Source organism: Kocuria sp. CPCC 205258 (assembly GCF_040981005.1).
GTDB classification, from domain to species: Bacteria; Actinomycetota; Actinomycetes; order Actinomycetales; family Micrococcaceae; genus Kocuria; species Kocuria rosea.
The window spans coordinates 451016-562063 of record NZ_JAVKPS010000002.1 but is presented as its reverse complement, the minus strand read 5'-3'; the positions used below and the strand labels follow the sequence as shown (position 1 = coordinate 562063).

Below are 111048 nucleotides of genomic sequence, written 5' to 3'. Positions count from 1 at the left end.
GAAGAGCCCGGCCACGGGGTAGGAGGCCTGCCAGGCCAGGTGCTGGCGGTAGGCGCTCTCGTCGAAGAGCAGGTCCTGGTCGAACGCGGTGACGGGGAAGGACAGCAAGCCGTCCTTGAGACGTCCGGCAAGTTCCTGGGGCGTGTACTGGCTCACGTGATGACTTCCTCTGCTCTGGCTCTTCGGGCGGTGGACGGCTTGCGAGGTGGGGGCGCTCAAGCCCGAGGGCCCACCCTGACCTTGACGGCGTGCACGGGGCATCCGGCCTCGAGCAGCACCCGCTGGGACAAAGATCCCAGGAGGAGCTTGCCGACGGGAGATCTGCGGCGGAGACCGATGACCACCATCTGGGCGCCCGGCTGGTACGACGCGTCGATGAGCGCATCGCCCAGGTCGTCGTCCTGGCCCAGCGTGCGCAGCTCCAGGGCGATCCCGGATGCTCCGGCCTCGGCACGCAGGTCCGCCAGCACGTCCGCGTGCGGGACGGTGCCGTTCTCGGCCGGGACGAAGAGGGAGACGCCGGTGCGCCGGAGGACGGCTTCGGAGATGGCGGCACGGACCGCCGCCGATCCTTCAGGGGTGTTCGAGAAACCAACGGCGATGGTCATGGTCGACTTCCTTTCCCGGCCGGGGAGGGCCGGAGCGCGGGACTCAGGAGATGGGCGTGAGGAGCGTGCCGCCGTCGAGAAAGCTGCGCAGATTGGCCAGCGTCAGCTCGGCCATGTCGCCCCTGGTCTCGACGGTTCCGCTGGCGAGGTGCGGCAGCAGGACCACGTTGTCCAGGTACCGCAGGGCGGACGGCACGCGGGGCTCGTCGGCGAAGACGTCGAGCCCCGCGCCGCCGAGCCGTTCCCCCAGGAGTGCTGCGACCAGGGCCTCCTCGTCCACGACCGAGCCGCGGGCGATGTTGATCAGGTAGCCCTCGGGTCCGAGGTTCGCCAGGACGGACGCGCCGACCAGCCCCACGGAGGCGGGGCCCCCGGCCGCGGCCACGATCAGGACGTCGACCGCCCCGGCCAGTTCCTCCGCGGACTCCTGGTAGGTGTAGGCGGTTCCCTCGAGCGGGCGGCGGTTGTGGTAGTGGATCTCGCACCCGAAGCCCTCGAGCCGGCGGGCGATGGCGCCGCCGATGCGCCCGAGCCCCAGGATGCCCACTCTTCTTCCGGAGGCCCGCACGGCCAGCGGGAAGTTGCCCTTGGTCTCCCAGTCCCCGCGCCGGACGTAGCGGTCGGCCGCGGAGATCCGCCGCAGCACGTCCAGGTAGAGGGCCAGCGCGGTGTCGGCGACGCAGTCCGTGAGCACGTCGGGGGTGTTGCTGATCGGGATCCCGCGCGTCGCGGCCTGGTCGACGTCGGTCGCGTCGTAGCCAACGCCGAAGTTGACGATCGCGTCGAGGTTGCCGAGCCGGCGCATCAGATCGGTGTCGACTCCGACCTTGCCGGAGCAGACCGCGATCCGGACCTCGTCCGCGTGCTCCGCCAGGAACACCTCGCGCTCCCCCGGGGCGTCGGGCAGGCGCGCCGCCCCGAACTCGGAGGCCAGCACGGCCTGGACCGTGGGATTGACGGGGCCCACCTGGAGGATCCCGGCGCCGGCGCTCTGGACGGTGGACTCGGCCGCAGCCGGAGCGAAGTTGGTCATGAGTGCAACGTAAGGAGCGCATCGAATGCCGTCCAACACATAGATTGCATGGATCAATGCTGTTGAGGCATTGATTTGCCGTACGCCGCGGAATGTAGCGGAAGTCACATCCGGCGACCGCATCGAACTGCTCCTCCGCGGCCGTCCGGGGCGCCGTCACGGCCGTCCGGCTCCTTGACCGCCGTGTGGGCCGGTCCCACGCTGTCCATACGCCCGGCCGCCGGACAGCCCCCACGGAGTCCGTCGAGGCCGGCAACCGCTCGATTCCCGTTCTCGGAGGACACCATGACGTTCGATCTGCCGCGCCCTGCCGCCACCACCATCGCGCCGAAGTCCGGCCGCCCCCGCCGACTGGTGTCCCTGTCGGCCGCCGCCCTCGGCACGGGGGTGCTGCTGAGCGGGTGCTCCGTCGCCAACTCCGAGAACGCCGCGGGATCCGGCGAAGCCTCGGACACCCTGCGCGTGGTCCTCCAGCAGGAGCCTCCGACGCTCGAGCCGTGCGAGGCGAACCTCACGAGCACGGGCGTGGTCGACCGTTCGACCATCACCGAGCCGCTCGTCGAGCGGAACCCGACCACGGGCGAGCTCGAGCCGAAGCTGGCCACCGAGTGGAGCTCCGAGGACGACCAGGCCTGGACCTTCACCCTCCAGGAAGGAGTCACCTTCCACGACGGGAGCGACTTCACCGCGGAGGACGCCGCGGCCACCATCGAGCGGGCCGTCAACTCCGACCTCGGCTGCAACGTCGAGGGCTACGTGTTCGGTGACGACGACCTCGACGTGGAGGTCGTGGACGACACCACCCTGACGGTCACCGCGCCGCAGGCCGATCCGATCCTGCCCCTTCGGCTGTCCTTCCTCGAGGTGGTGCCCAGCGAGACCTCCATGACCGAGAAGGTGCGCGAGCCGATCGGCACCGGCCCCTATCAGCTGGACTCGTGGCAGCCGGGCCAGAACATCACCGTCTCGGCCTACGACGGCTACTGGGGCGAGCAGCCCGCCTATCAGAACGCCCGGTACGAGTGGCGGTCCGAGAGCAGCGTGCGCGCCGCGATGATCACCTCCGGCGAGGCCGACATCGCCACCGGGCTGAGCCCCGAGGACAGCATCGGGGACCTCGGTGTCAGCTACCCCAACAACGAGACCATCGCCATCCGCATGCACGCCGACGAGGAGCCCTTCAGCGACCAGCGGATCCGCGAGGCCGTCAACTACGCCATCGACAAGGAGGGCATCGTCGCCAGCCTCTACGGCGGACGCGACCAGGTGGCCGCGCAGCTCGTGCCGAAGGGCGTCGTCGGCCACAACGAGAGCCTCGAGGCGTGGCCCTACGACCCGGAGGAGGCCAAGAGCCTCGTCGCGGAAGCCAAGGCCGACGGCGTGAACACCGACGCCCCGATCAGCCTGGTGGTGCGTTCGGCACAGTTCCCGAAGATCGAGGAGCTGGGACAGGTCCTCCAGGAGCAGCTCAGCCAGGCCGGGCTCAACGTCAACCTCAAGATGCTCGAGACCAGCCAGCACCTCACCTACCAGGTCCGCCCGTTCGCCGAGGACGAGGGCAACATCGGCCTCCTGACGCAGCACGGCAACCAGGCCGGCGACGCCGCGTTCACCGTGGACCAGTACATGCTCTCCGACGGCGCCCAGAGCTCCTTCGGCACCCCGGAGCTGGACTCCATGATCGAGGAGGCGGGTGCCGCCACGGGCGAGGACCGGCAGGCCGCCTACGAGGAGATCTTCGAGTACCAGAACGAGAACGTCACGCAGTTCGCCCACATCGCGCACCAGACCGGCATGCTCGGCAAGTCCGCGGGCGTCGAGTACGAGCCCAACTCCTCGTCCGGCGACGAGCTGCGCCTCGCCGAGATGCGGCCCGCGCAGTAGCCGGCCGGAGCGCGAGGACAGACGCCCGAGGACAGACACACGAGAACACAGGGGAAGTCATGCTGACCTATCTGCGCAAGAGGATCGTCTCCAGCGCCATCCCGCTGGCGGTCGTCATCGTCGGTGTCTTCGCGCTGGCCCGGCTCACCGGCAATCCGGCGAGCCTGTACCTGCCGCTGAACGCCACGCAGCAGATGCGTGACGACTTCGCGGCCCGCAACGGGCTGGACCAGCCGTTGCTGGTCCAGATGGCCGACTATTTCGGAGGGGTGCTGCAGCTCGACTTCGGCACCTCGCTCAGGACGGGGGAGTCCGCGGCGGCGATGGCGCTGCGGGCCTTCCCGGCCACCCTCCAGCTCGCCGCGATCACCATGGTCCTCGCCATCGTGCTCGCCGTGCTGGTGGGCAGCTGGGCCGCCCTGAAGCCCAACGGCGTCGCGGACCGGATCTCCAGCTTCATCTCCATGGCCGCAGCCTCCATCCCGGACTTCTGGCTCGCGATCGTCGGCATCTGGATCTTCGCCATCACCCTGGGGTGGGTTCCCACCTCCGGCGTGGGTGGAGCCGCCGCCTGGGTGCTGCCCATCGCCACGCTGGTCATGCGGCCGTTCGGGGCACTGGTCCAGGTGGTGCGCGGCGCCATGGTCTCCGCGCTCTCCGAGCCCTACATCAAGCTCGCCCGGAGCAAGGGCGCCTCCCAGTCCCGGGTGGTCACCCGCCACGCACTGCGCAACGCCGCGGCGCCGGCACTGACCGTGGCTGGAGACCTCACCGTGGGCCTGATCAACGGTGCGGTGGTCGTCGAGACGATCTTCGGCTGGCCCGGCATCGGCAAGCTCATGATCGACTCGATCCTGCAGCGGGACTTCGCCGTCCTGCAGGCCTGTGTGCTGCTGACCGCCATCGCGATCTTCGTCCTGAACATCGTCATCGACCTGGCCTACGCGCTGCTGGACCCCCGCGTCCGGCCGGCCTCCCCGGGGCCGAAGACCTCCAGGAAGCCCTCCGCCCCCACCGAGCCGCCGGCTCCCGCCGCCGTGGTCCCGGGCGCCCTGACCACCGCCAAGGCATAGGAGAAACCCATGAGTCAGCTCACCCAGGACGGACGGGCGGCGGACGGACCGCTGGATCCCGCGGAGATCGCGCCCCCGGAGTCCGCGCCCGCGGCGCCCCAGGACAAGGGCTCGGGGCACCCCAGCATGCTGCGCATGCTCCTGCGGGACAAGTTCGCCTGCACCGGTGCCGTCATCCTGGTCCTCGTCTTTTTGACGGCGATCTTCGGCCCGATGCTCATGGGCCCGCTGGACACCCGGCAGGACCTCATGTTCGCCAACAAGCCGCCGTTCGACCCCGCCAACGGCTGGGAGTACATCCTCGGCTCCGACTCGCTGGGGCGCTCCCTCCTGGCCCGACTCGTCGTCGCCACCCGCACGACCCTGCTCGTGTCCGTGCCGGCGGTGCTGATCGCCATGCTCATCGGCTCCCTGTGGGGCGTGTGGGCCGGCTATCACCGGGGATGGCGGGAGAACGCCTCGATGCGGGTTGCCGACGTCATCATGAGCTTCCCCTCGCTGTTGCTCGCCGTCGTCGTGCTCTACGTCTTCAGCCCGTCGATCGCGAACATCGTGCTCATCCTGGCCATCACGCGCATCCCCATCTATCTGAGAACGGCACGTGCCGAGTCCGCCGAGCTCCAGAGCCGCACGTTCGTGGACGCCGCCAGAACCTTCGGGGCCCGGCCCAACACGATCATCCGCCGGCACGTGATCCCGGTGGTCATCCCCTCCATCCTGACGCTGGCCACGCTCGAGTTCTGCTACGTCATGCTCGCCGAGTCCTCGCTGAGCTTTCTCGGCATCGGCATCCAGCCGCCCGACGTCAGCTGGGGCCTGCTCGTGGCGCAGGGGCGCCAGTACCTGCAGACGGCCTGGTGGCTGTCCATCTTCCCGGGTGTGGCGATCGTGGTCACCGCGATCTCGGCGAACATGCTGGCCGCCTGGCTGCGGATCGCCACGGATCCCTCCCAGCGCTGGCGGCTCACCCTGGCCAAGCGCAGGAAGTTCATCGTCCGGACCGATTCCCAGGAGTCCAAGTGATCACGAGCGCCCCCGTCGCCACCGCGCACCGTCCCGCCGTCGAGCACCCCGTGGTGCTCCGTGTCGACGGGCTCGACGTCGACATCCGCACCCCTGCCGGCACGGTCCGCGCCGTCAGCGACGCCGGCTTCGAGGTCCGGGCCGGCCGGACCCGCGCGCTGCTCGGGGAGTCGGGCTGCGGGAAGTCCATGACGGCCAAGGCCGTCGTCGGCCTCCTGGACCCCGTGGCCCACGTGGCCGGGGGCAGCATCCAGCTGAACGGCAAGGAACTGACGACCATGTCCCCGAAGCAGCGCCGCAAGGTCGCCGGAGCGGAGCTGGGCATCGTCTTCCAGGACGCGCTCACGGCCCTGAATCCGGTGTACCCGGTGGGGGTCCAGATCGGCGAGTCCTTCCGCATCCACCGCGGTCTCTCGGCGGCGCAGGCCCGGGAGGAGGCCATCGCGCTCATGCGCCGCGTGGGCATCCCCGAGGCCGAGCACCGGGTGGACGCCTATCCGCACCAGTTCTCCGGCGGGATGCGCCAGCGCATCCTCATCGCCGCCGCCGTGGCGCTCGGGCCGCGCGTGCTCATCGCCGACGAGCCCACGACCGCGCTGGACGTCACGGTCCAGGCCCAGATCATGGAGCTGCTGCGGCTGCTGCGCGAGGAGGAGGAGATGGCTGTCGTGCTCATCACCCACGACCTCGCCGTCGTCGCCGAGGAGGCCGACGACGTCACCGTGATGTACGCGGGCACCGTGGCCGAGAGCGGGCCCGTGGACGAGGTGTTCACCCGCCCCCGCCACCCCTACACCAAGGGTCTGCTCGAGTCGGTGCCGGTGGACGGGGAGCGCGGCGCCGCCTTGGCCTCGATCCCGGGCAGCCCGCCCGAGCTGAGGAACATCCCCCCCGGCTGCGTCTACCAGGACCGCTGTCCGCTGGTCTCCGCCCGCTGCCGCGCCGAACGCCCCGCCCTGCGCGAGGTCGCCCCGGGCCACCGGGCGGCCTGCCACTACTCCGAGCTGCTCGCCACCGACACCGTTTCCGAGGGGATCGAGTCATGACCGCACTGCTGGATCGACCGCACTCCGACCACGGCGCCGCCCTGGAGGTCCGGGACGTCACCAAGACCTTCCACGTGGCCCGGAGCGCCTCGGGCCACAACCGTCTGCGCGCCCTGGACGGGATCGACCTGACCGTCGGCCGCGGCGAGACCCTGGGGCTCGTGGGCGAGTCCGGCTGCGGGAAGTCCACGCTCGCCCGGACCCTCATGCTGCTGGAGCGCCCCGACTCCGGGACCGTGTCCTTCGAGGGACAGGACCCCTTCGCGCTGAAGGGCAAGGAGCTCCTGGCCTGGCGGCGGCGCGTGCAGATGGTCTTCCAGGACCCCTTCGCCTCGCTGAACTCCCGGATGACGGCCGCGGAGATCATCTCCGAGCCGTGGACCACCCACCGTGACCTCTACCGCTCCACCCGGGAGCGCTCCGCCCGGCTGCACGAGCTGCTCCAGCTGGTGGGTCTCCGGCCCTCCGACGCCAAGAAGTCTCCCCAGGAGTTCTCCGGGGGGCAGCGGCAGCGCATCGGCATCGCCCGGGCGCTGGCGCTGAACCCGGAACTGATCATCCTCGACGAGCCCGTCTCCGCGCTGGACCTCTCCGTCCAGGCCCAGGTGCTGAACCTGCTCAACGACCTGCAGCAGAAGCTCGGCGTCAGCTACCTCTTCATCTCCCACGACCTGTCCGTGGTCCGGCACGTGACGGACCGCGTGGCGGTGATGTACCTGGGCCGGATCGTCGAGACGGGCCGCACCGCGGACGTGTTCGAGCGCCCTCTGCACCCGTACACGGCCGCGCTGATGTCGGCCTCGCCGAAGCTGGATCCGGCGCAGCGTCCGGCGGAACGGATCGTCCTGCGCGGAGAGCTGCCCTCACCGCTGGACCCGCCCTCCGGCTGCCGCTTCCGGACCCGGTGCTGGCAGGCCCAGGACGTCTGCGCCACGGACGCACCGCCCCGGCAGGACGCCTCCTCGTCGGGCCGCACGACCCTGCCGATGCCGGGCCTGCGCGGCGACGTGGTGCACACGGCGGAGTGCTACTTCCCGATGGACGAGCCGGTCGCGGCCGGCTCCACCGCGCTGTCCGCCCGGGAATGAGTCTCGGCGTCTTCGCCGTCCTGGCGGCGACGTTCTTCGTCGCCGCCGCGCTGCAGGGGTCGATCGGGTTCGGCCTGGGGCTGGTGGCCGCCCCGGTCATCGCCCTGGTCGACCCCGCGCTGCTGCCCGCGCTCGTGATCATGCTGGCCACACTCGTGACGCTCCTGGTGGTGGTCCGCGAGCGCGCGGACCTGGACGTGCGCGGCGCCGGGTGGGCGCTGTCGGGGCGGATCCCCGGCAGCGTGCTCGGGGCCTGGCTGGTGGTCGTCATGCCGGCCACCGCCCTGGCGTGGCTCGTGGCCGGCAGCGTCCTGGTGGGCGTGGGCTCCGCGTTCCTGGGCTGGCGGCCCGGACCGCGCCGGCGGAACCTGGTGATGGCCGGAGCACTGTCCGGGGTGATGGGCACGGCGACGTCGATCGGCGGGGCGCCCATGGCGATCGTCTGGCAGGGACAGCCGCCCGCCCGGCTGCGGGGCACCATGAGCGCGTTCTTCCTCGTGGGGTCACTGGTGTCCATCGGACTGCTGACGGTGGCGGGGGCGGTCACACCGGCCGTGCTGGCCGCAGTGCTCGGGCTCAGCCCCGCGGTGGTCGCCGGCTTCGTGCTCTCCCGGTGGGTGAACCGGCTGCTGGACGCCGCCCGGCTGCGAATCCTGGCCCTGACGGCCTCGGCCGGCGGCGCGCTGCTGCTGGTGACCCGGCTACTGGTGGAGTGACCGTACGGGCGGGGTCCCGCGGCGCACCACGTTGCGGAGCTCCTCGCCGCGGGCGAGCCGGACGACGTTGTCGGCGATGTCGTCGGCGCGGCCCTCGAACGTGCTGCGGGCATGCCCGGAGTGGTGCGGTGTGAGCAGCACGTTGTCCAGCTCCGCGAACGGCAGGTCGGCCGGTGGGGTGCGGCCCGGGGCAGGGACGCCCCACCAGACGTCGATGGCGGCGCCGGCGATGTCCCCCTGGACCAGCGCCCGGTATAGGGCGTCCTCGTCCACCACCGGACCGCGGGCGACGTTGACGAGCACCGCCGTCGGGCGCATCGCGGCGAGCTCCGCCGCACCGATCATGCCCTCGGTGGCGGCCGTGAGCGGGACGGTGACGACGACGACGTCGGACTCCGCCAGCAGCCGGGGCAGGTCGGCCGGTCCGCCGACCCAGCGCGGGTGCACGCCGTCGGGCACCGGGGCGTCCGGGCGGTGCCGGACCGCGACCGTGGACATGCCGACGGCCTCGGCCAGGCGGACGGTCTCGAGACCGATGCTGCCGAGTCCGAGGACGCCGAGGGTCATCGTGTCCAGCGTCGGGTGCAGCGGGACGCCCGGGTCTGTCGCGATGGTGCGCCAAGTGCCCGCCCGCAGCTCGCGGTCGGAAGGGAGCAGCCGCCGCGAGAGCGCCAGCACGGACATGAGCACGTGCTCGGCGATGGGGCGGGCGTGGTGGAAGGTGTTGGCCACCGACGCCTGCGCGGGCAGGGCCTGGACGGCGACGCGGTCCAGGCCGGCGCCGGTCACCTGCACCAGGCGGACCGCCAGCGCGGACGCCGCCTCCGCGGCCTCGAGACGGGAGCACACGAGGACATCGGCGCCGGCGACGGCCGCGGCCCTGTCGGCGGCGGAGGCGTCGGCCAGGAACCGCCACCGGTGCTCCGGGGCCGCCGCGGTGAGACGCTCCGCGAAGCGGCTGATGATCGGGTCCGTGACAACGACGTCCAGCACCTCGGGGGCCGGCGCGGTCACCACCGGGGGCTCGCGAGTTCGTAGCCGGGCTGGACGCGGCGCATGTAGCCGGTGTCGTCGCGCTCGCGGAGACCGCAGTCGAGGTACTGGCGGTGCAGGCGCTCGAGGCCGTCCGGGTCGATCTCGACACCGAGTCCCGGTCCCGCCGGCACGGCAACCGCGCCGTGGGCGACGGACAGCACGCCCGGCTGGACGACGTCCTCGTCGGGGTCCTTCCACGGCCAGTGCGTGTCGCACGCGTAGTCCAGGTTCGGGGTGGCGGCGGCGAGGTGGACCATGGCCGCGAGGCTGATCCCCAGGTGGGAGTTCGAGTGCATCGACAGGCCCAGCCCGAAGGTCTCGGTGATCCCGGCGAGAGTCTGCGAACGGCGCAGACCGCCCCAGAAGTGGTGGTCGGAGAGCACGACGTCCACGGCACCGGCGGCGAGGGCGGGCGGCAGGTCCGCGAAGCTCACCACGCACATGTTGGTGGCCAGCGGCAGGTTCACCCGGTTCCGGACGGCGGCCATGCCCTGGATGCCGGGCGTCGGGTCCTCGAGGTACTCGAGGACCCCCTCCAGCCGGCGCCCGATGCGCACCGAGGTCTCGACCGTCCACGCCCCGTTGGGATCGATGCGCAGGGGCAGTGCGGGGAACTCCGCGCGCAGCGCCTCGACGGCCTCCGCCTCGGCGTCGGGCTCAACGACCCCGCCCTTGAGCTTGAGGGCCGTGAATCCGTAGTCGTCCACCATCCGGCGGGCCTGCGCCACGATGCCGTCCGGGTCGAGCGCCTCCCCCCAGGAGTCCTTGGCTCCGTCCGGGTGCCCGGCCCACTTGTAGAAGAGGTAGCCGCTGAACGGCACGGCGTCCCGGACCCGTCCGCCGAGGAGCTCGCTGACGGGCACCCCCAGGATCCGGCCCTGGATGTCCAGTGCCGCGACGTCGAAGGGCGAGAGCACACGGTCGGCGGTGGAGGAGCCCGTGACCATCCCGCTCATGCCGTGGCCGCCCGCGACGGTGTCCGCGGCGAGAGCACGGGTCACCCGGGCCCGCAGGTCGTTGGTGTTGAAGGGGTCCGCGCCCACGACGGCCTCGGCCGCCAGGCGCAGGCGCTGCAGGTGACCCGCGTCCCCGTAGGTCTCGCCCAGCCCCGTGACGCCGGCGTCGGTGGACACCTGCAGGACCGCCCGCAGCGCGAACGGTTCGTGCACGCCCACGGTGTTCAGCAGGGGCGGGTCGGTGAACGCCACGGGCGTCACGGTCACGCCCGTGATGACCGTCTGCCGGGAGTGGAGGGAGGGCTCCGCGACGTCGCGGTCTGCGTGGATGAAGGGCATCTCGGGTGGTCCTCTCCTGGGACGGCCGTGGAGACGGGCCGTCGGTCCTCTCCACGCTAGAGAGGCCCGACCATGCCTGTCCAAGCTAAAATAGGCACTCAATCATTCAAGGAGTGGATTGATGTATTCCCTGATCCAGCTCGAGTCCTTCGTGGCCGTGGCGGAGGAGCTCCACTTCGGCGCCGCGGCGGCGCGGTTGAACATGACGCAGCCTCCGCTGAGCCGGCAGATCCAGCTGCTGGAGCGTGAGCTCGACGCCCAGCTCTTCAAGCGCAGCAGCCGGAAGGTCCAGCTCACGGAGGCCGGTCAGACGCTGCTGCCGAGCGCCCGGCAGATCCTGGACCTGTGCGCCAAGACCGAGCTGGACGTCCGGCGGGTGGCCACGGGCGACGCCGGCTCCATCGTGATCGGCTACACCGCCATCGCCGGTCAGTCCAGCCTGCCGGGCATCCTGCGGCTCGCGCGGCAGCACATGGAGGGCGTGCACCTGGTGCTGCGGGAGGCCGTCTCCGTGGACCAGATGGACGCCCTCTCACGGGGCACCATCGACATCGGCCTCCTGCGGCCGATCGTCAACCGCTCCGGAGTGGTGACCCGGCCCCACATGGAGGACCGGCTCGTGGCCGCACTGCCCGACGGGCACCTCCTCGCCACCGGTCACGGGGTGCGGATGCGTCAGCTCGACGGCCTGCCCCTCATGATGTACTCGACCTCCGAGGCCCGGTACTTCCACGACCTGGTCATGCGGCTGTACGAGAGCGCCGGAGCACATCCTGTGGTCACCCAGCTCGCCAGCCAGGTCCCCGCCCTGCTCGCGTTCGTGGCGGCCGGCCTGGGCGTGAGCCTGGTGCCCGCCTCGGCCATGGACTTCTCTCCCCCGGGGGTGGTCTTCGAGGAGCTGGCCGGTCCTGCCGGCCTGGCGGACCTGAACCGGGCCGATCTGCACGTGGCCTGGAACGAGACGAGCAACAACCGCGCGGTGGCCCGTCTGCTGAGCCTCATCCTGGAGGACGACGAGGCGGTCCGGGCCCTGGTCGATGACGACGGCCCCGGCGACGCACCGACCCCCTGACCGACGATCCACCGATCCAGGCTCCGGCAAGGAGCCCCACGCACCGCATCCCCGAAGCACCGGGCGGACCGCCGTGATCGCGGCGGCCGTCGCCCTCGTCATCGTGTCCACTCTTCTGCTGCTGGGGCCGAGCCTCGGGTGGCCGCTCGCCTGAGCCCCGGGCCGGTGGCATCCCCGCGCGTCGAGGGCTGCCTCCAGCTCGTTCACCTCCCGGCCCTGGGTCCACGCCGGGAACGCCCGGGTCGGGGTGGTTGCGGATCACCGAGGTCTGCAGCTCCCTCCACGGATCTGTGCCCCGGCGGCTGGCCGTGCGCACACTGCTGTTGACACTGCGCGAGCCGACCGGAGGTACTGCCGGCCCAGCACGACCGGCGTCCGGTCACGGGACGGTCGGCCGACCGACAGCGGCCCGCAACATCGCGCCGTCACCGTCCCTCCGCAAAAGCAGGGAGACATGGCCGAAGGCGATGGCCGCTGCGGCCCAGAACTGGACGGGCGCCCCGAAGGGCGGGGCAGCGAGCAGGGCCGGCAGCAGGAACGGTGCGGCCGGGCCCGCCAGGGTGACTGCGATGTCCCGGCCGGTCGGGAGGGTTCCGCGGATCAGCCGGAACCTGCCCGTCCGGGCGGTGAAGATCCCGGGAGCACGGGGTGCCACGACCCGGAAAACGACGACGTGGCCAAGTTCGTGCAGGACCAACGACAGCAGGAAGAGCAGGACGGCACCGGCGATCGTCGCGAGCACAGCCTGACCCGCCGCGTGCAGGACCAGCCACGCCACGACGACCGCTGTGAACGGCCACCCCATGACCTTCAGCATGGCGTGGGAAGCACCGGCCAGTGCCGCCGCCCGCCCCGGGGGCAGCACCACGGCAACGGTGGTCGGGAGGGCAGGAGCACGTGACCAGCGAACCAGGACGTCTCCGAGAGATCGGGCGGGCTCCCGGTGGACGCAGGCGAGACCGAGGTCTGCAGCGCGGGCCGCTCGTGACTGCTCCTCCGGGGTGCTCCCCGCGTCCAGTGCTGCAGATGGAGCCGGTGTCGAGAGTCCCAGCGGCGGATAAGCCCACAGCGGGGCGGTGTCCGCGAGTCCGCGGGCGGGCCGCACCCGGAGAGCCGCGGCGTGGTCAGGCATCCTCGGAGACCCGCTCGGCGAGGCCGGCCAGGAAGATCCCCAGCACGGCCGCCACCAGCACTGTGGCGGTGATCTCCCCGAGGACGGCGATCCCGCCGAACGCCCACCCGAACTTCGGGGCCGCCCAGGACGCCGCCGTGGACGACAGCAAGTACAGCAGGAAGACGGTGAACCCGGTCGCACTGCTGCCCAGTGGCTGCTCCCTGCTGAACGGGACCAGGACGCCGCCGATCATGGCTGCCAGCCACAGCAGAGCAGCGCTGCCGATCAGCGTGGGCCACTGCGAGACCAGGAGAAGTCCCGCGGCGAGAAGCGTGCCCACGAACACGCCGGACACGACCAGTGCGACCACCGCAGCGGCGCAGAACTTGGGCATCGCCCAAGCGGCCGGCCGAGCGGTCAGGTGGCGGAGCACCCAGTGCGCGGCGGCAGTCACACCGTAGGACTGCATGCCCAGGGCCAAGGGGGCCACGGCGAGACCGGGCGCCACCAGGGGCGCGATGAAGCCGAACTCCGCGTGACGGGACAGCAGCAGCACTCCCCCCAGCGACAGCGTGAGCAGGAGAAGGAGGACGACGAACTGGTGGGTGCGGATCAGCTGCAGCGCATCGACGTACGTGGCGGCGAGAAACCGCCTGGACGGCAGGGATGTGTTCGCCAGCACGCGCAGCGCAACATCCTCCTGGTTGTCGATGTCCGTCCGGGACACCACGAGCATCAGGAGGAAGGGCACCAGCACCCAGAGGACGCCGATCAGCAGGTCCGGCCAGGAGAGGACTCCTCCGGTCCACAGCGGGGCGAGGGCACGACTCCAGACGCGGTGCGGCGCGAAATCCCGCACGCCGGTGGCATGGTCCTCCAGACTGCTGGGCACCGGCAGCACATCCGTGCCGACCAGCAGCACGCCGAGCCCGAAACAGGACGCCCCCGAAAAGGTCAGCGCGTAGTACCGCGGGAGTCGGAGCCACCGCCGGAACAGGTATCCCAACCCCTGGAACACGGCCAGGAGGATCACCTGGGAGCAGAACATGAACAGCAGCAGGAATACGGTGCCCACGGCGGCAGTGACAGCCCTGCCGTCGGCGGCGCGCCACAGCTCCGCGATCGAAGGCATGACCAGGCTCAGGGCCAGCAGGTAGGACAGCACCAGGACCGGTGCCTGCAGACCCGCAAAAGCCGCCGGCCGTGAGACCGGGAGCATCTCCAGCACAGTGGCGAGCGCATGGCGCTGCGGGGCGAGCATGGCGAAGAGCGCCGTCAGGAGGCTCACCGTCAAGAACGCCCCGCCCATGATGAACGAGAGCTTCCCCGCTGTCAGCCCCTGTTCCTGCGCGGGACCGGAACCTCCTGACAGCACTGTGAGCAGCACTCCGAAGGCGAAGGCGGTGACAGTCGCCGCCACGGCCAGCGTCTTGACCGTCGCCACGGTCAGACGCAATTGAGCAGCCGTCTCCCGGGCCCAGGCGACGAAAGCCGTCCGAGCCACGGTGACGGCATCCATCAGTGCGAGCCCTCGGCCCCGTGAGTGTCCTGACGCCGCCGGACGGCGAGCAGGGCGCTCAGGAGCGCGCAACCGACCACCACCACGAGCAGACCCACCCCGTTCGGCTGGAACTCCACGGCGAAGGCCCCGTTCTCGGTGCCTGCCCACGCGGAGAACATGCCAGGCACGGACGCATGGCTCCCGGTGGTGAGGGCGACGGCGGCGGTGGCCACACAGAGGAGGAAGGCCACAGCGACGCCCCCGGCCACGCCGGTCAGCGCCGCGCCCATGAAACTGGAAGTCTTCTTCATCACGGTTCTCCCTAGTTGTTCGTGGCCCCGAGGGCCGCATGCAGTTGTTGCCGACGCTGGGCCTGCAGCTGATCGAGATGGGTGGCATGGAGGAAGACGTCCTCCAGTGTCGAGAGGCCGCCGAAGGACTCGCGCAGGGAGTGCGGGCTGCCCAAGGCGGCCTGTTCCCCCTGGTGGAGGATCAGCACCCTGTCACAGTCCTGCTCCGCCCGCAGCATGTCGTGAGTGGCGATCAGCACGGCGCCTCCCGCGGCGGCGAAAACGGTCAGCAGCTCCCGCAGCACGGCAGCGGCCTCCGGGTCGAGACCACGGAACGGCTCGTCCAGCACCAGGAGCCGGGGAGAGTGCATCACGGCCACGATCAGCTGCAGCTTGCGCTTCATGCCGTGTGAGTAGTCGCTGATCGAGCGGCCCAGAGCCTTGGTCAGTCCGAGCACGTCGCCCAGCTCCGCCGCCGTGCGCTGATCGTCACGGCGGCGGAGCCGGTGGTGGAGCTGCAGGTACTCCGACCCCGTCAGCGACGTGGGCAGTGGCAGGTCATCGGGCGCGAAGCCGATCCAGCGCCGAGACTCCTTGTCCTGGATGTCGGCACCGTTGATCGTCACGAGGCCCCGGCTTGCGGCCAGCAGCCCCGTGAGGATGTGGAGAGTGGTGGACTTGCCCGATCCGTTGGGACCGAGGAGTCCGAAGACCTCTCCCGGAGACAGGGCGAACGAAAGCTCTCGAACGGCGCGGAAGGCTCCGTAGTCCTTGCCGACTTCTTCGACCTCACAGACGTACCGCTTGGGTGTCAATGTCCTGCCCGCCTGCCGCTAGTGGGCTTATCTCTTGCAGTAGAGCTTCCACGTGCCACCGGAGCTCCAGGATGGCATGTCCATGGCCGGCCACATGCCTCTCCGCTGGCAGTAGATGAACCAGGCGGTGATCAGACCCAGTGCGATGACCACCGCGATGGGGATGACGATCAGCGCCCAGACGACGTCGTTCTGACGCCGGTCGATCACGTCTTCGGCACGGTGCCGCAACAGGGTGGGGGCAGTGAGCAGTAGGACCGAGAGCTGGTTCATGGTGACCTCCGAATGCCACATGAGTCGAGGGGAAAGGTGTGGGGGACACCTCGCACACAACGTAGCCTTCACCAACGGGAACAACTCTAGGTCAATGTGAATCGATTTTTGTTACGTCAGTCGAAGAATTTTCATCCCAGTCACACCGAAGATGAAGTCGAGCATTCCAGCCACCGCGTGGCTGCTGAAGGCCTCCATCGCCGTGCCCCGAGCAGGATGTCCCCCAGTCAGGGGACATGTCGTGGTCCGTGCGGGGCGCGGCGGACCGACGGTTCTACGCTGGACGGAGTTCAGCAGATCGTTCCCGGCACGAGGAGCCCCATGCACCGCATCCCCGAAGAGGTCGACACCCCGGACGTCCTGATCGACCGGGACGTGCTCGAGCGCAACATCGCGCGGATGGCCGCGGCCGTGCGCGAGCGGGGCCTGCTGCTGCGCCCGCACGCCAAGACGCACAAGGTCCCGGAGATCGCGGCGCTGCAGCTCGCCGCCGGCGCGGCCGGGCTGACCGTGGCCACGCTCGGGGAGGCCGAGGTCTTCGCCGCGCACGGGGCAGAGGACCTCTTCATCGCGTACCCGCTGTGGGTCGGCCCGCGCCAGGCGGAGCGCCTGCGCCGGCTGAGCGCCGCGGCCCGGATCAGCGTGGGGGTGGACTCCGCCGAGGCCGCCGCCGTCATGGGCGAGCGGCTGGGGGACGCGGCGGGGGACGTCGCCGTGGTCGTGGAGATCGACAGCGGCCACCACCGCAGCGGGGTCCGCCCGGAGGACGCCGCGGACGTCGCCCGGGCCGCGGCCCGGGCCGGGCTGCGCGTGGAGGGCGTCTTCACCTTCCCGGGCCACAGCTACGCCCCGGGCATGCCGGTCGAGGCGGCCGCGCAGGAGCAGCAGGCCCTGGACCGGGCGGCCGGGCAGCTGGCGGCCGCGGGCTTCGAGGTGCGGCGCCGCAGCGGTGGCTCCACGCCCAGTGCGCTGCTGACCGACAGCGCCACGGCCACGGAGGTGCGGCCGGGGGTCTACGTCTTCGGCGACGCCCAGCAGCTGGAGCTCGGCCGGTGCGTCCTCGAGGACATCGCCCTCACCGTGGCCGCGACCGTGGTCAGCCGGCACGAGGGCGGCCACGGGGTGCCGCGGCGGACCGTTCTGGACGCCGGCAGCAAGGTCCTCGGCAGCGACCGGCCCGCCTGGGCCACCGGCTGCGGGCGACTGATGGACCACCCGGACGCCCGGATCACGGCCCTGTCCGAGCACCACGCCACCGTCGTCTGGCCCGAGGACGCGCCGCTGCCCGCCCTCGGCGAGCGCCTGCGCGTCATCCCCAACCACGTGTGCCTGACCATGAACCTCGTCGACGACGTGGCCGTGGTGCGCGACGGCGCCCTGCTGGAGCGCTGGACCGTGGCCGCGCGGGGCCGCAACTCCTGACCCCGCGGCGCGCCGGGCGAGCTAGGCCCGGCGGCTCAGCTCGGGGGCGGCGGCGGAGCGGGCGCGCCCTTCGGCGGCGCGATCTTGGGAAACGAGCGGGCAGCCCCCGGGGCCGCCGTGTCCTCGGTCTCCGGGGCGCCCGCGGTCCCGGGCCAGGCACGGCCGGCGGCCGGGTCCCAGCGGGTGTCGACCACCTTGCGCTGCACCACGATCGCCAGCACCAGCACCCCGAGCCCGATCAGGGAGATGACCACGATGCCGCCGACTGACCCGATCTTGGCGGCGGAGCCCACGGCGATCCCGAACCAGCCGAAGTCGGCGTCGCCGAAGGTGGTGTTCTCCTCCCCGAAGGCGCCCAGGACCGAGAGCAGGAACGCGGGCAGGAACGTGATGATCAGGCCGTTGACGAAGCCGCCGGCGAGGGCCCCGCGACGCCCTCCGGTCGCGTTGCCGTAGACGCCGGCCGCGCCGCCGGTGAAGAAGTGGGGCACCAGCCCCGGCAGGATCAGGGCGAGGCCGATGGCGGGGTTGAGCCAGACGGAGAGGACGAGCAGCCCGATCAGGCCTCCCACGAAGCTGGAGATGAAGCCCAGCAGCACGGCGTTCTGCGCGTAGGGGAAGACGATCGGGGCGTCGAGGGCCGGGATGGCGCCGGGGACGACCTTGGCGGCGATGCCCTGGAAGGCCGGGACGAGCTCGCCCAGGATGGTGCGCACGCCGAAGAGGATGACCGCCACGGCCACGCCGAACTGCAGGCCCTGGGTGATCGACATCATGATGTAGTTGCCGATCCCGGTGGCGCCGCCCTCGAACGCGGTGAAGGCCTCCTCGGTCCCGGCCCGGGCGAGGAAGAGCACGGCGAGGACCACGTACATCAAGGCCATGGACAGGGCGGTGGCCACCATGGAGTCGCGGAGGAAGCGCAGTCCCTCCGGCAGCTTCGTGTCCTCGGTGGACCGGCTCTTCTTCCCCACGACCTGGCCCACGGCGCCGGCGGCGATGTAGCCGGCGGTGCCGAAGTGGCCGATGGCGACGCTGTCGTCGCCGGTGATCCTGCGGGTCCACGGGTGGGCGAGCGCCGGGAGGGAGACCATGAGGATGCCGAGGAGCACGGCGCCGAGCACCACGGTCACCCAGCTGCCGTACCCGGCGGTGGCGAGGATGATGGTCAGCATCGTGGCCATGAACAGCACGTGGTGGCCGGTGAGGAAGACGTAGCGCAGCGGGGTGAAGCGGGCGAGCAGCAGGCTCACGGCGAAGCCGAGGATCATCAGCCACGCGACCTGGGCCCCGTACTCGGCCTGGGCGATCCCGGCGATGGCCTCGTTGGTGGGGATCACGCCCTGAGCGCCGGTGGCGCCCAGAATCATGGCGCCCAGGGGTTCCAGGGAGGCGACGACGAGGGTGGCCCCGGCGCCGATCAGCAGGAAGCCGAGGGTGGCCTTGATGGCGCCGCCGATGATCTGGCCGGTGCTCTTGCGCAGGGCGGCCAGGCCCACGGCGGTGATGATGCCGATGAGGAACGCCGGGACGGCGAGGATCTCGCTGACCAGGAACTCGGGGATGCTGACGAGCCAGTTCACGGGAACACCTGCTTCTAGACGTCGTAGAGCTCACGCAGGGCGGCGTCGAGCTCGGTGGTGCTGGTGAAGTTCTCGATCACCTTCACGGGGACGCCGACGTCCCCGAGGGTGCGGGCGATCTCCCCGGAGGTGAGGATCAGGTCGGCCTCCTTGGCCTTGCCGCGGGCCGAGATGGTGTCGGTCGCCTCGACCGTGAGGTACTTGCCCCACCCCCAGTGGTCGAGCACCTGCTCCAGGGTGTTCTTGAGGAACAGGCTGGTGCCAAGCCCGTTGCCGCAGACGGTGAGGATCTTGTTCCGGCTGTCCGCGGTCGCCTCCGCCGCTGTCGTCGCCGCCGGCTCCGCGGCAGGCGCCTCGTCCGTCGTCGACGGTCTCCCGGACGGCGCCGGGGCCTCCTCCGTCAGCACGGCGAGCACCTCCTCCGGGGTCCTCGCCTCGTCCAGGGCGGTCCGGGTCCTCGGCGAGCCCAGCAGCGTGGCCAGTGTCCGCATGGCCTGGAGGTGCTCCTTCTGGTCCTTCGCGGAGAGGGCGACGACGAGGGTCACGGGGTCGTTCGCCGCGTGCCCGAACTCCACCGGCCGGGCCAACCGCACCCAGGACATCGCGGTGCGGTGGACCGCCTCCGAGGGCCGGGCGTGGGCGAAGGCGAAGCCCGGCGCCACCACGATGTACGGGCCGTTCTCCTCGACGCTGGTGATCATGGCCTGCGTGTACTCGGCACTGATGGCACCCTGGCGCTCGAGGAGCCCACCGGCCAGCGCGATGGCGGCCCGCCAGTCCTCCGCCGGTTCGTCCAGGCAGATCGATCCGAGGTCCAGCAGCCGGCTGAGGTGAGACATACCTGACATGGTATCCCATTCCCGTGCGCTTATGTGATCCACATCACATTCATTTTGGCCGATGCGTGCGGGAACAGGGGAACCCGTCCCGAGGCCGGGCCCGGATCTGGCAGGCTGGCAGGAGCACCTGCCCCGCCGGCAGGAGATCACTGCACCAGATCACCGCACTGTCGGGGAGGACCGAGATGAGCCAGCGCTCCGTGCCCGCGCACGCCCTGCCGTGGGTCGTCGTCGGCATCGTGCTCGTCGCACTGAGCCTGCGCGGGCCGATCATCGCCCCGACGCCGGTGATCACCCAGCTCCAGTCCGACCTCGGGCTCTCGGCGGCGACCGCGGGCCTGCTCACCGGCCTGCCGGTGCTGCTGTTCGCCCTGGCCACCCCGCTGGCCTCGAAGCTCATCGGGCGCTTCGGCCCGGAGGCCGCGGTCCTGGTGTGCCTGAGCGGCGTGCTGGCCGGGACCGTGATCCGCTCGGCCGGTCCCGCCCCGGTGGTCCTGGCCGGCACCGTGGTCATCGGCGCCGCGATCGCCGTCGGCAACATCGTGGTCCCGGTGATCATCCGCCGCGACGTCCCCTGGCGCCGGATCCCCACGGTCACCGCCGCCTACACCGCCGCCCTCAACCTCGGGTCGATGATCACCGCCCTGGGCACCGCCCCGCTCGCCGCAGTGGTCGGCTGGCGCTGGGCGCTCGTCTCCTGGGGCGTGCTGACGCTGGCGGCCCTGGTGTTCTGGCTGGTCGTGGCGCGCCGCCGGGCCGGCACGCCGCGCGCCACCCCCGCCCCGGCCGAACCCGACACGGCCACCGGGGCGCTGCGCCAGGCCCGGGGCACCACGCAGATCCGCCGCATCGGCTGGTGGCTGACCCTCGCCTTCTGCGGGCAGGCCATCTCCTACTACTCCGTCACCGCGTGGCTGCCCACCCTGCTGGCCGACACCCGCGGGCTGAGCCTGGCGGCCTCCGGGGCCGGGGCCTCCCTGTTCCAGGTCGCCGCCATCGCCGGGGCCCTCGGGGTGCCCCTCCTGGCCGCCCGCGCCCCGTCGTGGGTGCCGGTGACCGTCATCGGGGCGCTGTGGATCACCCTCCCGGTCGGGCTGCTGATCGCCCCCGAGGGCTACCTCGTGTGGTCCGCCGTCGGCGGCGTCGCCCAGGGCGGGGGCTTCACCACGATCTTCTCGATCGTCGCGCGCATCGTGCGCACCGACGCCGAGGCCGCGGCGACCTCCGCCCGCATCCAGGGCAGCGGCTACCTGGCCGCGACGGTCGGCCCGCCGCTGATCGGGGCGCTGAACTCCGGCACCGGGGGGTGGACCGTCCCGCTGCTGGTGGTCCTGGCCGCGACCGTCGTGTTCCTGGTCGGAGGGCTCCTGGCGGTCGCGGAGACCCGCCGCCGATAGGGGCACTCCCCTACGAGCAGCTCGCCGCCGGGCACGCAGCCCCGACGGCCGAAATCGGCATCGAATTAGAGCAGAGAAGTGTCAGCTAATCCGCGGACGGACTGCTACAGTCGAGCCACGAACCACTGAGGGTACCCTTACCCCGTCCGCTCGACCGAAGGCCCCGCCCATGCTCCGTGGCACGACGCCCCCCGCCGGCACGCCCGTCCCCCTGCCCCGGGACGAGGCAGGGAGCGGCGCACGGGGCCTCGAGGGCGACTTCGCGTTCGCGGGCCGCCACGGGCTCCTCCTCGCCTGCCGGGACCGGGAGCTGCCCGCCGGACGGATCACAGACGGCCGCGTGGATTCGGTCCTGGCCCGGCTGGACGAGGTCACCCGCGCGATGGCCGGCACCCGGCCCGGCGGGGAGGCCCGGCCGGTGCTGTGCGGCACCATCCCCTTCGACCCGGACGAGCCGGCCGACCTGTTCCTCGCCGAGCGGCCCGTGTGGGCGCCCCGCCCGGCGCCCACGGCCCCGGTGCCCCTGGCTCGGCAGCTCGTGCCCGCCGCCCCGGCGCCGGACCCCGACCACCACGAGGCGCTCGCCGAGGCCCTGGACCGCATCGGCCGCGGCGCCGCCCCGCACCTGGTGCTGGCCCGCGCCCTGGACCTGGAACTCCCCGCACCCGCGGATCTGGACCGGCTGTGGGACGAGCTGGTGGCCCGCGCCGCCGGCGGCCACGCCTTCCTGGTGCACCCCCGGGACGGCGGCACGGTCCTCGGTGCGGGCCCGGAGCTGACGGCCGAGGTGCGCCCGACCGGCTTCGCCTCCCACCCCCACACCGGCAGCGCCGCACGGCACCCCACGGTCTCGGGCGACTCGGCCGCCCAGCAGGTCCTGCTGCGCTCCCCCGCCGCCCGGCGGCGGCACCAGCACGTCGTCGAGCACCTGGCCCGCCGCCTGGCACCGCTCGCCGCGTCCCTGCACGTGCCCGGGCAGCCCAGCGTGCCGGGCACCGACGCCGCCTGGCACCTGGCGACCCGTCTCACCGGCAGGCTGCACCGGGGCACCAGCGCGCTGCACGCCGCGGTGGCGCTGCACCGTGCGGCCGCCGGCGCCCCGGACCGGGAGACCCTGTCCCTGATCCGTGAGCTGGAGCCGCGGCCCCGCGGGGTCTTCGCGGGCCTGGTGGGCTGGACCGACGCCGCCGGGCACGGCCAGTGGGTGCCGGTCCTGCGCAGCGCCCACCTGCACGGCACGCGCGCCCGGCTGCACGCCGCCGCGGAGCTGGACGCCACCTCCACCGTGGACGGTGCGCTGGCGGAGACGGCGGCGAACTTCGGCACGGTCCGGGCGGCGCTCGAGGCCGCCGGCGCGCCGGCGCGGACCGGCGCGGTCCCGCACGCCGCCTGACCCGTCACGCCCGGGGAGCGGCACCGGCCCCCGTCACCGAGGGGCCGGCGGTCAGTCGAGCTCCACCACGGTGACCGGCAGGGGCAGGGACTCGGCGGTGAAGGTGGTCTGCTCGGAGAAGGGCACCCCCGCCTCGTCCCGGCCGAAGCACAGGGCGAGCACCTCCCCCGGCTCGGTGCCGGCCATGAGGGTCCAGTGCTGGCCGACCGCGTCCACGGCGTGGGCCTGGTGGTCGAGGTCCGCCTCGCCCTCGACGTCGGCGAAGCGGGCCCGGTAGGCCTCCAGCTCCTCGGGGGTCTGGAGCACCCCGGCGGAGACGACCGCCTCCTCGTCACCGGTGACGGCCGGGGCCACCGGGTAGGCGATGCGGAACGGCGGCTCGAGGACCTCCAGCAGCTCCCGGGCGGGGGTGGCGTCGTCCCCGCGCAGCCACAGCCGGCCCGTGCCGTCGACGAAGCCCGTGTACTCCTCGTCGTTGGGGTAGAAGCAGAGGAACCCCGAGCCCGGGATGCGCGCGGCCAGCCCGGTGAGGTCCGCGGCGTGCTCCACGGTCAGGAAGCGGGTGAGGGGCTCCAGCAGCAGGGGTTCCACGGGTGATGTCTCCTAGCGGGGCGGCGGGGCGGTGGGACGACGACGGGGCGGTCGCGCCCGGACGCTCTACGCTACGCCGCCGCCGCCCGGTCGTGGGACGGTCCCGTCCTCCTCACCGGCCCGTGGGCCTGTCGGCGGCGAGTTCCCGGGGCAGGACCCGCCGCAGGACGTCGGAGAGGGTGATCACTCCCACGAAGCGGCCCTCGTGCACGACAGCCGCGAACTGCTCCCCGGCCGCGCGGATCCGGGCCAGGGCCTCGTAGACCGGGGTGTCGGCGTCGAGCACGAACGCGGGGCGGGCCAGGTCCCGGACGGGCCGGTCCGGGGGCTCGAGCAGCGTGTCGCGCACGTGGACCACTCCGGGCGTGCCGGCGCCGGGGTCCTCCACGAGGATCCGCAGGTGCCCCGAGCGGGCGGCGGCCGCCTGCACGTCGGCCGCGGTGGCCCGGACCGGCACGGTGGTCGGCGTCGCGCCCGGTGCGACCAGCGCTTCGACGGTGAGCTGCTCGAGCTCGAGCACGCCGGAGAGCTGGGTGCGGAAGGACGGGTCTAGCGCGCCCACGGAGGCCGAGTGCTCGACGAGGTGCCGGATCGTGTCGACGTCCTGGCCGCCGACGGCCGCCCGGTCCACCGGGGTGACGCCGCTGGCCGCGACCAGCCGGTTGGCGATCGCGTTGACCCACACCAGCAGCGGCCGCACGACCCAGATGAAGCCGCGCGAGGGCACGCCGATGAGCTTGGCCGAGGTCTCCGGGTACGCGATCGCCCACGACTTGGGCGCCATCTCCCCCACCACGAGGTGGAGGAACGTCACGAACAGCAGGGAGAGACCGAAGGCGGCGCCGTCGGCCAGCCCCTCGGGCGCGCCCCAGGAGGCGAACACGGGGCTGAGCCACGCGTCGACCGCCGGCTTGGTGACGGCGCCGAGGGCGAACGTGCACGCGGTGATGCCCAGCTGGGCGCCGGCGAGCATGATGGTCAGCTCGTTGATGCCGCGCAGGGCGGCGCGGGCGGCGCGGTTGGTCGCCGCCTCGGCCTCGAGCCGGTGGCGGCGCGCGCCCAGCAGGGCGAACTCGACGATGACGAAGAACGCGCTGAGCACGATGAGCAGCACGGTCACGGCGGTGACGACCAGGGGATCGCTCATCGGTCCTCCTCCTTCTCGGCGCCGGTCCGGGCGGTGGTGTTCTCCGCGGGGTCGGCGCCCTCGGCGGTGGTCTCGACGAGCCGCACGAGCAGCTCGCTGGGCACGTGCCGGGAGAGCTCGAGCACCTCGACGTCGAGCACCCGGTGGACGGGCCGGTCGAGGACGAGATCGCGGGGGTCGTCGGGCAGCTCGACCCGCACCACCTCCCCGGAGACCGGGAGCTCACCGCGCTGGGCGATGAGCAGGCCCGAGATGGTCTCGTAGTCGCCCTCGGGCAGCTCGTGGCCGACCGCGCGCTCGACCTCGTCGACGTGGATGTCGCCGGTCATCCGCCAGGTGTCCCCGTGCTCGGGCGTGATGGTGGCGGGCGGCTCGTCGTCGTGCTCGTCGGTGATCTCCCCGACCAGCTCCTCGGCCAGGTCCTCGACGGTCAGGATGCCGGCGAAGCCGCCGTACTCGTCGATCACGCAGGCGAGCTCGTTGCGCGACTCCGTCAGCTGCGCCAGTGCGTCCGGCAGCGACATGAGCGTGGGCAGCACCAGCGGGGGCGCCATCATGGTCGAGACCGCGGCGTCATCGGGCACGCCGCCGCGCAGCAGATCGGCGAGCTGGACGACGCCGAGGGGCTCCTCGGTCGCGGAGATCACCGGGTAGCGGGTGTGCTCCTGCGCCATGAGGACGCGCAGCTCGCCCACGGTGGTGTCCGGGGAGACCGTGCCGACCTGCGACCGCGGGATCATGGCGTGCTCCACGTCCTGGTCGGGGAAGTCGATGATGCGGTCGATGAGCACCGACAGCTCCTCGGGCAGGTCCCCGCTCTCGCGGGAGTCGGCGACGATGCGCTCGAGGTCCTCCACGGTCGCGGTCGTGTCGACGTCGTGCACCGGCTCGATCCGGAACAGCCGGAGCAGCGCGTTGGCGGCGTGGTCGAACACGGTGATCAGCCACCCGAAGAGGCCGAGGTAGATCGTGGTGGAGCGGGCCAGTCCGCGGGCGAGCGGTTCGGCGTTGGCGATCGCCAGGTTCTTCGGGTACAGCTCCCCGAAGATCATCTGCACGACGGCGGCCACGACCAGCGCGCCCACCGTCCCCACCGAGATGCTCAGCGCGGCCGGCACCCCGGCGGCGCCGAGCAGCACGCCCACGGACTCCCCCACCATGGGCTCGGCCACGTAGCCGATGAGCAGACCGGTGACGGTGATGCCCAGCTGGGCGCCCGAGAGCATGAAGGAGGTGCGGCGCGTGACCTTCAGGGCGCGCTGGGCGGCCTTGTCGCCGGCCTCGGCGCGCGCGCCGAGCTTGACGCGGTCGACCGACATGTAGGCGAACTCCTGGGCCACGAAGTACCCGTTGGCGGCGATGATCGCCAGGATCACGACGATGCCGAGGAGCAGGGTGAGAATCGCTCCGATCATCGGGGGCTCACTCCTGGATCGGGAGAGCCGGGCCGGAGCCTGCGGCGGGGGTCAGCTGTTGCGGGAAAAGGACAACTGTCGCCCGGGTCGTCGGACGACCCGGGTCTCGCAGGCGATGGGCCCATCGGGCTGGTTCACGCTCTCCATGATCGGGGGTCTGGAACGCCTCACAGTCTATTTGCCGTCGGACGCCCCCACGTGACGACGCCCCACATTCCGGGCTGACGCACAGGTTCGGCGGTGCACCGGGGCATCGGGCCGGGGCCTACTGGAACACCGGCATCAGCAGTCCCAGGAGCACCAGGCCCGCCCCGCAGACCGCCAGCGCCCAGACCGGGCGGTGCGGGGTGCTCAGTCTCCACTGCTCGGGGTGCCGGGAGTGGAACCAGACGACGACCTCGGCCCCGGAGTCGGGAGCGGGCACCGGCGGGTGGTGCCAGGGCTCCTCGTGGATCTCGTAGCGCGTGGTGTGCCAGCGCAGGCAGTGCGCCCCGTCCCGGAGGACGTGGATCGCCTCGGTCCGGTGCCACCGGACGTGCAGGCAGCGGATGATCACGGCCGCCGCCACCAGGGCCAGACCGGCGTTGGTCGCGGCGGCGCTGAGCACCTCGAGCAGGGCCGCTCCACTGAGTCCGGTCACGGCCCGAGCCTACTGGCGGGCTGCGCCGGTTCTCATCCGCCTTTCATCTTTCTCAGCCTTCTCCCGGCTGGGATTGCTAGATTTCCTGGTTCCTGCGGCCTGATGCTGGGCCGCCCTGTGCATGAGTGAGATACGGAGATCATGAGCGCCCACTGCGACGCGCCCTGTGACAGACCCCGGCCTTCGGGCCGTGCAGATGTGACGAGGTGGTGGGGCTGATGGAAGTCCTGTCGATCCTCCTCGGGGTGGCCCTGATCGCCGCCTGCGGGGCCTTCGTGGCCGCCGAGTTCTCGTTGATCACCGTCAACCGCAACGACGTCGAGGCCGCCGCGGCCACGGGTGACCGCCGTTCGGGCGGGGTGCTGCGGGCGATGAAGACCCTGTCCACGCAGCTCTCCGGGGCGCAGCTGGGCATCACCGTGACGAACCTGGGCATCGGCTTCCTGGCCGAGCCGGCCATCGCCGCCCTGATCGTGGGCCCGCTCACCGACGCCGGGCTGTCCCCGGTGGCGGCCCGCTCCGCCTCCGTCGTGCTGGCGCTGGTGCTGGCGACCGGCCTGACCATGATCTTCGGGGAGCTGGTGCCCAAGAACCTGGCCATCTCCAGGCCGCTGGCCACCGCGCGTGCGGTGAGCGGGTTCCAGCGCGGTTTCACCAGAGCCCTGGCCTGGCCGATCCGGCTGTTCAACGGCAACGCCAACCGCATCGTGCGCGCCCTCGGGGTGGAGCCGCAGGAGGAGCTGGCCTCGACCCGCTCCCCCGAGGAGCTCGCCGGGCTGGTGCGCCACTCCGCCGAGCGGGGGGCGCTGGCCGCGGCCACCGCCGAGCTGGTCGAGCGCTCCTTCGCCTTCGGCGACCGCCGCGCCCACGACGTGATGACCCCCCGGGGTCAGATGACCACCCTGGCCCCGGACGCGTCCGTGCACGAGCTGCTGGCCGCGGCCAAGGCCTCGGGGCACTCGCGCTTCCCCGTCCTCGACGCGGACGAGGGCGCGGTCCTGGGCCAGGTGCACGTGCGCCACGGCCTGGCCGTGCCCTACCGCGAGCGGAACGCCGTCACCGTGGGAGCGGTCATGGACGAGGTGACCTTCGTCCCGGACACGGTGGAGCTGGACGAGCTGATGGACACCCTGCGCGCCGGGGGCCTGCAGATGGCGGTGCTGATCGACGAGTTCGGCGACACCGCCGGGCTGGTCACCCTGGAGGACCTGGTCGAGGAGCTCGTCGGAGAGGTGCGCGACGAGCACGACCCCGAGCCTGCGCCGGTCACGGTGGAGCCGGACGGGTCCTGGGACCTCTCCGCGGCGCTGCGCCCGGACGAGGCCGCCGAGCACCTCGGCGCGGCGGTCCCCGAGCACGAGGACTACGAGACGCTCGCCGGGCTCGTGACCCTGCACCTGGGCCGGCTGGCCGAGGTCGGGGACCGGGTCACGGTGGCGGCCGCCCCCGCGCCCGGTGCACCGGAGGCCACGATCACCTTTGAGGTCACCGCGCTGGACGTCCACCGCATCACCGCGGTGCACGCCCGCGTCCACCGCCCCGGTGACGGGACGGCACCCGAGGACGGCGCGGAGGACCGCGCAGTGGAAGTGCCCGCCCACCAGAAGGAGTCCGCCCGATGAGCGAGGTCACCGGCCTGATCCTGACCGTGGTGCTCCTGGGCGCCAACGCGTTCTTCGTCGGCGCGGAGTTCGCCCTGATCTCCGCCCGCCGCACCATCATCGAACCCAGGGCGCTGTCCGGGTCCTGGGCCGCGAAGGTGACCCTGGGGGCCATGGAGAACGTCTCGCTGATGATGGCCGGCGCGCAGCTGGGCATCACCATCTGCTCCCTGGCCCTGGGCTACATCAGCGAACCGGCCATCGCCCACCTGCTGGAGGTCCCCTTCGCCGCGATCGGCGTCCCGGAGGCCTTCGTGCACCCGATCGCCTTCGCGATCGCGCTGTCCCTGGTGACCTACCTGCACGTGGTGTTCGGGGAGATGGTGCCCAAGAACATCGCCCTGGCCGGCCCGGAGCGCATGGCCGTGGTCCTGGCCCCCGTCCTGGTGGGCATCGTCACCGCCCTGCGCCCGCTGCTGTGGCTGCTCAACGGCGTCGCCAACGTGATCCTGCGGCTGCTGAAGGTGGAGCCCAAGGACGAGGTCACCTCGGTGTTCACCCGTGACGAGGTCGCGGCCCTGGTCGAGGAGTCCCGCCACGGCGGCCTGCTGGAGGCCAACGACGAGCGGCTGCTGCTGGGGGCCCTGACCTTCGAGCAGCGCAGCGTGACCGGGATCGTGATCCCGCTGGACGGGGTCACCACCCTGCCCGCCGGGGTCACGCCCGCCCAGGCCGAGACGGTGGCCGCCGGCGGGTTCTCCCGGTTCCCCATCTTCGACGTCTTCGGGGAGCTCGCCGGGTACGTGCACATCAAGGACCTGATCGAGATCGACGAGGCCGCCCGGGACACCCCGATCGACCCGTCCCTGATCCGCGCGCTGCCCACGATCGACCGGGACATGCCCCTGCGCCGGGCCCTGGCCCTGATGCAGAACTCCGGGGCCCACCTCGGCCTCGTGCTCGACGAGCGCGGCAGGACCGAGGGCATCGTCACCCTGGAGGACATGCTGGAGCAGCTCGTCGGGCAGATCCGCGACGACAGCCGCAAGCTGCAGGTCCGCTAGACCCGCGGGACGGCTACGGGTCCGGAGGTTACCGGCCGTCCGGCGGGCTCAGCCGGTGGGGCGACGGCGAGGCAGGTGGATCCGGAAGCTGGCGCCCCGGCCGGGGCCGTCGCTGGTGGCCTCCAGGGTTCCGCCCTGGGCCTCGACGAGGGCTCTGCTGATCGCCAGGCCCAGCCCCGAGCCGCCGCGGTGGGCCTCCCGGCCGGTGTTCGCGCGATAGAAGCGCTCGAAGACGTGCGGGAGGCTCTCCGCGCTGATGCCCTCCCCGGTGTCGGTGACGGTGTAGGTGACCGCCTCGGCGGTGTGGTCGGTGCGCAGGACGATGGTGCCCCCGGTCGGGGTGTGGCGCAGGGCGTTCTCCAGCAGGTTGCTCAGCACCTGGCCCATCCGCTCCGGATCCAGCGGCACCGGGGCGGTCGCCGGGCCGGTGCTCAGCGCGGTGATCGACACGCCCTTGCCGGCGGCGTCGGGCTCGATGGCCGCGACCGCCTGGCCCGCCAGGCGCCGCGGGTCCTGGAGGGTGAGCTGCGGCCGGGTCATGCCCTCTTCGGCGGCGGTGAGCTGGCGGATGTCGCGGGCCAGGCGCTCCAGGCGGATGATCTGGGCGTGGAGGATGCCGGTGGTGTGCTCGTCGAGGGCGACCACCCCGTCCTCGACGCCTTCCAGATGGCCCTTGAGACTGGCCAGCGGGGTGCGCATCTCGTGCGCCAGATCGGCCAGCATCCGGCGCCGGGTGGCGTCCACCGCACTGAGCTTGGCCGCCATCTCGTTGAAGGAGCCGGCCAGGGCGTCGAACTCCGGCCCCAGCGCGGCCGAGGTCACGCGCACGTCGTAGTTGCCCGCGGCCACCTCTCCGGCGGCGGTGCTGAAGGAGGCCAGGGACCGCCCGATGGTGCGGTAGAGGTAGAGGCTGAGCAGGCCGGCCATGCCGAGGGCCGGGAACCCGCCGATCGCCAGGGCGGTCAGGCTCACCGAGCGGAAGGCGTCCTCCAGGTGCACCAGCCCGAGGGCCTCATCGGCGTGACCCGACTCGACGAGCTCGTCGAAGAACATGTCCGGCCCGACCAGCACCGCGGTCACGACCACGATGATCAACCCGATCAGGAGCACCGCGGTCTGGGCCAGCATCAACCGCACCGTCAACGGGCTCCAGGACCAGCGCCGGGTGCGGTCGGCGACGGTGGCGCTCATCGTCCCGTGCCCATCCGGTAGCCGACGCCGCGGATGGTCTGGATGAACTTCGGGCCGGCGGCCTCGTCGCCGAGCTTCTTGCGGATCCGCCCGATGTGCACGTCCACCAGGTGTGCGTCACCGGTCCAGGCGGCGTCCCAGACCATCTCCACCAGCTGCCGGCGCGAGAGCACCACCTGCGGGTGGGCCGCCAGGGCGGCCAGCAGGTCGAACTCGATCCGGGTCAGCGCCACCGGCTCCCCGCCCACGCGGACCTCCCGGGCGGCCTCGTCCACCACCAGGTCCCCGACCACGAGCTCCCGGACCGGCCCCGCCGGGGCGGGTGCGGGGCCGGTGCGGGCCCGGCGCAGCATGGCCTGGACCCGGGCCACGAGCTCGCGCGGGCTGAACGGCTTGGTCACGTAGTCGTCGGCTCCCACCGACAGGCCCACGATCTTGTCGATCTCGTCGTCGCGGGCGGTGAGCATCAGCACGTGGCAGTCGGAGAAGGTCCGCACCTGACGGCACACCTCGACCCCGTCGATCCCGGGCAGCCCCAGATCCAGCACGAGGACCTGTGGCGCGAAGTCCCGCACGGCGGCCACCGCGTCGGTGCCGTCGTGCCGCACCGCGACGTCGAGTCCGGCCTTGCGCAGGTATCCCGCGACGAGCTGCGCCAGGTCGACCTCGTCGTCGACCACCAGCACACGACCCGCGGGAGGTGAGGACATCGTGGCTCCTTCGTCGGCGGCGCCCGCTCAGGTCCGGGCGGGGCCCGGGTCCGCCGCACGGTGCGGAGAGGCTGCGCCCACGGTGGTCCCCGTCGTCCTGTTCACGGTTCCCATTCTCCCCCACCGCGCCCGTGCGCGGTGGGGGACCGCCGGATCCGTCTCGGGACGGTCCATCACCTCGCGGGCGTCCCCGGGCCCCGTGAAGGCGGCTGCGCAGCCCTAGGCGCAGTCCAGGGCGGTGCGCAGCGCCTCGAGGTTGCTGCGCATGACCTGCTGGTAGTCGGCGCTCTCGTCGGACTGGTTCTCCACCGGGTCCAGGACCGCCGTCTCGATCCCGTGCTCGGCCGCCAGGGTCTCGGCGACCTTCGGGTTGACCAGGGACTCCGAGAACACCGTGGTGACGCCCTCGGCCTCGACCACCTCGCCGATCTCGGCCAGCCGGGCCGGGGAGGGCTCGGTGTCGGGGTCGAGCCCGGCGATGGCCACCTGCTCGAGGTCGTACTTGTCCGCCAGGTATCCGTAGGCCTCGTGGGACACCACGATGGTGTCCCGCTCACAGGTGGCCAGCCCCGCGGCGAACTCCTCGTCCAGGGCGGCCAGCTCCGTGGCCAGCTCCTCGGCGTTGGACTCGTAGGTCGCGGCGTTGTCCGGGTCGACCTCGGCCAGCTCGTGGGCGACCTCCGTGGCCACCGCGGCGAGCCGCTCCGGGTCCAGCCAGAAGTGCGGGTCCTCCCCGCCGTGGTCGTGCCCGTGGTCGTCCTCGGCGTGCGGCTCCTCGGCGGAGGCCTCGTCGCCGTGGGCCTCCTCGCTGTGCGCCTCCTCCGCGGCCCCGTGCTCCTCGGCGGGGTGGGCCTCCTCGCCCTCCACCCCGGCGTGCACCGCGTCGAGGGCGTGCTCGGGGGCGGCCTGGGCCACGGCGTCGTCGACCGCCGGCTGGAACCCGGACAGGTACACCACGGCGTCCGCGGTGCGCAGTCCGTCGACGGCGGCCGGGGACAGCTCCAGGTCGTGCGGCTCGGCCCCGGCGGGGGTCAACGACTCCACCTGCACGAGGTCCCCGCCGACGCGCTCGGTGACGTACTGCAGCGGGTAGAAGGAGGCCTGCACGCTCAGGGTCTCCCCGGCGTCACCCGCGGTGGCGGCCGAGGGGTCGCCCGCGCCGGAGGCGCAGGAGGACAGGGCGAGAGCGGCGGTCAGGGACAGCGGGACAGCGAGAGCACGCGACAGGATCATGAGAACAATTCTCAGTCAATCTGAGAATCATTGTCAAAACAGCTGCGGCGGGCCGACCCTCAGGCATCCTGCCGGCAGGTCTCGCAGGTCCCGTGCAGCTCGATGGCGTGGGAGACGTCCGTGAACCCGTGCCGGCGCGCGGTCTGGGTGGCCCACCGCTCGACGGCGGTCTCGGCCACCTCCACGGTGCGGCCGCAGCGGCGGCACACCAGGTGGTGGTGGTGCTCGGTGCGCCGGCACCGGCGGTACCGGGTCTCCCCGCCGGGGGCGGCGAGGGCGTCGACCTCCCCGGCCTCGGCCAGGGCGCTGAGGTTGCGGTAGACGGTGGCGAGGGAGACAGACTCCCCCTGCTCCCCCAGCATGGCGTGGAGCTGCTGGGCGGAGCGGAACTCGGGGGTCCGTTCGAGCAGCTCGGCCAGGGCGGAGCGCTGCCGGGTGGTCCGGGACACGGTCACGCTCCTCGCAGCTGGAGGTCGTCCTCGACGTCGTGGAGGCGGTCCGGTCCGCCGTGGCGCCGGGCGCGTCCCAGGAGGGGGCGGAGGAGCAGCGCCAGCACGTAGCAGGCGATGGCCAGCACCACGATCGTGGCCCCGGGGGACAGCGGGTGGAAGTAGGTGATGGACAGGCCGGTGACGCAGACCCCGACCCCGACGGCCATGGCCGTCCCCATGGTCCCGGCGAAGGAGCGGGTGACCAGCTGGGCCACGGCCACCGGGACGATCATCACGGCGGAGACGAGGAGGACGCCGACCACGCGCATCGACACGGAGACGGTCAGGGCGGCCATGACAGCCACCATGATGTTCAGCGCCCGCACCGGCAAACCGGTGGCGAGGGCGAACTCCTCGTCGTGGCACAGGGAGAACAGCGCCGGGCGCAGGCCGAGCCCGAGGCCCAGGACCACCGCCGCCAGCCCGGCGGTGAGCCAGACGTCCAGGGGGGTGACGGTGGCGATGGACCCGAAGAGGTAGCCGGTGAGGTTCGCCGACGTGCCGCCGGCCAGCCCGATCAGCAGCACGCCGCCGGCGATGCCGCCGTAGAACAGCAGGGCCAGCGCCACGTCGCCGCTGGTGCGCCCCTTGGTGCGCATCACCTCGATGAGCACCGCGCCGATGATGGCCGCGACCACCGCCCCGGGCACGGCCAGGGCGTCGTGCGGGGTGAGCCCGGCCGCGGAGCCGGCCAGCCAGCCCATGGCCACCCCGGTCAGGGCGACGTGGCCGATGCCGTCGCCGAGCAGGGCCAGGCGCCGCTGGACGAGGTAGGTGCCGATCACCGGCGCGGAGACACCCACGAGGGCGGCGATCAGCAGACCGCGCTGCATCAGCGGGCTGGCCAGCATGGCGGCGAGGGTCTCAAGCATGGTCACTGGGGCTTTCCGTGGAGATCGGGGGCGGTCGGGACGGCGGAGTGCTCGTCCCCGTGGGGGTGCAGGTGCTCGTGATCGGGGGCGTCGTGCCCGGGGGCCGGCAGCGGAGGGCTGCCGTCGTGGACGATGCGCCCGTGGCGCAGCACCACGGCGCGGTCCAGCAGGGGGGCCAGCTCGCCCAGCTCGTGGAGCACCACCAGGAGCGTGGTGCCGTCGGCCTGCAGCTGCGCCAGGATGCGGGCCATGGCCTCCTTGGAGACCTGGTCCACCCCGGACAGGGGCTCGTCCAGCAGCAGCAGCCGGGGCCGCCGCACCAGCGCCCGGGCGATCAGCACCCGCTGCTGCTGGCCGCCGGAGAAGATCGCCACGCTCTCGCGCGCCCGGTCGGCCAGTCCCACCTGCTCCAGGGCGTCGAGGCACGCGCGCCGTGCCCCGGGGCCGGGGCGGAGGCGCCGGTGTCCCGTCAGTCCCGAGGCGACCACCTCGAGCGCGGTGGCCGGCACCCCGGCCCCGACGCCGACGCGCTGGGGGACGTAACCGATGCGCGACCACGGCACGGTCCGGCGCGCGCCGGTGACGTCGGCACCGAACAGCCGGGCCTCGCCGGAGTCGACGGGCACGATGCCGAGCAGGGACTTGATGAGCGTCGACTTCCCGGAGCCGTTGCCGCCCATCAGGGCCACGGCCTCGCCCTCGGCCACGGCGAGGTCCACCCCGCGCAGCACCGGGGCGGCGCCGAGGACCACGGTGAGGTCCTCCGTGCGGATCGCCGAGCGGTCCGCGGGGGCCGGTGCCTCCGGCGTGGATCGAAGTTTCATGAGAGCCATTCTCAAGAAAATGAGAACGATGGTCAATTCGGCACCGGTTCCGCGGCGGACCGGTGCCGCCGGGATCAGCGCCGCGCCGGCTGCGCGGCGGACCGCACGGCGTCCTCCCCGCGGCGCGGAACGGACCGCGTGGCAGGAGACGCCGTGGCAGCAGGTCCCGTGTCAGCAGGTCCCCGCCCGGGACGGGCCGCGCGTCCCGTGACGTCGGCGCTGGAGACGGAGACGGCCAGGACGGAGGCGAGCACCAGGGCACCCGCGGGACCGAGCACGGTCCACGGGGCGCGCTCGACGTAGCCGATGCCCTCGGCCAGCAGCAGGCCCCACTCCGGGGCCGGCGGCTGCTGCCCCAGGCCCAGGAAGCCGAGGCCGGCGATGGCGAGGGCGGTACCGGGCAGGCGCAGGACCGCGTGCCGGGTCACCTCCGGCAGCAGGGTGGGCAGGACGGTCCCGGCCAGGACGCGGGTCCGGCCCACACCGAGCAGGGGCAGCACCCGGACGTAGGGCCGGGCCGAGATCTCGGCCACGAGGGCGGCGGTGTGGGCGGCCAGCGGTGCCCAGCTCACCAGGGTGACGGCCAGGGCGGCCCCGGCCGCGGAGGGGCCGGCGACCGCCACGACGAGGATGCCGGCGATGATCGGCGGTGCCGCGTTGGTGACCTCGACGGGCCCGGTGGACCATGTCCCGGTCATCCCGACGGCGAGACCGATGACCAGGCAGGCCGCGACCACGACCAGGGCCAGGCCCAGGGTGTCCAGGGCGCCGTGCCCCACACGCGCCAGGACGTCGCGGCCGGACGCGTCGGCCCCGAGCGGGAGCGCCCAGGAGGGCGCTTCGAGCCGCCCGTGGGCGGAGGTGTAGGGGTCCCGGAGCAGTCCGGCGACGACGAGCCCCAGCAGCAGGGCCCCCGAGACGGCCGGCACCGTCCACCACGCCCGGCGCCGCCCCGAGGGCGGCCCGGGGACGGGCAGGTCCCCGGAGCGGGCGGCCGGCCCCAGCAGCGCCCGGCGGGCCAGGGCGGCCAGGGCCCCGCACAGCGCGGCGAGCACGAGCAGGAGCAGGATCCCCGCCTGCAGGGCGGGGATGTCCTGGGCCGCCGCGGCCCCGAGCAGGGTCCGGCCCAGGCCGGGGATCGCGAAGACCTCCTCGACCGGCACCGCTCCGCCGGTGAGCCCGACGACGACGAGGGCGATCTGCCCGATCACCCCGGGCAGGGCCCGGTGCAGCGCCGCGAGCGCGATCCGCGGCCGGGAGTGCCCGGCCACGGCCCAGGTGTGCACCCAGCGCTCGGTGAAGGCGCCGGCCAGGGCGGTCGAGAGCAACCGGCCGATCAGCCCACCTCCGGGCAGGCCGAGCGCCAGGGCCGGGAGCACCACGTGTTCGGGCCCCTGCCATCCGTAGGGCGGGAGCCAGCCCGCCCAGACGGCCACGACGATCAGCAGCACCGCCGCCAGCAGGAACTCCGGCAGCGCGGTCAGCGCGGCGGCCGCCGCCCCGGCCCCGCGGGCGGGGCGTCCGGCGAGCCCGCTGCGGACGATGGGCACGCAGATCAGGGCGGCCACGAGCAGGGCGACGAGCAGGGCCGCGCCCATCAGCGTCAGGGACACCCCCATGGCCTCCAGGACGCCGGGCAGGACCGGGCGCCCGCTGATCCAGGAGGTGCCGAGGTCCCCGGTGAGGACGCCGCACGCCCAGTCGGCGAAGACGGCCACCGGGCCGCCGTCCAGGCCCAGCTCGGTCCGGATCTGGGCCAGCACCTCCGGGGTGGCCGGCCGGTCCGCGTAGCGGGCGCGCAGCACCGTGTACTCCGGGCTGTTGCCCGAGAGCCACGGCAGGGCCCCGATCAGCAGGACGACGGCGGCGCAGGCCGCGGCGCGGGAGATCAGGGCCGCAGCCCCTCCCCGTCCCCTCACTCGGCCCGTCACTCGGAGACGGCGGTCTCGGCCGTGATCAGCTCGCGCTCGCGCGGATCGCGGACCGCGCCCTCCACGCCGTCCTGCTCACCCTGGATGACGCGTTCGTGGAGCATCGGGATCGCCGCGTCCTCGGCCAGGATCGCCGCTTCGGCGGCCATGATCGCCTCCTGGCGCTCCTCGCCGGGAGGGGCCTGTTCCGCGGCGGTCAGGGCGTCGTCGACGGTCCCGGAGCAGAACTGGGAGAGGTTGAACGAGCCCTCGCAGCCGAAGTCGCTGACCATGTAGGCCACGGGGTCACCCGAGTCGAGCACCGTGGCGCGGGAGAGGATGAAGGCGTCGAAGTCGCCGTCCAGGGCGTCGGCCTCGATGTACTGGTACTCGCGCACCTCGAGCTCGACCTCGAAGCCGGCGGCCTCGAGCTGCTGCTGGAGCTGGACGGCGACCTCGGGCAGCTCGGCCCGGTCGGTGAAGGTGCCGATGGTGATCTTCCGCCCGGCCGGGTCCCCGGCCTCGGCGCGGTCGGCCAGCGCCTCGCGGTAGGCGTCGGTGTCCCGCCCCTCCGCGGCGTAGGGGATCGCCGGGCCCAGCAGCCCCGCGGCCACGTCGGCCCGGCCCTCGTAGACCCCGTCCACGATGCGCCGCGGGTCCAGGGCCTCCCGGGCGGCGGCGCGCAGGGCGGGGTCGGCGAACGGTCCGTCCTCGGTGTTGAGGTAGAGCGTGTTGGTGCGCGGCATCGGCACCTCCTCGAGGAGGTCCACCTCGACCTGGGCGGCCTGGCCCACGGGTACGGCCTCGACGACGTCGGCCTCGCCGGTGCGCAGCGCGGCGGCCCGGGCGGTGCCGTCGGGCACGAAGGACACGTCGATGCCGGCCGCGGCCGCGGCGCCGCCCCAGTGGTCCTCGTAGCGCTCCAGGGTGGCCCCGGAGGTGCCGTCCACGGCGGTGAGCTCGAACGGACCCGTGCCGTGGCCCACCGGGGTCACGGCGGTGCCCTCGTAGGCGGCCGGGGCCAGGACCGACAGCTGCGGGCTGGACAGCCGCTGCGGGACCAGCGGGTCGGTCTCGGCGGTGGTGACCCGCACGGTGTCGCCCTCGGCGTCCACGCTCATCTCCACCCCGTCCAGGATGCGCGGGGCCGGCTCCGCCTCCACCGCCCGGGCCAGGGAGGCGGCGGCGTTCTCCGCGGTGAGCTCGGTGCCGTCGTGGAAGGTGACGCCGTCCCGGATCGTGAAGGACCAGGTGGTGTCGTCGAGCTGCTCCCACTCGGTGGCCAGCATCGGCTGGGCGTCCCCGGCCTCGTCCAGCCGGACCAGGGTCTCGGCGGTGGACCAGCGGGAGAGCTTGAAGGCGTCGTCGCTCAGCGGGGACAGCCCCGAGCGCGGCGGCTGCAGCATGGCGAGCTCGATCCGTGCGCCGGTCGAGCCGCCGGCTCCCCCGGCGGAGGCGGTGCCGGAGCCCTCGGAGAAGCAGCCGGTGAGCAGCAGCAGGCTGACCGCGGCGAGGCCGAGGCCGGCGCGGCGTCGGGCGGGACGGGGAGCGGAGGGGCGAGGTGGCATCAGGAGGCCCTTTCGGTGTGGTGATCGGTGGTGGGTGACAGGGATGGTGCGGCCGCCGGCTCAGGGGGCCAGGTACGGAACCGCAGCCACCAGCTCCTGCGTCGTCGGGTGGCGCGGCGCCTCGAGCAGCCGGTCGACGGGGCCCCCCTCCACCACCTGCCCGTGGTCGAGCACCAGCGCCCGGCGGCACAGGAAGCGGACCGCGGTGAGGTCGTGGGAGACGAACAGCAGCCCCAGTCCCTCTTGGACGTGCTGCTCCTGGAGCAGGTCCAGCACCTGGTGGCGCAGCGGCAGGTCGAGGCCGCTGACCGCCTCGTCGGCCAGGAGGATCCGCGGCCGGGTCACCAGGGCCCGGGCGATCGCCACGCGCTGGGCCTGACCGCCGGAGAGCTCGTGGGCGCGCCGGCCCAGGTGCTCGGCGTCGAGGCCGACCCGCTCCAGGGCGTCCCGGACCAGGCGGGCGTGGTCGCCCGCGATGCGGAAGCGGCGCAGCGGTTCCCGCAGCTGGCGTTCGACGCTGCGCCGCGGGTCCAGGCTGGACGCGGGGTCCTGCGGGACGTACTGCACGGCCTGCCTGGCCCGCCGGATCTGCTGCCGGCCGGTCAGGGGAACGCCGTCGAAGAGGATCTCGCCCCGGTCCGGGCGCTCGACGCCCAGCAGCAGGGACAGCAGCGTGGACTTGCCCGATCCGGAGGGGCCGACCAGGCCCAGCGACTCCCCCTCGCGCACCGCGAGGTCGACACCGCGCACCGCGGCCACGGCGCCGGAGCGCGTGCCGTAGCTCCTGGTAAGCCCGGCACCGTGCAGTGCGGCGGGTTCCGCCGCCCGGCTCACGAGGCCACGCCCAGCGGGGCGGCAGCCGGCGGAGCCGCGGCGGACCGGAGTCCGGTGCGGGCGGCCTCGACCAGGGCGGCCGTGAAGGGCGCCTGCGGCGATCGGACCACCTGCTGGATCGGGCCGGACTCGACCACCCGTCCCCGGTCCAGGACGACGACGTCGTCGCACAGGTCGGCGGCGACCGCCAGGTCGTGGGTGACGAACAGCAGCCCGCCGCGGCCTGCGCCGGTGCACCGGCGCAGGGCCTCGACCACGTGGCGCTGGCTGATCATGTCCAGCGCCGTGGTCGGCTCGTCGGCCACCAGCAGGTCCGGGGCGGCGGCCATGGCGAGTGCCAGGCACACCCGCTGCCGCTGCCCGCCCGACAGCTGGGAGGGGTGGGCCCGCAGGATCCGCGCCGGGTCCTCGAAGCCGACCTGGCGGAGCAGATCCGCCACGACCCGGCCGGCGGCCGCCGCACCGAGCCGGCGCCGGCGGGCCACGGCGGGCAGCAGCTGCCGGTCCAGGCGCACCACGGGGTTCAGCGCAGCCTGGGAGTCCTGGAAGACCGCGGCCATTCCCGGACGCCGCCCGGGAGCCTGCCGCCACGGCAGCTCACGGCCGGCGACCCGCAGGGAGCCCTGCACGTCGAAGCGGTGCCCGAGCAGACCCAGCAGGGCCAGGACCGTCAGGGACTTCCCCGAGCCCGAGGCGCCGAGCAGGGCGACCCGCCGACCGGGCGGCACCTGGAAGCCCACACCCTGCAGCAGCGGCCGTCCGGCCAGGGCCACCTCGAGCCCCCGCACGTCCACTCCGGTCGCACCGCGCATGCTTCCCCCTTGCCAGAACCGGTCTCCACGAGCTCTCATGGTAATGAGTTTCATTCGCAGTAACAAAACCGGCGGCACCACGCCCAGGAGGCGTCCGCGGCGTGACCGGCAGTGGCGGCCGGCGCCGACCGATTCGTCCGCCCCCCGTGGCCAGGGCTTCTTCACGGAATCTTCAACGTCCAGGGCTTCACTCCGCCGGATCGGCAGTTTACTGTCGGTTGCACGGCGGTCCGGTTCCGACCGGTCCGCACCACGGCAGGACGGACGAAGGAGCGAGACCATGACCCACGTGACCTCGATGCTCGAGACCTACCCGAAGGACCTGGGGAACATCGACCGGCAGAAGCTGGCCGAGTGCATCGCGGCGTGCTTCGAGTGCGCCCAGACCTGCACCGCCTGCGCCGACGCCTGTCTGGCCGAGGACATGGTCGCGGAGCTGACCGAGTGCATCCGCAAGAACCTCGACTGCGCCGACGTCTGCGCCGCCACCGGCAAGGCGCTCTCCCGCCAGACCGGCAACAACGCCGAGGTCGGCCGGGCCCTGCTCGAGGCGTGCCGCACCGCGTGCAAGGCCTGCGGGGACGAATGCGCCGGGCACGCCGAGATGCACGAGCACTGCAAGGTCTGCGCCGAGGCCTGCCGCCGCTGCGAGCAGGCCTGCGCCGACCTCCTCGCCTCGCTGGGCTGAGCCCGGCGGAGCACCGACCCGACCCCCGCGGCAGCGGCTGCTCCGCCGCGGCGGGGGTCCTCGGACCGGACCACGGAGATCGGAGGAGTTCCGTGTCGAGCACAGGAGACGACAGGAGCGACGGACGTCAGCACGGTGGGAGCCGGCCGGACGGGGACTCGCACGAGGAGCACCGGTCCCACGACGCCCCGAAGATGTACCTGCGCTTCGGCGCGATGATCCTGACGGCCATGGTGGTGATGTACGCCGCCATGTTCATCGGCTCCTGGGAGTGGGGCCACGTGCGCTGGAGCGAGAGCCGCCTGTTCATGACCCTGACCATGGGCGGGACCATGGGCCTGATCATGCTCGCCTGGATGCTGAACATGTACAAGAACACCAAGGCGAACGTGGCCATCGTGGTGGTCAGCCTCCTGCTGTTCGGCACCGGGGCGTTCCTGGACCGCAGCCAGACCACGGTGCAGGACACGTCGTACATGAGCGGGATGATCCCGCACCACTCCTTGGCCATCACCCGGTCCGAGCGCGCCGAGCTGTCCGACGTGCGGGTGTGCGAACTGGCGGTCGAGATCAGCGAGGCCCAGCGGCGGGAGATCTTCGAGATGGACTGGCTGATCGAGGACATCGAGCGCAACGGCGTGGCCGCCACCGCCCAGGAGGCGGAGTCCCGGCCGGTGCCCGACCACGAGGAGCCGGCCGAGCGTCAGTGTCCCGCGGAATGACCTGACCCTGCCTCGGAAGAGCGCCTCGGGCGACCGGGTTCCCGGCCCGCGCTCCGGCGCCACCGCCCTGCACGGGGTCGGACCGACGGACCTCGGCGGGCCTCAGCGGGCCTCAGCGGGCCTCGAGGGTGCCCATCATGCCGAGGTCCTCGTGGTCGAGGATGTGGCAGTGGTAGACGCTGCGGCCGGCGAAGTCGTCGAAGGCCACCCGGACCGTCACCTCCCCGAAGGCCGGGACGTTGACCACGTCCTGCCACCGCGGTCCGGAGACCTCGCGGCCCGCCTCGGCCACGACCTGCATCGGCCACACGTGCAGGTGCACCGGGTGGTCCATGGGGCTGGAGTTGACCAGGGTCCACTCCTCCACGGTGCCCACCCGGACCCGCTGGTCGGTGCGCCCGGCGTCGAACTTCCGGCCGTCGATCGTGAAGGACATCATCTGCCCGGGACCGCGCATGCCGCCCATCATTCCGCCCATGCTCATGCCCATGCCCATGCCCATGGCGAAGTCCAGGGTGCGCCGGGCCTCGACCGGCTCCTCGCGCAGGTCCCGCGGCGCCGGCCCCGCGGGCACGGGCCCGGCCGGCTCGACCGGGTCCCCGGCGACCTCCAGGGTGAGCAGCTCGACCGGACCGCCGGAGCCGGGACGGTCCCCGCCCGGACCCGTCATCCCGCCCATCATTCCGTCCATGCTGCCGCGATCCACCGGGGTGGCCACCAGGGTGGAGGTGCCAGCCCGGGCGTCCACCAGCAGCTCCACCCGGTTGCCCGGCGCCAGGGTCACGTCGGTGACCTCGAGCGCCTCGGGCAGCCGGCCGACGTCACGGCCGGAGAGCCGCAGGTCCTGCCCGTCCAGGCTCAGGCGCAGGTACCGGGCCGGGCAGGCGTTGACGACCCGCCACAGCTCCCGTTCCCCGGGTGCCGCGATGGCTCCGGGACGGACCTGACCGTTGACCAGCACGGTCTCGCCCTCCCGGCCCATCATCCGCTCGGGCGGGGAGATCTCGGCGAGGTTCCCGGAGGCGTCCAGGGTGAGGTCGGAGATCACCAGGACCCGTTCCCGGGCCACCGGGACGGGGTCCGGGTCCTCGACCACGATGGCCCCGTAGAGACCCGCCGCCAGCTGGTCGGCCACGTGCCCGTGGTGGTGCGGGTGGTACCAGTAGGTGCCCGGCGGGTGGTCGCCCGGCAGGGTGAACTCGTAGTCGAAGGAGTCCCCGGGGGCGATGCTCACGAAGGGGTTGTCCCCGCTGTCCTCCGGGGAGACGTGCAGACCGTGCACGTGCAGGTTCGTCGGGTCGTCCAGGCCGTTGGTCATCGCCACCCGGAGCGTGTCGCCGGGGCGGACCCGCAGGGTGGGCCCGGGCAGGGAGCCGTTGAACGCCTGCACGTGCGCGGTGCGCGCCCCGATCCGCACCCGGGCGGGGGCGGCCTCCAGGGCCAGGTCCAGGGCCCCGTCCCGGCTGGACAGCACCTCGGGCTGCAGCAGCTCCCGGCCGCCGCCGAGGGCCTCGCCCCCGCCGCCGGTCCACCACAGCCCGGCCCCGCCCACGGCCGCGGCGCCGGCGCCGGCCGCGCCCAGGGCCAGCAGCTGCCGGCGGGTCAGCGGGCTCACCGGTCGCCCTCCTCCAGGGTCCGCAGCCGCTCCCGGAACTCCTCGGTGCTGATCTCCCCGCGCGCGTAGCGCTCCTCGAGGATCTCCCGGGACCGGCGCGGACCCGCGCCCATCGGCGGCGGGGCGCTCCCGTCCTGCCGGGTCCCGCCGCCCGAGTTCCCGGTGAGCAGCTTCACGAGCACGACGACCAGTACGACCGCGCCCACGATGAGCAGGAGCCAGAAGATCCACATCCAGCCCATGCCCCCTCCCATGCCGTCGCCCCACATCATCGCGGTCCTCCTTCGATCGGTCGGTCGGCTTCCGCCGGCGGCCGCCCGTGGGCGACGACGCCGGTCACCGGGGCGGTCAGGAACCGTCCGGCAGCTCCTGGAGCATCCGCTCCATCTCGGCGATCTCCGCCTCCTGGTCCTCGACGACCTGTTGGGCCAGTTCGACGGCCTGGGGGTTCTGCCCCTGCTCGACCTGGTCCCGGGCCATCTCGACCGCGCCCTCGTGGTGGACGGTCATCTGCTCCAGGTACAGCCGGGCCGCGTCCGTCCCCTGCGCATCGTTGAGCATGCCCATGTCCTCCTCGCTCATCATCCCGCCGGTCCCATGGTCCATGGACGTGGAGTCCTCGCCGGGCATCGGCGCTTCCCAGGCCCGCAGCATCTGGTTCATGCGCTCGATCTCCGGGCCCTGGGCATCGACGACCTTCTGGGCGAAGGCCCGGACATCGGCGGGGACGTCGTCCTTGGCCAGCAGAATCTCGCTCATGTCCACGGCCTGCTCGTGGTGTGGGATCATCATCTGCGCGAACATCACGTCGTCGTCGTTGTGCTCGGCGGAGATCTCCGCCGCGGCGCCGGAGGCCGGTGCGGTGCCCGTGCCCTCGGGGGCGGAGGCCGCGGGGGCGGAGGCCGCGGGGGCGGAGGTCTCCGCGCCCGTGCCGGCGTCCTGCTCCGAGCTGTCGGCGCCGCAGCCGGCGAGGGCTAGGGCGGAGGCCAGGGCGAGGGCGGAAAGGGTGGTGGAGCGCTTCACAGTGTGTCCTTCTCTTCGGTTCGGGGGTCGGGGGTCGGGAGGTCAGGGTGGCTCAGCGGGCGGGGACGGTGCCGGCCTGCTCGGGAGCCCGGCGGTCCTCGGTGCCGACGGCGGCCAGGTGGGCCGGGGCGAGGTCGAGGCGGCGCAGCAGCTGGGCGTTGAGCGCCACCACGATGGTGGACGCCGACATCAGCACCGCGCCCACGGCCGGGGACAGCACGATCCCGATCGGGGCGAGCACCCCGGCGGCCAGGGGCACGGCGGCCACGTTGTAGCCGGCGGCCCAGACCAGGTTCTGGATCATCTTCCGGTAGCTGGCCCGCGACAGCTCGATCATCGACAGCACGGACCGGGGGTCGTTGCCGGCCAGGACCACCCCGGCCGACTCCATGGCCACGTCGGTGCCGGCGCCGATGGCGATGCCGACCTCGGCCCGGGCCAGGGCGGGGGCGTCGTTGACGCCGTCGCCGACCATGGCCACGGTCATCCCGCGGGACTGGAGCTCGACGACCTTGGTGTCCTTGTCCTGCGGGAGGACCTCGGCGAAGACCTCGTCGATGCCCAGCTCGGCGCCCACGGCCTCGGCGACCTGGCGGGCGTCGCCGGTGATCATCGCCACGCGCACCCCCCTGTCCTGCAGGGCGGCCACGGCGGCGCGGGACTCGGGACGGACCTTGTCCTCCAGGGCCAGGGCACCGATGACCGCTCCGTCCCGGAGGACGTGGAGCACCCCGGCGCCGCGCGCCACCCACTCACGGGTGGTCCCGGTGATCGTCGCCGGCGTGGACAGGCCGAGCTCGCGCAGCAGGTTGGGTCCGCCGACCGTGATCTCGGCACCGTCGACGGTGGCGCGGACGCCGCGGCCGGTGGCCGATCGGAGGTCGGTGCCGCGCAGGCCGAGCCGCTGCGCCTCGGGGTCATGGGCGGCCGCGGTGACGATGGCGCGGGCCACGGGGTGCTCGCTGTCGGCCTCGGCCGCCGCCGCCAGCGCCAGGAGCTCGCCCTTCGAGGTGCCGGGGACCGGGGCGGCGCCGGTCACGGCGTGGGCGCCCTCGGTGAGGGTGCCGGTCTTGTCGAAGAGCACCACGTCGATGGTGCGCATCCGCTCCAGGGCCAGCCGGTCCTTGATCAGCACCCCGGCCTTCGCCGCGCGCTCGGTGGAGATCGCGATGACCAGCGGGATCGCCAGGCCCAGGGCGTGCGGGCAGGCGATGACCAGCACGGTCACGGTGCGGATCACCGCGTCGTCCGGGCTGCCCAGCAGCGTCCAGGCGATGGCGGTGAGGATGCCTGCGGCCAGGGCGAACCAGAACAGCAGCGCGGCGGCACGGTCGGCCAGGGCCTGGGCCCGGGAGGAGGACTCCTGGGCGGCCGCGACCATCCGCTGGATCCCGGCCAGGGCGGTGTCGGCGCCGACGGCCTCCACCCGCACGCGCACGGTGGTGTCGGTGGCCACGGTCCCGGCGACCACCGTGTCGCCGGGTGCCCGGCTGACGGCCTTGGACTCACCGGTGATCATGGACTCGTCGAACTCGGCCGTCCCCGCGACGATCTCCCCGTCGGCCGGGACCCGGGCCCCGGGGCGGATCAGCACGACGTCGCCCACGGCCAGCTCGGCGACGGGCACGGTGACGGTGTCACCGTCGACGACCTTCTCGGCCTCGTCGGGCAGCAGCGCGGCCAGGGCGTCCAGGGCGGAGGACGCCGCCCCGAGGGCGCGCATCTCCATCCAGTGGCCCAGCAGCATGATGACCACCAGCAGGGCCAGCTCCCACCAGAAGTCGAGGTCGAACCCGCCGATCCCCAGGGTGGTGACCCAGGAGGCGACGAAGGCGACGGTGATGGCCATGGCGATCAGCAGCATCATCCCCGGCTGCCGGCTCTTCAGCTCGGTGAGTCCGCCCCTGAGGAACGGGGCCCCGCCGTAGACGAAGATCACCGTGCCCAGGACCGGGGGGATCCAGGCGGAGCCCGGGAACTCGGGGACGGAGTAGCCCAGCAGGTGCCCGACCATCGGGCTGAAGACCACCACGGGGACCGCCAGCACGAGGCTGAGCCAGAACTTGTTCCGGAACATCGCCGTGGAGTGCCCGGCATGCTCGCCGTGGGTGTGGACCTGGTGGTCCTCGTCCACCGCCGAGTGGGCGTGGGCGTGCGGCATCGCCTGCCCGTGGGTGTCGGCGTCGGCGTGCTGCTCGTGGCCGTGGGCGTCCGCGGGCTGCTCCGGGGCGGCGGAGCGGCCGTGGTCCTGGTGCGGGGAGCTCATGATCTTCCTCCTGCGAGAACTGGTGTCCGCTCGGTGGGGACCGAGGTGGTCCTGCTCCTCCTAGGTATATACCCCTAGGGGGTATAAGGCAAGGGGGGTCATCGGCTGATCCCGGCCGGCGCCGGCCCCGCCCGCTGACGGGAGGGCAGCTCCACGGTGAAGGCCGTCCCGGCGCCGGGCCCGGGGGACGTGACGGTCAGCGTCCCGCCGTGGGCCTCGACCAGGGCCCGGGAGATGGTCAGGCCGATCCCGGAGCCGCCGTGGTCGCGGTCCCGGGCGCTGTCCCCGCGCCAGAAGCGCTCGAACACCCGGGGCAGGTGCTCGGCGGCGATGCCGTCGCCGGTGTCGGCGACGGTGACGGCCACCTGCCCCGAACCCCGCCGGGCGACGCCGAGGGCGACCTGCCCGCCGGGCGGCGTGTGGCGCAGGGCGTTGGTGAGCAGGTTGCCCAGCACCTGCCCCATCCGCTGCCGGTCCACGTCCACCACCCCGGCGTCGTCGTCGACGTCCAGGACGAGCCGCACGCCCTTGGCGGCGTACGCCTCCCGGTGGGCCTCCGCGGCGGAACGGACCAGGTCGCCGGCCGGCTGCGAGGCGCGGTCCAGGTCGATCCGGCCCTCCTCGGCCCGGGAGACGTCGTGGATGTCCTCGACCAGCCGGGTGAGGCGTCCGAGCTGGTCGGTCACGAGCTCGCCGGTGGCCTCGTCCCACTGCGCCACCCCGTCCTGCAGCGCCTCGCAGTAGACCGTGAGGACCGAGATCGGGGTGCGCATCTCGTGGGCCAGGTCCGAGAGCATCCGCCGCCGGAGCTCCTCGGTGCGCTCCAGCCGCTCGGCCATGGCGTTGAACGAGGCCGCCACCGCGTCCACCTCGACGCCGGCGCCGAGGGCCGGGACCCGGGTGTCGTGGCGGCCGTGGGACACGCCCCGGGCCGCCTCGGTGAGCGCGGCGAGGGGCCGCCGGAGGCGGCGGGTGAACAGCCAGGTCACCGCCGCGGCGCAGATTACGGCGGTGCCCAGGGCCACGCCCAGGACGATGAGACCGGCGTCCCGGTAGGCCCGCTCCACGTGGAGCAGCTCGGGGGAGTTCTCGGCGTGCCCGGCCATGATCAGGTGCTCGTGGAAGATCGGGGGCCCGGCCAGGGAGGCGACCGTCACGGCGGCGAGGATGCTGGCGGCCACCACGAGGGCCTGGGCCAGGAAGAACCGGGAGGCCAGGCCGCGGGGGCGCCGTCGCCGGGTCATCGGGCCACCATCCGGTAGCCGACCCCGCGCACGGTGTCGACGAAGGCCGCCTGGTTCTCGCCGAGCTTCCGGCGCAGGTGACCGATGTGCACGTCCACGATCCGCTCGTCACCCACCCAGGCCGGGCCCCACACGGTGTCGATGAGCCGGCGGCGGGTCAGCGCCTCGTGCGGCCGGGCCGTCAGGGCGGCCAGCAGCTCGAACTCGGTGCGGGTCAGCGCCACCGCCTCCCCGCCCACCCGCGCCTCGTGGGCCGCGAGGTCGACGGTCAGCTCGCCGAACTCCCGGGCGGGCTCGACCGGGGTCACCGTGGTGCGGGGCCGGCGCAGCACCGCGGCCACCCGGGCGACGAGCTCGCGCACGCTGAAGGGCTTCGTGATGTAGTCGTCGGCCCCGGCGGCCAGCCCAGCCAGCTTGTCCTCCTCGTCGCCGCGGGCCGTGAGCATCAGCACGTAGCACTCGGAGAAGCCCCGGATCCTGCGGCAGACCTCGATGCCGTCCATCCCCGGCAGGCCCAGGTCCAGCACCACCACGTCCGGGCTCCGGTCACGGGCGGCCTCCACGGCGTCGGGGCCGGTGTGGACGGTGGCGACCTCGTAGCCGCCGCGGGCCAGGTAGGTGGCGACCATCTGCGCCAGGGGCTTCTCGTCGTCCACCACCAGCACCCGCCCGGCCGCCGCGTCAGTGCCAGGATTCATGACTTCAGTGTCCTCCCCCGCCGCGGCGCGGCGGCGCCCGGGGGCGGTCAGCGCGGGAATCTTCGCCAAACCTTCACGGAGCACGCCGCGGGACGGTGCGCCCCGGCCGCCTGCCGCCCGTCCGGGGAACCGGTGACCGATTCCGTCACCTGCCCGGCGGCCCTGTCTCCCCCGGCGCCGGATTCCTAGAGTCGTGCCATGGGGACACGACGGAGCGCGGCGGCGGGCGCCCGGGGGGCCAGCGCGGCGTGGGTGTGGTGGGACGCCCGCCGGGCCCACCGGAAGGGTCCGGCGGCGCTCCGCCGGCGGCAGCGGGAGCGGCTGGCCGAGCTCGTGGCCTTCGCGCGGGAGCACTCCGCCTACTACCGGCGGCTCTACCAGGGGCTGCCGGAGCGGGTCGAGGACGTCACCTCCCTGCCGGTGACGGACAAGCGGCAGCTGATGGCCCACTTCGACGAGGTCGCCACGGACCCGGCCGTGACCCTGGCGGCGGTCGAGGAGTTCGTGGCGGACCCGGCCCGGATCGGGGAGCGGTTCGCCGGGAGGTACCTGGTGGCCACCACCGCCGGCACCACCGGCACCCGGGGTCTCTTCGTGCTCGACGACCGGTACCGGGCGGTGACCTCGGGGATGATGGCCCGGCTGTCCGCGGGCTGGCTGTCCGGGCGGGACCTGGTGCGGCTCACGGTGCGCGGGGGCCGGTTCGCCGCGGTCGTGGCCACCGGCGGGCACTTCCTGGCCGTGGCCACCAGCACCCGGGAGATGCGGGAGCGACCGCGGCGCCACCGCCGGCTCAGGATCCTTTCGATCCACCGGCCGCTGCCCGAGCTGGTGGCCGAGCTCAACGCCTTCGGACCGCTCATGCTCGGCGCCTACGCCAGCATGCTGCGGCTGCTGGCCTCCGAGCAGGAGGCCGGGCGGCTGCGCCTGCGCCCGGTGCTGGTGCTCAGCACCGCCGAGGGCCTGCCGCCGGACGAGCGCACCCGGATCGAGCGGGCCTTCGGGGCGCCCGTGCGGGAGGTCTACGGGTGCACCGAGATCGGCTACGCGGCCTCGAGCTGCGCCCGGGGCTGGCTGCACCTGGTCGAGGACTGGGTCGCCCTCGAACCGGTCGACGCCGAGCACCGTCCCGTTCCGCCCGGGACCGTCTCGCACACGGTGCTGATGACGAACCTGGCCAACCGGGTCCAGCCGATCATCCGCTACGACGTCGGCGACCGGGTCCTGATGAAGCCGGACCCGTGCGGCTGCGGGAACCCGGCCCCGGCCCTGCGCGTGCAGGGCCGGGCCTCGGACGTCCTCGCCTTCCCCGACGACGACGGGCGGGGCCTGGTCGCGGTGCCCCCGCTCGCGCTGGGGACCGTCATCGACCGCGTCCCGGGCGTGGAGCTGTTCCAGGTCGTGCAGACCGCCCCCGCGGGTCTGCGGGTGCGGCTGCTCCCGGCGGCCGGCGAGGACCCCGAGCAGGTGTGGGCCGCCGCGCTGAGCGGCGTCACCGGCCTGCTCGGCGACCTGGGCCTGGGGCACGTCGCCGTCGAACGGGCCCCGGAGGCACCGCAGCAGAGCACCGGCGGCAAGTACCGCACCGTCATCCCGCTCCCCGCACCATGACGGATCCGCCGGACGGCCGGCCCGTGGGCTCCGCGGGCCGAACAGGGATCGAGCCGCCCGAGCTCGTCGTCGTGACCCGCGTGCGCTGGATCAGGCCCGCGGGCTGCCGGCCCCCGCGGGGCACGGTGCCGGGGTGGTGCGGGAGGACCGCGCCCCGGACCGGCCGCTCAGGGCGGGCAGCACCGCGAGGATCCCGAGCGCACCGGCCACGGCGAAGGCCAGGACCGGGGCGGCGGGGTCGAACAGGACGCCCAGCAGGACCGAGCCGGCCGCCTGACCGACGGCGAGGGCGATGAACAGCACGGCGGTGCCCTCGGACACGCGATCGGGAACCACCCGCGCGGCCCAGACGATGAGGACACCGGACAGGGCGGTGTAGCCGGCCCCGAACACGGACGCGGAGACGAACGCGGCGAGCGGCGCCCCCGGCGCCGCGCCCAGGACCACGGTCGCACCGGCCATGGCCACCGCGGTCGAGACCCACGCCGTCCGCAGGCTCCAGACCTGGACGATCTTCCCGGCGGCGGCGCCCAGCACGCCGAACGCCCCCAGGACCATCCAGGCCGCGATGGAATAGGACTCCTCGCCCGTGCCGGACTCGGCCATGGCCGTGCGCCCGAAGGTCCAGATCGCGGCGCTCGAGGCACCGGCGAGCGCCGCCGCGGCGATAGGTCGGGCCAGCGGCACCAGATCACGGACCCGCACCCGTGCGGGCCCCTCCGCGGGCGGAGACCGGTGCGCGGACCGGTCCGTCCGGAGGGTGGCCACGGTGGCCGCTGCCACCAGGACGGCGATGGCCGCCCACCCCAGGCGCCACTGGCCGAGCGTGAGGAGCATGAGGAGGCCCGCGACGACGATGCCCGCCCCGGTGCCGGCGTTGACGACCGTCTGGGCACTCTCCCGGCGCGCCGGTGCGAGATTGCGCTCGATGAGCGTGACCAGGCCCGGGGTGGCGAACCCGGCGCCGGCCCCGGCCAGCACCACGCTCACCGCGAGGACGACCGCGGTGGGCGAGGCCGCCACGCCCGCCGTGCCCAGCGTGGCCGTCGCCCCGGCGCACACCACGACCAGGCGCGGGCGGGCGGCCAGGCGCGAGGCGAGCACCGCGGCGAGGCAGAAGGAGAGGAAGCTGCCGGCCTGGATGAGCCCGGAGACGGCCGAGCCCATCTGGAAGGTCTCGGTGAGCCGGGGCAGGAAGAGCCCGTAGCCGAAGCGCGCCAGCCCGTAGGTCGCCGCGATCAGTGCCATCCCGCTGATCACCAGAGCTCGCATGGGACTCCCTCTCGCACGTCGCTTACCAGAACGATCGTAACGCTACACCAAAACGCTCGTTCTGGAACCAGGGGTCGATACAGTGGTGGGGTGACCACCGTCCCGCGACTCCCCGCGCGCACCCGGCTGCTGCAGGCGGCCGACCGCGTGCTGTTCGACCGCGGCATCCGGGCCACGCCCGTCGACGAGCTTCTGCGCGAGGCGGAGGTCTCGGCAGCCACCCTGTACACGCACTTCGGCAGCAAGGACGCCCTGGTGGCCGAGGCGCTGCGGGTCCGGCTGGCGGACTGGCGGGCGGTCTGGGACCAGCACGTGGTCGCGGCCGCGGACGACACGGCGCGCTTGCTCGCGGTGTTCGATGCCCTGGCCTCCTACCGGCGGGACCAGCCCCACCCGGCGCGCTGGTGCGCCTTCCTGGCCGCGGCCACCGAGCTCCCCGAGGCCGCGGACGAGATCGGCGTCGTCCTGGCCGCGGACACCGCCCTCCTCACCGAGCGCCTCCTGCACCTCTCCCGGCCCCTCGCCGGGGAGCGCGCCCAGGACCTGGCCGACGAGATCCTCCTGGCCTACGGCGGGACCCTGGCCGCCTTCCTCCGCGGCTCCCCCGGGTCGCCGATCGACGTCGGCCGCCGCCTGGCCTCCGCCGCGGTCCGAGCCCACAGCCGCGACTGAACCCCCAGCGGCGGGCTGCTCCGGACCCCGATCCCGGTGAGGCCACCTCGGTGCGGGCGCGCAGATCGGGGCCCGGCGTCAGCGCTGCAGCCGGACGCTCAACCGGGGCAGCAGGACCTGGACCAGCGGGCCGATGGCCAGGGCGTAGAGCACCGTGCCCAGTCCCACGGTGCCGCCGAGCACCCACCCGGCGAGCACCACGGCCACCTCGATCGAGGTGCGGACCACGCGCACCGACCCCCCGGTGCGTCTGACCAGGCCGGTCATCAGCCCGTCCCGCGGGCCGGCGCCCAGGTGCACCCCGATGTAGGCGGCGGTCGCCACGGCGTTGAGGAGCACGCCGGCGAGCACGAGCAGCACCCGCAGCGGCAAGGACTCGACCGGAGGCAGCACGGCCAGTGTCGCGTCGAGCACCAGCCCGACCACCACCGCGTTGCTGAGGGTGCCCAGCCCGGGCCGCTCGCGCAGCGGGATCCAGAGGAGGAGCAGCAGCACGCTGACCACGATGACCACCGTGCCCATGCTCAGCCCGAACTGCCGGGACAGCCCCTGGTGCAGCACGTCCCACGGGATGACACCGAGCTCCGCCCGCACGAGCATCCCCATGGTGATGCCGTAGAGCACCAGCCCGGCGAAGAGCTGCACGAGCCGCCGGGGCAGCCGGCGCGAGTCCGGCCCGTCGATCGAGCGGGCCAGGGCGCGCGGACTCCAGTTCATGCGGATCATCTTCGCACCGGCGGGGCGCTCCCTGCGCACGGGTCGGCCTCGCCGGCGAGGCCGCGGCCCGCCCGGCACGTCGTCGGCCCTCCGCGCGGCCGAGGACCGGCCGGGTTCAGATCCGCCTGGTGCTGGTGATGCCGCCGTCCACGTGGATCTCGGCGCCGTGGAGATAGGCGGCGTCGTCGGAGACGATCCAGGCGACGGCGGCGGCGATCTCCTCCGGGGTCCCGGGGCGCCCGGCGGGAGTGGCGGCCGTGATCCGGGCGATGACGTCGTCGGCCGGGGCGTTGACCGGGGACCGTGTCGCTCCGGGAGAGACGGTGTTGACCCGCACGCCGTGCGGGCCGAACTCCGCCGCCCAGCTGCGCGCGAGCTGGATCTGCGCCGCCTTCGTCGCCGAGTACAGCCCCACGATGGGGCTGCCCACGTGGGCCATCCACGAGCCGATGATGACGATCGCCCCGCCGCCGTTCTCGACCATCCCCGGCGCCAGGGCGGCCGTGAGCACGTGCGGGGCGCGCACGTTGACGGCGAGCGCGGCCTCGAGATCCGCGTCGGCGAGGGAGAGGGTGTCCACGGCGGGGCACACCGCGGCGTTGTGGACCAGGGTGTCGACGTGACCGCCCAGGGTCTGCGCGGCCGCGCGGGCGAAGCTTCGCAGGTCCTCCGCGGCGGCGGTGAGCTCGGAGGCGATGAAGTCCGCCCGCCCTCCGCGGTCGCGGATCTCGGCCACCACGCCGTCCCCGCGGGCGCGGTCACGGCCCGTGACGCCGACGTGCCACCCCCGGGCGGCCAGGGTCCGTGCGGTGGCGGCACCGATGCCGCTGGTGGAGCCGGTGACCAGAGCGGTGCGGGTTCGTCCCTGTGCTGTCATGACCCCATGCTCGCCGGGCCGGATCCGGATGGCCAGAGCCGGGCCGGACAGGGCCGGCAGGCCGCCGGTCCTGCGCGGAGCGCCGGGAGCTGCGTCAGGCCTCGGCGGCGGGGAGCATCGGCCGGTGCTCGTAGAAGGTCTGCAGCACCACGGTGGTGCGGGTGTTCACGGAGGCCACCTGGCGCACCTCGTTGACGAGGGCCTCGAGCGCCTTCGGCGAGGCCACCCGGACGAACAGCATGTAGGCGGCGTCCCCGGCCACCGAGTGGCAGGCCTCGATCGCCGTGATCGACTGCAGGAGCTCGGGGGCGTTGTCGGGCTGACGCGGATCGAGCGGGGTGATCTCGATGAACGCCGCGAGCGGCCTGCCGATGGCCTCGGGGTCGAGGAGCGCCTGGTAGCCCACGATCACCCCGCCGCTCTCGAGCTTGCGCAGGCGGGCCTGCACGGCCGAGACCGAGAGGCCGACCCGCTCGGACAGCTGGGCGAGGGTGGCACGGGGGTCGTGGGAGACCTCGGTGGCCAGCTGCACATCCACGGGGTCGTCCATGGGCCGAACGCTACCAGCTGAGCGCCCGGAAAAGATTGACAGCCCCCCGGGCTCATGTGAATCTTCCTGTATCTGGTTGGTATCGCCGGAAAATTTCCGCTGGTTCGACGACAGGAGGGTTGTCATGTCCACGCCTCTGCAGACGGTGCGGGCCATCATCGGCGAGCCCGAGGTCGTGGAGGACGCCCGCGCCGTGGAGTCGAACCCCGCATGGCTGCGGCTCCGGTCTGCGGCCACTGCCCTGCAGGAGCTGCAGGTCAAGGACGGGTCGGTCCCCGAGCCCGCCGACCACCCGGCGGCGCGCGCGCACGTCGCGGTGATCACGGCGTCGATCATCGAGCTCGCCCCGTTGTTCCCGCACGACGCGGCGTACCTGGCGGCCCTGCCCCGCGACTTCGCGCGCTGGGCGGACGGCGGCTTCGGGGTGCCGGACTTCCTCGACTCCCTCGTCGAGTTCCAGCCGCAGCGGCACCGCGTGGACGGCCTCCGGCACCTCGTCGTGTTCCCCATGCACACGCAGAACGGCTCGGCGGACCGGCACGTCGAGGCCGTGCTCGTCGAGGCGATCTGGCCCGAGTTCATCGCCGAGCTCGAGGCCGGGCGCTACGGCAACCAGCTGTTCGTGTCCCTGCGGCTGATCGACTTCACCCCGGGCTACGACTCGAACTCCGCGGTCCTGTTCCCCGAGACGGTCGCCGTGCGGGAGATCCCGGCGTTCACCTGGGGCGCCATCTTCCAGGACCGTGAGGCGGCACGCTACCGCCGCGTGGTCACGGCGGCGGCCGGCATCACGAAGCTGGATCTGCCCGCCGACGCCGCGGCCCTGCTCATCGACCAGGACCTCGCCGAGAAGACCTTCGTGCTGTGGGACCTCATCCACGACCGCACGCACATGCGCGGCGACCTGCCGTTCGACCCGTTCATGATCAAGCAGCGGATGCCGTTCTTCCTGTACTCCCTGGAGGAGCTGCGCTGCGATCTCACGGCGTTCCGGGAGTCGGTCGCGCTCGAGCGTGCGCTCACCGCGCGCCGGACCGCCGGCGAGGAGCTCACCGCCCTCGAGGAGCAGACCCGCCGGCACGGGAAGCTCGTGCAGTACGCGGTGATCTTCGACCGGATCTTCCGCTTCGCCCTCACCGGGTCCCGGGTGCGCAACTACGACGGCCTGGGCGGGCAACTGCTGTTCGCCTGGCTCCACCGCCGGCACGTCCTGCAGTGGCGCGACGTCGAGCTCAGCGTCGACTGGGACCGGGTCGCGGACGCCGTCGTCGAGCTCGGCGAGGCGATCGACCAGCTGTACTGGGAGTCGATCGACCGGCCGAAGACGGTGCACTGGCTGAAGGCGTACGAGCTCATCGCCTCCGTGGTGCCCCCGCACCCCGCCTCGGCGTGGGCGGAGGGGCTCCCCCGCGAGGTGCTGGCCGGGCCGCCGAAGGGCTTCACGGACCTGGTGCTGGACGACGAGTTCCCGCTGTCGATGTTCTTCGAGGCGCTCGAGAAGAAGATGAAGAGCGTCATCGAGTCGACGGCCGGCATCCGCGCCACGGACGATTGAGCCATGACCGACCTGACCGGACGTACCGTCCTGATCGCCGGCGCCACCAGTGCCTCCGGCCTGGCGGCGACTAGGACCCTGATCTCGGCCGGGGCCCGCGTCGTCGCCACAGGGCGCCACGCGGAGAAGCTCGCGCCCCTCGCCGCGCTGGGGGCGCACACCGAGACGGTGGACCTCGCGGACGAGTCCGCCGTGCGCGAGCTCGTCCGCGGGCTCCACGACAGGAGCCTGCGCCTCGACGGGCTCCTCCACCTCGTGGGCGGCTGGCGCGGGGGTGGTGGGCTCGCCGGGCAGACGGAGGAGGACTACCGCGTGCTGGAGACCTCCTTCACCGCCCTGCGCCACCTGAGCCGCGCCTTCGACGACGACCTCCGGGCCTCGCCGGCGGGCCGGCTGGCGATCGTGTCCTCGACCGCGGTGAACCGTCCGCTGGCGGGCGGCGCCAACTACGCCGCGGTGAAGGCCGCGAGCGAGGCGTGGACCCGGGCTGTGGCGCAGGGATATGCGAAGGACGCCCGCGAGGCCGGCGAGCCGCTGCGCGCCGCCGCCGTGATCTTCCGGGTGAAGGCCCTGGCCGGTCTGGAGGACCGGCTCGCGAACGCCTACGCCGGGCTCTGGGACGCCGAGGCCCCGGAACTGAACGACTCGACCATCGAACTCCAGGAGAAAGGACGAGGCACCCCATGACGAGGTCCCACGACGCCGAGCTGAGGGGATTCGCCTCGGACAACTACTCCGGGGTCCATCCGGAGGTGCTGGACGCCCTGGTCGAGGCCAACGGCGGTCACCAGGTCGCCTATGGCGAGGACGAGTACACGGCACGGCTGCAGGACGTGATCGTGCAGCACTTCGGCGAGGGCGCCTCGGTGTGGCCGATGTTCAACGGCACCGGCGCCAACGTCGTCGGCCTCCAGTCGATGCTCCCGCGCTGGGGCGCGGTGATCTGCGCGGACACGGCGCACATCCACGTCGACGAGGGCGGCGCGCCCGAGAAGTCCGCCGGCCTCAAGCTCCTGCCCGTCCCCACGGGCGACGGCAAGCTCACGCCTGAGCTGATCGCGGCGGAGGCCTGGGGCTGGGGGGACGAGCACCGGGCCCAGCCTCTCGTCGTGTACCTCACCCAGTCCACCGAGCTCGGCACCCTGTACTCACCGGACGAGATCCGGGCCGTCACGGACTACGCGCACCCCCACGGCATGTCCGTCTACCTGGACGGGGCCCGGCTCTCGAACGCGGCGGCCGCCCTGGGACTGCCCCTGCGCGCCTTCACCACCGACGTCGGCGTCGACGTGCTCGCCCTCGGCGGCACCAAGAACGGAGCCCTCGGCGCCGAGGCCCTGGTGGTCCTGAACGAGGCCGCGTCCCAGGGCCTGGTCTACCTGCGGAAGAACCAGATGCAGCTGGCCTCGAAGATGCGGTTCGTCTCGGCCCAGCTGCTCGCGCTCCTGGACGGAGACCTGTACCTGCGCAACGCGGGCCGTGCGAACGCGATGGCCCGGCGCCTGCGCGATGGCATCGAGACGGGCATCGCCGACGGGTCGATGCCGGGTGTCGCCTTCACGCAGGAGACCCAGGTGAACGCCGTCTTCGCCACCCTGCCCGCCGGCATCGCGGACCGCCTGCGTCAGCGGTTCCGGTTCTACGACTGGGACGCCGCGAAGGGCGAGGTCCGCTGGGTGTGCAGCTTCGACACCACGCCGGAGGACGTCGACGCCTTCCTGTCCGCCCTCCGCTCGGAGCTCGTCCCGGTCGGCTGATCCCGCCAGCCCGGCCCGCCGCCAGGGGCGGGCACAGGGACTGCTGCCGGGTCAGGCGGCCCCGCCGGCGGCCTGCGGCGCCCCCGAACCATGGCCGTGCCCGCCGTCGCCGACGTGCTCCCGGGCCACGAAGTTCTCCAGGTCGAAGAGGTTCTCGGCCCGGCGCGCGACGTTCACCAGGGTGGTCATCGAGGCGACCTCCTCGACCTGCTCCTTCAGGAACCAGAGCATGAACTGCTCCCCCAGCGCGTCACCCTCGGCCCGGGCGGCGGCGAACAGCGCCTTGATCTGCTCGGTGACCTCCTGCTCCTGGGACAGCGCCAGGGCCAGGGGCTCACGGACGTCGGTGAAGTCGTTGCGCACCTCCCCCACCCCGGGAATGGTCAGGGGCAGGTCCCGGTCCAGGATGTACTGGACGATCATCATGGCGTGGTTGCGCTCCTCCAGCGACTGGCGGTAGAAGTGCCGGGCCAGCTGCGGAAGGTCCTGGCTGTCGAACCAGACCGCCACGGCGATGTACTGGTGGGACGCGGCGAACTCGTGGCCCACCTGGCGGGTGAGCAGCTCGTCGAAGGTCTCGGGGGCCATCAGGATCTCCTGACATCGGTGGGTCCCCAGGGCGGACGACGCCCCGGCCGCTCCACCGGTGCGAGCCCGGGGCGGGGCCGGCAGGAATCGTCGCTCGGGTCTGGAGTTCGAGCGTAGCGCGGTGGCACGGCCGGGTGTAGGCCGGTCACCGGAAACTTCCCCCGACACGGCGCTCCGCATCGTCCTCGGTCGCGGCCGGAGGACCCTGCCCCCGGCCGCCCTGTCCCTCAGACGACGCGCACCGCGGTGAGCTCGTAGACCCGGGCCGAGCTCGTGGCCGGCCCGTGGCAGGTCAGCTGATGCGGCGGGGCGGCGTGGGACCGCAGTTCGACGTCGACGCGGCCCGGCCGGGGTGGGCGGCCGGTGAGACGAACCCGCCAGCGGTCGCCGTCGCGGACGGTCTCGGCCACCGTCCAGTCGTGCCGGCCGGCCGGGCCGAAGCGTTCGAGCGCGGCCGCGACAGCGGCCTGCTGCGGCGGGTAGAGATCGGTGTACCCGCGCAGGTGCTCCGCGTGGACCCGGCCGGCGAGATGCCCCTCGACCGTGGTGACGGAGGACTCCGCGTCGAGCCCTCCGTAGTAGACGCCATCGGGGACGACGACGACGTTGGCGGCGAACCGGTCACCGCCGACATGCGAGCACTCCCAGACCGAATCCGGCCAGCGCTCGCTCAGGGCACGTCCCACGGGCCGTCCGCGCACCGCGCAGCAGGGATCGTGCTGACCGTGGGCGCAGACCAGGAGGACCGGTGGGTGGCCGGTCTCACCGGGGACGCCGAGGGCCGTGGCGATCTCCGCGAGGTCCTCGTCGCGGCTCCACGTGCCCCAGTGCTGACGGCCGGCGCCGGAATCATCGTGGCGCAGCACGGCCCACCGGCTGGGGCCCTCACGGCTGCGGCGGCCGTGTCGCCGGACCAGAAGCACTCGCGCCCGCGCTGCCTGCGCGGCGGAGAACACGAGGGCCTTGGTTTCGGGCTCCAGGTCCAGGCCGTCGAAACCGTTGACGGGCCATGCGCCTCGGTACTCGATGAGGACCCAGGCCGCGCCGCGCGGCGCGGTGCCCGCCATCGGGTCGCCGCGCCCCCGGGCTCCGTCGGCGCACCAGAAGCGGCACGAGGCATTCACGGTGGCGGGGTCACTGGTCACAGGGAACAAGAACCCCCGCCCGCAGCAGTCGTTCGGCGAGCTCGACACCGAGCTCGCCGGCGGTGTGGACTTCGCCGTCGAGCAGGCACGAGACGGAGGGCAGGTCGCTCTCGGGGAAGTCGAGCCACCCCACGCGCGTGCTCAGCCGCGGGCCCTCCAGCCGTGCCTCCAGGGCACCGCGCAGCCGGACGGGAAAACCGGGGCCCAGGCCCTGGACGGCCGCGAGCTGGGCCAGCGGCCCCAGCGGGGCCGGGCGCCCCTGTCCTCGGCGGGTGCGGTGGAAGCGTGGGACGGGATCGGCCGCGGCGAGCGCGGCGACCAGGCGCTCCCGGACGGTGTCGAGCTCCCCGCCCGGTCCGTCGACGCCCAGGGGCAGGGACCCGCGCATCTGCGGGTCCTCGGCCAGCAGCGCCAGCGCCTCCTGGGCGAGCTGCTCGGCCAGGCCGTGGCGGGTCCAGGTGTGGATCCCGAGCGTGAGGTGGATGGAGACCGCTCCCTGCGCCTGGGCCGCGTGCAGCCAGCCGCGCGGCAGGTAGAGGGCGTCGCCGGGTTCGAGCACCACGTCGAGATGCGCCTCGCCCTTGGCTGCCCCTGCCACGGCGGAGCGGCGGTCGGTCCAGGGCTGGTCCCGCAGCGGGTCCGGGTGCACCGGCTCGTGCAGGACCCAGCGCTTCGTCCCCTCGATCTGCAGGACGAAGACGTCGTGGACGTCGTAGTGGTCGTCGAACCCGCGGTTCTGCGGCGGGGTGATGTAGGCGTTGGCCTGCACCGGATGCCCGAGCTCGCCGCTCAGCGCGGCGCTGAAGTCGGCGACCGGCTCCCACGTGCGGTGCAGCGCCTGCAGCACCAGGGTGGCGCCGTCGGCGAACTTCCGCCACAGTGCGGTGTCGTCGAGCTGATCCGCAATGGTGGCGCCGACTCCGGCGGGGGACGTGAAGGACGAGTCGGGGAACGTCGACCCGTCCTTGGCGACGCGCAGGAAGGGCGTGCGCAGCCCGCGGCGCGAGATCAGCTCGTCGACGGCGTCGGCGGAGAACAGGTCGGCGAAGCCGCCCGCCCGGCGCGTGAGCAGCGGCGCCCGGCCCCAGATCTCACGGGCGAACCGCTCCCGGCCGATGTCGATCAGACGGGTCTCCAGGACCCCGGCGCCACTCCGGGCGCCGGGGTCCTGCCCGTCAGTGCGGACGGCGTCCACGCTCAGAGGCCTCGCGCCCCGGCTCCTCCGTCGGCGCCGCCATCGGCACCGCCGTCAGCACCGCCGTCGTGGACACCCGGGGTGCCGGCCGCTCCACCGTCAGCGGGGCCCTCGGCCCCGCCGTCCGCGCCACCGTCCTGAACACCCGGAGTGCCGGCGGCTCCGCCGTCGGCCGGGCCCTCGGCGCCATTGTCAGCACCGCCGTCGGCGCCGCCGTCCGCGCCACCGTCGTGCACGCTCGGGGTGCCGGCCGCTCCACCGTCGGCCGGGCCCTCGGCGCCGTTGTCAGCACCGCCGTCGGCACCGCCATCGGCACCGCCGTCCTGAACACCCGGAGCGCCGAAGGCTCCGCCGTCGGCGGGACCTTCCGTCTGGTCCGGATCCTGCTGTGCATCAGTCATGTTGACCTCCCAGATTCGAGTGACCATGCCGTCACCGGCCGATCACCAGGACAGGCGGTCCTTGAGCAGCACCGCCCAGCTCGAGGCTATCGGTGCGGGGCAGGTGAGGGAACAGCCGGCCCTCAGGTGATCCGGACGAGCCAAGGGAGCTGCGGGACGCGGGCCGTCCTCGCCGGGGGCACGATCTCCGGGCGGCCTCCGGAGGTGGAACAATTCACCCGTCCCCTGCCCGCGACCGGGAGGTGCTTCATGACCGGCCTGGAGCTCGCCGTCGTCGCGCTCGTGGTGAGCATCGCGTCCTGTCTGCAGGGCGCGATCGGCTTCGGCGTGGCCCTGCTCTCCGCCCCCGTGATCGCCCTGTTCGACCCCACCCTGCTGCCCGGTTCCCTCCTCCTGGTGGTCACCGGGCTCACCACGCTCGGCGTGCTGCGGGACCGCGCCGCCGTGGACGTCAAGGACGCGGGCTGGGCCGTGGCGGGGCAGGTCCCCGGCACCGTGGCGGGAGCCCTGCTGGTGGCCGCCCTGTCCGCCCGGACGCTGGCCCTCGTCCTGGCGAGCACCGTGCTGCTGGCCGTGCTGCTCAGCGTGTGCGGCTGGCGGCCGCGGCCCCGGCCCGCGGCCGTCGTCGTCGCGGGGGCGGCCTCCGGGCTCCTGGGGACGGCCACGTCCATCGGCGGTCCGCCCATGGCGCTCGTGTGGCACGGGTCCTCGCGGGCCCGGATGCGCGGCACGATGAGCGCCTTCTTCCTGGTCGGCGCCGTGCTGGCCCTCGTGGCGCTGACCGTGGTGGGGTCGATCGACCGCCGGACCGTGCTCTTCGCGGCCGCTCTCCTGCCGGCCATGGTCCTGGGCTTCGCCGTGTCCGGAGCGGTCAACGCGCGGATCAACCGGCGCACCGTCCGGCGGGTGGGCCTGGGCGCCTCCGCACTGGGCGCCGTGCTGGTCCTGCTGCAGGCGCTCTGAAGCACGTCTGCCGGGCCTCTCCGGCCGGCCTCAGAGCTGGTCGATCCGCCGGTAGCGGGACGGCGTGGTGCCCGTGGTGGCCCGGAAGTGCCGGTTGAAGTTGGAGAGGTTGGTGAAGCCCACCCGGTAGCAGATGTCCGAGACCGGCAGGTCGGTGCCGCGCAGCAGCCGGCAGGCCTCGGTGAGCCGCATCCGGGTGACCGTGCGGTTGAAGCCCACGCCGGTGGCCTTGGCGAACAGCCGGGAGAACGCGTCCCGGCTCAGGCCCACGGCCTCGGCCACCTCGGGCACGAGCATCCGGCCCTCCAGGTGCTCGGTGATGTAGCCCAGCGCCCGGTTGAAGACCTCGGCCTCGGACACGTCCAGGCGGTAGGTGCCGCCGCGGCTGTCCAGGTAGCGGCGCTCGCTCTCCGGGGACTCGGCGAGGACGGCCAGCAGCTCGGCCACCGCGGCCAGCCGCCGGAGACCGAACGTGCCGTTCACCGCCTCCATCGCCGCCGCGCCCTGGACGGCGGTGCGGCCGGTGAACTCGATGCCCCGGGCCGCGGCCTCCAGCAGCGGGCGCAGGGCCTCGAGCTCGGGCAGCGTCCCGGCGGCGGCGAAGAAGCGCTCCTGGTCGAACTGGAGCACGGCGTCCCGGTTGCGGACCACGGCGCTGTCGTCGCGGTGGGAAATCCAGTTGTGCGGAAGGAAGGAGCCCATGAGGCTGAGGTGGCCGGGGCCGAAGGGCCCGGCCCAGTCGCCGGCCATCACCGTCCCGGAGGACTCCCGGATCAGGTGCACCTCCACCTCGGGGTGGTAGTGCCAGCGGGCCAGGGGGTGGGGCCAGTCGTGCTCGTGCCACCGCACGGAGCTCGACGGGTCCGGGATCACCAGCTCCCGGACCGGGGAGGTGGGGTCCTCCGGCGTCGTGCTCCGTGCGGCGGCCGCCACGGTCAGGCCCCGGCCACGCGGATCTGGATCTTCGTGTCGGTGGGCCGGCCCTCGGCGCCGCGCTCGAACGCGGCCACGGCGTCCTCGAACGGATAGGTGGCGCTGATCAGGGCGCCCAGGTCCACGGCCGGGGACGCGGCGAGCTCGATGGCCCGCTGGTACGAGTTCGCGTAGCGGAACACGGTCTCGATCCGCAGCTCCCGGGCCTGCGCGGCGGCGACGTCCAGCGGCACCGGGTCCACGGGGATGCCGACCAGCACCACGGTCCCGCCGGGCGCGGGGATCTCCCACAGGTTCCCGAAGACGTGCGGGCTGCCGCTGGCCTCGAACACCACGTCCGCGCCCCAGCCGTCGGTGGCCTCCCGCACCGCCTCGCCGAGGTCCTGGCGGGAGACGTCCACGGCGTGGATGGTCGGATAGGCCTCGATCTTGGCGAACTTCTCCGGCGCCACGTCCGAGATGTACACCCGGGACGCGCCGCTCGCGGCGGCCGCGATCGCGGTGAGCACCCCGATGGTGCCGGCACCCACCACCACCACGACGTCGCCCGGCGCGAGACCGGCCTTGGTCACCGCGTGCACCGCCACGGCGAAGGGCTCGATCAGGGCGCCCTCCTCCAGCGAGAGCTGCTCGGGCAGCCTGTAGGTGAAGTCGGCGGGGTGGATGATCTCGGGCTGCAGGCAGCCGTCCACCGGGGGCGTGGCCCAGAACTGCACGTCCGGGTCCACGTTGTACATGCCCAGCCGCGCGGCCCGGGAGCGCGGGTTGGGGATGCCCGGCTCCATGCAGACCCGGTCCCCCACGGCCAGGTGGTCCACGCCCTCCCCCACTTCCAGCACCGTGCCGGAGGCCTCGTGGCCGAGGACCATGGGGCTTTCGACGACGTAGGGGCCGATCCGGCCGTGCGTGAAGTAGTGGACGTCGCTGCCGCAGATGCCCACGGTGTGCACGCCGATGCGCACCTCCCCGGGGCCCACCGGGCGCAGCCCGGGGACGGGCCGGACCTGGATCTCGTGCTGGCGTTCGAGGACGACGGCGTCCATGGTGCTCTCCTGGGTGCTCGGGGGCTTCGCGGCGGTGGTCGTGGGGTTCGGGGTGGTGAGCGTGGTGGGGTTCATGATCTCAGGTCCTTTCAGGCGGCCATGGCGAGGCGGTCGCGGCGCGGGAGCATCCGACCGTCCTCGGTGGTGAGGCCGGGCTGGGGCGGGTGGATGAAGAAGGTGGTCAGGGTGCCGAGGAGCATCAGGCCGGCGAAGACCCAGCACACCCCGATCGGGCCGAGGACGGGCAGCAGCAGGGTGGCGATGCCGGGGCCGAGGAACGTGGTCAGCCCGGAGGCGAGGTTGTGGGCGGAGATCGCCGCCCCGCGGTGCTCGGGGGCCAGGGCCGGGAAGATGGCGCCCATCGGGACGAACGCGGTGACGGACAGGGCGAAGAGCACGGCCGCCCCGACCATCGCCGGGAAGCTGGGGCCGAACCACACCGGGACGTAGGCGAAGGCGAGGACCGCGAGGGCCATGCCGCCGAAGCCGAACCAGCGCATCTGCCGCATCCAGCCGTAGCGGTCCCCGAGCCGGCCCCACACGATGTTGGCGCCGATGGTGATGGTGTTCATGATCGCCCAGAGCATCATCCACTCGGGCAGGGTGAACCAGGACTGGCCCCCGATCTCGCCGGTGGTCAGGTACAGCGGCATCATCATCGGGAACGCGTAGAGCGTGAGGTTGCACAGCACCCGGATGACTACGGAGAGCGCGATCTGCCGGTTCTCCACCAGGATGGTCACCCCGCGCAGCAGCTCGCGGGTGCGCTCGGCGCCGTGCAGCTTCTGGGAGAGGTCGGTCTCGGGCGGGGCGCCGGGAACCAGGAAGGCGCACATCAGGGTGCCGGCCGCCACGAAGGGCAGGGACATCCACAGGGTGGCGTACTCGCCGATGACGGGGACCAGGAGGCTGGGCACGTAGGCGCCCATCACCCCGATGCCCAGCGAGAAGGACGCCCAGAACCAGCCCATGGCCGAGGCCAGGCGGCTGGGGTGCACCGACTGCGCGATGAGCACCACGAAGGAGTACATGAACAGCGGGTAGGCGACCCCGCGCAGGGCATAGATCAGGATCGTCCCGACCACGCTCTCCAGCCCCACGGTGAGGAACAGGACGTGCAGCACCATCCAGAGCACGCCGCCGAGGACCATGAGGCGCTTGGCGCCCACGACCTCGGCGAGCACGCCGGTGGTCCACGCCGAGATGGCGACCACCAGGCCGTAGACGGTGAAGACGAGGCCGGCCTGGGTGGGCGTGAAGCCGTTCTCGACGAGGAAGCGGGACAGGAACGTGAGCTCAAAACCATCACCGGTCATGAAGATGGCGAGGGCGAGATAGCCGAAGAGCAGGCGGCGGGGCATGCCGAACATGCGGGTACTCCTTCGTGGACACCAAGGGGAAGGCACCTGGTGAGCAGAAGAGCGGTCAGCCGGTGCGCGATGTCCTCAACGCTACGGAGGTGTGACGCGGGCCACTAGCCGATTAATCTGGTACAGACTGATACTTTTGCGCCCGAAGGACTTGACCCGACTGCATGGCCGGCTGGCTGGACATCGTCGGACATGGCACCCCGGGCGCAGACGTTGAGCGAGCACTCGCCTCCAATTGAAAAAGTCTAACTATCCGCTCACCGACCGGTTCGTCCATGGCTTGGATTTCGCGCTGCTGATCAGGGCTTCACAGAGACGCCCTACCGATTGGTGTCGGGATCAATGCGGCGAGAACCGCTCCGAAAGGTAGCCCGGGAAAGCGACTGTATGTACCGGCGTAGCACCCGGACTGCACTGTGGTTGCCCCATCTGTGTGGACATCCAAATCGTCGCCACTTGACTGCCATTGCGACTAAGTTGATGTTTGCATTTGCATCATTCGACTAGGGGGCTCGACATGACGGAATCCGCGCGGCAAGGACGACCGACTTTCTACTACGGGCGCACCTGGGACCAGTGGGATCAGATGCTCACCGTGGTTGAAGACTTCCTCATCGAGATAGCTGAAATAGAAGATCAAACCAACTACAGCGAAGTAAATGCCCGCCTTCTTGAAGAAGGTCTACCTGGGTTCAAGTTCTTTCTGGACTCGGAGCGGGCAGCCATCGGCTCACTGCTGGGGCAGATCTCCGAGAGGTCCTACGCGGCCGATGAAATCCTACTCACAGTCCTGGTCATCCACCACGACACCCCGAACGATATCGGCGGCGGATTCTGGAGGCTGACGGCCAAGTACGGAATGGTCTCGCCGAAGCCCAATGACATTGAGAAACTCGACGCCCTTGTGGATTTGACCACCGCTGTTTACGCCCGTTACTCACTGAGGAAATCTCGCCGCTGAATCGGCACATCAACGCTTGACAGGCCCTGGCAGAGGCGGTTCAAACATAGAGGCAGCCCACATGTGGTCGGGTTTGAAACAATCTCTGGGCGTGCCAGCTATAAAGGGCAACAATTTTATCGATTTCGTCGCGGACAAAGACATGAGGTCGAGAACCGAGCTCACATGCTGCTGGAGGTGAGCGGGTGAGCGCCGCCCCTGGCGTCATCAAGGCATCTGAACAGGCCTCTCGCTTCGACATGACCCGGAAGTTGCTTTGGCATGGGGCATTTCAGTTCAAGCGCCGGTGAGGCGCCGATGATAGGCAAGTGATTCAGTGTCGAGATCGTGGGAAGGGTGGACCAAGATCTGTCGGGCGTACCTGACGTTGCTCGTCGTGAGGTCGTGGACCCGAAGATCCTCATCGAGGTAGAGGGTCAGGCGGTTGAACCGCACATGGCAGGTCGGGCACAGACAGAGCATATTGTCGGCAGTGTCGGTTCCATTGTGCGGATAGGCCAGTGGGCGAATATGGGCGCCTTCTGAGTAATTGAGGTCGCCGGACAGCGTAACCCTGGTGCGGCAAAATTGACATGTTCCACCATAAATTTTTTTCACCCAGGCGGCTACTGCTGTGAAACGTTCGATGCTGCTGCCAGATGTCTCCGAACGAATAGGGCTTGATGCGCTGGGGGGCGGCGTCGACCTGTCGTCACTGATGATGTCGATCGGAGAGGCGTCGTCCGTCTTGACCATTTTGAATCGGCACATCCGGAAGCCTTCGGCGCCGATTTTGTACCAATAGTCATCGACGAGATAAAGCCCCCGGTAGATGTACTTGTCAGGGGATTTTTTGGTCTTGCCGTTACCCGAGGTGACTCGCACGGGCCTTGCGTCGAGGTGGCTTCGAACAAGAGCAGCATTCCACCGATCGCTGAAGGACTGGTTTTCTAACTGAATACGCTTCAACCGGTGCTGTCCTCCGGCCCCAGTGAAGATGATGACGTCGCCGAGATCTTCGTCATCCGGGTACCCTCCGCTCAGAACGATGGAGTCGGCACCGTCTTCAGGATTTCCTTGGATCCCGTGCATCGGTGGCATGTGCACACCTGCTGCGCGCAGGTCGGCGCGGGCGCTGAAGGTCCGGCCAGGATAAATTCCGGGAATTTGGCCGAAGACAAGATCAGCCATTCGGGTTCTCCCTATCACGAGGGTCAGGCGAACACGCCTTGATCGCACTCAACGTTTCGGTCATGGCCGCATGATGACACGAATAAATACAGTTACCCGGACATTCCCGACCCGCCGGGGCGTGTCTACACCGAACCCCCTTGCCCCGGACTAAGACATGACAACATCCAATCCATCGTTGCCAGTTCTCGCCCGGGGAGCTCACAGCGCCGCCATGATTACGCGGAACCAGCTGTAGATGGTCGGCGATCACAGTGGGAGCTGTTCGCCTCCGTTCCTTCCGACGCCACCGCCAGCGCAGGGGGCGGCGAAGGGCCCTGGATCGGCAACCGTGTCGCGTTGGAGGGCGACCAATGACCTCCAGTGTCGTGCCCCTAGGGGGCACTCAGTGGCCATGTGGTATTGCATTTCGTCGGTGGGGAATGCCCCGACTTTCCTTGACAAAGATGACCTGCCCCACGGTTTGCTTACCCCGTGAGGTCTGAAGATCAGGCGGGGATGGATGGTGCTTCGTAGCGTAGTTCGTGGGTGACCGGGGACTCGTAGTCCAGCTGGGAGTGACGCCGTTGGCGGTTGTAGAAGATCTCGATGTACTCGAAGATTGCGTTGGCCAGGTCGATCCGGGTGCGCCACCTCTTCCAACTGAGCAGCTCGATCTGCATGGAGGACCAAAACGATTCCATCATCGCGTTGTCATAGCCGTCCCCGATCGTCCCGAACGAGGGCATCAGACCCGCCTCCCGGATACGGCGGGTCTGATGCCCAAGAGGTGAACTGCACCCCGTGATCGGCGTGCACGATCCCGCCCGGGGCGGGCCGACGGTTCTTGATGGCCATGTCGAGGGCGTTGACCACCAGGGAGGAGTCCTGGTGGTTGTCGATGGACCAGCCGACGATCCGGCGGGAGAACGCATCCAGCACCGCGCAGCAGTAGATTTTGCCCTCTCGCGTGGGATGTTCGGTGATGTCGGTGACCCACAGCTCGTTGGGCGCCAGCCGGTGGAACTTCCGGTGCACGAGGTCATCGGCGGTGGCCACGCCCTTGAGCTTTTTCACCTTGGCCGGGCCCGGTAATCCGGCGATCCCGGCGAGACTCATCAGCACGGCCACCAGGTTCTCGCTGACCACCACGTCCATGCCGCGGGTGAGCTCGGCGTGGACCCGCCGGGAGCCGTAGGTGCCGCGGGACGCCGTGTGCACTTCCCGGATCAGCCCCGTGAGCCACTGCCGGCGCATTGCCGTGGGCGACAGCGGCCGGTTCTTGTACTGGTAGTAGCCGGGACTGCTCACCCCGAGCAGACGGCAGCAGACCTTGACGGGGTGCCCGGCGTCGACGAGCTGGTCGATCACCGGATGAGCCCTTTTGGGTCGGGGCGGTCCTCCCCGAGCAGCTTCGCGGCACGCTTGAGGATCTCGACCTCAGCCTCGAGCTGGCGAATCCGCTTCTTCGCCTTCGCCAGATCCGCCGACTCGTGGGTGGTAAGCCCGGGCCGTTCGCCGCGGTCGATCTGGTCCTGACGGACCCAGTTGTGCAGCGCACCGGTGCTGATCTCGAGCTCGGCGGCGGTGGCGGTGATGGTCTTGCCGGCCCGCACGAGGGCGACGGCACGGAGACGGAACTCTGCAGGGAAGGGTCGTGGCATGGTCGGGGCCTCTCGATGAGATGCGCCGATCTTCACATCCGGAGGGGTAACTAAGCCATAGGGCAGGTCAAGGGGTCAAGGAAATCTGGGGCAGTCCCCTGCGGTATCGGGTCTCCTCGGCGCCCTCCTCGCCGATCAATACGATGGCCGGAGTGAACGTGGTCCGCTCCGAAGAGACGTGGTAAGTGGATTTCTGGTGCGCACCCGGCTGTCGTAGAAGACACAGACCTTCACGATCTCGTTGAGAGTCCTGGTGCTCCGGATTGCGATGTGCTGTACGCCGTAGTCGCACTGGTGGACCGTGCAGCGGTAGCCATTGAAGTTCTTTCGCCGGACCATGCGAGCTCCTCGGGGGGTGGTGGGATGTGGCGAAGTCGGAACCGCCCTCCACCAGCGACTGCCACAGGTGGTTCGCGTGTTGACCTGCCGTTGGCAGTTCCCCCCGCAGCTTCGAAATCGTTCTACAACTGGCCCTGGATCGGGTTGGAGCGGTGCGGTTCAACGCCGCGGCGTAGCGTCCTTGACGCGGCGCCGGCCGTGGTTTCTGGATCCGGGCCGGCGAACGTTGTGATAGCAGTAGGGCAGGCTGTCGGGCTCGAACCAAAAATCACCCTTCGCTCGGGCCTTGTCGTCGAACGCTGCGGGGCGCGACCAGATGCCGTTGATGTCGAAGTAGACATCGGCGTCGGGCACGTCTGACTCGTCCCCGAAGCCCACGGTGACGGGGTGGTTGGAGAGCAGATGGAGGGGTGCGGCCTTGCCGGGCTTGTCCAGGCCCTTACTAGTGAACAGCACGACCCCTTCCTCGAGGACGGCAGGACACTTGGTGGGTCGCATCCACGGGCCCCAGAAGATGGACGGGTAAAGATGGTGGGGTTGACTGGTGGTCGGCGTAATTCTCATCCACACCATTCCCTCGTAGTCCCAGTCCCAAGTGTGTTCGTGGTGCTGTGCCGCACGGCTGTGACCTGTCACGAATCTGTCTCTCCCATCCCATGACCTCCGACCTCCATGACTCTGTACATTTTTGCAAACAGCCAAGGGGAAGCCTGTCACGCACTCCTTAGTCGCAGTGTCCCCTTTCGCGCCAGCGCACTGGTAAATACGCCAGAATGCGGGTCCACCCGCCAGTAGGGTAGGGCCAGCGCTCCTCCCCTGGGCCCCGAGGATCATGTCAGCGACGGCGCCAGAATCTAGGTGATGCGTACTTCCGAACCCTTAAGTTACGTCACGGTAAGCAGGGGGAGCGGGTCGATTCCGTCGAGACCTATGAGATTCATTACGATCGAAAAGGTCGACCCGTGGAAGGAAACAGCAATGGCGCACACACCCTGGAACTCCCCGGATCCAGCGCTCATCGGCTTCATCGAGGACTGGCAGTCGGTAGTACCGAGGATTTATCGAGAGGACCCCAAGCTCCTCGAGGAACATGCGCGCCAGGAGAAGTCCTTCCAGACCAGCGGCTATTCGCGTCGCCAGGTGACGGAACTCGTGCAGAACGCCGCCGACGCGATCTTCAAGTCGGGACGAACAGGGAAGATCGAGCTAGTCCTGACGGACAGCTACCTCTACTGCGCCAACGATGGTGAGGAGTTCGAGAAGGCCGGCATCGAGGCGATTACCCACGCCTACCTCAGCGACAAGAGGGGCGGGGAGATCGGCCGTTACGGTCTCGGATTCAAGTCCGTTCTCGCGGTCACCGACAACCCGCAGATCTTCAGCCGTTCGGTCAGCTTCCAGTTCGGCGCACCGGAAGCACAGAAGGTGCTGGAAGGAGTCGGTGCGACGAACGGCAACATGCCAGTGCTCCGGCTGGCCACACCCCTCGATGCATCGAGCACCCTCACCGAGGATCCCATTTTGCAACGATTGGCGGAATGGGCCAGCACCGTCGTCCGCCTTCCCCTCCACAGGAACACGGACCTGGGAGAGCAACTTCGTGATTTCCAAACGCAGTTCCTGATTTTCACTCCCCATGTCGAGGAACTCTCGATCTCCGTGTGCCGTGACGACGCCAAGCATGCAGTTCGACACTCATGCCGCTCGATCGGCGAGTCGTCCTATGAATTGGAAGGACCCCAGACCGGCGTTCAGAAGTGGGCGATCTTCACGCGGGAGCATCTTCCGTCGTTGGCGGCACGACAGGAGGTCGACGACGCCATCGCCCGAAAGTCGATCCTCGTCACATGCGCCATGCCGCTCGACGGAGGCGTCAAGGAAGGCGCGTTCTGGGCCAACTTCCCACTGTCCGATCGAACCTCTGCTGTAGGTATCTTCAACGCACCATGGGCCTTGAGCGAGGACCGCAGTCACATCCTCACGGAAAAGAAGTACAACGTCGAAATTTTCGACACCTTGGCTCAACTGTTCGTCGACTCCCTGCCGCACCTTCGCACGGACCAGGACCCGGCCAGGCATCTCGAGTATCTGCCGAGCCGTTTCCAGGAGTCCTACTCCCTGGTGGACAAGGCATTAATTTCGGAAATACACCGCAAGGCCTCGGAGGCGGCCCTGATCCCTGACTCGACCGGTCATCTGCGACGCGGATCCGACATCATTGCTCTCAATCACGGAATCACCCTGCCAGCCCAAACCATGGCGTTCTGGGATTCCGCTCCCCATACTCCCGATAACGTGCCGCATGCGTCCTGTTACCGGGATAGCAAAAGCAGAAATATCAGAGTTCGTCTCCGTGAGCTGCATCGGAGAGCATTCGCCGATGCCCGGGCCCTCTTGCAGAGAGATCTGCCTGCGTCGAAGAACGAGATCGATCTCTCCACCTGGTTGAGCATGCTCGGGAACGTCGATGATATGAAGTATTCGCAAGCAGCGCTGAGCATGGTCCCGGATGTCCAACCGGAGAAGGCTCGAGGATCGCTGGCGTCGGCTCGTATTGTCCCGACCAACAGGGGACGGCGAGCTGCCCTGGGCGAGCATGCAAGGGTTCACCTCCCTCCCGACGGCGGAGTCCAGCTATCCGGGTACGAACTTGTTGCGGACCACATTGTCGACGACGCTGTCTGCCGCGGTGTCCTCCGTAATTTCGGGTTCACGACGTTGGACGACGAGGTCGTCTTCAAGTCAATGCTCACGAGGATGGGGGAAGAGCCGGGTGACCTCGAGTGGGAAAACCTTTGGAACCAGGCTCTCAACCTCGAACCTCGTAAGTTGGCGCTGATACTTCAGGTCTGGCGACAGGAAGGTCATATTGTCAAGGTCAGGACAAAGGCTGGTACTTGGCACGATTCCGCGGAAATCTTCGCACTGCAGAAGCCCCCTTTGGAGATTTCGTGGGCCGACCGTACTTTAGAGCCCAATTTCCTCCCTTCCAAGGCGCTAATGGAAGTCCTCGGTATCGTGACCGAACTTTCCCCCAGGTGGCCGGTCATTGAGGAGCCTGAGTTCACGCAGTACCGGGCGTGGGCAGTGGAACAAGCCTGGGGAGCGGACGCCGAAGACCAAAGTTCGACGCCGGAGGACTGGACTTTCGCGCAGGAGCGAGGTGGTGGGCCGCTCGGGCTCATCCACCACTTGTCCGATACGGAACCTATTCCGACAGAGGACGTCGTGGACTTGACGGCGGCCATGCTCAGGATCCCCACCGCTCGCGAATGGACCCTCCGGTCCCCGGACGGAAACGAAGAATTCATGGTGCCAGCACCGCACCTGTGGGCAGCTCTGGAATGGGGCCTGGCAGACACCTCCTTTGGAATCCGCCCGGCGTCGCAAGTGGTGTCCCCGTACCTGGCGTCCTATCTCCCTTGGGTACCACTGCCCAGAAACTCGCACTTCGGGGCCTTGCCATTGGCTGAATCTATCGAAGACATCCCCCATGAAACGCTCTTAGAAGGGATGGCCAAAGGGCGTGGATTGCGAGCCACTCCCAACCTAACCAAGTCGCTCCTCAAGTTCTTGTCCGAGGCTCTTCCACAGCTCCGTGACGGACACCGCTGGACCCGTGACGTCCCGGCCGTTATGGGGCAGACGGTGGACCTGTTCCCCGCGGGGCAGGTATTCGTCGCCTCCGATCAGGAACAGGTCGACGTGCTGGAGCGATCGAAAAATCCGTACCTCTTTGTCGAGGACACGGCATTGCGGAGCGTCCTCCTCGAACATGCGGATTTCCAGGATGCCGAGAACGCGATCCAATTCGAGCTGATCCCGCAGGAGCCCTCGGAACCGGTCCTGCTCACGGATTGCATCCCGACGTTGCATAGCTCCCTTGATCGCAAGGATCGTCGGCTCACGGTCACGGAATGCTCCGCGATCGTGGCTCGCCAAATCACGCCCGACGGTGTACAGGAGCAGTCCCTGCGCAGAGCGGTCCACGACGGGACGGTCTACGTGACCAGCGATCCCTCTGATAGGCCGCACGCCCAGGACCTGCTCACGTGGGTCAATCACGAAGTCGGTCTCGGGCTGAGTGCTTCGGACATCGACGGCGTCATCGAGGCACTTTTCGATGCCGACACCGAGAAGTTGAGACAACATTGTCGTGCCGCGTTGTCCCACGAAAAACGTCTGCAAATTTTGGCGTTGCCAGAGCAACTGCGCGCGAAACTTCCCTCCGGCCTCGTGGAGACCCTCCATACAATGGGGACACCCGTTAATGACAAGGACATGGCGCGCCTGTTCCTCGATTCTTTCGGCACCGACAGTCTCAGTCATTTGACGGACGAGTTGCGGACACGACGACTCAATCCACCCGACAAGTGGGGAGGGCTGGGTCCTGCACGACGATTCGTGACGGACTTGGGGTTCACAGCCGATTATGCCGGGACACCGAAACCGTCGCGCCCCGCGGCGGAGACGATAATGGGAAAACCAGGGCTCGGCCCCCTGCACGACTATCAGGAGGAAGCCCTCCGGGAACTGCGCTTCCGTCTTCGTTCCAACCCTGGCAACGCCGACAAGGCCTTGCTCGAGCTCCCGACGGGCGCCGGAAAAACCCGTGTGGCCGTAGAGTCATTGGTCAAGGCATTCTTGGACAACGACTTTCAGCAGAGTGGCCCCGTATTGTGGATCGCGCAGTCCGAAGAATTGTGTGAACAGGCGCTCACAACCTGGAGCGAGGTGTGGAGGGAGTTCTCCGATGAAAGATCACTGAGCATCAACCGGTTCTTCGGTACGCATCGGCCGCAGGCTCCCGAACTCGAACTCAGCGTGGTCGTGGCAACCGACGCGATGCTCCACGAACATTTCGATGACGACTCCTACGACTGGATTTATGCGCCTGTTGCCGTGGTCGTTGACGAGGCCCATAGGGCGGCGGACAGCCCGCGCTACAACACGATATTTCGACGCCTGGGGGTCGATCTCGGGCACCGGGAACGCCCCCTCCTGGGCCTTTCGGCCACTCCGTACCGGGGCAGGGACTCAGAAGCGACGCGCAAGCTGGCAAGCCGCTTCGGTAACAACCTCGTCCAAACCTTGGGCGACAGTCCAATTGAGGAGCTTCAAAACCGCGGTGTCCTGGCCCGCATCGATCACAAAGTACTCCCGGGTTCCCGACTTTCCATACGGTCGACCGAGGTTGAGCTGAATCGACTATCACAAGACACACTGAATCGGGTCGGTGAAGACCAGCAGAGAACAAAGGGCATAGTCAACGACATCATGAGTCTGCCAGAGGACTGGAAGGTTCTCGTGTTCATGCCTTCCGTCCTCTCGGCCCAAGTCCTTGCAACGGTGCTCAAAAGGAATGAAAGGAATGCGGCCTCGGTCAGTGGGCGGAGCTCCCGCGGCGAACGCGCTTCAGTAATTTCGCAGTTCAAGCACGGAGATATACAGGTCCTCGTTAACTGCGACCTCCTGACACAGGGCTTCGATGCCCCTCAGGTTCGTGCGCTGTATGTCGCCCGGCCCACCCTGAGCGAGAGCCAATACGTGCAGATGGTCGGCCGCGGACTGCGCGGCCCCAAAAACCGTGGGTCCGACCGATGCCTCGTGGTGAACCTCGAGGACACTATCGAGAACGTCGATGTCGACTTGGCGTACCGGGGATTTACCCAGTATTGGAAAGTTGAAAACCCTTGAGACTAATACCGCCGGTCGAGTACATCGACTCCCAAAGTGGCGCTGAGCGGGAAGTCGCGGAACTCCTGAAAGCCCTGCCAGCCGATGGGGGGATCGCTTATCACTCGGTGCACCTGCCTCGACACCGCAAGCAGATCATGGGCGAAGCGGATTTCGTCGTGTTGTGGAAGGGCGCGATCCTCGTACTGGAAGTCAAAGGAGGGCGGCTCGGCCGGAGCGACGAGGGAATCTGGTACTCCGTCGACCGGCACGGCATTCAGCATCCTCTCCGGCGGAGCCCCTGGGTGCAGGCCAAGGACGCGGCGTTCGCGTTGCTCGACATTCTGACCCAACAGACCAGTGGCGGTGATTGGCCGTTCGCCTATGCCGTGGTGACCCCGCATCAGAACCTGTCATCAGATGCAGAATGGGTGCCGCAACAGCACATCGGCTTGGATCTCATGACACCTGTCGGAATGGAACGCGCTCTGGATTCCCTGGCTCGCCTGGCTCGTACACCACCGGGCGCACCCGAGGATATCCGGCAACAGGATCTCCGCCCCATGGGGAATCTGACCATGATCTCCAAGTTCCTCCGTAAGGAGGTGGACGCCATGCGAACGGTGCCCGACACCGAACTCATCATCGACCGGAACATCGTGTCCATGACGGATGAACAGATCGACGCCATGCGCGCGTTCGAACGGAATCCCCGGGTCCTGGTGCTGGGAGGGGCCGGCACAGGGAAGACCGTCGTGGCGATCGAAGCCGCTCGCCGGGCCGCGGCCGACGGCAGTTCCGTGGCTTTCGTCTGCGGCTCCGCAGGCGTCCTGCAGCTCGCATCCGAGTTGTTGCGCGGCAGTCCGGTACGGCTTGTGCCCTTCAGCTCCATCCCCGACGAACCGCTCTTCGACGTGGTCGTGGTGGACGAGGCCCAGGACCTGCTCAACGTCGAGGACATGAGCGCGCTTGCGGAGACGATCCGTGGGGGGCTTGACGGCGGCCGGTGGTGGGTCTTCCTCGATCCCAACAATCAGGCACACCTCACCGGGTCGTTCGACGAGGGGGTGTACCGGGAACTTCAGGACAGCGCGGTCGTCGTCGACCTCACGAAGAATGTTAGGAATCCTCGCAGCGTCGTGACCACAGTGCAATCCCATCTCGGAGCAGACCTGGGAAGTCCTCGCATCGGTGAAGGACCGGATGCGTCGATCGTCCAAGCCCGCACACCGGGGGAAGCTCGTCAACTCCTGGAGCGCCGCATTCGTGCCCTTCAGGAAGAGGGGGTCAGCCGCAAGAAAATCACCATCGTCAGCGCTGCTGCCAACCCTGCCGAGTCGGTGCTGGCCGTCGACGGACGAGTGCCCTCGAGCTACAAGGTCGACGATCGATCGTACGAGGTAGTCGCAGCAGCAAGTATCAAGGGTTTGGAACGGGCGCACGTGGTCGTCGTGGACGTCGCCGGCCTTGACAGTCCTGGGGGCAGAGCGGCGGCCTATGTTGCCATGACCCGACCTCGGTATTCGCTCTACGTCGTCAGTTCCCCACAGGCGTATCAAATCATGGGGCACCACGCGCTCCAGTACATCCAACAGCAGGTAGATAAGGTCGGATCCAGGAATGACTGAAGCCGTCGCGCGTCAAATGCGAGTGATCGAACATCTCGAAAAGCAGTATCTCGGCCCGGCCGACGGGCCGGAGGAGCTGTTGCGCAACCGCCCCAATGCGACCTATCTGGTCGGAGTTCTCTACCCGAGCGGCATCGGGATGGAGGTTGACGAACCGTCGACCCCGGCCGACGACGACACCGACGATGATGGAGTCGACGGTGCCGAAGATCCAGCCATCGACATGGCCAACGCGTACCACCCCTCATCCAGCGCTCTGTCCTTCATACACGACGGCGAAGCGGTGGAAATTGATCTGAGGTACGCCACCTACAGCGAGGAAAAGTCCGACGCACGCACCGCATGGCGTCGAGCAGGCCAGGAGCTTGTGGACATCCGCCGCGAGCGGGGAGATGAGCCTTGGAAGTCCGATGATGGACGTGTGGTCCTCGACCTTCGGTGGCGGCCTTTCGGCGAAGGCCGTTCGCTGGTCACTGTGGCCGTTCGCAATACCCGTGTAGCCCCTGGGGTCGAAGGTGAACGGCAGCTGCGAACCGAGGACTGTCTCTACCAGGTGAGGATGACAGCTCGTGCGGTAGGGGGCCGCATTCTTCCTTATCGGTCGGTCGAGGACCTACGGCTCGACGACGAGCAGGAAGAGCTGGCGGTGCGCTATCGACACCGTGAGGTTTTCGCCGTAGGGCACGGTACCTCCGTCCGGTGGGAGCTCGACGAGTCGGGCGCCTGTTCGTCGGTGGCATCGGACCCGTTACCCCGGTACACCGTCCCACCTGTGCAGGCGAAGACCAGCGACGACGGCATCCTGCAGCTCAGCCGTCTGACGCAGATACAGCAGGAGCCCACCGACATCCTGGAAGAGCTCAGAGCCTTCGTCGACGAGTACCGCCAGTGGACCACCGAGCAGCGTACCCAGGCGGGCGAGCTCGAACAGCTCTACCGTGAAGCAGCCCGGAGAATCACCGAGCGGCAGCAGTGCGCCGTCGACCGTATGCAGGAGGGGATTGCTCTCCTGGAGGAGTCGGAGACCGCACGGAGCGCCTTCCGTCTGGCCATGCTGGCCATGCGGGAGCAGATGCTCCAGTCGACTCATGTCAAGAGCGGGGTTCCTGGGGAACGCGGCCTTGGACGCGAGCCGACGTGGCGCCCGTTCCAGCTGGGTTTCATCCTCCTCGCACTGTCCAGTACAGCAGACGTCGACCATGACGATCGGGACCTCGTCGACCTGATCTGGTTCCCCACCGGCGGGGGCAAGACCGAGGCCTATCTCGGGTTGGCAGCTTTCGAGATCTTCCGGCGCCGGCTCGAACAGGGGGTACGAGGAGGCGGCACGGCGGTCATTACCCGCTACACGTTGCGACTGCTGACGACGCAGCAATTTCAACGAGCCGCGACCCTGGTCTGCGCCATGGAATGCCTCCGGGCGACTGATCCGACTGTGCAGGGCATGGCGCCCTTCACCATCGGCTTGTGGGTGGGAAACAACACGACTCCTGGGACGCAGGAGCAGGCGATCAAGCGGCTCGAACTCACGCGGAAACGCGAGGTCCCCGACAACCCCTTCCAACTGACGGAGTGTCCGTGGTGCGGTCACCGTATGATGCCGAAAACCCGGTCGGAAAAGGCCGGGGACTACGGGGCCGTGCATTCGGCAGGCGATATCTGGCTACGATGTCCTGATCCCGCATGTCTCTTCCACGAGCGACTTCCTGTAGAGGTCATCGACGAAAGAATCTACAAGTACCCCCCCACCATCTTGCTGGCAACGGTCGACAAGTTCGCACGCCTGCCCTTCGTGCAGGAAGCCGGGGTGTTGTTGGGAGCCGGATCCGGAGCCAACGAGCCGCCGTCCCTGATACTCCAGGACGAGATGCACCTGCTGTCCGGTCCCCTCGGTACGACGGTCGCGATCTATGATGCCGCGGTGTTGGGCATCATCGAGGAGGTCGGTGGGCGCCCGAAAATAGTTGCCTCCACCGCAACGATCCGATCCGCCGAGGACCAGGTGAAGGGACTGATGGCTCGGAAGGTTCAACTGTTCCCGCCATCAGGTCTCAACGAGGACGACAGCTACTTCGCCCGACCCGTCCAGGACCCCGATGCTCCCGGCAGGACGTACATCGGGCTCATGCCGCAGGCCTTCACGCAATCGACCTCAGTGGTGCGCGCAATGGGGGCCATGCTGGAAGCGCCTCGGTGGGCAGCAGAGGGGCCTCAGGACGAGGAAGGCATCGATGCCTACTGGACAGCTGTGGCATATCACAACAGCTTGCGCGAGTTGGGGCGAACCGTGACCCTCGTTCGCGACGACGTGAACAGCCTGTTGGCCACCAGGCTCGGACCTGATGGTGAGACACGTCAGATCCGCGGCGATGGGTTGGTCGAGCTGACCAGCCACGTGGGTGCCGAGGAGCTGCCGGAGAGTCTCCGGCGGATGGGGCGAGTTCGAGCCCACGGCGACGCGGTCGACGTGGTTGCCTGCACGAACATGCTTTCGGTGGGCATCGACGTCTCACGGTTGGCGTTGATGCTCATGAACGGGCAGCCCAAGACCACCTCCGAGTACATCCAGGCCACAAGCCGGGTGGGGCGCGGCGACGTCCCAGGCGTCATCGTGACGTTGTACCGTGCCTCGCGCCCGCGCGACCGCTCGCACTACGAATCGTTCCTCGGATATCATCAGGCTCTCTACCGCAGCGTCGAACCGACGAGCGTGACTCCCTGGTCGGCGGCGTCGAGGCATCGGTCATTGGCCGCAGTGTTCGTGACCATGGTCCGGCATCTCAGTCCTTGGAGGAACGAGGCCCAGGCCGTCGATTTCCGACCGGATGCCAATGTGGTCCGCAATATCAGAGACGTGATCCTCGACATCGTAAAACGTTCGGATCCGGATGAGTGCGAGGCCACGGAAAAGCACTTGGACCTACTGATTGACCAATGGCGCATTCGGACCGCGCCCGACCCGGAGACCGGGCAGTCAAAGCTGCGCTATCAGCCCATGCGGGGGAAGAGGGACGAGCCTGCGCTCATGCGTGCGTTCAACGAGGAGCGTTATGGGTGGGCCGTAATGAATTCCATGCGCAGCGTCGATGCGAACGTCAACATGAAGATTATTGGGGAAAAAGCATGAGCAAAGGGCCCATCGACCACCAGACATCGGAGATACGTCAATTGCGGCTCCAGGAGACCATCTACCCCTTCGGGGTGGGCGCCATCGTGGACATCAAGAGCGAGTCGTTCATCGGCATGGACACGGGCACCTGGAACGAGAAGACCTGCAGGCCCCTGCCCTGTCGCCCCCTCGAGCGGGAGCTGGGGGTTCTCCAGCTGCGGGAGCCTCCGACGGCCGGAGAGTTCAGCCGCAATTCGGACTTCGCGATTCCGTATCGCCGATTCCCGAAGTGGCGCTTCTGCCAGGACTGCTCCCTGATGTCGAACCGTGTCCACCACCAGAAGGGCGCCAGCACCAATGGCTGCTCCCGATGCGCCGGACCGATGGTTCCGATGCGTTTTATCGCCGTATGCGCCACCGGAGGGCACATCCAGGACATCGGCTGGCGGCGGTGGAGCCACTTCGAGGCCGCCAACGACGAACAACGGCAGTGCAGGGACTATGAGCACTTGGAGCTGAGGACGACCCCCGGGGCGGGCGAAAGCCTGCGCTCTTTGCGCGTGATGTGTCGCTCCTGCGGCATCTCGAGGCACCTCGGCTCGCTCGGACGCAATGAATCCTTGCACGAGGAGGGCCACAAGTGCCGGGGGTTGCAGCCCTGGGAACCCCAGGACACCCCCAAGGACTGCGCTTCCGAACTCCGGGTCATCCAGCGCGGATCCACCAGCGTCTACCAGGCCGAGACGACCTCGGCCATTGACATCCCGGAAGTCGCATCGGCCACGACCAAACTCCGGGAGCAGGTGCTCCACAACGACATGTTCAAGGGCGTCTTCGGGCAGAAGGAGGGCCCCCTGCTGGAGTACGCCGTTCCCGTCATCGCTGCCCAGACCGGGGCCCCAGAACATATGGTTCGTCGGTTGCTGACCACCGACCCGACGGCGGACTCCGCGCAGCTGGAGACCAACCTGCATTCGGGAGAGTGGGCCGCCTTCGACAGGGTGCTGGCAGGCGACGAGGAAGTGAAAAATCCCGACTTCAACGTCGACCGCTCCGACTACCCAGACGAGCCCGGGGTCCTGCCGGCTCTGGCCGAGCTGGTCTCCGATGTCGGGTTGGTCCACCGGTTGCGGGAGGTGCGAGCACTGCGGGGTTTCCGTCGCTACGAGCAGGAGCATTTCACCCGTGTGGATCTGGGGACCATCGACGGCCTGAAATGGTATCCGGCGATCGAGCAATTCGGTGAAGGGATTTTTCTGCGCTTCGACGAAGACATCATGCGTGCATGGGAGGATGAGCCGGCTGTCCAGCGTCGTATCCAGCATTGGATCGCCCGGGGGGCGAAGCTGACGAACCGGAGGTTGGTCGTCAGCGATCTACGTCCTCGATACGTACTGCTCCACACTTTGGCGCACCTGTTGATGCGCCGGCTCGAATTCCAGAGCGGGTACTCCGCATCGTCTCTGTCGGAGCGTGTCTATGCCTCGTGTGACGGGCCGGATCCACAGTCCGGTTTGTTGATCTACACAAGCAGCGGGGACGCCCAGGGCACATTAGGTGGTTTGGTACGTCTGGGCGAGGCCCGGTACTTCTCCCGACTGCTGTTGGGCGCGGTGGAGGATGCTGATCGGTGCTCCAACAATCCCGTTTGTGCTGAGAGCAGTGGGCAGGGCATGAACAGCCTCAACCTCTCTGCGTGCCACGCGTGCAGTTTGGTGTCGGAGACCTCGTGCGAGCGCAGCAACATCTATCTTGACCGCAAACTTCTGGTGGGTGATGACTCGCTGCCAGGATTTTTCCGGGATGTGCTGGCAGAGGCCCGGGCGAACATCGGGGGTTGAGTGCGGGTAAGGGCCGTAGCGGATGGAATTGTGTGAGCCCTTCATCCGTGCGGCTCTCTCCCCTTCTCGCATCCCGGGTGCTCGATGTTGCACCGATGGGCGTGGGCGAGCGGTGCCGGGCGGGACAGGCTGTGGAGGCAGGGCGAGATCCGGGGCTTCACGATGAGGGGTACACCCTTAGGGATGTCCTCCGATGGGCACCGGAAAGAATGTATACCGTGCTCACCCGATTGTGAGTGGATACCGGCACACTGCAGTCGAGAGCCCGATAAGATCGGGCCCCATGACTTCCGTACAGTCGGACCGGCCCGCGTCATCGTTCGGTAGGGTGGTCGACCTATTTGCCGGCCCTGGCGGGTTGGACGTCGCCGCCCGTTGGTTGGGCCTGTCGGCGGTCGGCATCGAGTGGGATAAGGATGCCTGCACCACCCGGCGCGCGGCCGGCCTGGAAACAGTGCAGGGAGACGTACGTGAGTACGGCCCCGCAGATTTTCCGGATGCCGCCATGCTCGTGGGGGGACCGCCCTGCCAGACCTACACTGTGGCGGGAACAGGAGCCGGCCGTCGGGCACTGGAGCAGGTCCAGAACTTCATCTCACGCATGGCCGGCGGGCAGGATGTCACCGCCGACCTGTCTCATCTGGACGACGAACGCACTGGGCTGGTGCTGCAGCCCCTGCGCTGGATCTTGGAAGCACACGAGCGAGGACACCCTTACAAGACCGTCGTATTGGAACAGGTTCCCGCTGTGCTGCCGGTCTGGGAGGCCATGGCGGAGGCTTTGCATGGTCTCGGGTACAAGACGACCAGTGGGATCCTACGAGCGGAGGAGTTTGGGGTTCCTCAGACCCGTCGACGAGCCATTCTGATCGCCCACCAGGATTACATGCCCCGCCTGCCGCAGCCGACGCATCGCCGGTTCCGGAAAAGAGAGGCGAGCAGCGACGATCAGTTATCCCTGCTGTCTTGGGACTCCATGCTCCGGCCGTGCGAAACCATCCGCGGCACACTGCACCGCCCCGGGCCGTACGTCATCGTCTCCAACTACGGCAGCGGTGGCGACCCGAAGGCCCGCGGTCTTCGCAGTTGGGAGGAGCCTGCCGCCACGGTCACCGGCAAGGTCTCACGCAATCGTGTGAGGTCCCCCGACGGTACGGACCTCGGGTCGCTCGAGCTGTTCGAGGCCGGTCAACTGCAGACCTTCCCCGAGGACTACCCCTGGTCCGGAGGTGACCGGGCTCAGCAGATCGGTAACGCGATTCCTCCACGCCTGGGCGCCCACGTCCTGGCCGCTGCCCTGGGCCGAAATCTCGACCTAGCGGCCCTCGAGGAAGTGGTACGGAGCAGCTGGACGGACACCGGCAGCAGGCCACCGTTGCTGACCGACACCCTGGGCACCGAATCGCTGCCGCCAGAACGCCGTTCCCCGCCGAACAGCGTCGACGTACAACTGATGCCTCAGCAACGGTAACCCTCTGCTGCCTTGGCCTCTCCTGAGGGCACCGCCGAACCTAGATTCCCGGGGGCTCAGCTGGGGCTGATCCGAGCTGCGATGTGCTGGCCCAAAGCGCGTCCCAGAGGGATGGGGACGGCGTTGCCGATCTGTTTGGTGATCTGAGTCAGGGACCCGACGAACTTGAAGTCATCGGGGAATCCCTGGATCCGGGCGCCTTCATGGATGGTGATGGCTCGTGGTTCCTCTGGATGGAGGTATCGACCTTTTTCGGGCTTGGTGAATTCGGTGCGTACGGTTACCGCTGGCTTTTCCCACCTCAGGCGTCCCATGACGTCCATGGAGCCGGTGGTGTGTTTTCGCCAGCAGTCCATCTGCAACTCATCCGGCAGATCCTTCCGACTCCCGCCTTGCGGAATGGCTCGGAAACGAGCCAGAGAAATGTCGCGATAGCGCCGGGTCACGTGCAACTCGTCCGAACGGAAAGGTCCCTGGAACGTCCTGTCACCGAACGACATCTGTCGAGTTTCCGGACGTAGGGAGGTGACAACAGGGTTGAGGGCCCCGATGGCGTTTTTCAGGTCGGTCCACGAGTCCGGTGTTGGATGAGTGGGTTCCGGGAATCCCGGCGCGGGAATTGATTTGTGGTGTCCGATGACAATGACTCGTTTGCGCACCTGCGCTGCACCGTATTGGGCCGCGTTGAGCACGCGCGCTTCGAACTCGTAGTCCTCGAGCGCTCCCCCACGCGATATTTCCTCTTGGAGCAGGGGAAACTGGGGCGAGGTCAGGAAAGCGGGCACGTTTTCCATGACGAAGTACAGAGGTTGTGCTTCGCGCACGGTGCGGACGTAGTAACGCCACAGCGTGTTCCGAACGTCGTTCTCTTCTTGTTTTCCCAGCGCGGAGAATCCTTGGCAGGGGGGTCCGCCGAGGACGACATGGGCACTGGGCACAAATTCGTCCTCGAGCCAGTCCTGAATGCTGCCGTTGTAGACGACATCACCGAAATTCTCGGCATAGCTGGCCGCCGCTTCGGGGTTCATCTCCACGGCACGGACCACTTTGTAACGGTCGGATGCCTCATGGAAACCCTGGCTCAGTCCCCCAGCGCCTGCGAAGACGTCAAGAATCTCCAAAGGCCTGGCACGGGAAGGGACAGGGGCGACGGGGAGGGAAGCGTCTGCGGGGGACAATGTTGGGGTGGACACAGCAACGGAGTCTAGCCGGCCCGACGGACGCCCGGCGCCAGAAGTTCCTGGGCAGGGTGGTTCGCCGACCAGGGCGAGGTCCGCCGGCGCATCTCACCGGATGTCGTTGCAGCGACGTCGTGACACTGAACCCGAAATGCTCCTCCGCCGAGAGTTGCACCGGCGAGGACTGCGATATCGCGTGGACGCCAAGCTTCCCGGAATACCCAGAAGGCGTGCCGATGTGCTTTTTCCTCGCCGTCGGGTGGCGGTCTTCGTCGATGGGTGCTTTTGGCACGCCTGCCCCGTGCATGCGACGAGCCCACAGACGAATGACGTATGGTGGCGGAGCAAGTTGCAGACCAATGTGGCCCGGGATAGGGACACCGACATTCGCCTGCAGGAACAGGGTTGGACTGTGTTGCGGTTCTGGGAACACGAAGACATGTCGCTCGCTGCTGATGTCGTCGAGAAAACGGTTCGGGCGTAGAAGCCCTTTTGAATGCCGGTTCCGATGGAGACGCCCCTATAGGCGTGACCCCGAAAGCATGCGCTTTTGTTATTCGTAAAACCCATGAGATCTTATCCATGAATACTGGTCGACCCAAGGTAATGGACCACGCTGTTACGCGGGATGTGACGTCGGGACAGCTCGACACTTCTGTGCATAGAACTCCCAGAAAAGTCTAGACGGGAACCGAAGCCTTGGAAAATTCTCCTCTGCAAGATTCAACTGTTTCCTCTGCGACGGCCCGCAATTCGATCTTCCGGTCGTTCTCCCGAAGGCTGTCGAAGTCGACAAAAGGAAAAAGCCGCAGTAAGCGCTTGAGGTAGTCCTGAAGTACTTTTCGCTGTGTGAGCCCTCGAAGCTGCCCCTCCTTCTCGAGCTCCTGCCAGACCTCGAGGATTCCGCGCACGAGCGCGGGGCTTCCGCCCAGGACCGCCCGGCGGGCGTAAATCTGATCAAAAGCAGCTTCTCCCATCACCTGCAAGCCCGCGTACGGGTCCTGTGACCTCGGGTCGTGGACCAGTTGCGCTCGCCACCAGAGGCGTCCGAACACATGCCGGGTTAGGTCAGTACCCAGCACTCGGTCCCCGGGAGGGTTCGGGTAACGCCAGAAAGCGACGTCGGGCAGAAGACACAGCGCAAGAAACTGCCACACGTCGCGAGCGGCGGCCTCGGCCGGCACCATGCCGGAATGCTGATGAAGTAGCTGAGCGAGTTGGGTGTCGAACCATGCCATGTTCCGCGATTCACCGGGGAACCCCGTGCCATGTGCTAAAGCGAGAACCGCGTCGCGCAACGACTGGAGCTGCTCGCGACTAGCCCGGGTCCCGCCGGTGGCGACGTACACGGCGGCCAGATGCGTCGTGCTCGCCTTCCCGGCGAGGTACTCGATGCCATGGCCGTCGGCGAGCGCACTCTTGTACTCGGTGAACATGGGCTCGGCATCGGCGTCCAACAGGCGGGGGTAGAGGGTTGTCATCGACCACGCTCCTGGAAGAGGCCGGAGTCGGACTGCAGCGTGGAGAGGAAGATGCCGGGGTTGTCCGCTAGTTCCAGTTTGACGTCGGCGATGCGGCGTCCGGAGAACGTGCGTTGGAAGAGGTCGGCGCAGGCAGCGCCCAGACTGCCCTCGGCGTATTCGTTGCCGTCGAGGAAGTCTTGGTGATGCAGGGCGTGCAGGAGGAGTCGAACGGCGATGTCGGTGTAGACGGTGGACAGCACGAGGCGGTCGGCTTCAGTAGGTTTCGCGGCGTTACGGAAAGCGGTGAGGACGCGTTGGTTCGTCTCGTTGAGCAGCAGGAGGAGGGCGCCCATGGCCGCTCCGTCGAGGCTGCCGCCGATCTGGAGGTGCCATGGTGCGTCGTTGGGGAAGGCAGTGTCGCGGAAGTCGATCACGGCCATCGGGAATTGCGCGGCATCCCCTTGGAGGCGAACGGTGGTTGTCTCGCTCCAGAGAATCGAGCCCGCGCGGTGGGCCACGCCGGTGGCCGCGGTATCGAGGCGTTCTGCGAGCACGATGCGGGTGTGGACGATGAGCGTTCCTCCCAGGTCGTTGCCTCGCAGATCTACCGCGAGGGTGTGGGACTCCGTGTCCTGCCCCAGTTCGATGTAGGTCGCTCGGCCGGAGAGGTTGGGGCCGCTGGCCGACCACACCACCACCAGAGCGATACGAGCCCCGTCCGGGAGACCGCTGGCGGCACGGATCTCCGTGGCGTCGATACCGACGCTTCGCCGTAGCGTCAGGTCCAGCTGGTAGTCCCAGTCGGGCAGGTGGTCCGGAAGCGGAACTTCCTCGTCCTCGACAGCGAGCGTCCAAGGGCCCGTGGTGACCGTGCCCCGGGCAGGGCGCCGGTACGGGAAGGCGTGGCGGCTCATGCCGGCCCCACCATGGTCGCGCTCAGATCCAGGTCGGTCACGGTGTCCGGCACGGGACGGACGAACACCTTCCAGACCCCCTCGCCACCCTGGGTCATCGGGGTGTCGGCCGGGACGAAGACGCCGTCGGGGTCCTGCCACCCGATCAGCTCGGGCACACGAGCGTTGATGGGTGGCACATTCTCCCGCCCGACTCCCTCGCGCGCGATCAGAATGCCTACACGCACCGAGACGCTCTGCAAGCCGAGGACCGGCACAGTGAACTCCTGCGCCAGAACGGTCTCACCATACCGTTCGGTGAGGTATGGCTCCCCCAGATATGTCACCTTGGCGCGCGGGCCTGCGCCCTGGGAGGAACCGGGACCGCGGCGGGGACTATCCTCCTCGATCCGGGCGCTCGCACCGCCGGTTCCCCAAGCTCCGGGCATGAGGTCTGCGAAGACGCTGCTGGCTGCTCCGAGGGAAAAGGTGTTCCGGCTCGACCCCACCACGGTGGATTCGCCGAAGCGGCGGTTCAGAATCTCACTGATGCGCGTGAAGGTCGTGCGCACGTATGTGCTGTCCGGTTTTTCGAGCATGCTCGGATGCCAGGCGTCGTGCGTAGGCGGTTCCGCAGCAGCGAAGACCTGGTCAAGATCTTCATCTGCTCGAAAGACCCCGGCGTAGCCGAAGTTCTCACTCTGAGGTTTGGGCCCCTTGTGGTAAGTGACAACCAACTCAGCCGGTCGCATCAGACACACGTGGTGCACCATGTTCTCGATATCGACCGTCTCCGAAGCCCGCGTGGGTTCCAGCCCCACCATGGGTTTCTTGGCCACCCCGATTCGACCGAGAAGGCGCTTGGGATTCCCGCACCACAGCTCCTCCCCGGCATCCCCGGACATTGCCTCGTAGGCCTTCACGAAGAGATTCAGCGGCCGGAACTTCCGCGGGTCCGGCACCTCGTAGTCGATCCCATCGGAGCACACCCTGAACTCCATCGGGACGGAGCCATCGGCGCGCCCCAACATCTTCGGCCACAACTGCCAACAGATCGTCTCCGCCAAATAACGACCGAGATCAGCAGGTTCCAGACCAGACACGTTCGGATCGATCACCACTACGGTCGTTCCGGTCTCCTCAGCAGCGAACCTCTTCATTCCCAATCGCGCCGCCATGTCCTCGGCCTCGTCGCCCACCAAAGGTTCCATCAGGCCGTCCTCACCCGGAACGCCCCACCAATGACGCCCCGTGTACGTGCGTCGTTGGCCGCTCTCGGCATCGGTCCACGGATAGCTCTTGCGCAGCGCACACCCGATCAACCGTGTCTCGAGAACCCCCTCTGCATTACGCGCTCGGGTGTGGATGAGGACCGTCCCGACCATCGAGAGGAGATAGAAAATTCCCTTCCCGAACCCGTACGTTCCCCCACCCAGGTGCCGATCACGCGGTTCCCCGATATTGCGCACAAAAGTCACGAAGTCCCGCGGACCGTACGTGACGACGTCCGCCCGCGTCGGTCCTCCCAATCCCCGGGTGCCCCGATCCGAGACCTCCAGAACTCGCAGTGCGGGATCCCGAAGTCGCGCTCGTAGGGGGAACCCGTCGCTGTCCGGAGGAACATTCGGTTGAAGGGCTGCTCGCCACGCCGGCATTTGGGCCGGCCCGATGTCTCTGAGGGAGATGTCGAACTGCACGGGTGCGGTATCGGAGGCTCTGGCGTCCCAGCTGTTCTGCGCGGCCTCACGCACCAGAATCGTCAACATGTCCAGTTCGGGGCGTCCCAGTTGGTTTCGTATGCCTTCGGCAGCAGTGGCGCCTTCCGGGGGGAAGGGCTGGGAAAGCCACGTGACCACACTCATGCTCGCTCCCCGATGAAATTGATCAGGAGTTCCTCCACGGCGCTCTCCGTCATGGGAACCGGCGGCTCACCGGACAGGTCGACCGTGTAGTCGATATCGGTCACCCGGGGTGGCAGCCACTGCCCATCCAGTGCCGAGGCGGACAGTCGTGGGAAGCCCTCGTCCACGGGGTACCAGCGCTCGTCGAGGAGCCGGAACCGGTCGTCGTCGTAGCGGCTCTGGTCGTAACGTCGATAGCCGATCTCGGCGAGAAGGTCCAGGACTGCTGGCTCGTCGTCGGCGAGTGCGAGGACGTCACCCACAAGATCGTTCAGGCCGATTGCATCGTGAGTTTCGGAGCGCTCCAAGCGGAACCAGGAGACCGTCAGTGTCCCCCCAGCAGGAGGCTCCAGCTGATTCAGCCCATGGATGCGTAGTTTCCGACCTTCGGCCCGAGTGGTCGCTTTTACTTCGATGGCCATCGTTTGCGAGAGAAAGTCCTTGGGCGCACCGGTGGGTCCTGTCCAAGTCCTGTGAGCGCTGGGATCCTGGGCGAGCATCCGTTTCAGGACGACAAGTTCGGCGAACAGCCCAGCAACAGTCTCTGCCGATATCGCCGGGGAGGCCTGGAAGAGTGCGCGCCATCTGTTGATGACGCCGTACAGCGCTTTGGTGGGGCTCGACGTGCCTTCCTGGAGTGCCTCGATCACCTCATGGCAGAGCTCCTCGAACAGATCGTCAATGCCCGGGTTCAGACAGGCCAGATCTGCATAGGTCTGATATGTCGCCTCGTCCTCCAGCGGCCGCTTCCGCAGCATCAGTCCTGGACCGTCCAGACCCTGCCACAGGCGGGTGCTCGAGGGGATCGGAATGAACAGATGTCGGCGGTCATGCGTATCGAGACCGACAAGGACCGCGCTGCCGTTCACCTCCACGGACAGGGCCCGAGTCCTGTAGGCGGTCGCCGTACTGGTACTGGGTGGGCGGCCGGTCAGGACGGACCAAGCAGCGGACAGGTTTTCCTCCAATGGATTCATTCCTCGGCCTCGAGAAGGCTCAGATCCTCTTCCTCGAGCCTGACGCGGGAAAGATCCGCGCTGACGTACTCGTATTCGACCGCGTCGTCCGCACCGGACGGTCGCGGAAAGACCATGCCCACTCCGATCACGTGTTCCGGTGCTCCGAGAGGCAGACGTCGGTCTTCCCTTCCCGGCGCTGGTCGTGAGTCCTTATCGATCGGGTACAGCACAATGAGTCCGATGTCTGAAGCATTTTTTCGACGATGGGCGACGATCTCTTTCTCGCTCATACCGGGGGTGGCTGTCGGCAGATCGGCAACGGCATCATGGCGGCTCATAAGCGTCTTGATGTCGGCGAAGTACGGATCCTGATCGCTCACCTTTAGTTTGGCGCGGTTGACGAGACCCACCACAGCCGTTTCCGAGAACGAGAAATTCATTTCGTCTGCCGTCGGGGCGTTGCCCAGCAGGACCAGGTTCCAGCGCCGCAGTGCATTGGCGTGCACTACCCGCTTGTCGATGTACTCCTTCAGGAGTTTCGCACGCCCTTCGGTCGCGTCCGGATGGAAGGCGTAGGAGTCGAGGAATCTAAGCACGTCCTCGTAGGGCACGCCTCGGTATACGAATCGGCCCGGACGAGAGGTATCGACGTCCGGCACTTGGTTCTCCGCCGAACGCACGAAAGAACGTGCGGCCTCTATGTTCTGCTCCAGCCTCTCCTTCGTGAGATCGAAATAGTGCGTCTGGACCCGCTGGCCACCGTACGAGGAGGCAGCTTTCACTGCAGCCTTCATTTTCGCCGCTGCGGTGACCTGCAGCGCAGGATGTGTCCGCAACCGGACTGCGAAGTCGAGCGGCGACTTGTCCTCGGTCATGTAAACGTCGATGTCGCGCCGCATCTCCGCTTCGACCGTGGCGAGGTGACGGAACCACCGGGCGAGCTCATCCGTCATCCAGATGCGGGGCAGGTCCGCGTAACCGTGCCGGAAGCCGAACCATCGGCCCATCTGGAGAAGTGTGTCGTAGGCAGAGACCGCTCGAACGAAATAGCTGACTGCAAGTCCTTCGAGAGTGAGGCCTCGCGAAAGGGTGTTCCCCCCGACGGCGATCGCAATGACCGGGCCGTTGTCGTAGTCGAGCCGATCCTGGCTGTTCGAGTTGTCCATGATCACGCGGCAGCGTGCCAGGACGGCTGGCAGCTGCTCCTCGAGTTCCTCGAACTCGACCTTCTTCTCACCGAAATCCTCGGCCGGCACATGCGACGTCTCGGTATCCCAGAGCTCACGCAGGTGACGCCGATAATCGGGGTCGCCGAGACTCTGCACAGCCTCCGCGCGGAGTGTGACCAGAGGTGCTCGGAAGCTGTCGTGCACCGAGGTGTTGACGCTGGTGTGAATGAGCATCGTGCTGTGCTTCTTACCTGCGCCACGCACCAGGCGCGCAGCCGTGGCGAGCCAAAAGTACTCGACAGCAGCTTTGAGTGTGCCGGTGATCTCCGGTTCGAAACCTTCGACTTCTGCCCTCGTCATGGGGCGGACCAGCGGCTCCTCCGTCTCCGGGATGCTGCGGATCATGTCGTATCCGTCGTCGACGTCCTCGGCACTCTCTCCCTCGATGGATTCACGTCCGAAGAGCACCTCGGTACCGAAGTGGCCCTCCGGCTTCGGGAGATTGACGATGAAGTCTCGCGGGTAGAGCCCCCCGGGGTCCGACGGGTCGATGAGCAGGTTGGCGAAAGGGGAAGCGGTGTAGGCGAGGTACACGCTTTTCGGAAGGCTGTCCAAAACCCCACGAATCAGGGGGTTGATGGATTTCGTGGCGACAGTGGCCTGATCAGCCTCGTCGTCGATAACCAGAGTCGCGCAGTCCTTCAGGTAGGGGCCCGCCTTGTCCAGCCACTTCGAGAGCTTCCTGAGCACGGTGGCATTCTTCTTCACCACGCACAGGACGTGGGTCTTGTTCTGCGCCCCGAAAAAGGCCGCAGGATTGGCCGGAGGTGTGAAGTCGTGATCCAGTTCGGTCAGTTGGGTCCAGCGCGCCGGGTTTGGTTCGACGAGCTGCTGCACAAGGCGGACCTGGGTCTGTCGCCGCAGGCCGTTGTGAATACCGGCAAGAACGATGACGAGTTTGTACCCACGGTCGACGGCTTTGGCGATGACCGAGGTGAAGCTCGTCGTCTTGCCGGATTGGACATAGCCGACCACCAGTCCGCGTGTCTGAAAGCTTTTCTCCTTGGGATGGTTGAGGAGCGACACGATGCGTGTGGAGGAACGGTCCAAGGATTCCAGCGAGTCATCCGTCCACCCGTCCCGCTTCAACGAGTGCGCAACCGCGGGCCAGCAGACATCACCAGGCTTAGGACCGGTGTACCAGGTGTCACGGCCATCGGTAACGACGGTACGTGGCTCCTCGAGCTCACGAATCTTGAGCACTTCGGCTTCGTGACGTTCCTGAATTCCGGAGATGGTTTCCTCGTCGGTTTTCCAACGCCGCAGCATCTTGACCGCGCCCTCGGGCGTGTCGATCTCCAGTAATCTGACGAAGTCTTCGTACAGATCGTCGATCTCATCGGCCACTGCAGGCACCGCGTCGCCTCCTGTTGCTGTTCTGGCACCTCGGAGCGTTCGCAAACCGAGGACTCATCATGGTAACTAGTGCAACCGTTCGAAATCGATACAAAGCACCCCCATATCGACTCGAGCCGCTCATACTCATGACGCCGGGCTCAACAACAGTCAGCTGACAGCTAACCTATCGACGGATTCCAGACATAGTGCGGATCTACTAACTCAGCCCTCCGGGAACTCAATCACCTGCCGCACCGCCCGCCCCGCGTCCAGCTCGTCCATCGCCTCATTGATCTGGTCCAGCGTGATGTGGGAGGTGATGAGCTTCTCCAGCGGCAGCACGCCGTCCCGCCACATCTGCTCGTACTTGGGGATGTCCACCGCCGGCACGGCCGAGCCGAGGTAGCTGCCGATGATCTGGCGGGCCTCGGCGGTGATCTTCAGCGGCTCGATCTGGGACATCGCCCCGGGCGCGGGCAGGCCCACGGTGACGGTCACCCCGCCCACGGCGGTGGCGTTGAACGCGGTCTCGAACGCCCGGGGGTGCCCGGCGGCCTCGATGACCACCCGCGGCTTCTCCTCGAGCGCCACGAGCTCGTCCGGGGTGAGCGCCTCGTCCGCGCCGAACTCCTTCGCCAGCTCCAGCTTCTCGGCCAGCGCGTCCACGGCGATCACCCGACGGCAGCCCACGGCCTTGGCGACCAGCACCGCGGCGAGTCCCACGCCGCCGAGGCCGACCACGGCCACGGCGTCGTCGGCGGTGGCCTGCGCCGCGTTGATGACGGCCCCTCCCCCGGTGAGCACCGCGCACCCCATGACGGCCGCGATCGCGGCCGGGACGTCCTCACCCACGGGCACCACGGAGCGCCGGTCCACCACGGCGTGGGTGGCGAAGCCGGAGACCCCCAGGTGGTGGTAGACGTTGCCGCGGGTCTCGGAGGTGAGGTGCATCGAGCCCTCGATCAAGGTGCCGGAGGCGTTGGCCTTCGAGCCGACCGTGCACGGCAGGAGCCCCTCGGTCTTGCAGGCGGCGCACTCGCCGCAACGCGGCAGGAACGCCATCACCACGTGCTGGCCCACGGTCAGGTCCGTGACCTCGGCGCCCACGTGCTCGACGACGCCGGCCGCCTCGTGCCCCAGCAGCATCGGCAGGGGCCGCGGCCGGTTGCCGTTGACCACGGAGAGGTCGGAGTGGCACACCCCGGCGGCGGTGATCCGCACCCGCAGCTCGGTGGGCCCGGGCTCGCCGAGCTCGAGCTCCTCGACGCGCAGCGGCTGCGACTCGGCATACGGGGCGGAGGCCTCCATGGTCTCCAGGACGGCTCCACGAATCTTCACGACGACCTCCGGAATCGGTGCACGGGTGTGACGCCGTTCACGGTACCGCCCGGCCCTCCGATGATCGAGGACGTGCGCCCGTTCGCCCCGCGGCGGACGCGGCTCTCGAGGGTCAGTTCGACAGTCGGCTGAGTATGCGTAGGATCGATGGGCGACATTGCCCCGAGAACCCTCCCCCCGTCCCGTCCTCATCGGGAACCACGACAGAGAAGAGACATCACCCATGATCGGATTCATCGTTGCCGGCCTCGTCATCGGCGCCCTCGCCCGCCTGATCAAGCCCGGCAAGCAGAACCTCAGCCTGATCGCCACGCTGCTGCTCGGCCTGGCCGGCTCGGTGATCGGCGGCGTCATCGCCAGTGCGCTGGGCACCGGGGACATCTTCGAGCTGAACATCCTGGGCTTCATCGTGGCCGTCGTCGCCGCGGTGCTGCTGATCGGCGTGGCCGAGGGCGTGGCCGGGCGCAGCAAGGCCGTGCGCTGACCGCCCACCGGACAGCCCGGTAGCGTCCACGGACTACTCCCAGACGGCCCGCGAGCCGGCCGTGCCCCTGCTGGGCACCGGTCGGATCGCGGGCCGTCTCGGAGAAGTCCGCCAAGCCTGCCTCCCCTGAACGGACGGCCGTGCGGCGCACGCGGAGGTGAACTGTTCCGCATTCCCTGGTGAACCACTGTTGAACAGGTTACGAATCGGTACTAGGGTTCTATGCACCCGAGAACGGTTTGATGTCAAGGGCGTTCGGCGACCACGCGCGCACCTGGAACGCGAGGTGGTGCCATGTCCGATCGAAATCTTCACGTGATCCGACGGGTCGGCGCTGTCCTGGGACACGTCCTGGTCTACGTCCTCATCTGGGCGGGGCTCGCGCTGCTCATCGCCGCCGCCGGCATCCGGTACTACTGGGGCGAGATCTCCGTGGGGCAGATGCTCCTGAACCTCGTCTCCGTGGAGATGGACGGCGGGGGCGGGGCCATCGTCTGGATGGGCATCCTGGGGATCGGCGTGGTGCCCCTGCTCCTCACCGCCGGGATCGCCCTGTGGCAGCACGTCCGGCGCCGCCGGCGCCGCCACCACGGCCACGACCCGCGCCCTCGCCGCACCCGGTGGGTCATGCGCACCCTCACCACCGCCCTGGTGGGCACGCTGGTGGTCGGCGGCACCACGGCCTTCGCCACCACGGTGGGCGTGCGGGACTACATCAGGGCGGGAAACTCCGAGTACGACCTCGGCGACTACTACACGGCGCCGGTCGTCACCGGGGACCAGGACCGGCGCAACCTGGTGCTGATCTACCTCGAGTCCGGCGAGCAGACCCTCGCCAACGACGAGCACTTCGAGAAGGACGCGTTCGCCCCGCTCAAGGAGGTCACCGCGGCCTCGGACGGCTGGCAGAGCGTGGCGGACTTCCAGCAGTACCGGGGCGGCGGCTGGACCATGGCCGGGCTCACCGCCACGCAGTGCGGCATCCCGCTGAAGGGCATGGGCTCCGCCGCGGACAGCGGCGCCCTCAACGAGCTCGGCGGCGACGTCGAGACCTACCTGGGCGGCACCACCTGTCTGGGCGACGTCCTGGACGAGCACGGCTACCAGAGCGTCTTCCTGGGCGGCGCCAACGCCTCTTTCGCCGCGAAGGACACCTTCCTGAGCAGCCACGGCTATGACGAGGTCAAGGACCTCTCCGACTGGCGCGCCGCCGGTGACCCGGAGGAGAGCTTCCGCGGGGACTGGGGCCTGAGCGACGGACGCCTCATGGCCCACGCCGCGGACGAGATCGACGCGCTGCACGCCGAGGCGGAGGAGACCGGCCGGCCGTTCAACCTCTCCGTGCTGACGCTGGACACCCACGAGCCGGTGCACATCTACGACTACTGCACCGTGGACACGCAGAACGAGGTCACCTCCGCGTTCTTCTGCTCCATGACCCAGGTGGCCGGATTCGTGGAGCACATGGAGGAGCAGGGCTACCTCGAGGACACCGCCGTGGTGATCATGGGCGACCACCTCAAGCACATGAGCGCCGGCGACGCCTTCCACGAGCAGCTGGACCACCACGAGAACCGCACCATCTTCAACCGGATCTGGGTCCCCGGCGCGGACGGGAGCAGCACGCCGCGCCCCGGCGTGGACCAGCTGAGCATGTACCCCACGCTCCTGGAGGCCGCCGGCCTGACCCTGCAGGACCGCGCGGCCGGGCTGGGCGTGTCCGCGTTCGCCCCGACGGTCCCGGAGGACTCGGCGCAGGCCATGGAGCCGGAGCTCTACGCCGAGCTGCTGGACTCCCGCTCCGCGCCGTTCTACGCGGAGGCCTGGGCCGGCGAGACCGCCGCCGAGTAGCCCTGCCCGGCCACCTGCCCGGCCGCGGAGACCGGCTCCGTCATCTGTCCGCCGCTCTGGGTGGCCCACCCGCACCGGCCTAGACTGGTGGCCCGGGGGAGGGGTCGCATTCCAAGGAGCGTGCACGATGGCCTTCATCCAGCTGATCGAATACACCACCTCGCGGCCGGAGGAGGTGGCCGAGGTCGTCGCGGAGTGGGAGCGGGCCTCGCAGGGCAACCGCACGGCCCGCCGCGTCCTGTTGGCGCAGGACCGCAAGGACCCGAGCCGCTACTACGAGATCGTCTCCTTCGACTCCTACGAGTCCGCCATGGAGAACTCCGAGCTCCCGCAGACCCAGGAGTACGCCGGGAAGATGCGCGAGCTCATGGACGGGGAGCCGACGTTCCGCGACCTCGACGTCGTGGAGGACCGCGAGCTCTGAGTCCCCGCACCGGGACCGGTGGGCCTCACCCACCGGTCCTGCTGGTCCGCGGCCGGCGGAACGGCCTCAGGCGGTCGCCGGCGGCACGGCCTCAGGCGGTCGCCGGCGGCACGGCCCGGCGCTGCAGTCCCCGCCGCCGGCCGAGCAGGATCAGCACGGCCGCGACGGCGGCGATGACGAGCATCGGCGCCAGCATGAACGGTCCGCCCACGCCGGCGGAGCGGTCGACCGCCTCACCCATCTGCCCCGTGAGCGTGGACACGAGGAACAGCACCACGTTGTTCGCCGCGTGCACGAGCGAGGCCGCCTCGAGCCCGCCCGTGAAGTGGGTCAGCAGCGACATCGCGACCCCGAAGACGAAGTAGTACGCGATGAGCCAGCCGTCCGTGGCGAAGTGCGCGATCGAGAAGGCCGCCGCGCTCACGAGGGTGCCGAGCAGGAGGGACGGGACCGCCCCGGAGACCCATGAGCCCGCCGCGCGCTGGATCACCCCGCGGAACATGTACTCCTCGGCCGCGGCCTGCAGGGGCGTGGTCAGCAGGACGATCGCGAGGAAGGCCCAGGCGGTCGCGTCCAGGACCAGCGGCCCCGGGGCCTCGAGGAGCGCCACCACCGCCGCGTAGCCCACGAACAGGGGGACGACGACGACGGCCGCCCGTCCCAGCCAGCCCCACCGGAAGCGACCCTCCACCGCGTGCAGGGTGCCGACCGGCTGCCGGTGCAGGTACCGGTGCAGGACCACCGCGACGGCGGCCGAGGCGATCAGCGCCAGGTTGGTGGCCAGCAGCAGCACCGGGGTCAGGGCGATCTGTCCGCTCGCGATCTGCTCCGTGCTCATCGTGCCCCGCAGGAGCTCGATCGCCACGGCGCCGAAGGACACCACGACCGAGATCAGCAGGATCGCCGCGCTCACGGCCAGGATGCTGATCAGGCCCTTCCACCAGCGGTTGCGGGGCGTGCGGTAGAACTCCGAGTGGGTGAGCGGCGCCGTCGTCGTCGGCCCGCCGGGCCGCGGAACCGGAGTCCCGCCGCCCGGGCGGGCGGACGGGGCACCGGTCTGCCAGGGCGCCGGCCGGGGCGGAGGGTACGAGGTCATGCCCACAGGGTAGTTCTCGGGCCTTCCCGGGGAATCCACCCCGAGGTGGAGGCCGGTGGGATCAGGCCTGCTCCTCCCCGAAGACGTGGCCCCGCTGCTCGGCGTAGAACTCCGCCTCCGCGGGCTCGGGCCGGTCCTGGCCGTTGAGCAGCCGGTGCCAGAGCGGATAGTAGGCGGGCAGCTGCGACGCCGTGGTGATGCGGTCCCGGGCCTCCTGCGGCAGCGTCAGCTCGGCGGCGTCGAGGTCCTCCGTGAGGTGCTCGAACCTGCGCGCGGCGATCACGGTGCCGTCGATGCCCGGGCGGCCCAGGATCCAGGAGATCACCACCTGGGGGATCGTCCAGCCGAGCTCCCCGGCGATCTCGTCGAAGAGCTCGATCAGGTCGTAGGCGCGGTCCCGGTCCACCACGTGGGGCTCCGGCCAGCCGGTGCCCTGGCGGGTGTCGGCCGGGGTCTCGGCGCCGCGGCGGACCCTGCCGTTGAGCAGCCCCTCGCCCAGAGGGCTCCAGCCGAAGGTCGCGATCCCGAGGTCCCGGGCGGCCGGGAGGATCTCGTACTCGATCTCCCGGGCCTCCGGCGTGTAGTACGCCTGGTGCGCGATCGGGCCCTGCAGCCCCGCCGCCCGGGCCTCGTAGACCGTCTTGGCCAGCTGCCACCCGTTGTAGTTGGACACGCCCCAGTACCGGATCTTCCCGGCCCGGATCAGCTCGTCGGCGGTGGCGATGGTCTCGGTGATCGGGGTCTGCCCGTCCCACTGGTGGAGGTAGAGCAGGTCGAGGTGGTCGGTCCGCAGCCGCTCGAGGCTGTCCTCGACCGCGCGGGTGAGGTGGAGGCGGCTGGCGCCGCCGTCGTTCGGGCCGTCCCCGGTGGGGGTCCGCGCCTTGGAGGTGAGGACGACGTCGTCCCGCCGGCTCCCCAGGATCTCGCCCAGGACGCGCTCCGAGTCCCCGGCGGAGTACAGGTTGGCGGTGTCGATGAAGTTCACGCCACGGTCCAGGGCCTCGTCGACCTGGCGTCGGGCCTCGTCCGGGCCGAGCCCGGCGATCTTCTCGAACCCTCCGCCGGAGCCGAAGGGGATGGTGCCCAGGGCCAGCCGGGAGACGTAGAGGCCGGAACTGCCGAGTCGGGTGTACTCCATGGGGAACTCCTCTGGTCGTGATCGGTGCTGGTGGATCCAGCTGGTGCTCCGGAGGCGGCCGGCGGACCGGGCCCCGGGGCACGGTGGGGCACAACGACGGACCGGTGCTCAGGAATTCCTGGACCGGGCCTCGGCGGTGGTCAGCGCGTGGGCCAGCGCGGTGAACTCGCGCACCGCCCCGGTCCAGTCGCCCAGGAGCGCCCAGAGGTCCAGGCCCTCGTGCCGGCGCTCCTCGAGCCGGTCCGCCAGGGCGGCGAGGACCGCCGAGCGCAGCTCGGTGTTGATGTTGATCTTGCCGATGCCCGCCAGGGGCGCGCGGACCAGCATGGTCTCGGGGATCCCGGAGGCGCCGTGCAGCACGAGGGGGGTGTGGTCGGCGGCCTCGCAGATCTGCTCGAGGCGGCTCCAGTGCAGGCGCGGGGTGCCCTGGTAGTGCCCGTGCACGTTGCCCACGTTCACGGCCAGCAGGTCCGCCCCGGACGCGGTCAGGAAGGCGGGGACCGCATCGGGATCGGTCATGCCGCCGGCCGCGGAGGTTCGGGCCGTGTCCTCGTCGCCGGGGAGGCTGCCGAGCTCCGCCTCGACCACCACGCCGGGGCCGGCCAGCTCGCGGGCGCGGGCGACGAACGCGGCGTTCTCGGCGTGGGGCAGGGCGGAGCCGTCGGCCAGGACGGCGTCGACGCCGGCCGCCACGGCCTGCTCGACGAGCCCCAGGTCGACGGCGTGGTCCAGCTGCACGCACACGGGGGTGGCAGCGTCGTCGGCCAGGTGGCGCAGGGCGGTGACGAGGCGCCGGCCCCCGCTCCCGGCGGCCGCCTTCGGCGGGACCAGGAGGATCACGGGACGGTCCGCGCGCTCGCTGGCGGCCACCACGGCCTGGGCCGTGGTGAAGTCGTAGGTGCTCAGCGCCGGCACGGCGGTGCGGGCGTCGAGGGCGGAGGTGACGACGTCGAGCAGGTTGGCGCGCACGGGCACAGTCCTTCGTCAGGTGTCGTTCAGCGGTCGGCCGGGAAGAGGTCCCCGAGGACGTAGGTCTTCAGGTCGGCGAGCGTCTGCTGCATGTGCTCGTCCATGGCCTGGCGGGCCCGCACCGGGTCGGCGGAGCCCAGGGCGGCGACGATCCTGCGGTGCTCGGCGATGGCGTGGGCCTGGATCTCGGGCACCCGGGAGGTCTGGGCCCGCCGCTCCTCCAGCACCCGGTGCAGCGGTGCGAACAGGACGGCGATGAACACGTTGCCGGAGGCCTGCAGGATCCGCTCGTGGAAGCGCAGGTCGGCGCGCACGAAGGCCGCCACGTCCTGGGCGCGGTGGGCGTCCTCCATGGCGTCGGCGTCCCGGGCCAGCCCGGCCAGCTCCGCGGCGGACAGCCGTCCGGCCGCCAGCTCGCAGGCGCCGGTCTCCAGGAAGCGGCGCAGCTCGATCAGCTGCACGGCGGCCGCCGCGTCGTCCTGCCCCTCGGAGACCGCCCGGATGACGGCGTCCAGGGACGCCCACTGGGACACGGGGTTCACGAAGGTCCCGCGTCCGCGCTCCACGCGGAGGATGCGCTGGGCGCCCAGGGTCCTGACCGCTTCCCGCACTGTCATGCGGCTGACCTGGTGCTCCGCGCTGAGGTCGATCTCGCCGGGCACCACCGAGCCCGGGGGGAGGTCCCCGGCGACGATCCGGTCGAGGAGGGCGTCGGCGACCTGGTCGACCAGGGACGGGCGGGCCATGGTGCTCCTCTGCGGTGAGGTGGACGGCGGAGGGCAGCTCCTGCGTGCTCCGCCCGTGACAGGGGATCCTATCAACCACGAAATGTCAGATGTCCGAGCTGTCGAGGGACGACTCCCCCGGCCGCGCGCGGCATCCCTGCCGTTGACCACGTGTCTCACGACACATAGCATGTCTGACATCTTACAGGTGGAGTGTCGGTGTGGAACCGACCAGGACCTGAGGACCGTCCTGACCGCTCCCCGAGAGGAAGTCCCCGCATGACCGCTCCCCGGACCCTGCTCGTGCTCGACGACGACCCGACCGGCTCCCAGTGCGTCCACGACGTCGACATCGTCCTGGAGCTCGACCCCGCCCCCGTGCTGGACGTCGTCCGGCACCCCGGGCGCACCTGCTTCGTGCTCACCAACAGCCGGGCCCGGCCCGAGGCCGAGGCCGTGGCGATCAACACCGAGCTCGTCTCCGCGGTGCTGGAGGCTCTCACCGCCGAGCGCCTGCCCCTGCCCCACCTCGTCTCCCGCAGCGACTCCACCCTGCGCGGGCACGTCATCGCCGAACCCACGGCTCTCGCGGACGCCCTGGCGCGCCACGGGGTGGCGGTCGACGGGTTCCTCCTCGCCCCGGCCATGCTCGAGGCCGGCCGCTACACCGAGGACGACGTCCACTACGCGGTCCTGCAGGGCCGCCCGATGCCCGTGGGGGAGACCGACTTCGCCGCGGACGCCACCTTCGGCTACTCCTCCTCCGACCTCAAGGACTTCCTCGTGGAGCGCTCCGGCGGGACGCTGGACCGGGACGCGATCCTCTCCATCGGCCTGACGGACATCCGCTCCGGGGGCGTGGACGCGGTCGCCGGCATCCTGCGCCGGGCCCGGGACCGGGCCTGGGTGGTCGTCAACGCCACGGAGTACGCGGACCTCGACACCGTGGCGCAGGCCCTCGCCGTCCTCGAGGCCGAGGGCCGCACGTTCGTCACCCGGTGCGGCCCGTCCTTCGTGCGCCCCCTGGCCGGGCTGACCGGCTCGCGCGAGCTCGGCCCCGAGGACATCGTGGTGGGCACTGGGCGCCTCCCGCACGGACTCGTGGCGGTCGGCTCCCACGTGGGGCTCACCAACCGCCAGCTCGCCGAGCTGCGGACCCGCCGCGACCTCTTCGAGGTCGAGCTCCACGTGCCCACCCTGCTCGACGACGACGCCCGCCCCGGCTACGTGGCCGACGCCGTCGCGCGGATCACCGAGGCGCTGGGGACCAGCGACGCGGTGGTGTGGACGAGCCGCGAGCTCGTGCGCACGGACGACCCCGACGAGTCGCTGGCCATCGCCCGGTCGGTCTCCGACGCGCTCGTGGAGGTCGTGCACGGGGTGGCGCAGGCCCGCCCGGCGTGGGTCGTGGCCAAGGGCGGGATCACCTCCCACGAGGTGGCCCACCGCGGTCTCGGCATCCGCCGGGCCACCGTGGCCGGCCAGTTCTTCCCCGGCCAGATCTCCATGTTCCAGCCCACCGACGCCCCGGACACCACCCGGGGCGGGCCCTACGTGGTCTTCCCCGGCAACGTGGGCACCGAGAGCGCCCTCGCCGACGTCGTGGAGGTCCTCGACCGGGCCGCCGCACACACCCGCACCTCTGATCCCCAGGAGAACCCGTCATGAGCACACCCCTGTCCGTCGGCTTCCTGGGTCTGGGCGCCATGGGCGCCCCCATGGCCCTCGCCCTGGCCCGCACCGGCTTCCCCGTCCGCGGCTTCGACGTCTCCCCCCGCGCCGGGGAGGTCGTGGGCGACGCCCTGGAGCTGCTGGCCGATCCCCGACAGGCGGCGGCCGGCGCGGACGTCGTCGTCGTCATGGTCGCGACCGGGGCGCAGCTGCACGACGTCCTGTTCGGCGAGCGCGGCATCGCCGACGCCCTGGACCCGGACACGGTCCTGCTCGTGATGGCGACCGTCGGCCCCCAGGCCGTGGAGTCCGCCGCGCAGGGTCTCGAGGGCCGCGGCGTGCGGCGGGTCGTCGACGCCCCGGTGTCCGGCGGCACGGCGCGCGCCGCCACCGGGGACCTGCTCGTGATGGTCGGCGGCGCGGACCATGACGTCGCCGCGGTCCGGCCGCTGCTGGACGCGATGGCCGCCAACGCCCCGCTCGTCGGCCCCCGGGTGGGCGACGGGCAGCGGTTCAAGGTGGTCAACCAGCTGCTGTGCGGGGTGCACATCGCCGTGGCGGGCGAGGCGCTGGCCCTGGCGGACTCCATGGGCCTGGACCCGGCGCAGTGCCTGGAGGTCCTCTCGACCGGGGCCGCCACGTCCTTCATGTTCGAGGACCGCGGGCCGCGGATGCTGCAGGGCGAGCAGGCCGAGGTCCGCTCCGCCCTGGACATCTTCGTCAAGGACATGGGCCTGGTCACCGACGCCGCCCGGGCGGTCGCCCAGCCGGTGCCGCTGGCCTCGGCGGCCGAGCAGCTCTACGTGCGCGGCCGCCGCGAGGGCCACGGCCGGCACGACGACTCCTCGGTCTTCGACATCCTCCGCTCCCGGTAGGGTCCGCCGGGCCGCACGCGGTCAGTCGCGGGAGCTCGCCGGGAACTGCGCCGCCGGGGCGGCGATGAGCTCGTCCTTCATGTCGGCCACGGCCGCGCGGATCGCGGTCATGACCGCCCGCACGGCGGGCCGGCGCAGCAGGTCGGCGCGGGAGACCACCCAGTACTCCACGGGGAACCACAGCTCCTGGGGGAAGAGCCGGACCAGGCCCCCCGCCCGCTCGGCGAGATAGCAGGGCAGCAGCCCGACCCCGGCGCCCGCCCGGGTGAGCTCCACGTGCACCACCGAGGACGTCGCCCCCACGCCCTGGCGCATCCGCGGGAACCGCCGGCGCGGGATGTCCAGCTCCGCGACGTCCTGCATGGAGTCCACGAAGTAGATCAGCGGGTGCTCCTGCACCTGGTCGGGCGTGCGGATGGCCGGGTGGGCGGCCAGGTAGTCCCGGGAGGCGTAGACGCCCAGCGAGTAGTCGGCCAGGTGGAAGGCCTCCTTGCGGGAGACCTCCGGGCGCCCGACCACCACCTCCAGGTCGATGCCCACCGGATTGGTCTGCGCCCGCCGTGCCGCGTTGATCATCTCCAGCCGCACCCCGGGGTGCTCCTCGATGAGCCGCCGCATGGCCGCGCCCATCACCACGCCGCCGAAGCCGTCCGGGGCCAGCGCCCGCACCACGCCGTTGACGGTGCTGCCGCGCCCGCCCGCGCCGAGCGGGAGGGAGCCCAGCGCCGCCTCGATCTCCTCGCCGGCGGCCACGAACTTCCGGCCCAGCTCGCTGGGCTCCCACATCTCCCCGGTGCGCACGAGCAGCCGGGCGCCCACGGTCTTCTCGAGCGCCGCCATCCGCCGCGACACGGTCGTGTGACTGAGCCCGAGGTCCCCGGCGGCGCCGGTGTAGGAGCCGTGGCGGACCACCGCGAGCAGGAGCAGGAGGTCGTCGGCACCGTGCGACAAGGGGATTCTCCTCCCGGGGGCTGGACCGGCCCGGGGGAACGCACACGACCGGGCGGCATGTGCATTTTTGCACAAGCGCCGCGAGCGCATGGTCATTGTGAAGCGCACCACATATCCGCACACTGTAGGCAAACATTGTGACCACCGTCGCCGTTTCCCCAGCAGGAGGAGAATCCCATGAGCACCGAGGACAGGGTCGCCGCGTCGGCGGACCCGAACGACTCCCCCGAGAACCGGGGCGGACTGAAGAAGGTCGTGGCGGCCTCGATGGCCGGCACGGTCGTGGAGTGGTACGAGTTCTTCCTCTTCGCCACCGCGTCCACCCTGGTCTTCGGCCAGCTCTTCTTCGTGGACACCGGCAACCCGCTGGACGGCATCCTCAAGGCGTTCCTGATCTACGCGGTCGGCTTCATCGCCCGCCCGCTGGGCGGCATCGTCTTCGGCCACTTCGGCGACAAGTACGGGCGCAAGCACCTGCTGCAGATCTCGATCGTCATGGTCGGCGCCGCCACCTTCCTGATGGGCTGCCTGCCCGGCTACGACCAGGTCGGATACTGGGCCGCGGCGATGCTCGTGGTCCTGCGCTTCGTCCAGGGCTTCGCCGTGGGCGGCGAGTGGGGCGGGGCCGTCCTGCTCGTGGCCGAGCACTCCCCCAACAAGGAGCGCGGCTTCTGGTCCAGCTTTCCGCAGGCCGCCGTGCCGCTGGGCAACCTGCTGGCCACCGTCGTGCTGCTCACCCTGTCCTTCACCCTCTCCGAGGAGGCCTTCCTCGCCTGGGGCTGGCGCGTGGGCTTCTGGCTCTCGGTCGTCATCGTGGCCATCGGCTACTACATCCGCACCCACGTGACGGACGCCGCGATCTTCAAGGAGGCCCAGAAGGAGGTCCTCGAGGAGAAGTCCGCCGCCTACGGCGTGGGCGAGGTCTTCCGCCGGTACCCCCGCGGCGTCTTCGGCGCCATGGGCCTGCGCTTCGCGGAGAACATCCTCTACTACGTGGTGGTGACCTTCTCGATCACCTACCTGTCCACCCAGCGGGACGTGGACACCAGCCGGATCCTGCTCCTGCTGCTGATCGCCCACGTGATCCACGCGATCTGCGTGCCGCTCGTCGGCCGGGCCACCGACAAGGTGGGCCGCCGCCCGATGTACGCCGCAGGCGCCTTCCTCGGCATCTTCTGGGCGTTCATCGCCTTCCCGATGTTCGACACCGACAACAGCTTCATCATCCTGGCGGCCATCACCATCGGCCTGATGATCCACGCCCTCATGTACGCCGGGCAGCCGGCCATCATGGCCGAGATGTTCCCCACCCGGATGCGCTACTCGGGCGTCTCCCTGGGCTACCAGGTGACCTCGATCGTGGCCGGCTCGCTGGCCCCGATCATCGCCACCGCCCTGCTGCGCGAGTTCAACTCCTGGGTGCCGATCGCGATCTACATCGCCATCGCCTGCCTCATCACCCTGTTCTCGGTGTGGACGCTGCGCGAGACCAAGGGCATCTCCCTCCAGGACGTCGACGCCGAGGACCGGCGCCGGCTCTCCGAGGAGAAGTCCGTCCGGGACCGGACCTCCTGATCCCCGCCATCATCACCCACTTGCGCCCAGCGGCGGACCGGCTCCCCGGTCCGCCGCTGGGCGCGCTGTGCATGACCCCCAGCTCCCGACACCCTCGACACCCCGCAGTTCACGACCTTGCAGTTATTGACCTTGCAGAAGGGACTCCCCGATGACCACCATCACCTGGATCGGCCTCGGCCACATGGGCAACCCGATGTCCGCCAACCTCGCGAAAGCGGGCTACGACGTCCGCGGCCATGACGTCAGCGCCGACGCCATGGCGGCCGCCCGCGACAAGGGGGTGCAGACCTTCGACACGATGGAGGAGGCCCTACAGGGCGCGGAGGTCGTCTTCACGATGCTCCCCAAGGGCGAGCACGCCCGCGCCGTCTACCTCGGCGACAGCGGCGTCATCGCGCTCGCCCCGAAGGACGCGCTGCTCATTGACAGCTCCACCATCGACGTGGAGACCGCGGAGGAGCTCCACCGGGCCGCCGAGGACGCCGGCTTCCGCTTCGTGGACGCGCCGGTCTCCGGCGGGATCAGCGGCGCGGCCGCGGCCACCCTGACCTTCATGGTCGGCGGGAAGCCCGATGTCGTGGAGCAGGCCCGGACGTTCATCGAGCCCATGGCCCGCAAGATCGTGGCCACGGGCCACGCCGGCACGGGCCAGGCCGCCAAGATCGTCAACAACATGATGCTGTTCATCTGCCTCGAGGCCTGCGCCGAGGGCTCCGTGCTCGCCGACCGGCTGGGCCTGGACCCGCAGGTGTTCTGGGACATCGCCTCGGTGTCCTCGGGCAACTCCTGGGCGCTGCAGACCTGGTACCCCGTGCCCGGCATCGTGGACTCCGCCGCGGCGAACAAGAACTTCGAGGCCACCTTCAGCGCCGCCCTCGCCGCCAAGGACGCCGGTCTGGCGCTCATGGCGGGCGAGCAGACCGGCGTGGAGCTGCCCGCCGCGAAGCTCGTGGCGGAGAGGCTCCAGCAGCTCATCGACGAGGGGCTCGGGGACAAGGACTGCTCCCTCATCACCAAGTACGCCGCGCCGGACGGGAAGATCCCGGGCTGGGACCCGGACCAGGCCTGAACGGCGCCGAGACCACCACGACCGAGGAGGACACCATGCAGAACACCAAGCAGGACGCCGAGACCCGCGCGCAGCAGGACGCCGAGCGGGGCGCCCAGGACCCCCGGACCACCGGCGCGGTCATCGAGCACTTCATCAACGGGAAGCGCCACGGCGGGTCCGGGCGCACCGCGGACGTCTACAACCCCGCGACCGGGCAGGTGGCCAAGCAGGTGCTGCTGGCCTCCGCCGAGGACGTCGCCACCGCGGTGGAGGCCGCCGAGCTCGCCCTGCCCGGCTGGCGGGCCACCGGGCTGTCGAAGCGCTCGGCGATCATGTTCAAGGTCGAGAACATCATCCGGGAGCGCACCCCGGAGCTGGCCGCCATCATCACCGCCGAGCACGGCAAGGTCCTCTCGGACGCGGCCGGAGAGGTGGCCCGCGGGCTGGAGAACGTGCAGTTCTGTGCGGGGCTGATGCACCACATGAAGGGCGAGTTCCTCGAGCAGGCCGCCACCGGGGTGGACGTGCACCAGACCCGCCAGCCGGTGGGCGTGGTCGCCTGCATCACCCCGTTCAACTTCCCCGCCATGGTCCCGCTGTGGATGATCACCACCGCGATCGCCGCCGGGAACACCGTGATCCTCAAGCCCTCCGAGCGGGACCCCTCGGCGGCGGTGTGGATCGCCGAGGCCTTCGCCGAGGCCGGACTGCCCCCGGGGGTGCTCAACGTGGTGCACGGGGACAAGGAGGCCGTGGACGAGCTGCTGACCAACCCGCTGGTCAAGGCCGTGTCCTTCGTGGGCTCCACCCCGATCGCCAGGTACATCTACGAGACCTCGGCGCAGCACGGCAAGCGCGTCCAGGCGCTGGGCGGGGCGAAGAACCACATGGTGGTCATGCCGGACGCCGACCTGGACGGGGCAGCCGACGCCGCGATCTCGGCCGCCTACGGCTCCGCCGGGGAGCGCTGCATGGCGGTCTCGGTGCTCGTCACCGTGGGGGACGTGGCCGACCCGCTGATCGAGCGGCTGAAGGAGCGGATCGCGAAGCTGACCATCGGGGACGGCACCGACCCGGCCTCCGAGATGGGCCCGCTCATCACGAGGGCGGCCCTGGAGCGGGTCAACGGCTACGTGACCGGGGCGGAGGCCGAGGGGGCGACCGTCGTCGTCGACGGCACGCGGCAGGAGTTCGACGGCGAGGGGTTCTTCACCGGCGTCTCGCTGCTGGACCACGTGAAGCCGGGCATGAAGGCCTACGACGAGGAGATCTTCGGGCCCGTCCTGTCCGTGGTGCGGGTGGACACCTACGAGGAGGCCGTGCGGCTGATCAACACCAACCAGTTCGCCAACGGGGTGGCGGTGTTCACCCGCGACGGCAAGACGGCCCGGCAGTTCGAGTTCGAGATCGAGGTCGGCATGGTCGGGGTCAACGTCCCCATCCCGGTGCCGATCGGCGCGTTCTCGTTCGGCGGCTGGAAGAACTCCCTGTTCGGCGACACCCACATGTACGGGCCGGAGGCGTTCAACTTCTACACCCGCCGCAAGCTCGTGACTACGCGCTGGCCCGAGCCCTCGGAGTCCCAGATCAACCTGGGCTTCCCGACCCACTGACGGGCCCGCCGGGGGTCCCGGCCACGACGACGCCGGTCCCCGCCCTCGGTTCGGAGGGCGGGGACCGGCGTCGTCGTGGCCCGGTCAGTTCTTGAGGCCGTCGCCGATGTTGCGGGCGCCGGCTCAGGCGGCCCCGGGTCCGGGGTGCCGGCAGTCCTCGACGTGCTCGTGGAGCTGCCGCTCGTCGACGGCCTCGACCGCCTCGGCCATCGCGTGCAGGAAGGCGGTCACGGTGGCGGCCTCCTCGGCGGACAGGTCCCGGGCGGCACGGAGCATCCGCTCGTGCATGGCGCCGAGGGTGGAGCGGACCTCGCAGTCGGCCTCCTGGGTGGCCACGATCACCAGCGCCCGCCGGTCCGTGGGGTGAGGGCGGCGGGCCACGTGGCCGCTGCGGGAGAGCCGGTCCAGCAGCGTGGTGGTGGAGGCCGAGGAGATGCCCAGCTTGAGCGCCAGGTCCCGGGGGCTCAAGGGGGTCCCGGCGCGGTCCGCCTCCAGCAGGTAGCGCAGGGCCAGCACGTCCTTCTCCCCCATGCCCATGGAGTCGCGGGTGCGCAGCCGCATGGCGGACTCGGCCGCCCGGTAGGCCCGCAGGGCCTCGAGCACCTGCACGGCCGGAGGACGGTCGCCCTCGTCGGCGTACCAGTAGCCGGACGAGGTGCGGGGATGTGCGGTCATGCCTCCAGTGTAGGTGATCTACAAATCAGGTGAACTGATAACTAGACAATCTAGTAACACTGCTGTTCGATGGGATCGTGTGCTCCTGTGAGGGAGCGCACGCCGTGGCAGAGGAACACCGCAGGGTACGTGAGGAAGAGGTCGGAAGATGAGCCAGCAGCTGCACCCCGGATCCACCGTCGAGACGACAGAGCACTCCCCCCTCCGGGCGGTCCGGAACGACCCCGGGGTGGTTCCCGCCGCCCCCGTGCACTGCGGGCGGCCCATGCCGGTACGAACCCTCGACTTCGCCGAGGTGCAGGACCGCGTCAACCACGCCGTGGCCGAGGCGGCGATCGACGGCCGCCGGGTGCACGCCTGCGCCTGCGGCTTCCTGCAGGAGACGCCGGTCCCCGGAGGCACGGTGCCCTCGATCGTCCCCGACGGCGAGGCGATGCTGTTCCGCCCGTTCTTCACCCGGCGCGTCCTCGCCGCGGCCGGACGGGTCGAGAACGCCGAGTGGGCCTTCGACCAGGCCCTGGCGGACGCCGGGCCCCTCGCCGCCCCGGACGCCCAGGAGCAGGCCTGGCGCCTGTGCGCCTTCGAGGCCGGTCTCGAGGCCGAGCGCTGGCGGCTGGACCAGGCCCTCGAGTCCCTGCGCGACGAGCTCCGCCTGGCCGTGCGCCACGGCGTGCCGATCACCCTCCTGGCCCGCGAGGCGGCCCTCGACGAGGCGGACGTGGTGGACCTGCTGCACCTGGGCGACGTCCCCGCCGGCGCCCCCGCGAACTCCTCCGCGAACTCTCCGGCGACCTCTCCCGCGGACGGGACCGGCCGCACGCTCGCCGAGGCCTGCTGAGCCTCCAGGCCGCGCGTGCCGGGCCGCTACGCTGGAAGGGCCCCGCAACGCCGCCGCGCCCCGGAAGGACGCCCGTGAAGTCGATCGTCGCGACCCTGCTCGTCCTGGCCCTGGTGCTGACCTCGGCCGGGGCGCTGCTGACCACCGTGGACGCCCAGGAGTGGCTGCCCGTCGTGGTGCTCGCGGCCCTCGCCTACCTCGGGACCTTCACCCTGTACCGGCGCGTGCGGGACCGCTGGGCCGAGCGCTACGCCGACCGCCGGGACTGATCCCGGCGGGAGCGGCGCCACGACCGCCACGCCCCGGTGGACCACAGGGCCCACAGCACGAGCAGCGGCTGGAACAGCAGCCGCACGGCCCGGGCGCGGTCGGTGTCCAGACCGAAGGCGTCCGTGCGCGTGAGGTACTGCGAGACGTTGCCCGGGAACACGGCCACGAAGAACGCCGCGGCGAGCCACCCGAGCAGCACCCCCCGCCGGGGCAGGACCACCAGCGCGGCGCCGAGGACGATCTCCACCACCCCGGAGCCGAGCACCACGGCGTCGTCGGGCACGGGCAGCCACTCGGGCACCTGGGCCGTGAACTCCTGGCGGGCCACCGTGAGGTGGCTGATCCCGGCGCCGAGCAGGACGAGCCCGAGGAGCACCCGGGCGATCGTGCGCGGCAGGGAGGCGGCCGGTGCTGCCGGCCGGGCGGACGAGGTCATGCCCGCAGACTAGAGGTCATGCCCGCGAATCGACAGGCCGGGCTCAGGAGCGGTCGAAGTCCGCCTTGCGGATCAGCCCGTGCACCCCCACGGTGCGGTCCACCACCTGAGAGATGGCGAAGTCCGCGGCGGCCGAGAGGTAGGCGTAGGCCACGACGCGCTCCATCCCCTTGTCCTGCTCGAGGAAGTCGAGGGCGTTGAGCACGGCCCGGCGCATCGCCACGTCCAGGTCGGAGTTCTGCTCCCCGCCGGCCGCGCCGTCCGGGTCGGAGAGCCCGATGGGGATCCAGTGCTCGTCCGTCTCCGCGAACGGGTAGGAGTGGGCCACGGAGGGCGCGTCCCCCTCCCCGGCCTTGCAGACCGTGAGCCGGAACGTGCCGCGCAGCGAGCCCTCCATCGCGGTGAGCGCCACCTCGCCGTCGCCCATGGCCATGTGCGGGTCCCCCACGTAGAACAGGGCGCCGTCCGTCTGCACGGGCAGGTAGAAGGTGGAGCCCACGCCGAGGTGGCGGATGTCGATGTTGCCGCCGCCCAGTGTCGGCGGGATCGAGTTGAGCAGGTCGTCCGTGGGCCCGGAGCCCTGCTGGTATGCGACGCCCATCATGCCCATGAACGGGCGCAGCGGGAAGCGGACCCGGCCGCCGCCCATCACGCCCTGGCCCTTCTCGACCGGGGTGAACACCGAGACGTTGCCGTAGTCCTCCGGCTCGCCCGTGGCGCGGCCGTCCGCGGCGACAGGGGGCATGACCTCGTCGAGCTCGATCCCCGCGGGGGCGCCGCCGTCCGCGGCCCGGGGCAGCGCGCCCTTGCCGTGGCGGCTCGAGACCACCCCGTACGGCACGCGCAGGTCGGCGTGCAGGGTCTCGATCTTCAGGACGTCCCCGGGACGCGCCTCCTCGACGAACACCGGGCCGGTCACCACGTGCGGGCCGTCCCGGTCGAAGTCCCGCTCGGTGCGGTCGTAGTCGCGGGCGATCTCGACCGCGTCGTCCAGGACCCGGGCGCGGGAGACCCCCTGCGCGCCGAAGAACTCCACCGGGTCCCGGCCCTGGTCCTCGAGGATCCCCTCGTGGGAGACGGCGTCGATGGTGACCGTGCGCCCCGAGCGCATGCGCAGCGAGGGCTCGGCGTCCACGGACGGGACGTAGCCCCACAGCACGCTGTCCACGTCCGAGGGCAGGTAGTGGTCCCCGGGGATCCTGCCCTTCCCGGGCTGCAGGACGGAGCCCCGGAAGCCGGGGCGGCCGCCGCCCGGGTGCTGGGCGCCCATCGGGACGGCCGCGGAGGCCGCACCGACCCCCGTGCCGGTGACCGCGCCGGCGGCGGCCACGGCGGTGGCCGCCCGGAAGAAGGTGCGCCGCCCCAGACCCCGCTGGAGTTCGTCGGCGGCGCGGCGGGCGAAGTGCTCACTCATGGGTGTCTCCTGCGGTCAGGGGCGGCTTTGTCGAACGCCTACGACCATAGGGAGAGCGTGTTTCCGGTTCGGGGTCCCCGTGTTTCCGCGCCGTGACGGCGAGCGCCGAGGGCGGGAGCGGGGGTTGGACAGGTCACCGGGCGCCCCGGCCGTGGTGCTACCGGCGGCGACAGCCCGACCTCGTTGTCGGGACCGCGCACGGACGCCCGCGTGACCTGCGTCACCCACACTAGGGGGTTACCGAGGGGTCCGGCATATCCCATGCGAAATATGACGGTTACGAATGCACATCGATCGGGGGCGCGGCGGAGGAGCCCGTGGCGGGGTGCTCGTTCAGCGGAAGTCCGCCTTGCGGATCCGGCCGTGGGCGCCCGCGGAGCTGTCCTCCAGCCGGGTGACGGCGAACTCCGCGGTGCTGGAGAGATAGGCGTGGGCGATGGGCCGGTCCATGCCGCGGTCCCGGGCCAGGAAGTCCACCCCGGCCCGCACGGCCTGCTGCATGGCCGCGGTCAGGCAGAACGTCTGCTCGTCGGCGTCCTCCGTC

At 70.3% G+C, this 111048-nt stretch carries 97 protein-coding genes and 2 pseudogenes (1 of these 99 running past the window's edge); 37 read left to right on the top strand and 62 right to left on the bottom strand.

All coding sequences use genetic code 11. The annotated features are described in order from the left end of the window. The 3 genes and pseudogenes from RF644_RS05890 to RF644_RS05880 all read right to left on the bottom strand — a co-directional run. Positions 1-156 (bottom strand): annotated as a pseudogene (locus RF644_RS05890) (5-dehydro-4-deoxyglucarate dehydratase); the annotation flags it as partial. Between the two features lie 59 nt (positions 157-215). After that, complete coding sequence (locus RF644_RS05885; RefSeq protein ID WP_368795796.1) at positions 216-608, bottom strand: universal stress protein; 393 nt, start codon at positions 606-608, stop codon at positions 216-218. Positions 609-651: 43 nt separating this feature from the next. Continuing rightward, positions 652-1641, bottom strand: coding sequence for a 2-hydroxyacid dehydrogenase (locus tag RF644_RS05880; RefSeq protein ID WP_368795795.1), 990 nt, complete (start codon positions 1639-1641; stop codon positions 652-654). 285 nt (positions 1642-1926) lie between these two features. Between RF644_RS05880 and RF644_RS05875 the strand changes: the two genes are divergently transcribed. The 6 genes from RF644_RS05875 to RF644_RS05850 are packed head-to-tail and all read left to right on the top strand — an operon-like array spanning position 1927 to position 8471. Beyond that, on the top strand, positions 1927-3525 hold the full coding sequence (locus RF644_RS05875; protein WP_368795794.1) for an ABC transporter substrate-binding protein: 1599 nt from the start codon (positions 1927-1929) through the stop codon (positions 3523-3525). 59 nt (positions 3526-3584) lie between these two features. Continuing rightward, on the top strand, positions 3585-4598 hold the full coding sequence (locus tag RF644_RS05870) for an ABC transporter permease (RefSeq protein WP_133411619.1): 1014 nt from the start codon (positions 3585-3587) through the stop codon (positions 4596-4598). Positions 4599-4607: 9 nt separating this feature from the next. Further along, positions 4608-5621 (top strand): ABC transporter permease, encoded by a 1014-nt coding sequence (locus RF644_RS05865; protein ID WP_368795793.1) that lies wholly within the window; start codon positions 4608-4610, stop codon positions 5619-5621. Next, complete coding sequence (locus RF644_RS05860) at positions 5618-6667, top strand: ABC transporter ATP-binding protein (protein WP_368795792.1); 1050 nt, start codon at positions 5618-5620, stop codon at positions 6665-6667. Before RF644_RS05865 ends, RF644_RS05860 begins: the two co-directional genes overlap by 4 nt. After that, complete coding sequence (locus RF644_RS05855) at positions 6664-7755, top strand: ABC transporter ATP-binding protein (protein ID WP_368795791.1); 1092 nt, start codon at positions 6664-6666, stop codon at positions 7753-7755. The genes RF644_RS05860 and RF644_RS05855 overlap by 4 nt, the downstream gene beginning before the upstream one ends. Next, positions 7752-8471, top strand: a complete 720-nt coding sequence (locus RF644_RS05850; protein WP_368795790.1) for a sulfite exporter TauE/SafE family protein — start codon at positions 7752-7754, stop codon at positions 8469-8471. The genes RF644_RS05855 and RF644_RS05850 overlap by 4 nt, the downstream gene beginning before the upstream one ends. Here RF644_RS05850 and RF644_RS05845 read toward each other — a convergent pair. Beyond that, positions 8457-9488 (bottom strand): 2-hydroxyacid dehydrogenase, encoded by a 1032-nt coding sequence (locus RF644_RS05845; RefSeq protein ID WP_368795789.1) that lies wholly within the window; start codon positions 9486-9488, stop codon positions 8457-8459. The genes RF644_RS05850 and RF644_RS05845 overlap by 15 nt on opposite strands. Next, positions 9482-10801, bottom strand: a complete 1320-nt coding sequence (locus tag RF644_RS05840; RefSeq protein ID WP_368795788.1) for a glucarate dehydratase family protein — start codon at positions 10799-10801, stop codon at positions 9482-9484. Before RF644_RS05840 ends, RF644_RS05845 begins: the two co-directional genes overlap by 7 nt. A gap of 121 nt (positions 10802-10922) precedes the next feature. On the opposite strand from RF644_RS05840, the gene RF644_RS05835 reads away from it, so the two are divergent. After that, a complete protein-coding gene (locus RF644_RS05835; protein WP_133411624.1) occupies positions 10923-11873 on the top strand; it encodes a LysR family transcriptional regulator in 951 nt (316 codons plus the stop codon). Positions 11874-12252: 379 nt separating this feature from the next. Here the strand turns inward: RF644_RS05835 and RF644_RS05830 are convergent, their stop codons facing one another. The 5 genes from RF644_RS05830 to RF644_RS05810 all read right to left on the bottom strand — a co-directional run bounded on the left by RF644_RS05830 (position 12253) and on the right by RF644_RS05810 (position 15866). Further along, positions 12253-12651 carry a hypothetical protein gene (locus tag RF644_RS05830; protein WP_368795787.1) on the bottom strand — a complete coding sequence of 133 codons (399 nt, stop codon included), beginning with the start codon at positions 12649-12651 and terminating at the stop codon, positions 12253-12255. A 346-nt stretch (positions 12652-12997) separates the two neighbouring features. Continuing rightward, complete coding sequence (locus tag RF644_RS05825) at positions 12998-14491, bottom strand: hypothetical protein (protein WP_368795786.1); 1494 nt, start codon at positions 14489-14491, stop codon at positions 12998-13000. A gap of 14 nt (positions 14492-14505) precedes the next feature. Beyond that, positions 14506-14799 (bottom strand): hypothetical protein, encoded by a 294-nt coding sequence (locus RF644_RS05820; RefSeq protein ID WP_368795785.1) that lies wholly within the window; start codon positions 14797-14799, stop codon positions 14506-14508. Between the two features lie 11 nt (positions 14800-14810). Continuing rightward, entirely contained in the window at positions 14811-15593 is a 783-nt protein-coding gene (locus tag RF644_RS05815) for an ABC transporter ATP-binding protein (RefSeq protein ID WP_368795784.1), read from the bottom strand. 27 nt (positions 15594-15620) lie between these two features. Next, positions 15621-15866, bottom strand: a complete 246-nt coding sequence (locus RF644_RS05810) for a hypothetical protein (protein ID WP_368795783.1) — start codon at positions 15864-15866, stop codon at positions 15621-15623. Between the two features lie 321 nt (positions 15867-16187). Here RF644_RS05810 and RF644_RS05805 point away from each other — a divergent pair, with 321 nt between their 5' ends. Then, positions 16188-17288, top strand: coding sequence for an alanine racemase (locus tag RF644_RS05805; RefSeq protein ID WP_368795782.1), 1101 nt, complete (start codon positions 16188-16190; stop codon positions 17286-17288). Positions 17289-17323: 35 nt separating this feature from the next. Here RF644_RS05805 and RF644_RS05800 read toward each other — a convergent pair whose 3' ends face one another. Beyond that, on the bottom strand, positions 17324-18871 hold the full coding sequence (locus tag RF644_RS05800) for a PTS ascorbate transporter subunit IIC (RefSeq protein ID WP_368795781.1): 1548 nt from the start codon (positions 18869-18871) through the stop codon (positions 17324-17326). Between the two features lie 14 nt (positions 18872-18885). Then, the gene (locus RF644_RS05795) at positions 18886-19719 is read right to left on the bottom strand and encodes a PTS sugar transporter subunit IIA (protein WP_368795780.1); all 834 of its coding nucleotides are present in this window, start codon (positions 19717-19719) and stop codon (positions 18886-18888) included. Between the two features lie 176 nt (positions 19720-19895). On the opposite strand from RF644_RS05795, the gene RF644_RS05790 reads away from it, so the two are divergent. Next, positions 19896-21107: an MFS transporter gene (locus tag RF644_RS05790; RefSeq protein WP_368795779.1), complete on the top strand. Its 1212-nt coding sequence runs from the start codon at positions 19896-19898 to the stop codon at positions 21105-21107. A 169-nt stretch (positions 21108-21276) separates the two neighbouring features. After that, positions 21277-22500: a chorismate-binding protein gene (locus tag RF644_RS05785; RefSeq protein WP_368795778.1), complete on the top strand. Its 1224-nt coding sequence runs from the start codon at positions 21277-21279 to the stop codon at positions 22498-22500. Positions 22501-22551: 51 nt separating this feature from the next. On the opposite strand, the gene RF644_RS05780 is transcribed toward RF644_RS05785, so the two are convergent. The 4 genes from RF644_RS05780 to RF644_RS05765 form a co-directional block, all read right to left on the bottom strand. After that, the gene (locus tag RF644_RS05780; RefSeq protein ID WP_017831890.1) at positions 22552-23091 is read right to left on the bottom strand and encodes a hypothetical protein; all 540 of its coding nucleotides are present in this window, start codon (positions 23089-23091) and stop codon (positions 22552-22554) included. Positions 23092-23203: 112 nt separating this feature from the next. Then, entirely contained in the window at positions 23204-24238 is a 1035-nt protein-coding gene (locus RF644_RS05775; RefSeq protein ID WP_368795777.1) for a CNNM domain-containing protein, read from the bottom strand. Next, positions 24235-25653 (bottom strand): hemolysin family protein, encoded by a 1419-nt coding sequence (locus tag RF644_RS05770; RefSeq protein WP_017831888.1) that lies wholly within the window; start codon positions 25651-25653, stop codon positions 24235-24237. Before RF644_RS05770 ends, RF644_RS05775 begins: the two co-directional genes overlap by 4 nt. 265 nt (positions 25654-25918) lie before the next feature. Then, the gene (locus RF644_RS05765; RefSeq protein WP_017831887.1) at positions 25919-26293 is read right to left on the bottom strand and encodes a hypothetical protein; all 375 of its coding nucleotides are present in this window, start codon (positions 26291-26293) and stop codon (positions 25919-25921) included. A 218-nt stretch (positions 26294-26511) separates the two neighbouring features. Between RF644_RS05765 and RF644_RS05760 the strand changes: the two genes are divergently transcribed. Both RF644_RS05760 and RF644_RS05755 read left to right on the top strand, forming a co-directional pair. After that, positions 26512-27915 (top strand): hemolysin family protein, encoded by a 1404-nt coding sequence (locus RF644_RS05760; protein WP_368795776.1) that lies wholly within the window; start codon positions 26512-26514, stop codon positions 27913-27915. After that, the gene (locus tag RF644_RS05755; RefSeq protein WP_368795775.1) at positions 27912-28958 is read left to right on the top strand and encodes a hemolysin family protein; all 1047 of its coding nucleotides are present in this window, start codon (positions 27912-27914) and stop codon (positions 28956-28958) included. Before RF644_RS05760 ends, RF644_RS05755 begins: the two co-directional genes overlap by 4 nt. 48 nt (positions 28959-29006) lie before the next feature. On the opposite strand, the gene RF644_RS05750 is transcribed toward RF644_RS05755, so the two are convergent. From RF644_RS05750 to RF644_RS05705, 10 genes are all read right to left on the bottom strand, one after another. Further along, positions 29007-30149 (bottom strand): sensor histidine kinase, encoded by a 1143-nt coding sequence (locus RF644_RS05750; protein ID WP_368795774.1) that lies wholly within the window; start codon positions 30147-30149, stop codon positions 29007-29009. Next, entirely contained in the window at positions 30146-30859 is a 714-nt protein-coding gene (locus tag RF644_RS05745; RefSeq protein ID WP_368795773.1) for a response regulator, read from the bottom strand. Before RF644_RS05745 ends, RF644_RS05750 begins: the two co-directional genes overlap by 4 nt. A 219-nt stretch (positions 30860-31078) precedes the next feature. Further along, positions 31079-32092 carry a metal ABC transporter substrate-binding protein gene (locus RF644_RS05740; protein ID WP_368795772.1) on the bottom strand — a complete coding sequence of 338 codons (1014 nt, stop codon included), beginning with the start codon at positions 32090-32092 and terminating at the stop codon, positions 31079-31081. Between the two features lie 59 nt (positions 32093-32151). Next, on the bottom strand, positions 32152-32547 hold the full coding sequence (locus RF644_RS05735; RefSeq protein WP_368795771.1) for a Fur family transcriptional regulator: 396 nt from the start codon (positions 32545-32547) through the stop codon (positions 32152-32154). After that, positions 32544-33455 carry a metal ABC transporter permease gene (locus RF644_RS05730; protein WP_368795810.1) on the bottom strand — a complete coding sequence of 304 codons (912 nt, stop codon included), beginning with the start codon at positions 33453-33455 and terminating at the stop codon, positions 32544-32546. The genes RF644_RS05735 and RF644_RS05730 overlap by 4 nt, the downstream gene beginning before the upstream one ends. A gap of 2 nt (positions 33456-33457) precedes the next feature. Continuing rightward, the gene (locus RF644_RS05725) at positions 33458-34279 is read right to left on the bottom strand and encodes a metal ABC transporter ATP-binding protein (RefSeq protein WP_368795770.1); all 822 of its coding nucleotides are present in this window, start codon (positions 34277-34279) and stop codon (positions 33458-33460) included. Between the two features lie 74 nt (positions 34280-34353). Beyond that, positions 34354-36198 (bottom strand): ABC transporter permease subunit, encoded by a 1845-nt coding sequence (locus tag RF644_RS05720; RefSeq protein WP_368795769.1) that lies wholly within the window; start codon positions 36196-36198, stop codon positions 34354-34356. 8 nt (positions 36199-36206) lie between these two features. After that, entirely contained in the window at positions 36207-37757 is a 1551-nt protein-coding gene (locus RF644_RS05715; RefSeq protein WP_368795768.1) for an ABC transporter substrate-binding protein, read from the bottom strand. A 60-nt stretch (positions 37758-37817) separates the two neighbouring features. Beyond that, complete coding sequence (locus RF644_RS05710) at positions 37818-38591, bottom strand: ABC transporter ATP-binding protein (protein ID WP_368795767.1); 774 nt, start codon at positions 38589-38591, stop codon at positions 37818-37820. After that, positions 38588-39403: an ATP-binding cassette domain-containing protein gene (locus RF644_RS05705; RefSeq protein WP_368795766.1), complete on the bottom strand. Its 816-nt coding sequence runs from the start codon at positions 39401-39403 to the stop codon at positions 38588-38590. The genes RF644_RS05710 and RF644_RS05705 overlap by 4 nt, the downstream gene beginning before the upstream one ends. A gap of 280 nt (positions 39404-39683) precedes the next feature. Here RF644_RS05705 and RF644_RS05700 point away from each other — a divergent pair, with 280 nt between their 5' ends. Beyond that, a complete protein-coding gene (locus tag RF644_RS05700) occupies positions 39684-40091 on the top strand; it encodes a four-helix bundle copper-binding protein (RefSeq protein ID WP_368795765.1) in 408 nt (135 codons plus the stop codon). Between the two features lie 92 nt (positions 40092-40183). After that, entirely contained in the window at positions 40184-40813 is a 630-nt protein-coding gene (locus RF644_RS05695) for a DUF305 domain-containing protein (protein WP_368795764.1), read from the top strand. A gap of 112 nt (positions 40814-40925) precedes the next feature. On the opposite strand, the gene RF644_RS05690 is transcribed toward RF644_RS05695, so the two are convergent. From RF644_RS05690 to RF644_RS05665, 6 genes are all read right to left on the bottom strand, one after another. After that, entirely contained in the window at positions 40926-42428 is a 1503-nt protein-coding gene (locus RF644_RS05690; protein ID WP_368795763.1) for a multicopper oxidase family protein, read from the bottom strand. Further along, a complete protein-coding gene (locus tag RF644_RS05685; protein ID WP_368795762.1) occupies positions 42425-42700 on the bottom strand; it encodes an SHOCT domain-containing protein in 276 nt (91 codons plus the stop codon). Before RF644_RS05685 ends, RF644_RS05690 begins: the two co-directional genes overlap by 4 nt. 76 nt (positions 42701-42776) lie before the next feature. Then, positions 42777-43451 (bottom strand): DUF305 domain-containing protein, encoded by a 675-nt coding sequence (locus RF644_RS05680; protein WP_368795761.1) that lies wholly within the window; start codon positions 43449-43451, stop codon positions 42777-42779. Between the two features lie 52 nt (positions 43452-43503). After that, positions 43504-45717: a copper-translocating P-type ATPase gene (locus RF644_RS05675; RefSeq protein WP_368795760.1), complete on the bottom strand. Its 2214-nt coding sequence runs from the start codon at positions 45715-45717 to the stop codon at positions 43504-43506. A gap of 98 nt (positions 45718-45815) precedes the next feature. Further along, a complete protein-coding gene (locus tag RF644_RS05670) occupies positions 45816-46961 on the bottom strand; it encodes a sensor histidine kinase (protein WP_368795759.1) in 1146 nt (381 codons plus the stop codon). Continuing rightward, positions 46958-47659, bottom strand: a complete 702-nt coding sequence (locus RF644_RS05665) for a response regulator transcription factor (protein WP_368795758.1) — start codon at positions 47657-47659, stop codon at positions 46958-46960. The genes RF644_RS05670 and RF644_RS05665 overlap by 4 nt, the downstream gene beginning before the upstream one ends. Before the next feature lie 198 nt (positions 47660-47857). Here RF644_RS05665 and RF644_RS05660 point away from each other — a divergent pair, with 198 nt between their 5' ends. Further along, positions 47858-49270, top strand: a complete 1413-nt coding sequence (locus RF644_RS05660; RefSeq protein WP_368795757.1) for a phenylacetate--CoA ligase family protein — start codon at positions 47858-47860, stop codon at positions 49268-49270. Between the two features lie 90 nt (positions 49271-49360). On the opposite strand, the gene RF644_RS05655 is transcribed toward RF644_RS05660, so the two are convergent. Continuing rightward, on the bottom strand, positions 49361-50542 hold the full coding sequence (locus tag RF644_RS05655; RefSeq protein WP_368795756.1) for an MFS transporter: 1182 nt from the start codon (positions 50540-50542) through the stop codon (positions 49361-49363). 90 nt (positions 50543-50632) lie between these two features. On the opposite strand from RF644_RS05655, the gene RF644_RS05650 reads away from it, so the two are divergent. Next, the gene (locus RF644_RS05650) at positions 50633-51214 is read left to right on the top strand and encodes a TetR/AcrR family transcriptional regulator (RefSeq protein ID WP_368795755.1); all 582 of its coding nucleotides are present in this window, start codon (positions 50633-50635) and stop codon (positions 51212-51214) included. Positions 51215-51292: 78 nt separating this feature from the next. Here the strand turns inward: RF644_RS05650 and RF644_RS05645 are convergent, their stop codons facing one another. From RF644_RS05645 to RF644_RS05635, 3 genes are all read right to left on the bottom strand, one after another. Further along, on the bottom strand, positions 51293-51940 hold the full coding sequence (locus RF644_RS05645) for a YitT family protein (RefSeq protein WP_368795809.1): 648 nt from the start codon (positions 51938-51940) through the stop codon (positions 51293-51295). A 106-nt stretch (positions 51941-52046) separates the two neighbouring features. Then, entirely contained in the window at positions 52047-52808 is a 762-nt protein-coding gene (locus tag RF644_RS05640) for an SDR family NAD(P)-dependent oxidoreductase (protein WP_368795754.1), read from the bottom strand. 94 nt (positions 52809-52902) lie between these two features. Continuing rightward, positions 52903-53358, bottom strand: coding sequence for an Lrp/AsnC family transcriptional regulator (locus RF644_RS05635; RefSeq protein ID WP_368795753.1), 456 nt, complete (start codon positions 53356-53358; stop codon positions 52903-52905). A gap of 124 nt (positions 53359-53482) precedes the next feature. Here RF644_RS05635 and RF644_RS05630 point away from each other — a divergent pair, with 124 nt between their 5' ends. Genes RF644_RS05630 through RF644_RS05620 form a run of 3 tightly spaced genes read left to right on the top strand, consistent with a single transcriptional unit; the run spans position 53483 to position 56670 of the window. Then, complete coding sequence (locus RF644_RS05630; protein WP_368795752.1) at positions 53483-54913, top strand: DUF6421 family protein; 1431 nt, start codon at positions 53483-53485, stop codon at positions 54911-54913. A 3-nt stretch (positions 54914-54916) separates the two neighbouring features. Further along, the gene (locus RF644_RS05625; protein ID WP_368795751.1) at positions 54917-55600 is read left to right on the top strand and encodes an SDR family NAD(P)-dependent oxidoreductase; all 684 of its coding nucleotides are present in this window, start codon (positions 54917-54919) and stop codon (positions 55598-55600) included. Continuing rightward, positions 55597-56670, top strand: a complete 1074-nt coding sequence (locus RF644_RS05620; RefSeq protein WP_368795750.1) for a low specificity L-threonine aldolase — start codon at positions 55597-55599, stop codon at positions 56668-56670. Before RF644_RS05625 ends, RF644_RS05620 begins: the two co-directional genes overlap by 4 nt. A gap of 51 nt (positions 56671-56721) precedes the next feature. Here the strand turns inward: RF644_RS05620 and RF644_RS05615 are convergent, their stop codons facing one another. From RF644_RS05615 to RF644_RS05600, 4 genes are all read right to left on the bottom strand, one after another. Beyond that, entirely contained in the window at positions 56722-57258 is a 537-nt protein-coding gene (locus tag RF644_RS05615) for a ferritin (RefSeq protein WP_323633276.1), read from the bottom strand. Between the two features lie 227 nt (positions 57259-57485). After that, positions 57486-58325 carry a sucrase ferredoxin gene (locus tag RF644_RS05610; RefSeq protein WP_368795808.1) on the bottom strand — a complete coding sequence of 280 codons (840 nt, stop codon included), beginning with the start codon at positions 58323-58325 and terminating at the stop codon, positions 57486-57488. A gap of 67 nt (positions 58326-58392) precedes the next feature. Further along, positions 58393-59598 carry a cupin domain-containing protein gene (locus RF644_RS05605; RefSeq protein ID WP_368795749.1) on the bottom strand — a complete coding sequence of 402 codons (1206 nt, stop codon included), beginning with the start codon at positions 59596-59598 and terminating at the stop codon, positions 58393-58395. Positions 59599-59600: 2 nt separating this feature from the next. Then, complete coding sequence (locus RF644_RS05600; protein WP_368795748.1) at positions 59601-59999, bottom strand: BatC protein; 399 nt, start codon at positions 59997-59999, stop codon at positions 59601-59603. A gap of 249 nt (positions 60000-60248) precedes the next feature. Here RF644_RS05600 and RF644_RS05595 point away from each other — a divergent pair, with 249 nt between their 5' ends. Then, positions 60249-60962 carry a TSUP family transporter gene (locus RF644_RS05595; RefSeq protein ID WP_368795747.1) on the top strand — a complete coding sequence of 238 codons (714 nt, stop codon included), beginning with the start codon at positions 60249-60251 and terminating at the stop codon, positions 60960-60962. 30 nt (positions 60963-60992) lie between these two features. Here the strand turns inward: RF644_RS05595 and RF644_RS05590 are convergent, their stop codons facing one another. From RF644_RS05590 to RF644_RS05580, 3 genes are read right to left on the bottom strand one after another with little or no spacing between them, the layout of a single operon-like run. Next, positions 60993-61895: a helix-turn-helix domain-containing protein gene (locus tag RF644_RS05590; RefSeq protein ID WP_368795746.1), complete on the bottom strand. Its 903-nt coding sequence runs from the start codon at positions 61893-61895 to the stop codon at positions 60993-60995. 2 nt (positions 61896-61897) lie between these two features. Beyond that, entirely contained in the window at positions 61898-63013 is a 1116-nt protein-coding gene (locus RF644_RS05585; protein ID WP_368795745.1) for an NAD(P)-dependent alcohol dehydrogenase, read from the bottom strand. A gap of 14 nt (positions 63014-63027) precedes the next feature. Then, positions 63028-64308, bottom strand: a complete 1281-nt coding sequence (locus tag RF644_RS05580; protein ID WP_368795744.1) for an MFS transporter — start codon at positions 64306-64308, stop codon at positions 63028-63030. Positions 64309-64825: 517 nt separating this feature from the next. Between RF644_RS05580 and RF644_RS05575 the strand changes: the two genes are divergently transcribed. Continuing rightward, entirely contained in the window at positions 64826-65269 is a 444-nt protein-coding gene (locus tag RF644_RS05575; RefSeq protein ID WP_368795743.1) for a hypothetical protein, read from the top strand. Between the two features lie 276 nt (positions 65270-65545). On the opposite strand, the gene RF644_RS05570 is transcribed toward RF644_RS05575, so the two are convergent. The 3 genes and pseudogenes from RF644_RS05570 to RF644_RS05560 all read right to left on the bottom strand — a co-directional run bounded on the left by RF644_RS05570 (position 65546) and on the right by RF644_RS05560 (position 68877). After that, positions 65546-66439: a YDG/SRA domain-containing protein gene (locus tag RF644_RS05570; RefSeq protein ID WP_368795742.1), complete on the bottom strand. Its 894-nt coding sequence runs from the start codon at positions 66437-66439 to the stop codon at positions 65546-65548. 488 nt (positions 66440-66927) lie between these two features. Next, a pseudogene (locus tag RF644_RS05565) lies at positions 66928-68082 on the bottom strand (IS3 family transposase). Positions 68083-68580: 498 nt separating this feature from the next. After that, complete coding sequence (locus tag RF644_RS05560; protein ID WP_368795741.1) at positions 68581-68877, bottom strand: hypothetical protein; 297 nt, start codon at positions 68875-68877, stop codon at positions 68581-68583. 522 nt (positions 68878-69399) lie between these two features. Here RF644_RS05560 and RF644_RS05555 point away from each other — a divergent pair. From RF644_RS05555 to RF644_RS05535, 5 genes are all read left to right on the top strand, one after another. After that, positions 69400-74118 (top strand): DEAD/DEAH box helicase, encoded by a 4719-nt coding sequence (locus RF644_RS05555; RefSeq protein ID WP_368795740.1) that lies wholly within the window; start codon positions 69400-69402, stop codon positions 74116-74118. After that, the gene (locus RF644_RS05550) at positions 74115-75725 is read left to right on the top strand and encodes an NERD domain-containing protein (protein ID WP_368795739.1); all 1611 of its coding nucleotides are present in this window, start codon (positions 74115-74117) and stop codon (positions 75723-75725) included. Before RF644_RS05555 ends, RF644_RS05550 begins: the two co-directional genes overlap by 4 nt. After that, the gene (locus RF644_RS05545; protein ID WP_368795738.1) at positions 75718-78852 is read left to right on the top strand and encodes a helicase-related protein; all 3135 of its coding nucleotides are present in this window, start codon (positions 75718-75720) and stop codon (positions 78850-78852) included. The genes RF644_RS05550 and RF644_RS05545 overlap by 8 nt, the downstream gene beginning before the upstream one ends. Beyond that, a complete protein-coding gene (gene drmB, locus RF644_RS05540) occupies positions 78849-80675 on the top strand; it encodes a DrmB family protein (RefSeq protein WP_368795737.1) in 1827 nt (608 codons plus the stop codon). Before RF644_RS05545 ends, drmB begins: the two co-directional genes overlap by 4 nt. Before the next feature lie 283 nt (positions 80676-80958). Then, entirely contained in the window at positions 80959-82146 is a 1188-nt protein-coding gene (locus RF644_RS05535) for a DNA cytosine methyltransferase (RefSeq protein WP_368795736.1), read from the top strand. Positions 82147-82202: 56 nt separating this feature from the next. Here the strand turns inward: RF644_RS05535 and RF644_RS05530 are convergent, their stop codons facing one another. After that, positions 82203-83339 carry a DNA cytosine methyltransferase gene (locus RF644_RS05530; protein WP_368795735.1) on the bottom strand — a complete coding sequence of 379 codons (1137 nt, stop codon included), beginning with the start codon at positions 83337-83339 and terminating at the stop codon, positions 82203-82205. Between the two features lie 100 nt (positions 83340-83439). Between RF644_RS05530 and RF644_RS05525 the strand changes: the two genes are divergently transcribed. Further along, positions 83440-83808 carry a very short patch repair endonuclease gene (locus RF644_RS05525; protein WP_368795734.1) on the top strand — a complete coding sequence of 123 codons (369 nt, stop codon included), beginning with the start codon at positions 83440-83442 and terminating at the stop codon, positions 83806-83808. Between the two features lie 196 nt (positions 83809-84004). Here the strand turns inward: RF644_RS05525 and RF644_RS05520 are convergent, their stop codons facing one another. The 6 genes from RF644_RS05520 to RF644_RS05495 all read right to left on the bottom strand — a co-directional run bounded on the left by RF644_RS05520 (position 84005) and on the right by RF644_RS05495 (position 92445). After that, positions 84005-84805 carry a DUF6339 family protein gene (locus tag RF644_RS05520; protein ID WP_368795733.1) on the bottom strand — a complete coding sequence of 267 codons (801 nt, stop codon included), beginning with the start codon at positions 84803-84805 and terminating at the stop codon, positions 84005-84007. Beyond that, entirely contained in the window at positions 84802-85701 is a 900-nt protein-coding gene (locus tag RF644_RS05515; RefSeq protein ID WP_368795732.1) for a hypothetical protein, read from the bottom strand. The genes RF644_RS05520 and RF644_RS05515 overlap by 4 nt, the downstream gene beginning before the upstream one ends. Further along, positions 85698-87542, bottom strand: a complete 1845-nt coding sequence (locus RF644_RS05510) for a hypothetical protein (RefSeq protein WP_368795731.1) — start codon at positions 87540-87542, stop codon at positions 85698-85700. The genes RF644_RS05515 and RF644_RS05510 overlap by 4 nt, the downstream gene beginning before the upstream one ends. Then, complete coding sequence (locus tag RF644_RS05505) at positions 87539-88558, bottom strand: PD-(D/E)XK motif protein (protein WP_368795730.1); 1020 nt, start codon at positions 88556-88558, stop codon at positions 87539-87541. Before RF644_RS05505 ends, RF644_RS05510 begins: the two co-directional genes overlap by 4 nt. Further along, on the bottom strand, positions 88555-91125 hold the full coding sequence (locus RF644_RS05500) for a Z1 domain-containing protein (protein ID WP_368795729.1): 2571 nt from the start codon (positions 91123-91125) through the stop codon (positions 88555-88557). The genes RF644_RS05505 and RF644_RS05500 overlap by 4 nt, the downstream gene beginning before the upstream one ends. A gap of 204 nt (positions 91126-91329) precedes the next feature. After that, the gene (locus RF644_RS05495) at positions 91330-92445 is read right to left on the bottom strand and encodes a zinc-binding dehydrogenase (RefSeq protein WP_368795728.1); all 1116 of its coding nucleotides are present in this window, start codon (positions 92443-92445) and stop codon (positions 91330-91332) included. 223 nt (positions 92446-92668) lie between these two features. Between RF644_RS05495 and RF644_RS05490 the strand changes: the two genes are divergently transcribed. From RF644_RS05490 to RF644_RS05480, 3 genes are all read left to right on the top strand, one after another. Next, positions 92669-92929 carry a GlsB/YeaQ/YmgE family stress response membrane protein gene (locus tag RF644_RS05490; RefSeq protein WP_368795727.1) on the top strand — a complete coding sequence of 87 codons (261 nt, stop codon included), beginning with the start codon at positions 92669-92671 and terminating at the stop codon, positions 92927-92929. Positions 92930-93223: 294 nt separating this feature from the next. Beyond that, positions 93224-94780: an LTA synthase family protein gene (locus RF644_RS05485; protein WP_368795726.1), complete on the top strand. Its 1557-nt coding sequence runs from the start codon at positions 93224-93226 to the stop codon at positions 94778-94780. Positions 94781-94907: 127 nt separating this feature from the next. Continuing rightward, positions 94908-95204, top strand: a complete 297-nt coding sequence (locus tag RF644_RS05480; protein ID WP_368795725.1) for a hypothetical protein — start codon at positions 94908-94910, stop codon at positions 95202-95204. A 91-nt stretch (positions 95205-95295) separates the two neighbouring features. On the opposite strand, the gene RF644_RS05475 is transcribed toward RF644_RS05480, so the two are convergent. From RF644_RS05475 to RF644_RS05460, 4 genes are all read right to left on the bottom strand, one after another. Continuing rightward, complete coding sequence (locus tag RF644_RS05475; RefSeq protein ID WP_368795724.1) at positions 95296-96300, bottom strand: lysostaphin resistance A-like protein; 1005 nt, start codon at positions 96298-96300, stop codon at positions 95296-95298. A 61-nt stretch (positions 96301-96361) separates the two neighbouring features. Beyond that, a complete protein-coding gene (locus RF644_RS05470) occupies positions 96362-97438 on the bottom strand; it encodes an aldo/keto reductase (protein ID WP_368795723.1) in 1077 nt (358 codons plus the stop codon). A 108-nt stretch (positions 97439-97546) separates the two neighbouring features. Then, positions 97547-98407 (bottom strand): class II fructose-bisphosphate aldolase, encoded by an 861-nt coding sequence (locus RF644_RS05465; protein ID WP_368795722.1) that lies wholly within the window; start codon positions 98405-98407, stop codon positions 97547-97549. Positions 98408-98433: 26 nt separating this feature from the next. Continuing rightward, positions 98434-99153, bottom strand: a complete 720-nt coding sequence (locus RF644_RS05460) for a FadR/GntR family transcriptional regulator (RefSeq protein ID WP_368795721.1) — start codon at positions 99151-99153, stop codon at positions 98434-98436. 258 nt (positions 99154-99411) lie between these two features. Between RF644_RS05460 and RF644_RS05455 the strand changes: the two genes are divergently transcribed. Beyond that, entirely contained in the window at positions 99412-100800 is a 1389-nt protein-coding gene (locus RF644_RS05455) for a four-carbon acid sugar kinase family protein (RefSeq protein WP_368795720.1), read from the top strand. Continuing rightward, a complete protein-coding gene (locus RF644_RS05450; RefSeq protein ID WP_368795719.1) occupies positions 100797-101678 on the top strand; it encodes an NAD(P)-dependent oxidoreductase in 882 nt (293 codons plus the stop codon). Before RF644_RS05455 ends, RF644_RS05450 begins: the two co-directional genes overlap by 4 nt. Before the next feature lie 21 nt (positions 101679-101699). Here the strand turns inward: RF644_RS05450 and RF644_RS05445 are convergent, their stop codons facing one another. Beyond that, a complete protein-coding gene (locus tag RF644_RS05445; protein ID WP_368795718.1) occupies positions 101700-102629 on the bottom strand; it encodes a LysR family transcriptional regulator in 930 nt (309 codons plus the stop codon). 177 nt (positions 102630-102806) lie between these two features. On the opposite strand from RF644_RS05445, the gene RF644_RS05440 reads away from it, so the two are divergent. The 3 genes from RF644_RS05440 to RF644_RS05430 all read left to right on the top strand — a co-directional run bounded on the left by RF644_RS05440 (position 102807) and on the right by RF644_RS05430 (position 106871). Then, positions 102807-104204 (top strand): MFS transporter, encoded by a 1398-nt coding sequence (locus tag RF644_RS05440; RefSeq protein ID WP_368795717.1) that lies wholly within the window; start codon positions 102807-102809, stop codon positions 104202-104204. Positions 104205-104355: 151 nt separating this feature from the next. After that, the gene (mmsB, locus tag RF644_RS05435) at positions 104356-105276 is read left to right on the top strand and encodes a 3-hydroxyisobutyrate dehydrogenase (RefSeq protein WP_368795716.1); all 921 of its coding nucleotides are present in this window, start codon (positions 104356-104358) and stop codon (positions 105274-105276) included. Between the two features lie 35 nt (positions 105277-105311). After that, the gene (locus RF644_RS05430; RefSeq protein ID WP_368795715.1) at positions 105312-106871 is read left to right on the top strand and encodes a CoA-acylating methylmalonate-semialdehyde dehydrogenase; all 1560 of its coding nucleotides are present in this window, start codon (positions 105312-105314) and stop codon (positions 106869-106871) included. A gap of 123 nt (positions 106872-106994) precedes the next feature. On the opposite strand, the gene RF644_RS05425 is transcribed toward RF644_RS05430, so the two are convergent. Beyond that, a complete protein-coding gene (locus tag RF644_RS05425) occupies positions 106995-107546 on the bottom strand; it encodes a MarR family winged helix-turn-helix transcriptional regulator (protein WP_368795714.1) in 552 nt (183 codons plus the stop codon). 148 nt (positions 107547-107694) lie between these two features. Between RF644_RS05425 and RF644_RS05420 the strand changes: the two genes are divergently transcribed. After that, positions 107695-108384 (top strand): hypothetical protein, encoded by a 690-nt coding sequence (locus RF644_RS05420; protein ID WP_368795713.1) that lies wholly within the window; start codon positions 107695-107697, stop codon positions 108382-108384. Between the two features lie 74 nt (positions 108385-108458). Next, positions 108459-108653, top strand: coding sequence for a hypothetical protein (locus RF644_RS05415; protein WP_017831825.1), 195 nt, complete (start codon positions 108459-108461; stop codon positions 108651-108653). Here the strand turns inward: RF644_RS05415 and RF644_RS05410 are convergent. The 3 genes from RF644_RS05410 to RF644_RS05400 all read right to left on the bottom strand — a co-directional run. Beyond that, on the bottom strand, positions 108632-109090 hold the full coding sequence (locus tag RF644_RS05410) for a hypothetical protein (RefSeq protein WP_368795712.1): 459 nt from the start codon (positions 109088-109090) through the stop codon (positions 108632-108634). The genes RF644_RS05415 and RF644_RS05410 overlap by 22 nt on opposite strands. A gap of 43 nt (positions 109091-109133) precedes the next feature. Beyond that, complete coding sequence (locus RF644_RS05405) at positions 109134-110504, bottom strand: acetamidase/formamidase family protein (protein WP_368795711.1); 1371 nt, start codon at positions 110502-110504, stop codon at positions 109134-109136. 333 nt (positions 110505-110837) lie between these two features. Next, a protein-coding gene (locus RF644_RS05400; protein ID WP_368795710.1) for a hypothetical protein crosses the window boundary here: on the bottom strand, positions 110838-111048 show its end. It continues 638 nt past the right edge of the window; the window shows 211 of its 849 coding nt (coding positions 639-849); its start codon lies off the right edge, out of view; it ends in the stop codon at positions 110838-110840.

Excerpts from the sequence above, each read along its gene's own strand:
- RF644_RS05870 (WP_133411619.1), top strand. The coding sequence starts at position 3,585 with ATGCTGACCTATCTGCGCAAGAGGATCGTCTCCAGCGCCATCCCGCTG.
- mmsB (WP_368795716.1), top strand. The coding sequence starts at position 104,356 with ATGACCACCATCACCTGGATCGGCCTCGGCCACATGGGCAACCCGATG.
- RF644_RS05420 (WP_368795713.1), top strand. The coding sequence starts at position 107,695 with ATGAGCCAGCAGCTGCACCCCGGATCCACCGTCGAGACGACAGAGCAC.
- RF644_RS05655 (WP_368795756.1), bottom strand. The coding sequence starts at position 50,542 with ATGCGAGCTCTGGTGATCAGCGGGATGGCACTGATCGCGGCGACCTAC.
- RF644_RS05705 (WP_368795766.1), bottom strand. The coding sequence starts at position 39,403 with ATGCGCGGTGCGACCGGAGTGGACGTGCGGGGGCTCGAGGTGGCCCTG.
- RF644_RS05665 (WP_368795758.1), bottom strand. The coding sequence starts at position 47,659 with ATGAATCCTGGCACTGACGCGGCGGCCGGGCGGGTGCTGGTGGTGGAC.
- RF644_RS05505 (WP_368795730.1), bottom strand. The coding sequence starts at position 88,558 with ATGAATCCATTGGAGGAAAACCTGTCCGCTGCTTGGTCCGTCCTGACC.
- RF644_RS05450 (WP_368795719.1), top strand. The coding sequence starts at position 100,797 with ATGAGCACACCCCTGTCCGTCGGCTTCCTGGGTCTGGGCGCCATGGGC.
- RF644_RS05855 (WP_368795791.1), top strand. The coding sequence starts at position 6,664 with ATGACCGCACTGCTGGATCGACCGCACTCCGACCACGGCGCCGCCCTG.
- RF644_RS05510 (WP_368795731.1), bottom strand. The coding sequence starts at position 87,542 with ATGAGTGTGGTCACGTGGCTTTCCCAGCCCTTCCCCCCGGAAGGCGCC.
- RF644_RS05545 (WP_368795738.1), top strand. The coding sequence starts at position 75,718 with ATGACTGAAGCCGTCGCGCGTCAAATGCGAGTGATCGAACATCTCGAA.
- RF644_RS05760 (WP_368795776.1), top strand. The coding sequence starts at position 26,512 with ATGGAAGTCCTGTCGATCCTCCTCGGGGTGGCCCTGATCGCCGCCTGC.
- RF644_RS05640 (WP_368795754.1), bottom strand. The coding sequence starts at position 52,808 with ATGACAGCACAGGGACGAACCCGCACCGCTCTGGTCACCGGCTCCACC.
- RF644_RS05810 (WP_368795783.1), bottom strand. The coding sequence starts at position 15,866 with ATGAACCAGCTCTCGGTCCTACTGCTCACTGCCCCCACCCTGTTGCGG.
- RF644_RS05885 (WP_368795796.1), bottom strand. The coding sequence starts at position 608 with ATGACCATCGCCGTTGGTTTCTCGAACACCCCTGAAGGATCGGCGGCG.
- RF644_RS05475 (WP_368795724.1), bottom strand. The coding sequence starts at position 96,300 with ATGACCTCGTACCCTCCGCCCCGGCCGGCGCCCTGGCAGACCGGTGCC.
- RF644_RS05460 (WP_368795721.1), bottom strand. The coding sequence starts at position 99,153 with ATGGCCCGCCCGTCCCTGGTCGACCAGGTCGCCGACGCCCTCCTCGAC.
- RF644_RS05775 (WP_368795777.1), bottom strand. The coding sequence starts at position 24,238 with ATGAGCGATCCCCTGGTCGTCACCGCCGTGACCGTGCTGCTCATCGTG.
- RF644_RS05685 (WP_368795762.1), bottom strand. The coding sequence starts at position 42,700 with ATGATGTGGGGCGACGGCATGGGAGGGGGCATGGGCTGGATGTGGATC.
- RF644_RS05430 (WP_368795715.1), top strand. The coding sequence starts at position 105,312 with ATGCAGAACACCAAGCAGGACGCCGAGACCCGCGCGCAGCAGGACGCC.
- RF644_RS05455 (WP_368795720.1), top strand. The coding sequence starts at position 99,412 with ATGACCGCTCCCCGGACCCTGCTCGTGCTCGACGACGACCCGACCGGC.
- RF644_RS05725 (WP_368795770.1), bottom strand. The coding sequence starts at position 34,279 with ATGAAACTTCGATCCACGCCGGAGGCACCGGCCCCCGCGGACCGCTCG.
- RF644_RS05715 (WP_368795768.1), bottom strand. The coding sequence starts at position 37,757 with ATGCCACCTCGCCCCTCCGCTCCCCGTCCCGCCCGACGCCGCGCCGGC.
- RF644_RS05770 (WP_017831888.1), bottom strand. The coding sequence starts at position 25,653 with ATGATCGGAGCGATTCTCACCCTGCTCCTCGGCATCGTCGTGATCCTG.
- RF644_RS05610 (WP_368795808.1), bottom strand. The coding sequence starts at position 58,325 with ATGGCGGGCACCGCGCCGCGCGGCGCGGCCTGGGTCCTCATCGAGTAC.
- RF644_RS05595 (WP_368795747.1), top strand. The coding sequence starts at position 60,249 with ATGACCGGCCTGGAGCTCGCCGTCGTCGCGCTCGTGGTGAGCATCGCG.
- RF644_RS05485 (WP_368795726.1), top strand. The coding sequence starts at position 93,224 with ATGTCCGATCGAAATCTTCACGTGATCCGACGGGTCGGCGCTGTCCTG.
- RF644_RS05490 (WP_368795727.1), top strand. The coding sequence starts at position 92,669 with ATGATCGGATTCATCGTTGCCGGCCTCGTCATCGGCGCCCTCGCCCGC.
- RF644_RS05410 (WP_368795712.1), bottom strand. The coding sequence starts at position 109,090 with ATGACCTCGTCCGCCCGGCCGGCAGCACCGGCCGCCTCCCTGCCGCGC.
- RF644_RS05405 (WP_368795711.1), bottom strand. The coding sequence starts at position 110,504 with ATGAGTGAGCACTTCGCCCGCCGCGCCGCCGACGAACTCCAGCGGGGT.
- RF644_RS05520 (WP_368795733.1), bottom strand. The coding sequence starts at position 84,805 with ATGACAACCCTCTACCCCCGCCTGTTGGACGCCGATGCCGAGCCCATG.
- RF644_RS05865 (WP_368795793.1), top strand. The coding sequence starts at position 4,608 with ATGAGTCAGCTCACCCAGGACGGACGGGCGGCGGACGGACCGCTGGAT.
- RF644_RS05820 (WP_368795785.1), bottom strand. The coding sequence starts at position 14,799 with ATGAAGAAGACTTCCAGTTTCATGGGCGCGGCGCTGACCGGCGTGGCC.
- RF644_RS05480 (WP_368795725.1), top strand. The coding sequence starts at position 94,908 with ATGGCCTTCATCCAGCTGATCGAATACACCACCTCGCGGCCGGAGGAG.
- RF644_RS05660 (WP_368795757.1), top strand. The coding sequence starts at position 47,858 with ATGGGGACACGACGGAGCGCGGCGGCGGGCGCCCGGGGGGCCAGCGCG.
- RF644_RS05850 (WP_368795790.1), top strand. The coding sequence starts at position 7,752 with ATGAGTCTCGGCGTCTTCGCCGTCCTGGCGGCGACGTTCTTCGTCGCC.
- RF644_RS05805 (WP_368795782.1), top strand. The coding sequence starts at position 16,188 with ATGCACCGCATCCCCGAAGAGGTCGACACCCCGGACGTCCTGATCGAC.
- RF644_RS05745 (WP_368795773.1), bottom strand. The coding sequence starts at position 30,859 with ATGTCCTCACCTCCCGCGGGTCGTGTGCTGGTGGTCGACGACGAGGTC.
- RF644_RS05555 (WP_368795740.1), top strand. The coding sequence starts at position 69,400 with ATGGCGCACACACCCTGGAACTCCCCGGATCCAGCGCTCATCGGCTTC.
- RF644_RS05730 (WP_368795810.1), bottom strand. The coding sequence starts at position 33,455 with ATGCTTGAGACCCTCGCCGCCATGCTGGCCAGCCCGCTGATGCAGCGC.
- RF644_RS05575 (WP_368795743.1), top strand. The coding sequence starts at position 64,826 with ATGACGGAATCCGCGCGGCAAGGACGACCGACTTTCTACTACGGGCGC.
- RF644_RS05840 (WP_368795788.1), bottom strand. The coding sequence starts at position 10,801 with ATGCCCTTCATCCACGCAGACCGCGACGTCGCGGAGCCCTCCCTCCAC.
- RF644_RS05525 (WP_368795734.1), top strand. The coding sequence starts at position 83,440 with ATGTCGTTGCAGCGACGTCGTGACACTGAACCCGAAATGCTCCTCCGC.
- RF644_RS05440 (WP_368795717.1), top strand. The coding sequence starts at position 102,807 with ATGAGCACCGAGGACAGGGTCGCCGCGTCGGCGGACCCGAACGACTCC.
- RF644_RS05875 (WP_368795794.1), top strand. The coding sequence starts at position 1,927 with ATGACGTTCGATCTGCCGCGCCCTGCCGCCACCACCATCGCGCCGAAG.
- RF644_RS05755 (WP_368795775.1), top strand. The coding sequence starts at position 27,912 with ATGAGCGAGGTCACCGGCCTGATCCTGACCGTGGTGCTCCTGGGCGCC.
- RF644_RS05635 (WP_368795753.1), bottom strand. The coding sequence starts at position 53,358 with ATGGACGACCCCGTGGATGTGCAGCTGGCCACCGAGGTCTCCCACGAC.
- RF644_RS05615 (WP_323633276.1), bottom strand. The coding sequence starts at position 57,258 with ATGGCCCCCGAGACCTTCGACGAGCTGCTCACCCGCCAGGTGGGCCAC.
- drmB (WP_368795737.1), top strand. The coding sequence starts at position 78,849 with ATGAGCAAAGGGCCCATCGACCACCAGACATCGGAGATACGTCAATTG.
- RF644_RS05790 (WP_368795779.1), top strand. The coding sequence starts at position 19,896 with ATGAGCCAGCGCTCCGTGCCCGCGCACGCCCTGCCGTGGGTCGTCGTC.
- RF644_RS05670 (WP_368795759.1), bottom strand. The coding sequence starts at position 46,961 with ATGACCCGGCGACGGCGCCCCCGCGGCCTGGCCTCCCGGTTCTTCCTG.
- RF644_RS05515 (WP_368795732.1), bottom strand. The coding sequence starts at position 85,701 with ATGAGCCGCCACGCCTTCCCGTACCGGCGCCCTGCCCGGGGCACGGTC.
- RF644_RS05600 (WP_368795748.1), bottom strand. The coding sequence starts at position 59,999 with ATGACTGATGCACAGCAGGATCCGGACCAGACGGAAGGTCCCGCCGAC.
- RF644_RS05785 (WP_368795778.1), top strand. The coding sequence starts at position 21,277 with ATGCTCCGTGGCACGACGCCCCCCGCCGGCACGCCCGTCCCCCTGCCC.
- RF644_RS05795 (WP_368795780.1), bottom strand. The coding sequence starts at position 19,719 with ATGTCAGGTATGTCTCACCTCAGCCGGCTGCTGGACCTCGGATCGATC.
- RF644_RS05470 (WP_368795723.1), bottom strand. The coding sequence starts at position 97,438 with ATGGAGTACACCCGACTCGGCAGTTCCGGCCTCTACGTCTCCCGGCTG.
- RF644_RS05535 (WP_368795736.1), top strand. The coding sequence starts at position 80,959 with ATGACTTCCGTACAGTCGGACCGGCCCGCGTCATCGTTCGGTAGGGTG.
- RF644_RS05585 (WP_368795745.1), bottom strand. The coding sequence starts at position 63,013 with ATGAACCCCACCACGCTCACCACCCCGAACCCCACGACCACCGCCGCG.
- RF644_RS05740 (WP_368795772.1), bottom strand. The coding sequence starts at position 32,092 with ATGATCCTGTCGCGTGCTCTCGCTGTCCCGCTGTCCCTGACCGCCGCT.
- RF644_RS05570 (WP_368795742.1), bottom strand. The coding sequence starts at position 66,439 with ATGGCTGATCTTGTCTTCGGCCAAATTCCCGGAATTTATCCTGGCCGG.
- RF644_RS05835 (WP_133411624.1), top strand. The coding sequence starts at position 10,923 with ATGTATTCCCTGATCCAGCTCGAGTCCTTCGTGGCCGTGGCGGAGGAG.
- RF644_RS05630 (WP_368795752.1), top strand. The coding sequence starts at position 53,483 with ATGTCCACGCCTCTGCAGACGGTGCGGGCCATCATCGGCGAGCCCGAG.
- RF644_RS05645 (WP_368795809.1), bottom strand. The coding sequence starts at position 51,940 with ATGATCCGCATGAACTGGAGTCCGCGCGCCCTGGCCCGCTCGATCGAC.
- RF644_RS05880 (WP_368795795.1), bottom strand. The coding sequence starts at position 1,641 with ATGACCAACTTCGCTCCGGCTGCGGCCGAGTCCACCGTCCAGAGCGCC.
- RF644_RS05750 (WP_368795774.1), bottom strand. The coding sequence starts at position 30,149 with ATGAGCGCCACCGTCGCCGACCGCACCCGGCGCTGGTCCTGGAGCCCG.
- RF644_RS05675 (WP_368795760.1), bottom strand. The coding sequence starts at position 45,717 with ATGAGCTCCCCGCACCAGGACCACGGCCGCTCCGCCGCCCCGGAGCAG.
- RF644_RS05580 (WP_368795744.1), bottom strand. The coding sequence starts at position 64,308 with ATGTTCGGCATGCCCCGCCGCCTGCTCTTCGGCTATCTCGCCCTCGCC.
- RF644_RS05625 (WP_368795751.1), top strand. The coding sequence starts at position 54,917 with ATGACCGACCTGACCGGACGTACCGTCCTGATCGCCGGCGCCACCAGT.
- RF644_RS05425 (WP_368795714.1), bottom strand. The coding sequence starts at position 107,546 with ATGACCGCACATCCCCGCACCTCGTCCGGCTACTGGTACGCCGACGAG.
- RF644_RS05620 (WP_368795750.1), top strand. The coding sequence starts at position 55,597 with ATGACGAGGTCCCACGACGCCGAGCTGAGGGGATTCGCCTCGGACAAC.
- RF644_RS05700 (WP_368795765.1), top strand. The coding sequence starts at position 39,684 with ATGACCCACGTGACCTCGATGCTCGAGACCTACCCGAAGGACCTGGGG.